Consider the following 114995-nt stretch of genomic DNA (forward strand, 5'->3'; position numbering starts at 1 on the left):
GAGAACAATACTCTCAGCGTCGAGCAAGTGACTGCCGTTCTGGAAGGTAAACGAGTGTTGGGCCTGCCTCGGGAAATCCAGGAAGTGCGTAATGCATTTGCCACTTACGAGGCTATGACGCAGTGGAGTCCGAGCGATCGAGTTGACTTGCTCAAGGCGCATGAATTGCTGATGTTTGGATTGATCGATGATGCGGGTCGATTCCGGCAGTCAGGAGTCGGCATCTATCGTGGTGAGCAATTGGTTCATATGGCACCGCCCGCCAGCCGTGTCACACATCTTGTGGACGATTTGCTGCAATGGCTGGCTGTTTCCAATTGGCACCCGTTGATCGCCAGTTGCGTATTTCATTATGAATTCGAGTTTATCCATCCATTTGCCGACGGAAATGGGCGGATGGGACGACTCTGGCAAACGTTGATTCTTAGCCAGTGGCGTCCTGTATTGGCTTACCTGCCGGTGGAAGCTGTGATTCGGGAACAACAGGATGCTTACTACGCCGCGCTGTCGGCAGCCGACCAGCAAGCGGAAGCGACCCCGTTCGTTGAGTTCATGCTGCAGGCGTTGAACCTGGCTTTAGCCGAAGCTGTGCAAAGTGAACGTCCTGGCGCCCCATAAAAAAAGCCCGCATCTCTCAATGCGGGCATTTCTATCGAAACTTCAATCTTACCGCTTGAAGCTTCTCCTGTTACTGATCATCAAAGTACCGCTCATGCCAATCCACCAGCGGTTGCGGTGAGTTGAGCTTCTGCCCGTAGATCACCGAGTAAGACAGCACGTTCTGCACATACTGACGGGTTTCGTCGAACGGGATGCTCTCCACCCACACATCGAAACTCAGGTGATCGGCGCCGCGCAGCCACTGGCGTACGCGACCCGGTCCGGCGTTGTAGGCGGCGGAGGCGAGCACGCGGTTGCCGTTGAACTGGCTGTGCACCTGGCTCAGGTAGGCGGCGCCGAGCTGGATGTTTTTATCCGGGTCCAGCACCTGGGCCGGGGAGGCCAGGGGGATGCTGAACTTGCGTGCGGTTTCCTTGGCGGTGCCGGGCATCAGTTGCATCAGGCCGCTGGCGCCGACGCCGGAGCGGGCGTCGTCCATGAAGGCGCTTTCCTGGCGAGTGATTGCGAACACCCAGCTGGAATGCAGGCCGCGCACCTTGGCTTCACGCACCAGGGTATCGCGGTGGGCCATCGGGAAGCGGATGTCCAGGTCGTCCCAGTACTGCGCCTGGCTGATGGTGCGGATGGCCGGGAAGTACCACTTCATGTCATAGGCCAGCTTGGCCTGGGCGACCATTTCGTCACGGTTGAAGTGACGGCTGACGTGGTACCACTCACGGCGGCCATCCACCACCTGGCCACGTGCGTAGAACTCCAGTGCACGGCGCACGCCCGGGGTATTGCGCACCTTGTTGACCAGCGCCTGGCTCATCAGCAACGGTTTGTTCTTCAACTGGTACGGCGCCTTGGAGCGATCAGCGGCCAGGAACCCATAGAAGTCACGCTCCTGCGCCAGGTGCTTGTACAGGACCAGCGCTTGCGGGTTCTTCGGCTCGGCCAGTTCCAGGCTGCGGGCCTGCCAGTAGCGCCAGCGGTTGGTGGTGGCCAGGTCTTGTGGCAGTTTGCGGGTCAACTGGTAGGCGTCTTCCCAGCGGGCCAGGCGCAGCAGCAGGCGCAGGCGCCACTCGGACACAGTGTTGTCGCGCAATTCGGGATCGTACTTGGTCATCACCTCCAGCGCGCGTGGGTCATAGCGCTTGGCCAGGGTGAGACCGATTTCCCGGGCGATCGACACTTTTTCGTCACGGGAGAAGTGCATGCTGCTGGCGTAGCCATCGAGCAGGGCCATGGCCTTGTCCGGATCCTGGCGTGCCAGGCGACGCAGGCCCAGGCCCACGGCGTCAGACATGGCCTCGGTGGCCGGCAGGAAGCGCGACGGGTCACTGAGCATGTCGGGCTTTTGCGCCACGTCCACCATCAGGCGGCCTTGAGGGCCGAGCGTGCGCAGGGTTTTTACCAGGCTGTTGGCCAGCGCGTAGTTGCGTGCTTCTGCGGCGAGCTTGGCGCGGTCCCAGATCTTCTGTTCGGTGAGTTGGCCGTCAGCCGCCCATTGGCCAAAGGTGACATCGCAGGCAGCCGGTTGGGACTTGCCGGTCATCCACAGTTTTTCGGCGGTCTTGTAGCCTTCGGCCTTCAGATTATGGGTGAGCTGGTACTGACCGTGCAGGCAGTCCAGTTCGACGAAATTGAGCTTGGGGTCGTAGTACTTTTCAAAGGTCTGCCAGTCGCCGCGCTCGGCCAACCAGCGCAACCAGCGCAGTTTCATCCAGTTGGCCTGGGGCAGGTCGCCGTTTTTGGCGAGGAATTGCTCGATTTCCTGGTTGCTCGCGGTTTTCAGGCGAGCGGTCAGTTCGTCGTAGGCCAGGTAGGGCGTCAGCGGGTAGTCGGCCAAGGCCTGGCTGTATTGCATGTACGGGCCTGTATCGCCCTTGGCCAGGGCGCGTTTGGCTTCATCGTAATATTGACGTTGGGTGGTGAGGTCCACGGCCTGGGCGGATTGGACGGCGGTGGCGGAAAGAAGCAGACAAGATAAAAAGTTGAAAAGGCGACTGCGCATGAGACGTCCGTGCAGAGGAATCTGGACAAGTGCCGGCGCTGCCGACACTGATTGCCCCTAGCTTAGCCTTTTGCCTGACGCCGATGAAAGCTTTGACCGCCGCTTCGTTCAAGTTACTCGGAAATGTCTCTCAGAGTATGTCGACTGAGAAAATCCCGGCCGCCTCAGCCCCTAACTCAGGTAGAATGCGCGCCCAGTTTTTGGAGAAGCGTATGACCCTGCTCAAATTCAGCGATGTGTCCCTTGCTTTCGGCGCCATGCCGTTGTTGGACAAGGTGTCCTGGCAGATCGCCCGTGGTGAGCGGGTGTGCATCATCGGCCGCAACGGCACCGGCAAATCCAGCATGATGAAGCTGGTCAAGGGCGATCAGAAGCCCGATGACGGCTCCGTATGGCGCGCGCCGGGCCTCAAGATCGGCGAATTGCCGCAAGAATTGCCGGTGGCCGACGGACGGACAGTGTTCGACGTGGTTGCCGAAGGCCTCGACGGCGTTGGCGCACTGCTCGCCGAATACCATCACCTGGCACAGAACTGTGTCACCGAAGATGACCTGAACAAGCTGATGCACGTCCAGCAAGACCTGGAAGCTCGTGATGGCTGGCGCTTGCAGCAATTGGTCGACAGTACCCTGAGTCGCCTGCAACTGCCGGCGGACAAGACCCTCGCCGAGTTGTCCGGCGGCTGGCGTCGTCGCGTGCTGCTGGCCCAGGCGTTGGTGTCCGAGCCGGACCTGCTGCTGCTCGACGAACCGACTAACCATTTGGACATCGGCGCGATTGCCTGGCTGGAAGAAGCCCTCAAGGAGTTCCAGGGCGCCGTGCTGTTCATCACGCACGACCGTTCCTTCCTGCAGAACCTGGCAACGCGCATCCTGGAACTGGACCGTGGCGGCCTGATCGACTGGAACGGCGACTACGCCAGCTTCCTGGTGCACAAGGAAGCCGCGCTGGCCGCCGAAGAAACCGCCAACGCGCTGTTCGACAAGAAACTGGCCCAGGAAGAAGTCTGGATCCGCCAGGGCATCAAGGCCCGCCGCACCCGTAACGAAGGCCGCGTACGCGCCCTTAAAGCCCTGCGTGTTGAGCGCAGCGAGCGTCGCGAGCGTACCGGCAAGGCCAATATCCAACTGGACACCGCCGACAAGTCGGGCAAGCAGGTGATGGTGCTTGAGAACGTCAGCTTCCATCACCCGGACGGCCCGTTCCTGATCAAGGACTTCTCCATGGTCCTGCAGCGCGGTGACCGTATCGGCCTGCTGGGCGCCAACGGCACCGGCAAGACCACCTTGCTCAAGCTGATGCTCAACGGCCTGCAGCCGACCAGCGGTAAAGTGGAGGAGGGCACGCGGATCGACGTGGCCTACTTCGACCAGTTGCGCCATCAGTTGGACCTGGAAAAAACCGTGATCGACAACGTCGCCGAAGGCCGCGACTTTATCGATATCGACGGCCAGAGCCGTCACGTGCTCAGCTACCTGGGCGACTTCCTGTTCAGCCCGCAGCGTGCGCGTACCCCGGTGAAAGCCTTGTCCGGTGGTGAGCGTGCGCGCCTGCTGCTGGCCAAGCTGTTCAGCAAGCCGGCCAACCTGCTGGTCCTCGACGAACCGACCAACGACCTCGACGTGGAAACCCTCGAACTGTTGGAAGAAGTGCTGCTGACCTTCAACGGCACCGTGCTGATGGTGAGCCACGACCGGGCATTCCTCGACAACGTGGTTACCAGCACCTTGGTCTTCGAAGGTGAGGGCAAGGTGCGTGAATACGTCGGTGGTTACCAGGACTGGCTGCGCCAGGGCGGTTCCCCGCGATTGCTGGGCGTGACCGAGAGCAAGTCCGGCAAAGCCGACTTGAACTCCGCCGTCGTGACCCCGGTGGTCGCTGCTGCTGCACCGGCCCAGGACGCTGCGCCGGCGACCAGGAAGAAACTCAGCTACAAGCTGCAGCGTGAGCTGGAAGCCTTGCCGGGTGATATCGATGCCAAGGAACAGCAGATTGCCGCGGTAGAAGCGCAAATGGCTGACGCGGGGTTCTACCTGCGTCCGGCGGCGGAAACCGCCGAGGTCATCGCTTCCCTGGAGAAACTGAACCAGGAGCTGGAAGTGTTGGTCGAGCGTTGGGCTGAGTTGGATGCCTGATTGATCCAAATGCATTGAAAAACCCGGTGTTCATTTGGATGAACACCGGGTTTTTCATATGAAATGCGATTCAAAATGTGGCAGGGGGCAAACCCCCTGTTGGTCTTACGAGCTTTTGAGCAGCTTCACCGCCAGCACATCGCATGGCGCACCATGCAGTACATCGTTGGCCGTGGAGCCTAGCAGCAATGCGAGCCCATGACGGCCATGGCTGCCGACCACGATCAGATCACAACCTTTTTCCTTGGCCAGGTGGTGGATTTCCTGGCGCGGTTGGCCGTAGGTCAGGTGGCAGTCTTCCTTTTTCAGGTGCGGGTACTTGAGAATCAAGCGGTCCAGACGCTCCTTGGCCTGGTCGAATTGTTGTTGCTGCAACTGGGAAAGGTCCATCGGAACGTCACCGCCAAAGGCCATGGCCATGGGCTCGACGATATGCACCAGCGACAGCACCGCACCATTGGCCAATGCAGATTCCTGCGCGCGCTTGATCACTGGATCGCACTCTTCGGTCAGATCGACAGCGACCAGAATATGTTGGTAGGGCATGAGGCGTTCCTCCAGGGGGACTGCAATAGATTCAGTATGGCTGCTTTCAAGCGGATGGGGTTGCGTCAGATCAAATCCGCTCATCTGTAAATTCGGGAGTACACATATGACGGTCTGGATAGTGGTGTCAATCCTTGTGGTGCTGCTGAGCCCCCTGGCATGGTTGCGCCCGTCGCGCCACCAGAGCGGGCGCATGGCCCTGCGCATGGAGGCGCGCCGTATCGGCCTGGCCATGCAATTGGCGCCCCAGGAGTGGCCGCACTGGCTCAAGCAGGAGCCGCCGAGCCCTTGCGCGCAGTACTGTCGGCCACGACGCGGCAGCACGCCGGCGATATGGTGTTATTGGCAGTTGGATCCAGGTGTGTGGGTCAATCAATGGCGCGAAGTGTGCGTCGATGAAAAGTTGTTGCCGCATTTTGCGACGCTGCCGGCCAACGTCTACAAGGTCGAGGCAGACAAGCAGATGATCGCCTTGTATTGGGGCGAGAAGGGCGAGGCGAGCGTGTTGAAGGATATCGATGCGCTGCTCAAGGCGTTGGCCTGAATCGCAGGCAATAAAAAGCCCGACAGTCATCATCGGGCTGGAGTTGGCCAGGCAGGCCGGTAAATCGTTGGTTGCGGCTAGCCTAGCCGCATATCCCATTCTGTACAGCCTTTTCCCACATCTTTTCTATTATTGATTTCGTGAATATTCAGATATTGATAATGCGCGGGCGTGGGCGTGAGGTTCTGAACTGACTGGAAAGTCGCGTTTTTCCTAGCCTTTGGAGCGATTGACAATTGCCCGGAATTGGATGAAGGTGGCGTACCCAAATCAAACGGGCGTATGAATTGAGCGTTTGTCTGTCAGACGACTCATACAGAATCCCGACTATCGCATTGGCGGGTGTGCCTGGCGGATTGGCGTGAACATTGACGATTTCATCAATGTCCAACCCATAGGCCAGCGTCCAATGTGTACTGTTCAGCTTCCATATCGTGGAGATCAGTTGATGATTTACGAAGGTAAAGCCATCACGGTTAAGGCTCTTGAAAGTGGCATCGTCGAACTGAAATTCGACCTCAAGGGTGAGTCCGTCAACAAGTTCAACCGTCTAACCCTGAATGAATTGCGTCAGGCCGTAGACACCATCAAAGCAGATGCTTCGGTCAAGGGCGTGATCGTTTCCAGCGGCAAGGACGTGTTCATCGTCGGCGCTGACATCACCGAATTCGTCGACAACTTCAAGCTGCCCGATGCCGAGCTGGTGGCTGGCAACCTCGAAGCCAACAAGATTTTCAGCGATTTCGAAGACCTCAACGTACCGACCGTCGCTGCCATCAACGGCATCGCGTTGGGCGGCGGCCTGGAAATGTGCCTGGCGGCAGACTTCCGCGTCATGTCCGCCACTGCCAAGATCGGCCTGCCCGAAGTCAAGCTGGGCATCTACCCAGGTTTTGGCGGCACCGTACGTTTGCCGCGCCTGATCGGTGCCGACAATGCCATCGAGTGGATCGCCGCTGGTAAGGAAAACAAGGCTGAAGACGCCCTGAAAGTCGGTGCCGTCGACGCAGTTGTCGCTCCGGACAAGCTGGCCGAAGCCGCACTGAACCTGATCAAGGGCGCCATCAGCGGCGAGTTTGACTACAAGGCCAAGCGTCAGCCGAAACTGGAAAAACTCAAGCTCAACGCCATCGAACAGATGATGTCGTTCGAAACCGCCAAGGGTTTCGTGGCTGGCCAGGCCGGCCCGAACTACCCAGCGCCGGTTGAAGCGATCAAGACCATCCAGAAAGCCGCGAACTTCGGGCGCGACAAGGCCCTGGAAGTGGAAGCGGCGGGCTTCGTCAAACTGGCGAAGACCTCGGCGGCCCAGAGCCTGATCGGCCTGTTCCTGAACGATCAGGAACTGAAGAAGAAGGCCAAGGCCTACGACGAAATCGCCCGCGACGTGAAACAGGCTGCCGTACTCGGCGCCGGTATCATGGGCGGCGGTATCGCCTATCAGTCGGCGTCCAAAGGCACGCCGATCCTGATGAAAGACATCAACGAGCACGGCATCGAACAAGGTCTGGCGGAAGCCGCCAAGCTGCTGGTCGGTCGTGTGGACAAAGGTCGTATGACCGCAGCGAAGATGGCTGAAGTGCTCAACGGCATTCGTCCTACGCTGTCCTACGGTGATTTCGGCCATGTCGACCTGGTGGTCGAAGCGGTGGTCGAGAACCCGAAGGTCAAGCAAGCCGTACTGGCTGAAGTGGAAGCCCAGGTCAAAGACGACACTATCCTGGCGTCCAACACCTCGACCATTTCCATCTCGCTGCTGGCCAAGGCCCTCAAGCGTCCGGAAAACTTCGTCGGCATGCACTTCTTCAACCCGGTGCACATGATGCCGCTGGTGGAAGTGATCCGTGGCGAGAAGTCCAGCGAGCTGGCCGTGGCCACTACCGTTGCCTACGCCAAGAAAATGGGCAAGAACCCGATCGTAGTCAATGACTGCCCGGGCTTCCTGGTCAACCGCGTGCTGTTCCCGTACTTCGGTGGTTTCGCCAAGTTGGTCAGTGCTGGCGTGGACTTCGTGCGCATCGACAAGGTCATGGAAAAATTCGGCTGGCCGATGGGCCCGGCGTACCTGATGGACGTGGTCGGCATCGACACTGGCCACCACGGCCGCGACGTGATGGCTGAAGGCTTCCCGGACCGCATGAAAGACGACCGCCGCTCGGCGATCGACGCGCTATACGAGGCCAAGCGCCTGGGCCAGAAGAACGGCAAGGGCTTCTACGCCTACGAGGCGGACAAGAAGGGCAAGCAGAAGAAAGTGGCCGACCCGTCCGTGCACGAAGTGCTGGCACCGGTCATCTACGAGCAGCGTGAGGTGTCCGACGAAGACATCATCAACTGGATGATGATCGCCCTGTGCCTGGAAACCGTGCGTTGCCTGGAAGACGGTATCGTAGAAACCGCCGCCGAAGCCGATATGGGCCTGGTGTACGGTATTGGTTTCCCTCCATTCCGTGGTGGTGCACTGCGCTACATCGATTCCATCGGTGTGGCCGAGTTCGTTGCCCTGGCTGACAAATACGCTGATCTGGGCCCGCTGTACCACCCGACCGCGAAGCTGCGTGAAATGGCCAAGAACGGCCAGAGCTTCTTCGGTTAAGCGCCCAGACGACTAGAGCGAGAATATTTATGAGCTTGAATCCAAGAGACGTGGTGATTGTCGACTTCGGTCGCACACCGATGGGCCGCTCCAAGGGCGGCATGCACCGCAACACCCGTGCCGAAGACATGTCGGCGCACCTGATCAGCAAATTGCTGGAACGCAACGTCAAGGTCGACCCGAACGAAGTCGAGGACGTGATCTGGGGCTGCGTCAACCAGACCCTGGAGCAGGGCTGGAACATCGCGCGGATGGCGTCGTTGATGACCCAGATCCCGCATACTGCTGCCGGCCAGACCGTCAGCCGCTTGTGCGGTTCGTCGATGAGCGCGCTGCACACCGCCGCCCAGGCGATCATGACCGGCAACGGTGATGTGTTCGTAGTCGGTGGCGTGGAGCACATGGGCCACGTCAGCATGATGCACGGCGTCGACCCTAACCCGCACATGTCGCTGTACGCGGCAAAAGCCTCGGGCATGATGGGCCTGACCGCGGAAATGCTCGGCAAAATGCACGGCATTACCCGCGAAGCCCAGGACGCGTTCGGCCTGCGCTCCCACCAGTTGGCCCACAAGGCGACCGTGGAAGGCAAGTTCAAGGATGAAATCATCCCGATGAACGGCTACGACGAGAACGGTTTCCTCAAACTGTTCGACTACGACGAAACCATTCGTCCGGACACCACCCTGGAAAGCCTGGCGGCGCTCAAGCCGGCCTTCAATCCAAAGGGCGGCACCGTGACAGCCGGTACCTCGTCGCAAATCACTGACGGTGCCTCTTGCATGATCGTGATGTCGGCGCAGCGTGCCCAGGACCTGGGTATCCAGCCGCTGGCCGTGATCCGTTCGATGGCGGTGGCGGGTGTGGACCCGGCAATCATGGGCTATGGTCCAGTACCGGCCACACAAAAAGCCTTGAAGCGCGCGGGCCTGACCATCAACGACATCGACTTCTTCGAGCTCAACGAAGCTTTCGCTGCACAGGCCCTGCCGGTGCTGAAAGATTTGAAAGTACTCGACAAGATGAATGAGAAGGTTAACCTGCACGGCGGCGCGATTGCCCTGGGCCACCCATTCGGTTGCTCCGGTGCGCGGATTTCTGGCACTTTGCTTAACGTGATGAAGCAAAATGGCGGCAACCTCGGGGTTGCAACCATGTGCATTGGTCTCGGCCAAGGCATTTCCACCGTCTTCGAACGCGTCTAAGCGTTGGGGTGACGGAAGCCGGGGCCCAGTGCCCCGGTTTTTTGTTTTTTGGAATTTTTAATATTTTTTTTCAACAAATTTTGTAAGAGGGCCAGAGCATGAAAGTCGAACCAGGGCTCTATCAACATTATAAAGGTCCGCAGTACCGTGTTTTCAGTGTGGCGCGCCACTCCGAGACCGCAGAAGAAGTCGTGTTCTATCAAGCTCTGTATGGCGATTACGGCTTTTGGGTGCGCCCGTTGAGCATGTTCCTGGAGACCGTCGAAGTTGACGGCGAGCAGGTCCCGCGCTTTGCTTTGGTCCAGGCCGAACCCAGTCTTTTTTCAGGGCAATAACGGCAGGTCGCGCAGACTGCTGCGCTTGACCTCACCTTGTTGCCACTATATATAGCGTTGCCGCGACAGGCGCCAACTGCCTTTCACTTCTCGAATTCAGGAATTTTCCGATCCATGGGCAAATCGCTGGTCATTGTGGAATCCCCGGCTAAGGCCAAGACCATCAACAAGTACTTGGGCAACGAGTACGTGGTGAAGTCGAGTATCGGCCATATCCGAGACCTGCCCACCAGCGGTTCGGCTAGCGCCAGCAAGGAGCCAGCCGCCAAGCGCGGCAAGGCGGCTGCGGGCGAAGGTCCGGTGCTCACCCCTAAAGAGAAAGCGCGCAAGCAGCTGGTCTCGCGTATGGGGGTGGACCCGGAACATGGCTGGAAGGCCAAGTACGAAATCCTTCCCGGCAAGGAAAAGGTCATCGAAGAGCTGCGCCGGCTCGCCAAGGATGCTGACACCATCTATCTCGCGACGGACTTGGACCGCGAAGGGGAAGCCATTGCCTGGCACCTGCGGGAAGCCATCGGCGGTGATGACAGCCGCTACAAGCGCGTGGTGTTCAACGAAATCACCAAGAAAGCTATCCAGGAAGCCTTCTCCAAGCCGGGCGAGCTGGACATCGACCGGGTCAACGCCCAGCAGGCGCGTCGCTTCCTCGATCGCGTGGTGGGTTACATGGTCTCGCCGCTGCTGTGGGCGAAGATTGCTCGTGGCCTGTCTGCCGGCCGAGTGCAATCGGTTGCGGTGAAGCTGGTGGTGGAGCGTGAGCGCGAGATCCGTGCGTTCATCCCCGAAGAATATTGGGAAGTCCACGCAGACCTCGGCACCGCCAAGGGCGCCAACGTGCGCTTTGAAGTGGCCCGTGAGAAAGGCGAGGCTTTCAAGCCGCTGAACGAAGCCCAGGCCATGGCCGCGCTGGAAAAGCTCAAGGCGTCCAGCTACAGCATCGTCAAGCGTGAAGACAAACCGACCAGCAGCAAGCCGTCGGCGCCGTTTATCACCTCCACCCTGCAACAGGCTGCGAGCAACCGCCTGGGCTTCGGTGTGAAGAAGACCATGATGATGGCCCAGCGCTTGTACGAAGCCGGCTACATCACGTATATGCGTACCGACTCCACCAACCTGTCGGTGGACGCGGTCGCCATGGCGCGTACCTATATTGAAAGCGAATTCGGCAAGAAGTACCTGCCGGAGAAGCCGAACGTCTACAGCAGCAAGGAAGGCGCACAGGAGGCTCACGAAGCGATTCGTCCTTCCGACGCCAACACCACGCCCGCCAAGCTGAGCGGCATGGAGCGCGACGCCGAGCGCCTCTACGAGCTGATCTGGCGCCAGTTCCTGGCCTGCCAGATGCTGCCGGCGCAATACCTGTCCACCACCGTGAGTGTGGGCGCTGGCGACTTCGAGCTGCGTGCCAAGGGCCGTATCCTCAAGTTCGACGGCTATACCCGTGTGATGCCGCAGATCGCCAAGCCGGGCGATGATGACGTGCTGCCGGACATGGCCCAGGGCGATACGCTGAAGCTGATCAAGCTCGACCCGTCCCAGCACTTTACCAAGCCGCCGGCGCGCTACTCCGAGGCCAGCCTGGTCAAAGAGATGGAAAAACGCGGCATCGGTCGTCCTTCGACCTACGCGGCGATCATCTCCACCATCCAGGACCGCGGCTACGTGGCGCTGCACAACCGTCGTTTCTATTCGGAAAAGATGGGCGACATCGTCACCGAGCGTCTGTCCGAGAGCTTCTCCAACCTGATGGACTACGGCTTCACCGCCGGGATGGAAGAGAACCTCGATGACGTGGCCCAGGGCGAGCGTGACTGGAAAAACGTGCTGGACGAGTTCTACGGCGACTTCAAGAAGAAACTCGAAGTGGCCGAAAGCCCTGAGAGTGGTATGCGTGCCAACCAGCCGGTGATGACCGACATTCCGTGCCAGACCTGTGGTCGGCCGATGCAGATTCGTACTGCGTCCACTGGCGTTTTCCTCGGTTGCTCGGGCTACAGCCTGCCGCCGAAAGAGCGCTGCAAGGCCACCGTCAACCTGGTGCCGGGCGACGAAATCGCGGCCGATGACGAGGGCGAGTCCGAGTCGTTGGTACTGCGTGGCAAGCACCGCTGCCCGATCTGCAGTACGGCGATGGACGCCTACCTGCTTGACGAGAAACACAAGCTGCACATCTGCGGTAACAACCCGGATTGCAACGGCTACGAGATCGAAGAGGGCACCTATCGCATCAAGGGCTATGAAGGTCCGAGCCTGGAATGTGACAAGTGCGGCAGCGAGATGCAGCTCAAGACCGGCCGTTTCGGCAAGTTCTTCGGCTGTACCAATCCGACCTGCAAGAACACCCGCAAGCTGCTGAAAAGCGGTGATGCGGCGCCGCCGAAGATGGACCCGGTGAAGATGCCGGAGCTCAAGTGCGAGAAGGTCAACGACACCTACATCCTGCGTGACGGTGCTTCGGGGTTGTTCCTGGCCGCCAGTCAGTTCCCTAAGAACCGCGAGACCCGTGCGCCGCTGGTGCTGGAAATCGTGCCGCACAAGGACGAGATCGATCCGAAGTACCACTTCCTGTGCGAAGCGCCGAAGAAGGACCCGGATGGTCGCCCAGCCGTGATCCGCTACAGCCGCAAGACCAAGGAGCAGTACGTGCAGTCCGAAGTGGACGGCAAGCCGACTGGCTGGAAAGCGTTCTATGACGGCGGCAAGTGGAAGGTCGAGGATAAACGCCAGGGCGCTTGATCCGGCGGATGCGCTGAAGACCCAAATGAGGGTGGGGGCTTGCCCCCTTCCTCATTTGGGTCTGTTTGGTTCTGAAAGTCGACTTTTGACCCGCATAAGCGGCGGTTTATTGCACTTGCAGTAGGCTCGGCTGATCCGTAACACTGTTCAGCCAGCATCACGTTTATTCGTTGTGGAGATTGCCGTCATGGCCTACGAACTCTATACCCGTACCAATCAGAAAATTTACTTCGCGGGTTTGTCCCTGGAAGCCCTTGGCCGTGCCGAGGAAGGGAAAGAGATGAATGCCATTGCGCTGGTCCAGGCGGGGCGTGAAGCGGCGTTGTTCCACCTGTATGGCGCCTTGCTGGGCCTGTGTCATGAAATCGCCGGGTTTTACCGCCTGCCCCAGGCCGGTTCGCCCCGTGCGGAAATGATCATGAATCGCGAAGTGCTGGACACCATGGCGATTCCTGAGCTGGCTGAGCTGGTGGAAATGGCGCAAAGCCCCGACAGTTGGATCGCACGCTTGCTCAAGGCGCATGCCGATATGTTCCAGCCGCCGCGCATTCCCCATGTGCCCAAGGGGGATGTGACCCAGCCGCTGATCGTGGCGGTTGCAGTGGAAGAGGAAGAGCCCAAGCCGTTGAGCCGGGAAGAGCTGGAAGGCTGGCGCCAGGAATTGAAAAAGATGGCGCTGCGCTTTCGTGAAGGCCTTAATGAATGTTGATCATCCTGTAGGAATTGGGCGGCGACCATTCATCAAGCTGTCAAGAAACCTGTTCAGATCCTCTGCGAGGCTGGGTGGATGACTGATATAATCCCGGCCTTTCGTGGAGAACAGACTTTTATGCCGACGTCCTTTCTGGAAATTGTTGAGTTGCCTGACGGCCGAATCGAGCTGCGCCGGGCAGAGGACGAAGGTTCTCTGGTCATTCTGGATTTTTCCGAGGATGCCAAGGTGTTCTTGCAGGGCCAGCACGTGGAAGTGGCTAAAGCCATGTTGAGCGTGGGTGTGCAGATGGCAGGTCGCCTGGCAGAAGGCGAACCGGAGAAAGAAGACGGGCCGCGGGTTCTTCATTGAGCCCAGATGACAGGTCGGTTTTTACAATGACCGGGTTTGTTGTGGTGAGTTGGCTTCTGCGTTGAACGGGCTTCTGTGGCGGGCTTGCTGTGGTGAGCGGGCTTGCCCCGCGTTGGACTGCGAAGCAGTCCTAGATGGATTTAATGCGGTATATCAGGTATTCCACGGTGCCTGGTTTTGGGGCCGCTTCGCAGCCCAACGCGGGGCAAGCCCGCTCGCCACAGAAGCCCGTTCACAGCAGACGCTCGCATATCACAGGCAAGGCCTGTGATTTCAGCCCAATCGAATATTCAAACTCTGGGCATCGCCCGTACGTGCAGCGCTGATCAGTTGCTGCTTGGCGCTGGCATTCAGCGGGTTCAACCAGCTCACTACCGTATGGCTACGACCCAGGCGCAAGGCTTCGCAGGTCAACTGCTGGGCACTTTGCGTACCGCGTGGTTGAAGCAGCAGGATGCGCTCGCGGTTGAGGCCAGCGTCCCGTAGCCAGGCCTGGGTCAGGCTGGCGGGCGGGGCGATCAGAGTCAGCCAGCGGGCGTCCTGCTCTTCGCTCAATTCGCGAAGGATCGGCGCCAGCAGGCTCAGGCAGCTCCCCGCTGCACCGCGCAACGACAATTCACTGAACGCCTCAGGCTCCGCGCTCCAGGGCGCTTCGATCGTTTCCTTGAGGATGGGCGCAAGGGGTTGGGCCATGAAGGCCTCGAACAGCGACAGTTGTGTGTGTTGTGGGGTGTGGACGAGCTGCATGATGCCTCCTTTAGCGGCGAATGACGCCGACGCTCAAGCCTTCGATCACCAGGTCCTGATCTTTCAGGTTCACTTCAATCGGGGCGAACTCAGGGTTTTCGGCCAGGAGCCAGACCTTGCTGCCTTCGCGCTTGAAGCGTTTGACGGTGACTTCGTCGCCGATACGGGCAACGACGATCTGGCCATTACGGGCTTCGCGGGTGGTGTGGACGGCCAACAGGTCGCCGTCGAAGATGCCCACGTCCTTCATGCTCATGCCATGGACCCGCAACAGGTAGTCGGCGCGCGGATGGAAGAAGGTAGGGTTGATGTTGCAGGACTCCTCGACGTGCTGCTGCGCCAGGATCGGCGCACCGGCGGCGACGCGGCCGATGATCGGCAGGGTCGATTCGTCGGCCTTGGCCTCGAAGCCAGGGATGCGAATACCGCGTGAGGCACCGGGGGTCATCTCGATCGCGCCTTTGCGAGCGAGGGCCTTGAGGTGTTCCTCGGCGGCGTTGGGGGACTTGAAACCCAGTTCCAGCGCAATCTCTGCTCGTGTCGGCGGGTAGCCGTTGTCATCGAGGCAGCGCTTGATAAAAGCCAGAATCTCAGCTTGGCGTGGCGTCAGTTTTAGCATGTTGATCGCTCTGTCTTTTTATACAGTGACTGGGATTATATACAGTGAACTGCGCTTGGCAATCATCCTTTTCCAGCCCTCCGCTGGACGGTCATCCCTGATGCTTCCCACAGGCCCGAGATAGCGCTGCCTACAGATCAATAGAGATGTGATTAAATAGCGATGAAATACATGACTGCCCGGCCGGAAAGCGAACTCGCAGGCTTGACAAGACACACCCTGAAACGTATGTTTCAAACAAGTGTTTGTCAGGCGGAGTAGCCATGGCCCAGTCGGAAACCGTTGAACGCATTCTCGATGCTGCCGAGCAATTGTTCGCGGAAAAAGGATTTGCTGAAACTTCATTGCGGCTGATCACCAGCAAGGCTGGCGTCAACCTCGCAGCAGTGAACTATCATTTCGGCTCAAAAAAAGCCCTGATCCAGGCGGTGTTCTCGCGCTTCCTGGGGCCGTTCTGCGCCAGTCTCGACCGTGAACTCGAGCGTCGCCAGGGCAAGACCGACCACAAGCCGACACTCGAAGAGCTGTTGGAAATCCTCGTTGAACAAGCATTGGTGGTTCAACCGCGCAGCGGCAACGACCTGTCGATCTTCATGCGCCTGCTCGGCCTGGCGTTCAGTCAGAGCCAGGGTCACTTGCGGCGCTATCTGGAGGACATGTACGGCAAGGTATTTCGTCGCTATATGTTGCTGGTCAACGAGGCCGCTCCGCGTATTCCACCGATTGAACTGTTCTGGCGCGTGCACTTCATGCTCGGAGCTGCGGCGTTCAGCATGTCGGGGATCAAGGCGCTGCGGGCGATTGCCGAGACTGATTTCGGCGTCAACACCTCTATTGAACAGGTCATGCGCCTGATGGTGCCGTTCCTGGCCGCCGGTATGCGTGCTGAAACCGGTGTGACCGACCCGACGATGGCTGCCGCCCAATTACGCCCACGCAGCAAATCCGCGCCAAGCCCCGCCAAGGTTTGAGCCACCCGGGTGTGCGCAGCCGCCTGCATCCGCTAAGCTAGCGGCCCATGCCGAATTCAGCTATTTACTCGCAACCTGTTGTGCTCACTGTGCCTGGTGGGGGCAACGGGTTGTGTGCGTTTTATAAGGAAGGTTTATGACTGCTGCCCTGCAAGGTTCTTTGATGGTCGACGTTGCCGGCACTTGGCTCACGGCCGAGGATCGCCACCTGCTGCGCCAGCCTGAGGTGGGTGGCCTGATCATTTTTGCGCGCAATATCGAGCACCCACGCCAGGTACGCGAGTTGAGTGCGGCGATTCGTGCCGTGCGCCCAGACCTGCTACTGGCGGTCGACCAGGAAGGCGGTCGCGTACAGCGCCTGCGTCAGGGCTTTGTGCGCCTGCCGGCCATGCGTGCCTTGGCGGATAACCCGAATGCAGAGTACCTGGCCGAGCAGTGCGGCTGGATCATGGCCACCGAAGTACTGGCCGTGGGCCTGGACCTGAGCTTCGCCCCGGTGCTGGACCTGGATTATCAGCGCAGCGCCGTGGTCGGCACCCGTTCCTTCGAGGGCGACCCCGAGCGGGCCGCCGTGCTGGCGGGTGCATTCATCCGTGGGATGAACAGCGCCGGCATGGCCGCCACCGGTAAGCACTTCCCCGGTCACGGCTGGGCCGAGGCCGATTCCCACGTCGCCATTCCCAATGATGAGCGTAGCCTGGAACAGATTCGCGCCAATGACCTGGTGCCTTTCGCACGCCTGAGTAAGCAACTGGCGGCTGTGATGCCCGCGCACGTCATCTACCCGCAAGTCGACACCCAGCCAGCCGGCTTCTCGCGCCGCTGGTTGCAGGACATCCTGCGCGGCGAGTTGCAGTTCGATGGGGTGATTTTCAGCGATGACCTGTCCATGGCGGGGGCGCATGTGGTCGGTGATGCTGCCAGCCGCATCGAGGCCGCGTTGACGGCCGGTTGCGACATGGGACTGGTGTGCAATGATCGCGCGGCGGCTGAGTTGGCACTGAGTGCGGCGCAGCGCATGAAGGTTACGCCATCGGTGCGCATCGCGCGCATGCGTGGGCAGGTGGTTGCTTCGACCGAGTACAAGCAGGATCCGCGTTGGTTGGCGGCGCTGACTGCGTTGCGGGATGCTCAGCTGATCGGCTGAACACTGCGTCGCGGCCATCGGGGGCAAGCCCCCTCCCACATGACGGCTGCGATCGAATGTGGAAGGGGGCTTGCCCCCGATGGCGGTCGAGCTGTCAGCGCTTTTCCTGTTTGTTGGGCAACGGCGCAAACAGCGCTTCTATATCCTCGTTGCCCAACTGCCAATCCCCGGTCGTACGGCCATCCAGCACACCTGCCGCCAGGTCGGACTTTTCCTTTTGCAGGTGCTGGATTTTTTCCTCCACCGTGCCCCGGGCAATCATCTTGTAGACGAAAACCGGCTTCTCCTGGCCGATGCGATACGCACGGTCAGTCGCCTGGTTCTCCGTCGCCGGGTTCCACCAGGGGTCGTAATGGATCACCGTGTCGGCTTCGGTCAGGTTCAAGCCCACACCGCCGGCCTTCAGGCTGATCAGGAAAATCTGCAGTTTGCCGCTCTGGAAATCCTTCACCGGCGTGCGCCGGTCCCGCGTCTGGCCGGTCAACAAGGCGTAGGCAACACCGCGCTTTTTCAGCTCGACTTCGATCAGGCTCAACATTGAGGTGAACTGGGAAAACAGCAGGATCCGCCGACCTTCCTCAAACAACTCCTCAAGCATTTCCATCAAGCTATCGAGCTTGCCCGAGCTGCTGCCGCGGGCGGGCAGGGTGGCGTCGTTGACCAGGCGCAGGTCGCAGCACACCTGGCGCAGCTTGAGCAGCGCCTCAAGAATGATGATCTGGCTGCGTGCCACGCCCTTGCGGGTGATCTCGTCGCGGACCTTCTTGTCCATGGCCAGGCGCATGGTTTCGTACACGTCACGCTGGGCCTCGTTGAGGTCGACCCAGTGGATGATCTCGGTCTTGGGCGGCAGCTCCGTGGCCACTTGTTCTTTGGTGCGGCGCAACAGGAAGGGTTTGATCCGACCGTTGAGGTGCTGCAGTCGTACGTCGCTGGCGCGCTTTTCGATGGGCACGCGGTAATCGCGGTTGAAGCTTTTTACGTCACCCAGCCAGCCCGGCAGCAGGAAGTGGAACAACGACCACAGCTCACCCAGGTGGTTTTCCAATGGCGTACCGCTCAGGCACAGGCGCTGCCGCGCATTCAGTTCGCGTGCCGCCTGGGCCGCCTTGCTGGACGGGTTCTTGATGTACTGGGCTTCATCGAGGATCAGTACATGCAGGGGCAGGGCCTTGAGCTGGTCGATGTCCTTGGGTAGCAGTGCATAGGTGGTCAGCAGCAGGTCATAGTCCTGCAGGTTCGCGAAATGTTTCTTGCGGGCTGCGCCATACAACGCCATCACTTTGAGTTGCGGCGTGAAGTGCGCCGCTTCGTCCAGCCAGTTGGGAATCAGGCTGGTGGGCATCACCACCATGCAGGGGCGATCCAGGCGCCCGGCGTTCTTTTCAGTGAGAATATGCGCCAGGGTCTGCAGGGTCTTGCCCAGGCCCATGTCATCCGCAAGTATCCCGCCCACATCAAGCTGGCGCAGCGACTGCATCCAGCTCAAGCCTTCCAGTTGATATGGACGCAGGGTCGCGTTCAGCCCTTCGGGCGCCACGCAGGTGAAATCCTTGATGTCCCGCAGGCGTTGGGCGAAGTTGCGGATCTTTTCGCCACCTTCCCACTGCAGCGGCAGGTCTTCCAGCGGGTTAAGGCGGATTGCATCAGCCTTGGCCAGGCGCAGCGTGGTGGTGCCGGCTTCCTGTAGATAAAACTCACCGAGGGTGGCCAGCACCGGTTTCAGTCGGCCATAGGGCAACGCCACTTGTATGGGGCCGTGGCCATTGGGCAGGCCAGGGATATTCACCAGGATCAGCTCATCATCGCGACGCCGCGCCAGCTTCTCCGGGTTGAGTATCTCGGTGTGGGAGCGCATCAGGTTCAGCAGGATCGGCAACAGGCTCAGTCGCTCGCCGTTGACGATGATCCCCAGCTCCAGATCGAACCAATCACGCTCCGGACCTTCATCTACCGTGGCGTACCAGTCATCGACGGCGCTCAGGTCGAAGCCGAAATCATCATCGATCAGCAGCTCCCAGCCTTCGGCCCGCAAGGTCGGCGTGGCATTGAGGGTGAAGGTCAGCCAGGCACTGTCATTGACCATCTCGAACAGTTCCCCGGCGCTCTCAGGCAGGGCCTTGCTCTGGCGCGTAGCGATCTTGAAGCCCAGCAGGCGCAGTTGCTCGCGGTACGGCTGTTCCAGCTCGGGATGGCGCTTGATGCGCAGGCTCTGGGTGTCCTGGCGCACGATGATGTCAGTGTTTTTCTGCCCGCTGACATAGTTGCCCAAATAGTTGAACGACAGCGCCGCCCTGTGCTGGATATAGCGCTGCATCTTGCCGTTGCGTGGTTCGAACGCGCTGAACTCCACGCTGGCCATCCACAGGCGCGGCACCGGCACCACATCCTCCATGACCACCTGCGGCAACACCGCGCGGTTTTCCAGGACTGCCTGGAGTTTTTCCAGCAGTTCTGCGTCCTGGGCGGCAGCGGGGAAGGCCAGGGTTTCCTGGACCTTGAGCAATACCGCCGCGATGTGTTTGCAGTTGGTGCGCACCGGGCAAGTGCAGCGGCTGTCCACCAGGATCAACGTGCCTTTGGCCGATTCGCGCAGCGAAATGGTCTGCCGGTAGACGTTGCCGCCTGAGCCTTCGCAACTGGCGATGATGGTGCTGTCGCCGGATTCGACGATGCGCACCCGGTTCTCCAGGGCATAACGCCGCCCGCGCTCAAGGCTCTGCTCTTTAAAGCGATTGGCCCACGAAGGGGCCAGGGGTTTGGTCAGCGACGACGTCAGGGGCATGGCGATGGATCAGTCCTGCAGGTCGGGCGGTGGTGCGCTGGGGGGCTTGGCGGTCAGCGAGGTGATCTTGATCAGCAACGCCAGGTGGCCGCCGTCCAGGTAGTTGAGCTGGTTGTTCTTGGTGCGCACGTCGGTCTGGCTCAGGTGTTCGCTGGCGATCACGCTGCCGTTGGCGTCGAACTGGTTGATCCAGAAGTTCGCATCGATATCGGTAAAACGCCCCAGTTGCAGGCTCAGCACGCCCTCGATGGGGAACTGGCCGAACTGCTCCTGGCCGTCCGTGATGGCGACCTTGACCGGCTGCTCGCCCAGGTTCTGTTCCCAGGCCTTATGCAGCAGCACCGTGTAGGTGGAGTCGGCGCGCAGCTTATCGACGATGCTGGACAGGCGCGGCGGGCTCAGCCGGTCGCCCAGGCGCGCGGCGCCAGCATCCCAGTTTTCCGGGGCGGCGCGGCTGTTGATCACCGGTTCGGCGTTCTGGCGCACCAGGATCATTTCCACCTGGTACGGGCTGTCGGCGAACGCCGCAGGTGCCGCGACCACCAACAACAGGCTCAACATGCGGAACAGGCGCATTCGGGCGTCCTTCAAGCAGGTTTCGGGATGAGGCGCTCGAACAGCGCCTCCAAGGTGTTAAAGCGTTCTTCGGCGCGTTCCATCGGCACCATGAACTTGAACAGCGTAGCCCCTTCGAACTTGTAGCGGTTGGGCTGGCCCTGGATCAGCTTGATCAGCACCAATGGGTCCACGGGGGTCTGCGCCTCGAATTCGATGCGCCCGCCCTGCGGCCCGGCGTCGACCTTCTTGATCCCCAGTTGCTCGGCCTGCAATTTGAGCAGGGTCAGTCGCACCAGGTTCTTGGTCGGCTCGGGCAACAGGCCGAAGCGGTCGATCATCTCCACCTGCAGGTCCTTGAGGCCTTCTTCGTCGGTGGCCGAGGCGATGCGTTTGTACAGGATCAGCCGTGCGTGCACATCCGGCAGGTAGTCCTCGGGAATCAACGCAGGCAAGCGCAGGTTGATCTCCGGACCGCCGCCCAATGGTTGATCGAGGTTCGGTTGCTCACCCTTGCGGATGGCTTTCACCGCACGCTCAAGCATTTCCATATACAGGGTGAAACCCACCGCCTGGATCTGCCCGCTCTGGCCATCGCCCAGCAGTTCGCCGGCGCCACGGATTTCCAGGTCGTTGGTGGCCAGCACAAAACCGGCGCCCAGGTCCTGGGTGTTGGCGATCGCTTCCAGGCGTTTTTCCGCATCGCCGGTGATTTGCTGGCGCGGTGGCGTCAGCAGATAGGCATAGGCCTGGTGGTGGCTGCGTCCGACGCGGCCGCGTAACTGGTGAAGCTGTGCCAGGCCAAACTTGTCGGCGCGCTCGATGATGATGGTGTTGGCGCTCGGCACGTCGATGCCGGTCTCGATGATGGTCGAGGCGATCAGCACGTTGAAGCGCTTGTGGTAGAAGTCGCTCATCACTTGCTCGAGTTCGCGCTCGCGCATCTGCCCATGGCCGATGGCGATACGCGCCTCCGGCACCAGCTCGGCCAGGTCGGCGGCGCATTTCTCGATGGTTTTCACATCGTTGTGCAGGTAATAAACCTGCCCGCCGCGCAGCAGTTCGCGCAGCAGCGCTTCCTTGACCGTGCTTTTGTTCTGCTCCATCACGAAGGTGCGCACCGACAGGCGACGTGCCGGCGGCGTGGCGATGATCGACAGGTCGCGCATGCCAGACACCGCCATGTTCAGCGTACGCGGAATCGGCGTGGCGGTGAGGGTGAGGATGTCGACTTCGCTGCGCAGGGCCTTGAGCTGTTCTTTCTGGCGCACACCAAAGCGGTGTTCTTCGTCGATGATCACCAGCCCCAGGTTCTTGATCTTCACGTCATCCGACAGCAGCTTGTGCGTGCCGATCACGATGTCGATCTTGCCTTCGGCCAGGTCGGCGACGGCAGCATTCACTTCCTTGGCTGATTTGAAGCGGCTCATCACTTCGACGGTCACCGGCCAATCGGCAAAGCGGTCGCGGAAGCTGTTGTAGTGCTGTTGGGCGAGCAGGGTGGTGGGCACCAGGATCGCCACCTGTTTGCCGCCATGCACTGCGATGAAGGCGGCGCGCATCGCCACTTCGGTCTTGCCGAAGCCCACGTCGCCGCAGACCAGGCGGTCCATCGGCTTGGGCGCGAGCATGTCGGCGCGCACCGCTTCGATGGTGGTTTGCTGGTCTGGGGTTTCTTCAAAGGCGAAGCCGGCGCTGAAAGTGGCGTAGTCAGCTTTCGGGTCGGCGAACGCATAACCCTCGCGGGCAGCGCGGCGGGCGTAGATGTCGAGCAGCTCGGCGGCGACGTCGCGCACCTGTTCGGCGGCCTTGCGCTTGGCTTTCTGCCAGGTCTCGGAGCCCAGGCGGTGCAACGGCGCCAGGGCGTCGTCGCTGCCGGTGTAGCGGGCGATCAGGTGCAGGTTGGCCACCGGCACGTAGAGCTTGGCGCCCTCGGCGTATTCCATGGTGAGGAATTCGGCGGCCTGGTTGTCGATCTCCAGGGTCTGCAGGCCCAGGTAACGGCCGACGCCATGGTCGATATGCACCACCGGCGCGCCTTCGCGCAGCTCGGTCAGGTTCTTGATCACCGCGTCGTTGTTGGCGTCGGCGCGTTTTTCACGGCGGCGGCGCTGCATCACGCGTTGGCCGAACAGCGGGCTCTCGGCAATCAATGCCAAGGCTGGATCGTCCAGCAGCAGGCCTTCGTCCAGTGGCGCGATGGTGATCGCCAGGCGGTCTTTGCTCGCCACAAAATCCGGCCAGCTGTCGACGGTTTTCGGGCGCAGCTTCAGGCGTTCCAGCAGCTCCAGCAGCACCTCTCGGCGACCAGCGGATTCGGCGGTGAACAGCACACGGCCCGGGAAGTCACCGAGGAAGTTGGACAGCGCTTCCAACGGTTGCGTGGCTTTGGCCTGGATTGCCAGGTCCGGCAGCATTGCTGCCGGGAAGCGCTCGCGGCCGGCGCCTTTTTCCACATCCTGCTGGCTGGCGACCACGCGTGGCCAGTTTTTCAGGCGGGCGAAGCAGTCTTCTACCGGCAGGAACAACTCGGCGGGCGGCAATAAAGGACGCGATGGATCGACGCGGCGCTCTTCGTAGCGGTTGCGCACATCGTTCCAGAAGTTTTCCGCCGCTTGTTCGATACCGGGCAGCGAGAACACCTGGGTGTCTTGTGGCAGGTAGTCGAACAGGGTGGAGGTTTCGTCGAAGAACAGCGGCAGGTAGTACTCGATACCGGCCGGGGTAATCCCGCTGCTCAGGTCCTGGAAGATCGGGCAGCGGCGGAAGTCCACGTCGAAGCGTTCACGAAAGCGCGCCTTGAAGCGGGTGACCGCGTCTTTTTGCAGCGGGAATTCCCGTGCCGGCAGCAGCTTGATCGAGTCTACTTTGTCGATGGAGCGCTGGTTCTCCGGGTCGAAGGTGCGCAGGGTTTCGATTTCGTCATCGAACAGGTCGATGCGATAGGGCAGTTTGCTGCCCATCGGGAACAGGTCGATCAACGCACCGCGCACCGCGAACTCACCGTGCTCGTATACCGTATCGACGCAACGATAGCCGCTGGCTTCCAGGCGCGTGCGCATCTGCTCCACATCGAGCTTCTGGCCGACATCCAGCACCAGGCTGCTGCCCAGCAGGAACTTGGTCGGCGCCAGGCGATGCAGTGCCGTGGTGATCGGCACCACCAGCACGCCGTGGGCCAGTTCCGGCAGGCGGTACAGGCTGGCGATGCGCTGGGAGATGATGTCCTGGTGCGGCGAGAACAGGTCGTAGGGCAAGGTTTCCCAGTCGGGGAAATGCAGCACCGGCAAATCGGGGGCGAAGAAGCTCAGCTCCTGCTCCAACCGTTCGGCGCTTTGGCTGTCGGCGGTGAGCAGCAGGGTAAAGCGCTTGGCTGCGCTGGCAGCCTCGGCGATGGCCAGGCTCAGGGCGGCACCGGGCAGGTTGCCCCAATGCTGTTTACCTGCCTCGGCAGGGAGTAGCGGTAGACGCAGAACGGGCACGGAAGGTTGAGCTCCAAGCGTTGCGACAAAGTCGGTAATTGTAACGGCCCAAGGTGCCGCCTGTCAGTTTCTGACTGAGCCTATTACGGTTTGCGGGAAATGTAGTGGCTAAGACAAACAATGGCGCGTTTTGACTCAATATGTAGTGCCGAAATACGCGATTGTTTAGGAGGGTTACGGACAAGTTGGCCTGCTCTCCCAACTGGTGGCCTTCTGGAACCCGCGTATTTACTGGGCTGTAGCGGGGCGGTATTTTTTGGCAAGGGGTTTTTGTTGTGGCGCGCGCATTGCTCCGAGGGCGGTCGGGCGGCATAATGTAGCCCCTTTTTTCAGCCCCTACATGTGGAAGGTTCCCGTGACTCAGAAGCCCGACCAGTGTCTTGGTGAATGGATCGACCGTGAAGCACTCGCAGAAGCGATGATCCCGCTTATCGGTCAGCTGTACCGCAATAACAATGTGGTGAGCTCGATCTATGGCCGCAGCCTGATCAACCAGTCCGTCATCGCGATTCTCAAAGCGCACCGCTTTGCACGCCATCGCTCTGCGGACGACAGCGAACTCTCCGTCCACGAAACATTCCCACTGCTTAAAGCCATGAGCGAGCTCAAGCTCGGCGCGGCCTCGGTAGACCTGGGCAAGCTGGCCTACAAATTCCGCAAGGAAGGCGCCGGCCGTACCGCCGAGCAGTTCGTGCGTGAAGAAATGGCCGATGTGGTTGGCCAGCAAAATGCCGCGGCCCGCAAAGGCACCGACGTGGTGCTGTACGGCTTCGGTCGTATCGGCCGCCTGCTGGCACGCATCCTGATCGAAAAAACCGGTGGCGGCGACGGCCTGCGCCTGCGTGCCATCGTGGTGCGCAAAGGCGCCGAGAACGACCTGACCAAGCGTGCAAGCCTGCTGCGTCGCGATTCGGTACACGGTCCGTTCAACGGCACCATCGTCATCGATGAAGAAAACAACACCATCACCGCCAACGGTAACCTGATCCAGGTGATCTACGCGAAGAACCCGTCCGAGGTGGATTACACCCAATACGGCATCAAGGACGCCCTGCTGGTGGACAACACCGGTGTATGGCGTGACGCCGAGGGCCTGGGCCAGCACCTGGCCTGCCCGGGTATCGACCGCGTTGTGCTGACCGCGCCTGGCAAGGGCAAGCTGAAGAACATCGTTCACGGCATCAACCACGCTGAAATCACCGCTGACGACAAGATCGTGTCCGCCGCGTCCTGCACCACCAACGCCATCGTGCCGGTGCTGAAGGCGGTGAATGACAAGTTCGGCATCGTCAACGGCCACGTCGAGACGGTTCACTCGTACACCAACGACCAGAACCTGATCGACAACTTCCACAAGGGCGATCGCCGTGGCCGTAGCGCCGCGTTGAACATGGTGATCACCGAGACAGGTGCTGCCACCGCTGCAGCCAAGGCCCTGCCTGAGCTGGCCGGCAAGCTGACCGGTAACGCGATCCGCGTGCCGACGCCGAACGTGTCCATGGCCATCCTCAACCTGAACCTTGAGAAAGCCGCCACCCGTGAAGAGATGAACGAGTACCTGCGCTACATGGCGCTGCACTCGGACCTGCACAAGCAGATCGACTTCGTCAACTCGCAGGAAGTGGTCTCCACCGACTTCGTAGGCTCGCGCCACGCCGGTGTGGTGGACGCCGAAGCGACCATTACCCAGGACAACCGCGTTGTCCTGTACGTGTGGTACGACAACGAGTTCGGCTACAGCTGCCAGGTGGTTCGCGTGATGGAAGACATGGCTGGGGTCAACCCGCCTGCGTTCCCGCGTTAAGCATTTGCGTTGAATGAAAAGCCCCGACTGGTTCGGGGCTTTTTTGTGGTTGGAAGGGCCTCATCGGGGGCAAGCCCCCTCCCACATTTAAACCGCATTCCTGCAGGGTGAATGCGGTCCAGTGTGGGAGGGGGCTTGCCCCGATGACGTCAGTCCAGACAATACACGCCTTCATTCCAGCAACCTCTCCGACAAGCCCTTGGGCGCTAACCAGACCCCCAGGTAAGCCTTCGCCAGCTCATTATCGCTGCTGCTGAACAACACTTCTCCATTGATTTCCAGGTCCAAGCCGCGTCCGGGTCGAAAATCCAGTGCGTAGCGATCACCGCTATGGATGTTGCGAAAGACGGCATGCAGTTTGTCCACTTCGGATTTCAAGCGGTCGCTGATGTGCTGGCGCGCCAGTGTGGTGTTGGCGGCCTTGATCACGTCGTTGCGGTCGATGTCGCGAAAGTAATACAGCGTCAGGCGCAGCGCTGCCTGTTGGTCCCAGGCCTGCTTGGCGTTCAAATCCGGCGGGGCGTACAGCGCGGCCGCATACACATCCGCCCAGAGGTACGTGAGCACCGTCTGGTTTTTCAGCACCAATGCCTGGGAGTGTGCCGGAAAGTCGGCCTGCCTGAGTCGATTCGGCTCATTGGCCTGTGCGGAGATCGACAACATCAGCATTAAACCGAAAACCAGATGCCGCATAATGGCGCGTCCCGAAAAGATCCGTGGCTACAGGTTAATTCATTTTCCGGCAGCGACAGGGTTCAGGGATAATCTGCGCTGTGTAGTAAAGGCATTGCTGGCCTACGACGCGACCAAGGGTTAATGTTCGCGGCGTTGAGCCTTATATAGACTGTGCCCCGGTTCACACACTTGAGCCAAATTGTCCTTCATGACCGCTGGCCGCGGCATGATTTAGCCAGGCGTCCAACCGTACGCCTGGCCTGTTCTGAGGAGTACGCATGGCTGTCTACAACTACGACGTGGTGGTACTGGGTTCCGGCCCGGCTGGAGAAGGTGCGGCGATGAACGCTGCCAAAGCTGGGCGCAAGGTGGCGATGGTCGATAGCCGTCGCCAGGTCGGCGGTAACTGCACCCACCTGGGTACCATCCCGTCCAAGGCGTTGCGTCACTCCGTGCGCCAGATCATGCAATTCAACACCAACCCGATGTTCCGGGCCATTGGTGAGCCACGCTGGTTCTCGTTCCCGGACGTGCTCAAAAGCGCCGAGAAAGTCATCTCCAAGCAAGTCGCGTCGCGTACCGGCTACTACGCCCGTAACCGCGTCGACCTGTTCTTCGGCACCGGCAGCTTTGCCGACGAGCAAACCATCGAAGTGGTCTGCCCCAACGGCGTGGTCGAAAAGCTGGTGGCCAAGCACATCATCATCGCCACCGGTTCGCGCCCGTATCGCCCGGCGGACATCGATTTCCACCACCCGCGTATCTACGATAGCGACACCATCCTGAGCCTGGGCCACACCCCGCGCAAACTGATCATCTACGGCGCCGGCGTGATCGGCTGTGAATACGCGTCGATCTTCAGCGGCCTGGGCGTACTGGTGGAGCTGGTGGACAACCGCGACCAGTTGCTGAGCTTCCTCGACTCGGAAATCTCCCAGGCGTTGAGCTACCACTTCAGCAACAACAACATCACTGTGCGCCACAACGAAGAGTACGAGCGCGTCGAAGGCCTGGACAACGGCGTGATCCTGCACCTCAAGTCCGGCAAGAAGATCAAGGCCGATGCCTTGCTGTGGTGCAACGGCCGTACCGGCAACACCGACAAGCTGGGCATGGAAAACATCGGGGTCAAGGTCAACAGCCGTGGCCAGATCGAAGTGGACGAGAACTACCGCACCTGCGTGGCGAACATCTACGGTGCCGGTGACGTGATCGGCTGGCCGAGCCTGGCCAGTGCCGCCCATGACCAGGGCCGTTCGGCGGCAGGCAGCATTGTCGACAATGGCAGTTGGCGCTACGTGAACGACGTGCCGACCGGGATCTACACCATTCCCGAGATCAGCTCGATCGGCAAGAACGAACACGAACTGACCAAGGCCAAGGTGCCTTACGAAGTGGGCAAGGCGTTCTTCAAGAGCATGGCGCGTGCGCAGATCGCCGGCGAGCCGCAAGGCATGCTGAAGATTCTGTTCCACCGTGAAACCCTTGAGGTACTCGGCGTGCATTGCTTCGGCTACCAGGCGTCGGAGATCGTGCACATCGGCCAGGCGATCATGAACCAGCCGGGCGAGCTCAATACCCTCAAGTACTTCGTCAACACCACGTTCAACTACCCGACCATGGCCGAAGCCTATCGGGTAGCGGCCTACGACGGCCTCAACCGGCTTTTTTGAGCGGCTCCGGCCGGTGGCCTGAGCCGGCCGGGGAGACCGATTTCAGTAATTCCCGAGGGTGGCAGTGGCCAAACCGGGAAAGTCTGTAATCAGGCTATCTACGCCGAAGTCGGCGAGCCTGCGCATCAGCGCGGGTTCGTTGACCGTCCACACGGACACGTGCAAGCCCTGGCGCTGGGCTTTTTCCAGTCGCTCAGGGGTGCACAGCGTCCAGTTCAACGCCAGGATCTCACAGCCATAGTTCTGCGCGACCTTCAGCGGGTCGAGCCAGGCGTATTCGGCAACCAGGCCGCGTGACAGGTCCGGGGTGAGCTCAACCGCAGCTTTCAGCACTTCCCGCGAACTTGAGGTGACGGTGACTTTGTCCATCAGGCCAAAGCGCACGGCCATCTCCCGAATCGCCAGCACGGTGGTGGCGGCGCGGGTACGCGAGGCGCTTTTGACTTCCAGTTGCCAGTGATCGAAGTCGCATTTCTCGAACAGTTCTTCCAGGCGTGGGATCGGGCAGGGCTTGACCCAGCCCGGGCCGCCTTTGCGCGCATCCATCTTCACCAGGTCGGCCGCCGAATACTCGACGACTTTGCCGCGCCGGTCGGCGGTGCGCTTGAGGGTCGGGTCGTGGATGACCATCAACTCGCCGTCCATGGACAGGTGCAAGTCCAGTTCGCAGCGGCGTACGCCGTGCTTGAGGCATTCCTGGAAGCTGGTCAGGGTGTTTTCCGGTGCTTCGCCTTTGGCACCGCGGTGGCCGTAAATCAGGGTCACAGTTGCTCCTATGCGCCAGGTCTGCTGGCGGGGTAATACGAATTCAGGTGTCCTGGGCGTCGCTCTGTTCCCGCGCCAGGCGCCGTTCCTGCGCCTGTTTCTGCAGGATATAGCGCGCCAGCAATTGGCGTTGGGCGTCGGTCATGGCTTCGAATTCCGTGCCCACGTCAAAACCTGTGCCCTTGGGATCGCAATGGGTGACGCGGGCGCGCAGCAGCAGGCCAAGTGCCTGGGGCATCAGCACCAGCTTGACCGCCAGGTGCGCACCGGGCGACAGGGGCGTGGGGTGTTGGAAGTCGATACCGCCTTCGGAAATGATCACCGGCTGCGGCGCGCCGACTTCATCCAGCAGGCCGCGCGCCATGATCTGGCTGAGCAGGTCCAGGCGTTTGTTCTGTACTTTGAGGAAGGCGGCCAGGCTGCGATCTTTCTCATTGATCTGGCGCAACAGGTGCTGGGCCTCGAATTCGCTCAGGTGCAGTTCGCTGAGCAGATTGAACAGCGGCGAATCATCCAGCAACACTTCCTTGCTCGCCGCCTCGGGGGCAGACAGGCTTTTGATTTGGAGTGCGATCATGTCGGCGATACGGTAGTATTCGCGGCGCTCTTCTTCATCTAATGTCGACATGGCGAACCCCAAGTAGCGTTAATGGTCTGAGTGTAAAGCTGCTTACCAGACCCCGCCACCGGGACGTCTTCTTTTCCTCCGAACAAGCCCCGACATGTTCAGACCTCTCTTCGTATTTATCGGCACGCGTTATACCCGTGCAAAGCGTCGCAATCATTTTGTGTCGTTCATTTCCTTGACCTCGATGATCGGGCTCGCCTTGGGCGTGGTCGTGATGATCGTGGTGCTGTCGGTGATGAATGGCTTCGATCATGAGATGCGCACCCGCGTGCTGGGCATGGTGCCCCACGCCACCATCGAGGGCGATGCGCCCATCAGCGACTGGCAAAGCCTGGCCGCCAAGGTCAAGCAGAACCCCAAGGTACTGGCCGTTGCGCCGTTTACCCAGATGCAAGGGTTGCTGACCAACGACGGCAAGGTGCAGAAGATCCTGCTCAATGGCATCGACCCGGCCCAGGAACGTAATGTGTCGATCATCGACAAGTTCATGTTGTCGGGCAAACTCGATGACCTGGCGCCCGGCGAGTTCGGCATCGTGATCGGCGACAAGGCGGCGGCCAAGCTGGGCGTGGGCCTGGGCGACAAATTGACCTTCGTCGCGCCGGAAGTCACCGTGACCCCGGCCGGCATGTTCCCGCGCATGAAGCGCTTTACCGTGGTGGGCACCTTCCACGTCGGCGCCGGCGAGATCGACGGCTACCTCGGCCTGACCAACCTTACCGACCTGGCCCGCCTGCACCGCTGGCAGCCGGACCAGGTGCAGGGCCTGCGCCTGAAGTTCAACGACCTGTTCGACGCACCGCGCACCTCGTGGGAAATCGCCCAGCATTTGGGCGACAGCCAGTACTACGCCCGCGATTGGACGCGTACCCACGGCAACCTCTACCAGGCCATCCGCATGGAAAAAGCCATGATCGGCCTGCTGTTGCTGCTGATCGTCGCCGTGGCCGCCTTCAACATCATCTCCACGCTGGTGATGGTGGTGAACGACAAGAAGGGCGATATCGCCATCCTGCGCACACTCGGTGCCACGCCGGGACAGATCATGGCGATCTTCATGGTGCAGGGCACCGTGATCGGCGTGGTCGGGACCTTGATCGGCACGGCGGTCGGCATTCTGGCCGCGCTGAACGTGAGTGCCGCCATCGCCGGCCTCGAAACCCTGATCGGCCACAAGTTTCTCAATGCCGACGTCTACTTCATCGACTACTTGCCGTCCCAGGTGCAGGCCCAGGACGTGTTGATGGTAGGCGGCGCGGCGTTGGTCCTGAGTTTCCTTGCCACCCTGTATCCAGCCTGGCGCGCGGCGCGTACCCAGCCAGCACAGGCCTTACGTTATGAGTGAATCGGGCATGAGTGAAAAAGCAATCCTGAGCTGCCGCAACCTGGGCAAATCCTATGAGGAAGGTCCGGAGTCGGTGGTGGTGCTGTCCAACCTGCAACTTGAGCTGCACCCGGGCGAGCGCGTGGCGATCGTCGGCAGTTCCGGTTCCGGCAAAAGTACCTTGCTGAACCTGCTGGGCGGCCTGGATACGCCGTCCCAGGGCAGCGTATGGCTGGCCGGTGAAGAACTCTCGGCCCTCGGCGAAAAGGCCCGTGGCCAACTGCGCAACCGTTCGCTCGGTTTTGTGTACCAGTTCCACCACCTGTTGCCGGAATTCACCGCCCTGGAAAACGTGTGCATGCCGCTGCTGATCGGCAAGACCGCGATCCCGGAAGCCCGCCAGCGCGCCAAGGCCCTGCTGGAGCGCGTCGGCCTCGGTCATCGCCTGGAGCACAAGCCGGCCGAACTGTCCGGCGGCGAGCGCCAGCGTGTGGCAATCGCCCGTGCCCTGGTGAACAACCCGGGCCTGGTGATGCTCGACGAGCCTACCGGCAACCTTGACTCCCACACGGCCCAGGGCATCAAGGACTTGATGCTGGAACTGAGCACCCAGATGCGCACTGCGTTCCTGGTGGTGACCCATGACATGAGCATGGCCCGCCAGATGGACCGCGTGCTGCACCTGCAGGAAGGTCACCTGGTCGCCATCTGACCCGTTTCAAGCCCGGTGCTTCATGCGCCGGGCTTTTTCATTTTTTCAGGCGGTGCAAGCGAATGTTCAGACCGTTATCGATTTTCATCGGCACGCGCTATACCCGCGCCAAGCGCCGCAACCGTTTTGTCTCGTTTATCTCGATGACCTCGATGATCGGCCTCGCCCTGGGCGTGTTGGCGATGATCGTGGTGCTGTCGGTGATGAACGGCTTCCAACGCGAAATGAGCTCACGCATCCTCGGCATGGTGCCCCATGCCACCATCGTCGGTGTGAGCCCGATCGATAATTGGCAACCCGTTGCCGCCGCCGCGATGAAGAACCCGGAAGTCACCGCAGCGGTACCATTCACACAGATGGACGGCATGTTCTCCTACAAAGGCGCGATGCAGCCGATCGAGATCAGCGGCATCGACCCGGCGCAGGAAGGCAAGGTGTCGATCGTGGCCCAGCATATCGTGCAGGGCAAACTGGATGACCTCAAACCCGGCGAATTCGGCGTTGTGGTCGGCGAAATCACTGCCCGGCGTTTCCGCCTGAATGTGGGCGACAAGCTGACCCTGATCGTGCCGGAAATCAGCACTGCGCCGGGTGGCATCACCCCACGCATGCAGCGCTTGAACGTGGTGGGGATCTTCAAGGTCGGTGCCGAACTGGATGGCTCCATGGCCATGATCCACATGGCCGACGCTGCCGAGATCCAGCACTGGCAGCCAAACCAGGTGCAAAGCGTGCGCCTGGCGGTGAAAGACCTGTACGCGGCACCCAAGGTCTCGGCGGATATCGCCGCCAGCCTGGGCAACGGCTACAAGCCCGATGACTGGACTCACACCCAGGGCAGTCTGTTCAGCGCGATGAAGATGGAAAAGACCATGATCGGTCTGCTGTTGCTGATGATCGTCGCCGTGGCGGCATTCAACATCATCGCCACCTTGATCATGGTGGTGAACGACAAGGGCGCGGACATTGCGATCCTGCGCACCATTGGCGCCACGCCACGGCAGATCATGGCGATATTCATGGTGCAGGGCACGGTGATCGGCATCGTGGGCACCTTGATCGGTGGCGTATTGGGCGTGATTGCGGCGTTGAATGTGAGTGAACTGGTGGGCTGGATGGAGCGGGTCACCGGGCAGCATATCTTCAGTTCGGACGTGTATTTCGTCAGCAACCTGCCTTCGGAACTGCAGGGTGGGGATGTGGTGCTGATTTGCACGGCGGGGTTTGTGCTGAGCTTTTTGGCGACGCTGTACCCGGCGTATCGGGCGGCGAAGATTGAGCCGGCGCATGCGCTGAGATATTCGTAATATTCAAGACCGCCATCGGGGGCAAGCCCCCTCCCACACTTTGATCTGTGAATACATTCAAATATGGGAGGGGGCTTGCCGCCGATAGGGCCGGTACAGCTTGCATCAATCTCCAGCAGGCAACTCGATCACAAACCGTGTCCATCCCGCCCCGGATTCACAATAAATCCTCCCCCCATGCGCCCGTACAATCGATTGGGTAATCGCCAGCCCCAGCCCCGCATGCTCGCTGCTGCCTTCATGCCGTGCCGGATCGGCCCGGTAGAATCGGTCAAACAATCTTGGCAGCAACTCGGTTGGAATACCGTCCCCGGTGTTTTCGACTGAAAGCCTCACCCCATCTTCCATACGCACACGCACTTGGCCACCTTGCGGGGTGAACCGCAGCGCATTATCCAGCAGATTCGACAGTGCCCGCCGCAACATCCCACGGTCCCCCGTCGTATGGGCCGTGCCCTCGCGAACCAGGCTGATTTGCCTGTCCTCCGCCAGCAGCGTGAAAAACTCCAGTAACCCGTCCACTTCATCAGCCAGCGCCAACGGCTCGCGCTTGGGCATCAGCAAGCCATGATCCGCCTTGGCCAGGTACAACATGTCGTTGACCAGTTGCGCCATCCATTGCAGTTCTTCCAGGTTGCTGTGCAGCGCCTCGCGGTAATCCTCCAGCGGGCGTGGCTGGGTGAGGATGACCTGGGTCTGGGTCAGCAGGTTCGACAGCGGTGTGCGCAGTTCGTGGGCGATGTCGGCGGAGAACGCCGAGAGGCGCTGGAACGCATCGTCCAGGCGGCCGAGCATGGCATTGAAGGCCTGTGCCAACTCGGCCAGTTCCACCGGCATATGTTGCTGGGGCAGGCGCTGGGTCAGGGAGTGGGCCGACACACTGGCGGCCACTTCGCCCATGCGTCGCAATGGGCGCAACCCACTGCGAGCGGCCCATGCGCCGAGCAGGGCAGTGGCCAGGGCTGACAGGCCGACGGTGAGCCAGATCAGATGCTGCATGCGTTGCAGGAAATGTTGATGGTGGGTGATATCGAGCATCAGCGTCAGCTGCGGCGAATCCGGCTGGTCAGCCCTCAGCGGCGCGTTGTAGACACGGTAGTCGGTGTCGGCGTTTTGCAGGCTGTGCAGGCCGGGCGCTGCGGGCAAGTCGATGCTGGGTGCATCGTCCAGCCAGCGTTGGCCGGCCGCGGTGATACGCAGGGTCAGGTCGGGCTGGCGACTGAGTTCGGCGCGCAATTGCGCTTCACGCTGGGCCAGCGCTTCCCGTGAGTCGACCCCCTGCAACGTACTGCGCAGCGCGACCAGCTTGCTGTCGAGCTGTTGCTGGTCCAGCTCAATGAAGTGCGCTTCGCTGGCACGGTTGAACAGCACGCCGGCAATCAACGACACCACCGCTGTGCAGGCGGCAAACAGCAACGCCAGGCGGCTGGCCAGGGACAGGCGCTTGATCAATTGACCCGCTCCTCCAGCACATAACCCATGCCGCGTACGGTGTGGATCAGTTTGTTGGGGAAGTTATCGTCGACTTTCAGGCGCAGGCGGCGGATGGCGACTTCGATGATGTTGGTGTCGCTGTCGAAGTTCATGTCCCACACTTGGGAGGCGATCAGCGATTTGGGCAGCACTTCGCCCTGGCGCCGCAGCAGCAGTTCCAGCAGTGAGAATTCCTTGGCGGTCAAGTCGATGCGCTGGCCGTCCCGCTCGACGCGGCGGCGGATCAGGTCCAGGCGCAGGTCGGCCAATTGCAGCGCAGTTTCCTGCGGTGTGCTGCCGCCCCGGCGCAACAGGCTGCGCACGCGGGCCAGCAGCTCGGAAAAGGCGAACGGCTTGACCAGATAGTCGTCGGCGCCCAGTTCCAGGCCGTGCACGCGGTCTTCCACGGCATCGCGGGCGGTGAGGAACAGCACCGGGATATCCAGGCCGGCGCTGCGCACGGCTTGGAGGATCTGCCAGCCATCCCGGCCCGGCAGCATCACATCGAGGATCAGCAGGTCGTAGTCACCGGTCAATGCCAGGTGCTGGCCGCTGGTGCCGTCAGCCACCAATTCGGTGGTAAACCCTGCCTCGGCCAGGCCCTGGCGCAGGTAGTGGCCGGTTTTGGGTTGGTCTTCGACGATCAGCAGTTTCATGGGCGACTCTTGGCAACGATGGACGACGGCTTTATACCTTGGGTGCCAGGGCAGGAGGGCAACCTGACAAAGTTGTAATCTAGCAGTCAGCTGGCTGGCAGCGGCGCATTCTTAGAGTGTTCCCCTGCCTGGTCACACATTTTGGAGAAAACAGATGGCGTTGCGTACACCCTTGTTGTTGGCGGGTTGCCTGTTGGCGTTGAGTGTTGAGGCGATGGCCGATGGCGCCCATACCTATGCGTTCGGTGAAGCTGCACCGGCGAGTAAGGCCACGCGTACCGTGGAAGTGACCCTGCAGGATATTTCCTTTTCGCCCAAGTCCCTGGATGTAAAAGCCGGTGAGACGGTGCGCTTTGTATTGGTCAACAAAGGGCAGTTGCTCCACGAATTCAACCTGGGTGACGCGGCGATGCATGCCGAGCACCAGAAGGAAATGTTACAGATGCAGGCCAGCGGTATGCTCACGTCCACCGGCATGGGCAACATGGACCACGGCGCCATGGGCCATGGTGCGATGAAGCACGACGATCCCAATAGCGTACTGGTCGAGCCTGGCAAAACCGCCGAGCTGACCTGGACGTTCACCAAGGCCACGGGCCTTGAGTTTGCCTGCAACCTGCCGGGGCATTACCAGGCGGGCATGGTCGGCAAACTCAACATCGATTGATCCGCTGGCGCTTAGGCACGGGGGCAAAGGCTGGTAGACTGGCGCGGTTTATTTAGCCAGGTTTCCGCCATGCATCCCGCAGCCGAACATTCGCCGCTGGGCAAGTCCAGTGAATACATCTCCACCTACACCCCGTCGTTGCTGTTCCCGATTCCACGCGCCGCCAAATGGGCCGAACTGGGCCTGAGCGCCGAGACCCTGCCGTACAAGGGCGTGGATTTCTGGAACTGCTTCGAACTGTCCTGGTTGCTGCCGTCGGGCAAGCCGGTGGTGGCCATCGGCGAATTCAGCATCCCGGCCGACTCGCCGAACATCATCGAGTCCAAGTCGTTCAAGCTGTACCTCAACTCGCTGAACCAGACCGCGTTTGCCGATACGGCCAGCCTGGAAGCCACCCTGCGCACAGACCTCAGTGCCGCAGCCGGTAAACCGGTGAGCGTGCGCATCCGCAGCCTGGCCGAGATCGAGGCCGAAGGCGTGATGGCGCTGCCGGGTGTTTGCATCGATGATTTGGATATCAGCGTCAGCAACTACGAGCACCCGCGCCCGGAGCTGCTGCGTTGCGATGACTCGCGCATCGTCGAAGAAAGCGTGCACAGTCACCTGCTCAAATCCAACTGCCCGGTCACCAGTCAACCCGACTGGGGCAGCGTTGTGGTGGAGTACCGTGGTCACGCGTTGGAACACGCCAGCCTGCTGGAATACATCGTGAGCTTTCGCCAGCACTCGGACTTCCATGAACAGTGCGTAGAGCGCATCTTCCTGGACCTGCAGCGCTTGCTGAAGCCGGAAAGATTGACGGTGTATGCGCGCTATGTGCGGCGGGGTGGGTTGGATATCAACCCGTATCGCAGTACTGAGGATGTGGCGTTCCACAACGTGCGCCTGGCCCGTCAGTAGGCTTATTGCAAGATAAATGTGGGAGGGGGCTTGCCCCCGATGGCGGAGTGTCAGTCACAGAACCTGTGTCTGAACCTCTGCTATCGGGGGCAAGCCCCCTCCCACATGTCGGGCAGATTAGATTCCCATGCTGCCCAGCGTGTTCATGATATTGCGCAGTGCCCCGGAAATGGCCGGGTGTTCAGCATCGAACTCTATGGCCGCTTTATTCACATCGTCGGAAATACTGGGTGTCTGGGTGGCCGGTTCCAGCTCAAGTTGCAACTCGAACTTGGCAATCAAGGCCTCCAGTGCTTCACGTTTTTCTTCCGACAGCGGCGGTTGCTGTTCCAACTGCCCGCGCAGGATTTCGACCTGGTCTTCCAGTTTTTTGCGATCAGGCATGATGTGTTTCCTTTTATCGATAGGCACTGGCATAGACCGCGGCACGCCGAGAAAGGTCTACGGGCTAGCCTGTAGATTAATCCACTGGCGTCGACTGTGCATGATCCGTGTCAGGGCTTCTCGCCTTTGAGCTGGCGCAGGCTGATGTCCGCCAGGCAGGTGCCGAGCTCGCCCAGGTGATCGATCACCGAGTGTACGCCCAGCCCGTACAGCGCGAGGGTGGCCTTGCCGCGCTTGAGCTCGCGTTCCGGCTCGCTCAGGGCCTGCCATTGCTCGGGTGCCATGCCGCACAGCGAGCCGCAGGAGGCCAGGCCGATGGTCCACAACCCGGCGTTAAGGCCCGATTGCAGCAGGCGCGGTTCGCCGCTGACCAGTACGCAGCCTTCCAGGCGTTCGATGTTCAGCTCCATCAAGGCTTGCCAGCAGGCATGGGGTGCCGGCCAGCGAATGGAGGAGGGCGATGCCGCCTTGACCCAGTTGGGTAGCGTGGCGGCCAACGGCGTGGTGACGGCGGGGGGGAGTTCATCCAGCCAGGCGCAGGGCACGCCTTGTTCCTTGAGGCTGCGCAAGATTTTCAGCGCACCCGGTGTGGCTTGGGAGTCGGGGGCCTGGGAGTCGGTACGGGCCTGGGAACCGAAGTCCACCAGACAGCCACTCAGGCCAAACAGAACGGCGGTCAAGGCGGGGGCGCTGGCGATGGCTATCTCGGCGTGAGGCATGTCGACATCCCTGAAATAGCGCTAACGCTATCCAGGCACCATGACAGGCCGATGACAGTCGGGTTGATTGTAGGAATTTTGTGCATTTTGAATCAGACGTTTCCTAGCAGCTGCCTAATTGGCAACTTCCGGCATATACTGACCGCCTTATTCAGGGCATAGCGCCCATGACAGACCATTCAAGGAGCAAAAGCTATGCGCTGGAGCCACTATTTCGCTCAGCTGTCGGTGTGTGCCACTATCTTTCTGGCGCCGTTCGCCGCACAGGCAGCTTCGGAAGACGATCCATGGGAAAGCGTCAACCGCCCGATCTTCACCTTCAACGACACCGTTGATACCTACGCACTGAAGCCATTGGCCCAGGGTTACCAGTTCGTGACCCCGCAATTCGTCCAGGATGGCGTTCACAACTTTTTCCGCAACATCGGCGATGTCGGCAACCTGGCCAATAACGTGCTGCAGCTCAAGCCCCATAAAGCTGGTGTAGATACGGCCCGTTTGCTGGTAAACACCACCTTCGGCGTGTTGGGCTTCATCGATGTAGGCACCAAAATGGGGCTGCAACGCAGTGATGAAGACTTCGGCCAGACCCTCGGCTACTGGGGTGTCGGCAGCGGCCCTTACGTAATGCTGCCGCTGCTGGGCCCAAGCACCTTGCGTGACGCGCCGTCCAAGTACGTGGACAGCTACACCCAGCCGTATCGCTACATGAACGATATCGGCTGGCGCAACAGCACCTTCGGCCTGAACATCGTCGATACCCGTGCCAGCCTGCTTGACAGCGAGAAGCTGATCACCGGTGACAAATACACCTTTATCCGTAACGCGTACCTGCAGAACCGCGAGTTCAAGGTCAAGGACGGCAAGGTCGTCGACGACTTCTAAGCCGTTATGTTTTGACATGAAAAAGGCGACCCCGGCGGTCGCCTTTTTTGTGCGCGGTTTTCAGCGCATTTTCAGGATCCTGAGGCCCAGGTGCTGGTCTTCGCCGGTGGTTTTGGTCCACACCACCTCGGTGTCCGCCTCCAGGCCCTTCAGCGCGGCGTGCTCCGAGTCGATGCGCACGGTCAACAGGTCGCCGGTGTTGAACTGGCGCGGCGCCTGCACCTGCATGCCGGAGCTGGAAAGGTCCACGCAAACCCCGGCAATCTCTTGCCCTGCGTGGATCAGAGACACATCGGCATCCACACGCATGCGGATGAAATCGCGTTTTTCGGCGTAGTCGCGCTCGTGTTCGCTCATGGGTTCCATCCTTTCTTTGTGTTGTGGTCGTGCCTGTTCTTATAACTCCCGGTGATTTGCGGTGTAAAGACGCTCGGCGACCATCGGCATGAGCTTGAAACCCCTGACGGATGGGAGTACCGTCTGCGCCTTAGAAGGGCACCTCTGCTTTACCATTGTGCATGGGAAAAATCCCAATGCTTTGTAGGACAGAGAGGCTAGAAAGCGAATCCAGTACGTGAGCCCGGCCATTTGTCGCGCCACCTACGCCAACCTAATTCTGGCGCCGTTTGCCCACATGCAAAAAACCAGTGCCACGCTGCTGATAATCGATGACGACGAAGTAGTGCGCGCGAGCCTCGCGGCCTATTTGGAAGACAGTGGCTTCAGCGTCCTGCAGGCCAGCAATGGCCAACAGGGTCTCCAGGTGTTCGAGCGCGACCAGCCCGACCTCGTGATCTGCGACTTGCGTATGCCCCAGATGGGCGGCCTCGAGCTGATTCGCCAGGTGACCGAGCTCGCCCCGCAGACGCCAGTGATTGTCGTGTCCGGTGCCGGCGTGATGAACGATGCCGTCGAAGCGTTACGCCTGGGCGCTGCCGATTACCTGATCAAGCCCCTGGAAGACCTGGCAGTGCTGGAGCACTCAGTGCGCCGTGCGCTGGACCGGGCGCGCCTGTTGGTTGAAAACCAGCGCTACCGCGAAAAGCTCGAAACCGCCAACCGCGAACTCGAAGCCAGCCTCAACCTGCTCCAGGAAGACCAGAATGCCGGGCGCCAGGTGCAGATGAACATGCTGCCGGTCAGCCCGTGGACCATCGACGAATTCCAGTTCGCCCACCAGATCATCCCGTCGCTGTACCTGTCGGGTGATTTTGTCGACTACTTTCGCGTCGACGAGCGGCGTGTCGCGTTCTACCTGGCCGATGTGTCCGGCCACGGTGCTTCCTCGGCTTTTGTCACCGTGTTGCTGAAGTTCATGACCACACGGTTGCTGTTCGAATCCAAGCGCAACGGCACCTTGCCGGAGTTCACCCCCTCCGAGGTGCTGGGTCACATCAACCGAGGCCTGATCAGTTGCAAGCTGGGCAAGCACGTGACGATGGTCGGCGGCGTGATCGATGAAGAAACCGGTCTTTTGACCTACAGCATCGGCGGTCACCTGCCGATGCCTGTTTTATACACTCCTGACAGTGTGCGTTACCTGGAAGGGCGTGGCCTGCCCGTAGGCTTGTTCAATGAAGCGACCTACGAAGACCACATCCTGGAGCTGCCGCCGACGTTCAGCCTGACGCTGATGTCTGATGGCATCCTGGACCTGCTTCCAGAGCCTACACTCAAAGAGAAAGAAGCCGCCTTGCCCCAAAAGGTCAAGTCGGCGGGCGGCAGCCTGGATGGCCTGCGGCAGGTTTTTGGATTGGCCACGCTGGGGGAGATGCCGGATGATATCGCCCTATTGGTGTTGAGCAGGAATCTTTGATGAGTACCGGAAGAATCCAATTCGCCGAGCAAGACGGGACCTTCGTCCTGAAGTTTGTCGGTGAAGTGCGCCTGACCTTGTGTTCGGCGCTGGATGCGACGATTGAGCGGATCTTCACAGCGCTGAACTTCTCGGCGATCGTGATCGATCTGACCGAAACCCGCAGCATCGATAGCACCACCTTGGGCCTGTTGGCCAAGTTGTCCATTCTGTCTCGGCAGAAGGTCGGCCTGTTGCCGACCGTCGTCACCACCCACGAAGACATCACCCGCCTGTTGCAGTCCATGGGCTTCGACCAGGTGTTCAACATCGTTGACCGCCCGATCCCATGCCCGGAATGCCTCACCGACCTGCCGTCCCAGGACCAGTCCGAGGAAGTGGTGCGGGTCAAGGTGCTGGAAGCGCACAAGATCCTGATGGGCTTGAATGATTCCAACCGCGAAGCCTTCCACGACCTCGTCAACGCCCTTGAGCGCCACTGACCTCCTGGGTTGAATGCATTCCAAATGTGGGAGGCGGCAAGCCCCCTCCCACATTGAAGTAAGACAGGCTTCAGATCGGCTGAGCACAAAAAAGGGCGGTACCCGCGAGGGAACCGCCCTTTTTGCCGCTGCCTGCCTTACAACTTGGCAGTCAGCAACGCCTCCAGCTTCTCCTGGTCCCGAGCAAACTGACGAATCCCTTCCGCCAGCTTCTCAGTCGCCATCGCATCCTCGTTGGACTCCCAACGGAACTGCGCTTCAGTCAGATGCACGCGCGCTTCACCGGCATGCCCCGGCGACAGCTTACGCTCCAGCTTGCCCTCATCCGCCGCCAGTTTCTCCAGCAGGTCCGGGCTGATGGTCAGGCGATCACAACCGGCCAACTCCTCGATCTGGCTCAGATTACGGAAGCTCGCGCCCATCACCACGGTTTTGTAGCCATTGGCCTTGTAGTAGTTGTAAATGCGCGTCACCGACTGCACGCCCGGGTCTTCGGCACCGGTGTAGTCGTTGCCGTTGGCCTTCTTGTACCAATCATAGATACGGCCCACGAACGGCGAGATCAGGAACACACCGGCTTCGGCACAGGCCACGGCCTGGGCGAAGGAGAACAGCAGCGTCAGGTTGGTCTGGATGCCTTCTTTTTCCAGCTTCTCCGCCGCGCGGATGCCTTCCCAGGTGGAGGCGATCTTGATCAGCACGCGGTCACGGCCAACGCCGGCTTTGTCATACAGGTCGATCAGGCGATGCGCACGCTTGAGAATCGCGTCTTCGTCGAACGACAGTCGGGCGTCCACTTCAGTGGAAATACGGCCTGGCACCACTTTGAGAATTTCTTGACCCACCGCCACCGCAAACCGGTCGCTGGCCAGGCCCACATCGCCGTTGCAGTCCTGCACGCACTCATCCAGCAACTTGGCGTAGCCTGGGATCGAAGCGGCCTTGAGCAGCAGGGAAGGGTTGGTGGTGGCGTCTTGCGGCTTGAGCTTGGCGAGGGTGGAGAAATCGCCGGTATCGGCTACGACAGTGGTGAATTGCTTGAGTTGTTCCAGCTTGGAAGTCATGGGCGTGCTCTGTCCTGTGGGTCTGATGACATTACCCGAGCACCGGCAGGCGCTCAAGGGCGCAAATGCGTTCGATCGTTTGCGAGGGCAACAACCTGAAAACGGCCGTTTGAATGCCTTGTCTTGGTGCTAAATAGGAGGCCAAAACTGCCGACAGGTTCAACCCAATTCCCGCATGATCACCACAATTCAAAGGTGGAAGGGGCTTGCCCCCGATAGCGGCAGACCAGTCCCCCAGACTTGAACGGACTTACCGCCCTTCCAGCAAAGCCCCAGCCTGATCCAGCAACGCCAGCGGATCACTCGCCTTGTGAATATCCACCGACAACAACTGCCTGAACTTGCGCGCCCCCGGAAAACCGGTACCCAACCCCAGAATATGCCGAGTGATATGGTGCATCGAACCACCGCTCGCCAAATGCTGCGCAATATACGGCCGCAACTGAACCAGCGCCTCAGCCCGACTGATCACCGGCGCCTCACTGCCAAACAACTGCTGATCCACCTCCGCCAGCAAATACGGATTGTGATAAGCCTCCCGCCCCAACATCACCCCATCAAACACCTGCAAATGCGTGTGGCACTGCTCCAGCGTCTTGATCCCGCCGTTGAGAATAAACTCCAGCTCAGGGAAATCCCGCTTCAACTGCGCCGCCACGTCATAACGCAACGGCGGAATGTCACGGTTCTCCTTCGGCGACAGCCCTTCCAGAATCGCAATCCGCGCATGCACGGTAAAACTGGTGCAGCCCGCGTCCTTCACCGTCCCGACGAAATCACACAGCTCGGCGTAGCTGTCCCGGCCATTGATGCCGATGCGGTGCTTCACCGTCACCGGAATCGACACCGCGTCACGCATCGCCTTCACACAATCGGCAACCAGGGCAGGATGAGCCATCAGGATCGCGCCGATCATGTTGTTTTGCACCCGGTCGCTGGGGCAACCGACGTTCAGGTTCACCTCGTCGTAGCCAGCGGCCTCGGCCATACGCGCGCAAGCCGCCAGATCAGCCGGAACACTACCGCCCAACTGAAGGGCCAGCGGGTGCTCGGCTTCGTTGTGACGCAGGAAGCGGTCGTGGTCGCCGTGGAGGATCGCACCAGTGGTGACCATCTCGGTGTAGAGCAGCGCGTGCTTGGAGAGCAGGCGCAGGAAGAACCGGCAGTGGCGGTCGGTCCAGTCCATCATCGGGGCGACGGAGAAGCGGCGGGAGAGTGGGGCGATTTGTAGGGGCATTGGGGCGTCTGAGTCAGCGGGGTGAATGGCGCGCAGTTTATCAGGGATGGATGTTGGGTGTCGGGGAGCCGAGATTTGCGTCCACTACCATTTCGAACGTGGACGCTGCCGTGTATGGAATACACCGAGGATTTGCAGGCGATCACTGCGTATCCGATACGGAATCAGATATGACCAATTGGGGACTGCCCATTCACGGGTGTTTTTGACCCGGCCTTCACGACCCATGGAGGGAAATTGAGCCAGTTTGTCGATGCTGGCGAAAATGGCATCGGAGAAGTCGTCAGCAGCCGTTGGATTTTCGAGAGCGATATAGTTTCGTCTTCTAGATTTTTTAGCGCTTTTTCAAGCCACTCAACCCGCATTCCGACTCCAGCGCCTAGCGCGCATGGCCGCCACTTGATCGTCGGTGGCGAATTTGCCTTGGTCGGCTTCTTTCACTGCCAACTCGATCTGAGCGGTCAGCGTTTTTTCATGCTCGATGTAGTTGCGAAGAACGTCCATCGCCAGGTAGGCCGCAGTCTGGCCGTTGGTTTTGGCTAGGTTGGCGAGTGAGTTGGACAGGTCTTCCGGCAGGGTTAGTGAGACTCCAGTCATAACGGCCTCGATGGTGAACGCGTAGTGGGCATCTTACACCGTGGAGCGCTGGGTTGAATCAGCGGGCCGTCGCGAGGGATGTCTGGAAGTGAATCGTTTCTTCTCCTCAGGATCAATATTTAAGTATGCGTCTGTTTGAGGAAATGGCACCCCGCAGTGAGAGTTGCCATTTCTCAACCAGCGATGAGTAAAAGAAGCTTATTCAGCTCTCTTTTTTAATTCGGTTTCTAGCCACTGGATAATTTCCTTCTTTATGTGGGTTGCTGCTGCCTCGGCAGGTTTTTTTCCATTTACGTTAACCTTTATGGTTCGCCATCTTTCGCACGTGGGGTGTGAATATTCATCCCAGTTTTTTCTCTGTAGTATCTCGTAGGAGAAGTGAATGGAAAGTGATCTGTTGGAGTAAATTGAGATTGTATAGATGGATATTGGTGGAGCGATTTCTAGGTTTGGGTTGAAGTTGAGTCTCAATATTCTATTTTGTGTTGAGTGTGTATAGTTGAAGCCATTTACGTATTGCTTGGTCTTGGTTATGGATTCTAATTTGTATTCGGTTTCTTCTTGTGCATGCAGTCGAGATAACGTGTTTAGTGTTGCGCCCATTAGTGAGAAAGGATCTTTTTTAGTAGGCGGTTTCTTTGGTAGTGCCTTGTACTCTTCGACTTTATAGTTCTTGGTTCCGTGTGTAACTGTTGCAAAATAGTTATCTTCGGTTTTTTGGCTGAGCCATTCGCCAATTTTGGATATGTTTGGAATTTCGTTAGGGAGTAGGTCGGAGTCTAGAGAGACTTTATATATTTTTTTGACGTCGTTAGGCCAGTTTTCAACTTCCTTTTTGAAGTCATTAATGAACGAAATCAGAGTTTGCTCGCTGTAGCACGTAGACGTGGAGATTTTCTGAATCTGCGTATAAATGGACTCTTCTTTTGGTGCTGGTGATGGAGTTTTCGCCGCCGCTTCTGTATTGCCCTGCTCGTCTGGAAAGCCAAATAGCTTGTTTATTATGTTATGGGTTTGCTTGGTGATCGTTCCAAATTTTTCTATGTTGTCAGACTGAGTTGCAAATATCGGTTTTGGGCCACCTTTGTCTGCAAAATCATCCGCAACAGCAGCCATAATCTCTCTATAACGTACGTCGCCTTCCAGATCAGATATTGCAGTCAAAATACTTTCTGTGAAGTAACTAAACTCAGTGCCGGCGTAGGATGATTCGCTGTCTCTTGAAGAAAACCAAAAATACACATCGTTCAGTCCGTATTTCTTTGCTGACTTTGTAAGTTCCTCTTCTGCGTTAAATTCACTTTTTATGTACTGTGTGCCACTGAAGCAGGCGTCAATTATCTTTATGCAGAGTTTTGGGGATAGTGTTTTAATCCAGTCATCCAGTTCTGAGTTTCTAAGTCCAGTGGTCTCTTTGCGTCTAGGGTCGAAGTCGGATAAAACATAAAAAAAGTCATCCTCAAACCGTTCTCCATGTCCTGAAAAATAAAAGAATAGCTCCTGTAAGGTCTCTCCTTTGTATTTCTCAACGAGGTCGGAAATTTTTCTCTTTATCTCAGAGGCTGATTCATTTTCGCCTAGAAAAAGTATCTCCTCAAGGTTCTTAACATTTTCGATGACAGCCTTAATGGCTGCTGCGTCTTTTTTGCAGGCGGATAAGTTGTCAAAGCTCTTTGATTCATATTTTTCAACGCCGATAATAATGGCTATTTTCATTTTGATATTACTTGTTTGATTTTAATTGGTTGCCTGGCTGCATCGTTTGCAAGTGGTTTTTTTGCCTATCTTGCAAGAGCGGTCGAGGAGTGGCTGTGGGTGAGCAGGGTGTCGACTCCATTCGAAGGAAGTCGTGAGCATATCAATTTGTGCGGCGAATAGGGGAGGCGGCAGTCGCCAAACAGATTGTCGTAGTGCGTAACGTGGGCTTAACAGAGATAACCGTTACTGGGTGCCATCTCTCAAATGGAGGTTGGTGTTGAGCTTTTCTATTCGATCATAGTGCAACTGATGAGTCATGAAACTAGCTCAAGGTCCTATATTTTTCGAGAAATTTCCCACGCTTTTCTCAGCTTGCCCCTCAGACCTCCCCTAGCTAACCTCCCCCAGCCGCTGCCAATCCAGCGGCCGGATGTGGAAGTCCGACCAAGCTGAAGGCGCTCAATTGCCCATAAACACCTACCGGCGTTTTTTTACGTCTGTATGATTGCTTATGGCGGCTGTGCGCGGGGCACTTCGGTGCGCCGGGTCCTTTAGCCCTGGTCTTCCACACCTGCGTACAGCTGCCACCCTCATGTGGAAGTGAGATAGGCAGTTCCTGAAACGCTAAAGGAGCTTCGCCATGTACAAGGTCACACCTAATCCGCCTGACGCTTCAAACGCTGCACCTGCCGATGCCCGGTTTCAAGCTGCCGCCCAACGCGCTATCCATCACTACTTGCCTCAACCTGAGGCTGCTACCACCAACGAAAAGCTAAGCAGTAACCTATTCTCCGTCAGCCCCAACATCGACACCGAAACCCTCCTAGCCAACGCCGCCGAAAACCTCGCGTCCGCCAACCAAATGGCCGCCACCCTGGCCTTCGACCTCGAAGACCCGCACCGCGCTATCGTCCTCGGCATTCAACAACTCATCGACCTAAGCGCGCTACTCGTCGCCCGCGCCCAAGAGCAAGTCGCGCCTGCCGCCAGCCCAGCCACCGCCTGAAACCCAACCCCGCCGCCTTACCCCAGGGCGGCAACCTGAACCCATCCTGTCACCCAGCAAAGTTTCATCATTCCCTGCGCCTTTGCGGTCTACGATCCTCTCCAAGAGAGGCCCCCCACGCCTCCCGTCCACAGGGAACTGAAAACATGATTTCGAACCTCGTCAAAGTCGTGATGGTTGCTGGCACATTGCTGTTGAGTGCCTGTTCGTCGGGTTCTTCCGGCGTGAGCAGCGACCCTTGTTTTTCAGGCGGGTGCCAGGCGTTTGGGGACCATACGCCCAGCAAAGCCGCCAAGATGAATTTTGGCGGCGGTGGGTTGGGGAGTAGTTATGGGGAGTATGGGGCGGGGTTGTTGCATGATGATTGATGGGGTGGTGGGTAGTCGTGAGTGTGTTGACTGACCCACTGCCATCGGGGGCAAGCCCCCTCCCACAGTTGGATCTTCATTGGATCGGGAAGTGTGGCGTCAGTGGCCGCCCTTCATGCGGCGGGCGATGAGGTAGATGCCCAGGCCGATCAACGCTGTAGCGGCGCCGATGTAGCCGGTGCTGGTCCAGCCATACCCGGCTGTAATCGCCATCCCGCCCAACCACGGTCCCAGCGCATTCGCCAGGTTGAACGCCGCGTGGTTCGACGCCGCCGCCAGGCTCGGGGCTTCGTGGGCGATGTCCATCAAGCGGATTTGCAGGGGAGCTGCCATGGCGATCATGGTGCCGACCAGGCCAATGCCCAGCAGCACGCTCCATAGCGAACTGGCGGCGAAGGTGAAGAAGATCAGCACGGCCATCGACCACACCATGATCCAACCCACGGCGCGAAATTGCAGGCGGTCGAACAGCTTGCCGCCGGCGATGTTGCCGATGATGCCGCCGACGCCAAACGCGGCGAGGCCGAAGGGAATCCACTGCGGCGAGACTTTGGTCACTTCCAACATGGTCGGCGCCAAATAGCTGAACACGCAGAACATCCCGGCAAACCCGATCGCGCCAATCGACAACGCCATCCACACCTGCGGCTTGGTGAAGGCGCGCAGTTCCTTGCGCGGGTCGCTGCGTTGTTCGTCGTGACGATGGGGCACGAATTGCCAGACCAGTAAGAGGGTGCACAGGGCAATCACGCTGACCAGTGCAAACGCCGAGCGCCAGCCCAGGTGTTGGCCGAGGAAGGTGGCGATGGGGTTGCCGAGCAGCATGGCCAGGGTCAGGCCCATCATCACGCGGGCAACGGCGCCGGCGCGTTTGTCGTTGGGCACCATGCTCGAGGCGACCACGGCGGCGATGCCGAAGTAGGCGCCGTGGGGCAGGCCGCTGATAAAGCGGAAGGCCACCAGCGAGCCGAAGGTCGAGGTGAAGGCGGTGGCCAGGTTGCCCAGCGCATACAGGCCCATCAGTAACAGCAGCATATGTTTGCGCAGCAACTTGGCGCCGAGGATGGCCAGCAGTGGGGCGCCGACCATTACGCCCAGGGCGTAGGCGCTGATGGCGTGGCCGACTTGCGGTTCACTCAAATTCAGATTGTGGGCGATGTCGGGCATCAAGCCCATGATGGCGAATTCGCCGGTGCCGATCGCGAAGGCGCCCACGGCCATGGCCGCTTCCATTTTGGCGGCGCTGCGCGCGGGCAGCACATGCCCGGGTGTTTGCTGGATAGTCATGGGTAACTCTGGTTGGATGGAGCGCACGAAGGAGAGCCGCTGATGCTACGCAAGCGGCGGCAAAGGTGTCTAGAACAGCCGTTTGCGTCAGAGTTCCAGGCCTGTGACCCCTGGTCGCGCCTGCCACGCTTGACATCGACGGGTTAAAAGCCGCGATTTAGAGCTGTCAATTGGCCAAACGGCGCATAAACGCCGTTTGCCGTGATATTCTGCGCGCCGTCCTGGTCTAGTCTCTCCTGGGTACGTACATCCGTATACGTCCCGGCGGTTGGCTGTCGCCCAGGTAGCTGAAGCCAATAATGATAAAAAGTCAGCGCAGAAGGGACATAAACAGTGAGGTCGATACGTCGGCCTTGTGTGCCCACCCTGCGGCCCTCTCGTGAATGTGCAAACCCCGCGGTGCGTTGCCTGGCGCATCGTGATGGAGGGTTGCCCATGATCAGGGGCGGTAGGGCGGATGGCGTTTTATCATAGGTGCTACTGATGTTTAAAAAAGTAAACACTGCCCTGCTGGGGCTGGCTTTGTCGCTGGGGATCAGCTCCGCTCAGGCGGAAGAGGCAAAGAAAGTCGATGTGCTGCTGATTGGCGGCGGCATCATGAGTGCGACCCTGGGTGTCTGGCTCAACGAGCTGGAGCCGGGCTGGTCGATGGAGATGGTCGAGCGCCTCGATGGCGTGGCCGAAGAAAGCTCCAACGGCTGGAACAATGCCGGTACCGGTCACTCGGCCCTGGCTGAGCTGAACTACACCCCGGAAGACAAGAACGGCAACGTTGAGATCCCGAAAGCGGTCGAGATCAACGAAGCGTTCCAGATTTCCCGTCAGTTCTGGTCCTGGCAGGTCCGCCAAGGCGTGCTGAAGGACCCGCGTTCGTTCATCAACACCACACCGCACATGAGCTTTGTGTGGGGCGATGACAACATCAAGTTCCTGAAAAAACGCTACGAAGCCCTGAAGGCCAGCCCGCTGTTCGCTGGCATGCAGTACTCCGAAGACCCGGCGCAGATCGCCAAGTGGGTTCCGCTGATGATGGAAGGGCGTGACCCGAACCAGAAAATCGCGGCCACCTGGAGCCCGCTGGGGACCGACATGAACTTCGGTGAGATCACCCGCCAGTTCGTCGCTCACCTGCAGACCACGCCTAAGTTCGACCTGAAACTGTCGAGCGAAGTGCAGGACATCACCAAGAACGCCGACGGTTCGTGGCGTGTGAGCTACAAAAACCTGAAAGACGGCACCAAGACCGAAACCGACGCCAAGTTCGTGTTCATCGGCGCCGGTGGCGGTGCACTGCACCTGCTGCAGAAGTCGGGCATTCCTGAAGCCAAGGAATACGCTGGCTTCCCGGTAGGTGGTTCGTTCCTGGTGACCGATAACCCAACCGTTGCCGAGCAACACCTGGCCAAGGCCTACGGCAAGGCTTCGGTTGGCGCGCCACCGATGTCGGTTCCGCACCTGGACACCCGCGTGCTGGATGGCAAGCGCGTGATCCTGTTTGGCCCATTCGCGACCTTCTCGACCAAGTTCCTGAAAGAAGGCTCGTACCTGGACCTGCTGACCAGCACCACCACCCACAACATCTGGCCAATGACCAAAGTCGGTATTCGTGAATACCCACTGGTCGAGTACCTCGCCGGCCAACTGATGCTGTCGGACGACGACCGCTTCAAGGCGCTGCAAGAGTACTTCCCGAACGCCAAGCAATCCGACTGGCGCCTGTGGCAAGCCGGTCAGCGCGTGCAGATCATCAAGCGTGACGAGGAGCAGGGCGGCGTCCTGAAACTCGGCACTGAAGTGGTCAGCTCCGCCGACAACACCATCGCGGGCCTGTTGGGTGCATCGCCAGGCGCGTCCACTGCGGCCCCGATCATGCTGACCGTGCTGCAGAAAGTGTTCAAGGACAAGGTCGCGACCCCTGAGTGGCAGGCCAAGCTGCACCAGATCGTACCGAGCTACGGTACCAAGCTGAACGACAGTCCGGAAGCGGTTGCCAAGGAATGGGCCTACACCGCCGAAGTCCTGCAACTGCCTACGCCGCCTGTGATTCCGCAAATGGCTGCACCCAAGGCCACCGAGGCTGCCAAGCCCGCGGCTGAGCCGAGCAAGCCGGCGTCTGATCTGGCGCTGTAAGCCAGGCTGATGCACAAAGCCCGCTGAACCGGTAACGGTCAGCGGGCTTTTTTGTGGGGCGGTGTTTAAGCGCGGGTGTGCTCGCGGTCGACCGGCGGCAGTTCGACCGTACGCTCGGCCGCGGCCAGGGCCGCCTTCAGCCCGGGCTGGTCCAGCGGCACGCAGTACGCGGGCTTGGCCCGCTCGAACCGCCAGCTTTCATCCAGGCTGCCGGCATCGACGGCGTCAAAGCCCAGCTCGTCGAGCAGGGTGATCACCTGCGCTTTGGCGACAGCATCGTCGCCGGCCACCGGCAATGCGCGACGGTCAGGTGCGCCGTGGGGGCGAGCATGATCGGTAATGTCCGCGGCGAAAATCGCGTTGAACACTTTGATCACCTTTGAGTGGGTGAAGTGTTCGGCGAGCAGTCGGCTGGTGGTGGTTTCAAATCGATCCAGCGCGGGGAAATGACCGTCGCGCTCCGGGTAGTAGTTGTTGGCGTCGAGCAAGGTCTTGCCTGCCAGCCACTGCGCCGGGACTTTTCGGTAGTGTTCAAACGGAATCGCCACCAGCACCACGTCACCAAACTGTGCGGCATCTTCTGCGCTGCCCACTTTGACGCCGCGTATGCCACTTACCACGCTGCTCATGGTCTGCGGGCCGCGAGAGTTGCTCAACATCACTTCATGCCCGGCCGCCAGTGCCCGCTGTGCCACGGCGCGCCCGATAAAACCGGCTCCAATCACGCCAATCTTCATGGTCTTGCTCCTGATAAAGGGGGAAGCCGCTATGATGATTGGCAACCAAATGGCGATAAATAAGCACTATGGCGTGGGTGTTGTTACTGGGAGTAGGGAATGATGGACCGTCTATCGAGCATGAATGCCTTTGTGATCGCCGCCGAATTGGGCTCCTACGCCCGCGCCGCCGAGCGTTTGCACATGTCGGCGCAAATGGTGGCCAAACACGTTGCCGCGTTGGAGCAGCGCCTCGGTGCGCGGTTACTCAATCGCACCACGCGCAGGCAAAGCCTCACAGAGTTGGGGAGCGCGTACTACGAACGTTGCAAACATATCCTTACGGAGGCCGAAGCTGCGGACTCGCTGGCGCAAATCATGAATGACACGCCGCGTGGCAAGCTGAAGATCACCGCGCCTGTGACCTTCGGTTCCTACAGCCTGATGCCACTGATTACTGCATTCCTGCGCGATAACCCGGACGTGGAAATCGACCTGCACCTGACGGATCGCTTCGTCGACCTGGTGGAAGAGGGCTATGAAGCAGCCTTCCGCATCGGTCCATTGGCGACCACCGGCCTGACAGCCCGGCCACTGGCGCCTTATCGCCTGGTGGTCGGTGCTTCGCCTGCGTACCTGGCTGCGCGGGGTACGCCGCAGGTGCCGGCAGACCTGGAACGTCACGAATGCCTGGGCTATGCCTTCTGGTCACGCCCGGCGGACCGCGCGTGGATATTTCATCAAGGCTCGACGCTGTACAGCGTACAGGTGACCAGTCGTCTGCAGATCAACGAAAGCCGGGCATTGATGTCGGCGGCGCTGGACGGTTTCGGCATGGTTCTCGGCCCCCAGGATTTTTTGCATACGGCAATGGCCCGCGGTGAGTTGGTACAGGTGCTGCCGGACTTCGAGGCCCCGAGCCGGCCAATGCATCTGGTCTACACCGCAAATCGGCAGCGCACCGCCAAGTTGCGGCGATTTGTCGAGGCAGTGCTGGCGCGTTTCGGTCCGGTTTGAGCATTCATGTACCCGACGGGCCTTTCGTCTACCTCATGAACGCAACGCCCTCAGGTTCAGCAACCTGACAGACGCCACCTGTTAAAAATACTCCAGAGCCAAGCAGGAGCGAGGCTGCAACAAGGGGGCATTTTCTAGCGGTGCAGGTACTGGGCGTCAGCGTCCGAGGGTTTTTCTATGTGGCTACGTTATGGGGCATTGGCGGCCATGGTCGTCGCGGCATCCGGGTGTGTTCAAGAGCGCGTCGTGCATGAGCGCAGGCCGGTGCAACATGAGTATGTGGAAGTCATCGCGCCGCAACCGCCGCCGGTGCAGGTGATCGAAGTCGAGCCACCCGTACGCTACGGCTATATATGGTCGCGTGGTTATTGGCGCTGGGACGGCGGGCGATATGTGGCTGTACATGGTCACTGGGAGCCGGTACGCGAAGGCTATCGCTACGTGCATCCGCATTGGGTGCAGCGTAATGACGGGTATCACTGGCAGGGTGGTGGCTGGGTTCGCTGAGCCCAGATATCATGGGCCAGTAGCGTTAGATCGGCTTGTGGGTACCCAGCAGCCGAACCTCTCGCAACAATGCGGCACCGAGTTGGTCGGTGCCCAGTTCCCGGTAGCCCACGGCCTTGACCTCGCCGTTCTCCTCCGCCTGGATGAGGATCACCGGGGTTTCCTTGCCGGTGGTTTCGTCGATATGCATCGCGTATTGGGGAATATCCAGCTTGATCGGCGTCCCCGCCGCCTGGCCTTTCACATTGATCAGGAAGGCGGCGCAACCGCTGTCGACATCCGCACTGGTGGCGGAGCGGCCGCTGACGAAGCAGGTTTTTGGCAGATCGGGCCAGGTGATGGCATCGGCCAGGGCGAGAGTGGGAGCCATAGCCAGGGCTGCGAGTAGAAACGTGCGCACGTCGGTCTTTCTCTCGATCAAGGTAAAAAACGGTTTGTATCAAAGCCCGCCCGCTGCCGCAACGCTGCGGTTCAGGCCAGTCGCTTCATGCCTGTGGTCTTGATCGCATTGAGGTCGAAGGTTGCCGTGTACTCGCAACCAGCGGCATGGGCGCAGCGCTCGATCAGGCAGTCTGCAAAGTCAGCCTTGTTCGCCACAAACTTGCGCAGCGCCTGCCAGATGATCTCGGCATGTTCTACGGTCAATTCGCGGGTGCGCAGCAGGGTCTCCAGTACCATCACCACATCACTTTTGGCCGACTGGTAGCAGCTTTGCAGTACCCACACCAACTCCACAATGGAAACCAGGCTGATAAAGCCCGGCGAGGCCGTGGTCAATGATTCGATCAGATCGGATGCCTTGGCGGATTGAACGGGATCATCCTGGGTGATGTAGCGCACCAGCACATTGGTATCCAGCCCGATCATCCGGCTTTTGCCCCCTGCGCTGCGATGGCCTGGTTCATCTCTTCGATGGAGACGGCCCTGGCGGAGCTGCGGATCAACCCTTTGAGGTCATGCACCGTTTTGCTCGCGGCAATGATGGAAAACTGCCCATCTTCCATTTCTACGAATTCAACCCGATCCCCTGTTTCCAGGCCGAGGGCAGTCCTGACCCGGACAGGAATGGTGATTTGACCTTTTGAGGTGAGTGTAGCGATAGCCATGTTGAAGATCTCCATCGTGATATTCCTTACCTTAGGGTAAGGAATGACAGAGGACAATATCCGTTGGTCCATAGGGTGCTCATCTGGTGTGGGTTAGTCGGAACAGGTAAAACACTAGTTCCAACTGTGCCCGCCTGCCGGGCTTAAAGAGATACAAGCCATGACCGACCGCCAGCTCATCATCCCTCCCTCCATGCACTCAATCGTCGAGCGCGCCGGCTACGTGCCCGCGGTCAAGGTGGGCAAGACGTTGTACTGCGCCGGTCAGGTCGGGCGTACGGCTGCATTGGCGGTGATCGAGGACCCCGAGGCGCAATTCGTCGCGGCCTGGGAGAATCTGCGGCAGGTGCTGGAAGAGGGCAGTTGCACCTTCGACGATGTGGTGGACATGACCACTTATCACGTCGATATGAGCCAGCACATGGCGGTTTTCCGTGAAGTGAAAAACCGCCTGTTTCCACGTGGGCATTGCGCCTGGACCACAATCGGGGTGTCCGAACTGGCGCACCCCGGCCTGCTGGTGGAAATCAAATGTGTGGCGGTACAGCGCTAGCTTATTGCACCACGCGGTAGCAGGGCACATACGCCGCGCCGCCCGGCAACTTCATGCGGTGCTGGGCGACGAAGGCCTGTAGCAACTCATCCAGCGGTTTCATGATGGCCGGGTCGCCGTGGATCTCATACGGGCCGTTCTGCTCGATCAGGCGGATGCCCTTGTCCTTCACGTTACCCGCCACGATCCCCGAGAACGCGCGGCGCAGGTTGGCGGCGAGTTCGTGGGGCGGCAGGGCGTGGCTCAATTGCAGGCTGGCCATGTTTTCGTGGGTGGGGTCGAACGGGCGCTGGAAGCCTTCGTCGATCTTCAGCAGCCAGTTGAAGTGGAAGGCGTCGTTGCGCTCGCGACGGAACTGCTTCACCGCCTTGAGGCCAGCGGTCATCTGGCGCGCCACTTCGGCGGGGTCGTCGATGATGATCTGGTAGTGTGCCTGCGCCGCTTCGCCCAGGGTGGCGCCGACGAATGCGTGCAACTGCTGCAGGTACGGCGCGGCGTGTTTCGGCCCGGTGAGGATGACCGGGAACGGCAGGTCGCGGTTGTCCGGGTGCATCAGGATGCCCAGCAGGTACAGGAACTCTTCGGCCGTGCCGGCGCCGCCAGGGAAGATGATGATGCCATGGCCTACACGCACGAAGGCTTCCAGGCGTTTTTCGATGTCCGGCAGGATCACCAGCTCATTGACGATCGGGTTCGGCGCTTCGGCAGCGATGATGCCCGGTTCGGTCAGGCCCAAGTAGCGCCCGCCGGTAATCCGCTGCTTGGCGTGGGAAATGGTCGCGCCTTTCATCGGACCTTTCATCACGCCAGGGCCGCAACCGGTGCACACGTCAAGGCTGCGCAGCCCCAGTTCATGGCCGACTTTCTTGGTGTATTTGTATTCTTCGGTATTGATCGAGTGCCCGCCCCAGCACACCACGATCTTCGGTTCGACACCCGGGCGCAGCGTACGGGCGTTGCGCAGCAGGTGGAACACATAGTCGGTGATGCCCTGGGAGTTGCTCAGGTCGATGCGCTGGCTGTCCAACTCGTTCTCGGTGTAGACGATATCGCGCAGGGCGCTGAACAGCATCTCGCGGGTGCTGGCGATCATTTCGCCATCGACGAAGGCGTCTGCCGGAGCGTTCAGCAGTTCAAGGCGCACGCCGCGGTCCTGTTGGTGGATGCGCACTTCAAAATCTTTGTAGGCGTCGAGGATGGTCTTGGCATTGTCGATGTGCGCGCCGGTGTTGAGGATCGCCAGGGCGCATTGGCGGAACAGGGTGTAGATGCTGCCGGTACCGGCTTCGCTCAGTTGCTGGACTTCACGTTGAGACAGGGTTTCGAGGCTGCCCTTGGGGCTGACGGAGGCATTGATGACTTGACGTTGGGGCATTCTGATTCCTTGAAAGCGCAGCCACCGCACCCGCAAGGGGCCGCGATGGCTTGAGAATGATGGGCGCCGAATTCGGTCGCACGAGACGGTTATTTACCTCAGGCGCAAGGCCCAGCGCAAATACCGTCCAGCACCATCATGCCGCAGAACTCACTGAATCAGCTTCCAGTTTTTGTAGAAAACCCGACGCAGGGTAAAGGCCATCCCGGCAAACCCAGCGATCACGGCGTTGAGCACCCGGGGCACCGGGGTCGGCCGCACGATATCGATAAACAGGCAGTAACGCTTGGCATCGTTTTTGTTGAAAGACGCGTGCATCAGCGTGTCATCGAAAATAAACAGCGGGTCGTCATGCCAGTAGTGTTTGTGCTGGCCCACCTGGATGTAGACGCCCTCGTGATGCGGTGCCGGCGCCATGTTGTAGAGCACGCGGAACATCATGCGCAGCGGGCCGAAGTGGAAGGAGGTCGAGCGGTTTTCGTTGAACACTGACACGCCGATGGTCTTCACGAACGGCAGTTTTTCGCGCAGTCTCGGAATGTCCAGGGCGGTCTCGATGGGCTGGCCATACCACTGGAAGAACAGCATGCCGCGTTTCTTTTCGGCCATGCGCTCATCCAGGTAGCCGATGATTTCGTCCTTGTGGGCCATGGCATCGTTGATCACCTGTTGCAGGTCTTCACGCCAGGCGGGTGGCAGGTCGGCCATCTTGTAGACGTGGCGGTTAGGCGAACTCAACAGGTCGAACAGGGTGTTGAACGGGGCCAGCAGCCAGGTGTTGCGGCCACTGCCGATAAAGTACTTCTTGATCGTCGTGCGGTCGTACAGCCCATTGCGCAAAAAGTCGTAGACACCACACACCAGCACCAGGCCCAGGAACACCAGGGTGGTGACCGGGAAGCAATAAATAACCAGCAGCACGCCGAAGATCCAGGCGGTCGAGACTATTTTCTTGCGGTTGACACTCGCACTCATGAAGCTCAACTCCAGCGGGGAAGGTGCACGAGTTCCAGTCCTCTGGGCATCGCGAGATGCGGAGGCATGAAACATTATGAAACAATGTCCTTATGATAGGGCTTTCTCCGGCCGCCAGGCGTTTTAAATATTGCGAAATTGTGAAGGCTTTACACAGTTTTTAACCCCGGCAGCGCTGTGTGGAGTGGATTTTGTAAACAGAAGATTTGCGACTATCGTGACGCTTCGGTTTTTTGGACGTCATAGACCGGTACGATTGAAGTTGAATGGCCACCACTGGCCTTCGGCACCTTGGAAGAGGCAGAAATTTTATGATCATCAAACCGCGGGTTCGTGGCTTCATCTGTGTGACCGCTCACCCTGTTGGCTGTGAAGCGAACGTCAAGGAACAGATCGACTACGTGACCCAACACGGCGTCATCGAAGGCGGCCCGAAAAAGGTGCTGGTCCTCGGTGCTTCCACCGGCTACGGCCTGGCCGCGCGCATCAGTGCCGCGTTTGGTTGTGGCGCCGACACCCTGGGCGTGTTTTTTGAGAAAGAAGGCGAAGAAGGCAAGCTGAGCTCCGCCGGCTGGTACAACAGCGCCGCGTTCGAGAAGTTTGCCGTCGAAAAAGGCCTGTACGCCAAGAGCATCAACGGCGACGCGTTTTCCGACGAGATCAAGCGCCTGACCATCGAAACCATCAAGAAAGACCTCGGCAAAATCGACCTGGTCGTCTACAGCCTGGCCGCGCCTCGCCGTACCGACCCGCAAGGCGTGGTGCACAACTCCACCCTCAAGCCGATCGGCAAGGCCGTGACCCTGCGTGGCATCAACACCGACAAAGGCGTTGTGGTCGACACCACCCTGGAGCCAGCGACCCGGGAAGAAATCGACGGCACCGTCAAAGTCATGGGTGGCGAAGACTGGCAGCTGTGGATCGACGCCCTGCGTGACGCCGACGTCCTGGCCGAAGGCGCCAAGACCACTGCGTTCACCTACCTTGGCGAGAAGCTGACCCAGGACATCTACTGGAACGGCTCCATCGGCGAAGCCAAGAAAGACCTCGACAAGAAAGTCCTGACCCTGCGCGACAACCTCGCCGCGCTCAAGGGCGACGCCCGCGTGTCGGTGCTTAAGGCCGTGGTCACCCAGGCCAGCTCCGCTATCCCGATCATGCCGCTGTACCTGTCGCTGCTGTTCAAAGTGATGAAAGAACAGGGCACCCACGAAGGTTGCATCGAGCAGGTTTATGGCCTGTTCAAGGACAGCCTGTACGGCAAGGAGCCGAAGCTCGACGCCGACGGCCGCCTGCGTGCCGACCTGGCCGAACTGGAACCGAAAGTCCAGGACGCCGTGGCGGCCCTGTGGAACCAGGTCACCGACGAAAACGTCAACGAGATCAGCGATTTCGCCGGCTATAAGGCTGAGTTTCTGCGTTTGTTCGGCTTTGAAATCGACGGCGTGGACTACGAGGCTGACGTGAATCCTACCGTGAAGATTAACGGTCTGATCTCGGCGTAACGATCTGGGCCGACAGCAGTCTCCATAACCCTATTATGAGGCTGCTGTTTTGTTGGCGCCCCGGCGTGTTCAGCCTTGGTTGAACCGCCTTTGGGCTTTGACGAAGTCAGAACGCCTGATGCTCACTATTTCTTTTTCCCAAAGCGGATTCACCGGAGCGTGATAGCCGCTGTCCTTGGCTGTTTTGACCAGCTCCGCCATGTCTCGGCTGTCGTTGATCATGCAGATTTCATCGAACCGTCCCAGTCTGACTGGCAGAAAGAAAGTTGCCGGGTAGTTGGCCTCGACGTCCGTCGCCGGGCTGCCGGAGTCCGCATTGTGGTGTACCACCCGCTCTCCGTTACCGACCAATTGATGATTGATCAACGCTATCATCTGCTTTATCCGTGGCGTGGCGTTACCCAAGTCGGGGTCTTCCTTTTGATAGAAACGGGCGGCGCTTTCATAGTCTGCACGCAGCGCTTCGGGCAACTGAAAACAGCCATCGACTGGGTGTCGATGCCTGTAGCTGTCGATCCGTTGTGTGAAAACACTGTGCGCTACATCGGGCACCGGGATTGTATCCTGGGGGCCAAAATCGCTGATGTGAGGCGCCACCATGTGCAGGTCATAATCGGCGGTCAACGCCTTGCCACCGACGTGTTTCGCCAGAACTTCAACCGGTACTCCCTTATGGGTGATGAGGTAGCTGTCTTCTGACGCAGATGTGCGTCTACCTTCAAATGCATACTGCTGTTGACTGGGCCCTTGGGCACTGAAACGCAGTGCTTCTTCGTGGGGCCTTGTTGCCAACTGGGTAATGTGCCCGAGTTTTATCAGTTCGCCGATACGCTCGCCCGAGATTTCCAAGGGGACCGCAACGGCGTGCCCGTCGCGAATGCATGCCTGGATTTGCTCATTGGCGGTGGTCACTTTTGCTGGGGCGTCCTCCTTGAATTTTTCAAGCTTGCTGAACGCCTGGTTTGTACAGATCAGGCCAGCTTGCGGTCCCCAGTTGGCACTTTTTCCTTTGATATGAAAGTCCTTGGTGGGATGACCGGCCGCTATCAACCCGGTAGCCACGGTTTCTACAGGGCGTACGCCAATGATGGAATTGGTGGCCGCTGCGATGTTCTGCAGGGGAACAAGGTGGCTCGGTACTATTCCCGTCTGCTCCTTGACGCGTTCAAATGCGTCGATGACCGAGCTGTTCGCCGCTTGGACGGTGCCGCTCGACTGAGTGGCTTGAGCGCCCAGCAGTGTGTGCAGGCTTAGCGCGGAAGGTGAAATGACAGGGGAGATGATGTCGCTCATTGAGTTGCTCCAAGTCATGTTATATCGGCATGTTGGATGATTCCTTTCGGAACAGCGCATTCCCTCGATTACACAGAGCGACACTAGAGACATTTTGTGCGCGGGGGGGGGAAAGAAGTACTACAGGCTGTATGAAGCCGATCTGCAACGGAAGGTTCAGGCCTGAATGCATGGGAGTTGCAGCGATATCTGTTGTGCGTGAGCCGGAAAATTATCGGAGCGGTCCTACGCCTGCTTACTTGCCGACGCAGGTCACCGGTGTGAGACAGATGCAGCACATTAATTGGGAGGTGCGTATGACAATTCGTGCAGTGGTCTTTGATTCGGCGGTGTCCTGTTTGATTGGAGCCCGCAGCACCTGTACCGCAAGCGGATTGCCGATGATCACGAGCGACAATGGTTTCTCGACCACATCTGCACCCAGGCCTGGAACACCGAGCAGGACGCCGGTCGCTCCCTGGCCGAAGGCACCCGCAGCCTGATCTACCACGCCCGCCTCAGCCAGGTACGGGTCCAGTTGCCGGATATCCAGCCCTCTGAAGTGGTGTTTATCGATAACGTTGCAGGCAATATCGAAGCGGCCCTCGCTCTGGGCTGGCAGCGGACTCACCATGTGTCTGCCGCGCGCACGGCGGCGCAGTTGCGTGAGTTGGGCGTGGGCTTCTAGCGCGCCCACTTTTCCATGGCGAAATCCACGAAGGCGCGCAGCTTGGGCAGGCGATAACGGTCCTGGCCGTAGAGCAGATGCATGGGGCGACTGGGCAGTCGATAGGTGGTCAACAACGCCACCAGTTTGCCGCTCTCCAGGTCCGGTTGTACCAGGGCATCGGCCAGCATGATGATGCCCATGCCGTTGACGGCTGCCTGGCGCAACCCTTGCGAGCTGTTGATGGTCAATGAGCCGGACACCGGCACTTCCACCTCGCCGCTATCGTCGGTCATGCGCCAGAGTTTTTCGGTGTCGCGCCAATTGTCATTTGCCGGGTAGGCGAACGCCAGGCAGTCATGCTGCCTGAGGTCCTCGGGTGTCGAAGGCGTGCCGCGTCGCGCCAGGTAAGCAGGTGACGCGCAGAGGGTGAGGGTGTAGTCCTGCATGGGCCGTGCGATCAGGCTCGATGTTTCCAGTTCGCCAAGACGTATCGCCACGTCGAAGCCGCTGTCGACCAAGTCCATCCGCTCATTGCTCAACACCACGTACAGGTTGATCAGCGGGTAGCGCCGGGAAAATTCGCTCAAGGCCGGTGTAAGGCGTTCGGTGCCGAATACGGGGGGCGCGGTGATGCGCAGGGTGCCCTTGGGGACATCGCTATGGGCTTGTTCGGCCAGTTGCTCGGAGTCGGCCACCAGCCCCAATACTTCCAGGCAGCGCTGGTAATACTGGCCACCGAATTCCGTGAGGCTCTGTTTGCGCGTGGTGCGCTTGAGCAGGCTGACGCCAAGGCGTTGTTCCAGCGCGCGCAAGTGGTTGCCGACCATGGTGGTCGACATCCCGCAGGCTTGGGCTGCGGCGGTCATGCTGCCAGTCTCGACCACCTTCACGTACACCGACATTGCCTGGAACAGATCCATTATCAAGCCCTGGTTTAAAGTTATTGCAGGAATGTGCAGTTTATCCAGCTCAGGTGGCTAACGATACTGAAGCCATCACAACGATGCACTGGAGCCGCACCATGACCGCCGCCTGCTTGATGACCACTTACCAACCCCTGGCGCTGAGCTTTATCCGAGGCCTGGGCACGCGCCTGTGGGACCAGCAGGGCCGTGAATACCTGGATGCGGTGGCCGGTGTGGCGGTGACCAATGTCGGCCATTCGCACCCCAGGTTGGTGACGGCCATCAGCGAGCAGGCTGGCTTGTTGTTGCATACCTCCAACCTCTACAGCATCGACTGGCAACAACGGCTGGCCCAGCGCCTGACTCAACTGTCTGGCCTCGACCGGGCCTTCTTCAACAACTCCGGTGCCGAGGCCAACGAAACAGCGCTGAAACTGGCGCGGCTGCATGGCTGGAAAAAAGGCATTGAAGAACCGTTGGTGGTGGTGATGGAAAATGCTTTTCACGGCCGTACGCTCGGCACCATGGCTGCCAGTGACGGGCCGTCGGTACGCCTGGGTTTCCAGCGCTTGCCGGGGGACTTTCTCAAGGTGGGCTTTGGCGATCTGGCTGCGCTTGAGGCAATCACCCAGACGTTTGGCGCGCGGATCGCCGCGGTCCTGCTGGAACCGATCCAGGGTGAAAGCGGCGTACTGCCGGCACCACCGGGCTACCTGAAAGCCCTGCGTGATCACTGCACCCGCCATGGCTGGTTGATGATGCTCGATGAAATCCAGACCGGCATTGGGCGCACCGGCGCCTGGTTTGCCTTCCAGCATGAAGGCATCGTCCCGGACGTGATGACCCTGGCCAAGGGCCTCGGCAACGGCGTACCCATCGGCGCCTGCCTGGCGCGGGCCGGTGTGGCCCAGTTGTTTACGCCGGGCAGCCATGGCAGCACCTTCGGCGGCAACCCGTTGGCGTGTCGCGTGGGGTGCACCGTGCTGGACATTATCGAAGAACAAGGTTTGCTGCAGAACGCGGCGCTACAGGGCGAGCGCTTGCTGGCGCGGTTGCGGGTGGAACTGGGTGAGCACCCGCACGTCCTGGCGATTCGTGGGCAGGGGTTGATGATCGGGATCGAACTGGCGAGCCCTTATCGTGACCTGGCCCAGCGCGCGGCCCAGGAACACGGCCTGCTGATCAACGTGACGCGGGGCAAGGTCATTCGGCTGCTGCCGCCGCTGACCCTGGCTGCCAAGGAGGTCGAGATGATCGTGCGGGCCATTACCCGGCTACTGGATCAGGCCCGTTGAGCCATTCCTGGTTCAGGGTTTCGGTATCGCCCAGATACTCCAGCAGCCAGGCCATGGCCGGGGACAGCTTGTCCTGTGCCCAGGCCACACACGACGGGCTGGCAGGAAACGGCCGGCTCAATTGCAACGCTACAAGCTCGCCGCGTTCGATCCACGGCAGCACCTGATGCGCCGGCGCCATGCCGACGCACAGGCCGTCACGCAAGCAATCGAGGGCCGATGACCAGTTCGGCACCACCAGCCGACGCTGGTTATCCAGGGTCCAGGTGTCGCGTTTGGGCAGGTTGCGCGATGTATCGGTCATGCACAACGAAGCGAAGGGCCTCAGTTGATCGTCACTCAGCAAGCCTTCGACGCGGGCCAACGGGTGACGCGCACTGACCACACACAGCCAATTCAACAACCCCATGTCGCGAAAGGTGAAGCGGCTGGCCACCGGCACCGCGCTGGTGGCGCCGATCACAATGTCGGTGCGCTCATCCGCCAGGGCATCCCACACGCCGTTGTACACCTCGTATTCCAGCAACAGCTCGACCTCGGGAAACTGCCGGTAGAAATCAATGACCAACTGCCGGCAGCGCTGGGGTTTGACGATGGAATCCACCGCCACCTTCAACTGGCCACTCCAGCCGTTGGCCACTTGCTGGCAAAGGCGTCGGGTGCCGAGCATTTTTTTCATCACGCCACGGGCTTCGTCGATAAACAGCCGGCCGGCCGGCGTCAGCTCGACGTCCCGGTGGCGCCGCACAAACAACGGCACTGCCAGCCATTCCTCGATCTGACGCACCGTATAGCTGATGGCCGACGGCACCCGGTGCAGTTCCTGGGCAGCGGCGCTGAAGCTGCCATGACGCGCGACTGCATCGACAACGTCCAGCGAATATTCGGACCACATGGCGGTTGCCTTCAAATTTATTGATAAGAGTATCCAATTATTATCGCTTCACAGCAAAACTGTCAGCTTCATAATGGGCGGCAGTCAGCAAATAGTTTGATGGCAGGATCAACAAGGCTTCAATGAAAAATTCTTTTGGTTTCACTGGGTATCTGGCGGGGCTGAGCATGCTCGGTTACCTCGCCATGGACATGTATTTACCGGCGTTCGGCGCCATGGGCGAGCACTTGCAGATTGGCGCCGGTGCAGTAGGCGCCAGCTTGAGCATCTTCCTCGCTGGCTTTGCGGTGGGGCAGTTGTTATGGGGGCCGTTGTCCGACCGCCTGGGGCGCAAGCCGATCCTGCTCGCCGGGCTGAGCCTGTTTGTGCTCGGTTGTGCGGGCATGTTCTGGGTCGAAACGGCGCCTCAGTTGCTGGCATTGCGTTTTATCCAAGCCATTGGCGTATGCGCCGCCGCCGTCAGTTGGCAAGCCCTGGTGATCGACCGCTACCCGGCCGACAAGGCCCATCGCGTGTTCGCCAGCATCATGCCGCTGATGTCGTTGTCACCGGCTTTAGCGCCGCTGTTGGGCGCGATGGTGCTGAGTCACTTCGGCTGGCAGGCGATCTTCGGCGTATTGCTGGGTGTGTCGTTGTTGCTGTTGTTGCCGACGTTGTTCCTGCGTACTGCGCAGAAACGTCAGGCCGCGAAGGGCGAACCTTCGCGCCTGGGTTATGGACAGTTACTGACGTCTCGCGTGTTTACCGGCAATGTCATGATTTTTGCCGCGTGCTCGGCCAGTTTCTTCGCCTGGCTGACGGCGTCGCCCTTCATCCTGGGCGGCATGGGCTACAGTCCGAATGACATCGGCCTGAGCTACGTGCTGCCGACCTTGGCGTTCCTGGTCGGTGGCTACAGCTGTCGCAGCGCCTTGCAACACTTCCAGGGCAAGACGCTGTTGCCGTGGCTGCTGCTGGCGTATTGCATCAGCATGGTGGCGTTGTACCTGGTCGCGACCTTGACCGTGCCGAGCCTTACCACCTTGCTGATTCCGTTCTGCCTGATGGCGCTGTGCAACGGTGCCAGTTACCCCATCGTCGTGGCGAACGCGCTGATGCCGTTTGCGCAAAACTCCGGCAAGGCGGCGGCGCTGCAAAATACCCTGCAATTGGGCCTGTGCTTTCTCAGCAGCCTGCTGGTGTCGTCAATGATTGACCAGCCACTGCTGATTACCGTGATTGTGATGCTGGCGACCGCGCCGTTGGCCGTGCTGGGGTACTGGCTGGCGCGGCCCAAGGCCAAGGATTCGGAGCTGGCAGCCGCCTAGAACGTCACTTCCAGGTTCACTGTCGGCGTCGATGTGCGGCTACCCCGGCCGCCATCCACGCCGAATTTGTTATGCCAATACTCGTAACCCACCCCCAGGTACAGGTTCGGCTTGACGCTTTTGCCCGGTCGCACCGCCACCATCAGCGCGGTGCGCACCAGGGCTTCCGGCGCGGTGTCGCGACCGTGATAGTCCTCGCCTTTTTCTCCGACATAATTCATGAAACCCTGGAATTTCGCCGCATGATTGGCAATCTCGAACGGGCGCATCCACGTCAGGTTGAGCATGTAGGTATCGTCGAACGTGTGGTTCGACTCCTGCGCGCCGGGGATGCCGGTGTGGTTCTTTTCCTTGTAGTACAGCAGGCTCAGGTCCAGCACGCCGACGGTGTTGAACTTCAAGGTCGGGCCGATCACCAGGGCGCGCTTCCTGGCTGAGGCGAAGTTGTTGTTGCGGTTGGCATCGAACCCCAACGTCAGCGCGTAATCCTTGACCAGGCCAGTGCCCAGCGGCACATCGAACACCCGCGATGCATACAACTGATGACGGTACACCGCATACACCTCGCTCCCGCCATGATCCGTACCCTTGCGCGGGTCGCGGCTGTCGGACAGGAACACATCGAGGTTGAGGAAATTGCTGCCGTACCGGTAGCCGCTGGCGTGGGTAAAACTGTAGATGCGCTTGCTGAATTCGTCGGGGTTGTTCGGGTTGGTGAACTGCTGGCCGTAGCGAAACCCTACGCTGTTGTTCATCCATTCCACCGCGACGGCCTCCCCGCCGCCGAGGAGGGTGAGTGCGACGGTTGCGCCCTGTAGTGCCTTTTTCATTGTTATGGGTCCTTTGGCGTTCTGGCTCATCACGGCCGGATTGTTTTTGTAACGCCGACGGAGGGTAACTTGTTCGATTGATTGTATACAACTCTATGGACATCCAGTCCAAACATTGCATACAGTGGCCGCACAACAAAAACAGAGAACCCCTCACCATGACTATCCCGAAGGCGTCACCGCAGCGGCCAGAAGATGAGAATCTCGGCGTCGCCGCCAACATGGCTTACGGCCTGCAACATGTGCTCACCATGTACGGCGGCATCGTCGCGGTACCGTTGATCGTCGGCCAGGCGGCGGGTTTGTCGCCGGCGGATATCGGCCTGCTGATCGCCGCGTCGTTGTTCGCCGGTGGCCTGGCCACGCTGTTGCAGACCCTGGGCCTGCCGTTTTTTGGTTGTCAGTTGCCGCTGGTGCAGGGCGTGTCGTTCGCCGGTGTGGCAACCATGGTGGCGATTGTCGGCAGTGATGGCGCCGGTGGTGTGCCGGCGATTCTTGGCGCGGTAATGGCCGCGTCGTTTATCGGATTATTGATAACCCCGGTGTTCTCGCGGATCACCAAGTTTTTCCCGCCGTTGGTAACGGGCATTGTGATCACCACCATCGGCCTGACCCTGATGCCCGTTGCCGCGCGCTGGGCCATGGGCGGCAACAGCCGCGCCGCCGATTTCGGCAGCATGTCCAATATCGGCCTGGCGGCGTTGACCCTGGTGCTGGTGTTGCTGCTGAGCAAGATAGGCAGCGCGACCATCTCGCGCTTGTCGATCCTGCTGGCGATGGTGATCGGCACCGTGATTGCGGTGTTCCTTGGCATGGCCGACTTCTCCGGCGTGACCCAGGGGCCGATGTTCGGTTTCCCCACACCCTTCCATTTCGGCATGCCCACCTTCCATGTGGCCGCGATCATTTCCATGTGCATCGTGGTGATGGTGACCCTGGTCGAGACCTCGGCGGATATTCTGGCGGTGGGTGAAATCATCGACACCAAAGTCGATTCCAAGCGTCTGGGCAACGGCCTGCGTGCCGATATGCTGTCGAGTATGTTCGCGCCGATCTTCGGTTCGTTCACCCAGAGCGCCTTCGCCCAGAACGTCGGGCTGGTGGCGGTGACCGGGGTCAAGAGCCGCTTCGTGGTGGCCACGGGCGGGCTGTTCCTGGTGATCCTCGGCTTGTTGCCCTTCATGGGCCGGGTCATCGCGGCGGTGCCCACTTCAGTGCTGGGCGGGGCCGGGATTGTGCTGTTCGGCACCGTGGCGGCCAGTGGTATCCGCACCTTGTCCAAGGTGGATTATCGCAACAACATGAACCTGATCATCGTGGCCACGTCCATCGGTTTTGGCATGATCCCGATTGCGGCACCGAGCTTCTACGACCACTTCCCGAGCTGGTTCGCGACCATTTTCCACTCGGGGATCAGCTCTTCGGCAATCATGGCGATCCTGCTGAACCTGGCGTTCAACCATTTCACCGCCGGCAATTCGGACCAGCAGTCGGTATTCGTGGCGGGGACCGAACGCAGCTTGTGCTTTCGCGATGTGTCGGAACTGCGTGATGGGGATTACTTCAAGGGCGGCAAGTTGTTTGATGCAGAGGGCAGGGAGATTCCGTTGGTGGCGGAAGTGCCTAGGAAGGTCACCAAACCCGAGGCTAGCGAGGCCTGAATGTGGGAGGGGGCTTGCCCCCGATGACGGTGTATCAACTGAGTGATTGGCGCCTGACACACCGCTATCGGGGGCAAGCCCCCTCCCACAATTGGAATGCATCCAGCTTGAGCATTCAGCCGGCCTTGAGCACTTTGTATTGTGCCGAACACACCTCATCCAGAAACTTCACCACAGTCCCCATGCACGCCTGGCGTTCTTCTACATGGGGCATGTGGCTGGAGTCTTCAAACAGCGCCCAGCGCACATCCGCAATTTCGTCCAGGAACGGCTTGACCACCAGCGGCGTGGCCTCGTCGTGGCGACCCGAGATCACCAGCGTCGGTACGTTGATCGCCGACAGGCGGCCAGTGGATTTCCAGTCTTTCAAGCTGCCGATCACATGGAATTCGGTCGGGCCGCTCATGGCGTGGTACACCGTCGGGTCTGCATCGACCGCGGCGAAGGTGCGCGCCACTTCCTCGGGCCAAGGGATGACCCGGCATACGTGATGGTCATAGAACACCCGCGACGCGGCGAGGTATTCCGGATCCTGGTAGTTGCCGACGGCTTCGTGCTTGAGCAGGGTTTCATGCACGCCTTCAGGCAACAATTTGCGCAGGCGGTTGGCTTCGCTGACCCAGGTGCGCATGCAGGTCGGCGAGTTGGCCGGGATGAACGCGCGCAGGCCCTTGGGTTGCAGGATCGCGTGTTCACTGCCGAGCATGCCGCCCCAGGACTGGCCGAGGATCGCGTAGTTATCGCTGATCTGCAGGTGGTCCAGCAGGTTGTCGAGTTCTTCGAGGAACAGGCCCACGGTCCAGAAGGACGGGTCTTTGTCGGGCAGATGGGTGGAGCGGCCGTTGCCCAACTGGTCGTAGTGGATCACCGCGTGACCGCTGGCGGCGACGTCCTTGAACGCGTCAACATAATCATGGGTGCATCCGGGGCCGCCGTGGATAACCACCAGGGGCGTGCGACCGCTCGACAAGTCACCGGTGACGCGGTACCAGGTTTGGTAGGCGCCAAACGCCGCATACCCTTCGCGGATTTTTTCGATGAATTCCATTTCGTACCCTGCTCTGAAAAAAGGATCAGGGACACGATAATGCGTGGCAGAAATTTAGGTAACTAGCAAAACAGCTAGGTTTTGCCGGGGGGTCAGTCTTCCAGCAACCGGTAATGGGTGGCGCGCACTACCGCCTGCACGCGGTTCTTGGCCCCCAGTTTGTGCATGGCCGAGGCCAGGTGCAGGGTGACCACCGCCAGCGAACGGCTCAATTGCGTGGCAATTTCGGCCGCAGTCAGGCCTTCGGCGGCCCATTTGAGGCACTCACGTTCGCGTTTGGTCAGGTGGATATGCGGGTAAGTGCGCAGCTCTTTGCTGAACAGTGGGTAGGCCGCTTCCTGCAAGGCATGGGAAATCAGGCTGAAGTCCGACAAGGTCTGCTGCGCATCCTTCAACACGCTGCGCGCGTTGCCGGTGCGCAGGCCGGTCAACGAGGCGAAGCCGCCACGGGGCAGGTGGATCGGCACACTGACGCCGCAGGTCAATTGCTGGTCATGCAGGTAGGATGAAACCGGCGCGTGGCAGGGATCGATGATCTTTTGCAGGGGGGTGTCGGCCTTGACGTCGTAGGACCACACGAACGGCGACACCCGGCTCAGAGCCAGGTGTTGCACCGGATCGATCTGGTAGAACCCTTCGCCGCACCACAAGGCATGCCAGTCGGCCGGGGTGTTGCGCAGTTGCAGCACCGAGGGGGTGATCAATGCGCCATCCTGGTCGATCGGCACCGGGGTGTAGTCGTACACCAAGGCGTCGAAGCCCAACTGTTGGGCAAGGATAAAGGTGTTGTCCATCTGCTCGTCCAGGCTCCTGCCCGGCATCAGACGGTGATTTAAGGCAGTCAGCTTGGCCAGCATCCGTTCTGCTCCCGATTTCATTTGAATCTCGACTTGCGGCAAGTAGAATGCCACGCCCCGGCGAAGGACTGCCAGGCCAAACCTATAAGAAATACTAGGTTATGGACGCGCGGCATCCTCGGTAGTGTTGGCCGATCAACGGCCGCTACCTGCCAGGCCGATACAACACAAGGAATGTATGCATGTGGCGTGAAATTGCCCCCGACCAGCAGTACAACGTGCAAGTCGATGGCCATAACCTCGTGGTCTACAGCTTCGGCGAAGGCGATGAGGTGCTGCTGTGCCTCAACGGCGGGCCGGGCCTGCCGTGTGACTACTTGCGCGACGCCCATGGCTGGCTCAAGGAGCATAACCTGCGAGTGGTTGCATTCGACCAGCTTGGCACGGGCGCATCAGCCAGACCCACCGATGTTTCGCTGTGGGAAATCCGCCGTTATGTCGAAGAAGTCGAAACCGTGCGCCAGGCCGTGGGCCTGGGCCGCGTGCATTTGCTCGGGCATTCCTGGGGCGGCTGGCTCGGCATCGAATACGCGATCCATTACCCCGACGCGCTGAAAAGCCTGATCCTCGAAAACACCGTGGGCGACATTCCGCACCTGTCCCAGGAACTGGAGCGCCTGCGCGGCGCCCTCGGCAGCGAAACCGTGGCGATGATGCAACGTCACGAAGCCATGGGTACCCTCGACCACCCGCAGTACCAGGCCGCGATTACCTTGCTCAACTATCGCCACGTGTGCCGGCTGGACGAGTGGCCTGCACCGGTCAGACGCTCTCTCGACGACTGGAACATGGGCCCTTACGAAACCATGCAGGGTCCCAACGAATTTCTCTACATCGGCAACCTCAAGGACTGGAACCGCCTCCCCGAGATGGGCGCGTTCAAGATGCCGATCCTGATCACCACCGGCCAGCACGACGAACTCACCCCGGCCTGCGCCATGCGCATGAAAATGGCGGCCCGGCACGCCGAATTGCATGTGTTCCCCAACAGCAGCCATATGCCGTTTTATGAAGAGCCCCAGGCATATTTCCCGGTGCTGCTGGACTTCCTCTCGCGTCACCGAGGCTGACGGATGAACCTGGCGCGCTACCGTTTTGTGCTGTCCCGGCCGCTGCAGTTGCTGCCGGTGCTGTTTGGCATCAGCCTGATCACCTTTGTGCTGGTGCGCTCGATCCCTGGCGACCCGGCGCGCGCCTTGCTGGGCTCGCGCAGCACGCCGGATGCCTTGCTGAAGATCCGCGCCCAGTACGGCCTCGACCAGCCGTTGTGGCAGCAATACTTCTACTTCCTGAAAAACCTGCTCAAGGGCGACCTCGGCCAATCGCTGCTGTACAAGGTCGACGCCCTCAAGCTGATTGTCACGCGCATCGAGCCCACCCTGGTGCTGGTACTGGGCAGCGTGGTGCTGGCGCTGCTGATCGCGGTGCCGCTGGCGACCTGGGCCGCACGCAACAAGGGGGGCTGGGCGGACAACCTGATCCGCGTGTTCACCACGGTTGGCCTGGGCATGCCGGCGTTCTGGCTGGGCTTGATGCTGATCCTGTTGCTGAGTGTGCAGTGGGGCTTGTTTCCGGTGTCCGGCTACGGCCGCACCTGGCTGGACAAGGCGCATCACATGGTGCTGCCGTGCCTGACGATTGCCCTGGCGTTATCGGCGGTGCTGGTGCGCAACCTGCGGGCGAGCATGCTGATGGAGTTGCAGGCCGATCACGTGACCGCGGCCCGCGCCCGTGGGCTGTCGGAAACCGCCGTTTTTCGTCGGCATGTGTTGCCAAATTCCCTGGTGCCGGCGGTCAACCTGCTGGCGGTGAACATCGGCTGGCTGATCAGCGGCACGGTAGTGATCGAAAGCCTGTTCGCCATTCCCGGTATCGGCCAATTGCTGGTGCGCGGCATTTTCACCCGCGATTACATGGTGGTGCAGGGCGTGGCCATGGTGCTGGCCTGCGCGACGGTGGTGGTCAACTTCATCGCTGACGTGGTGACGGTGGCCCTCGACCCACGGGTGAAGATGCAATGAGCAGCCGCCCGTTGATTGCCCCGTGGCGCTTGCGCCTGCGTTTCGGTTTGCGCAATGGTCGGCTGACGGCAGCGTGGGGCCTGTTGATCCTGCTGGTGTGGCTGGCGCTTGCGCTGTTTGCGCCGTGGATTGCACCGTATGACCCGATTGCGCAGAACCCTGATTTCAGTTTGCTCGCTCCAAGCCTTATGCATCCGTTTGGCACGGATAACTACGGAAGAGATATCCTTTCGAGGGTGATCTGGGGCGCGCGCATCGACCTGCAACTGGCCATTGTCGGGGTGATCTTCCCTTTCATGATCGGCACCTTCATCGGTGCGGTCTCGGGCTATATCGGCGGGCGCTTCGACAGCGTTTGCATGCGCGTGATCGACGTGATCCTGGCGTTTCCCTTCCTGGTGCTGATGCTCGCGATCATGGCCATCCTCGGGCCGGGCTTGAAGAGTTTCTACATCGCCATGGCGCTGGTGGGCTGGGTGTCGTATGCGCGGCTGATCCGCTCGCAGATCCTGGTGCTCAAGGAAAGCGAGTTTGCCCTGGCCGCCAAGAGCCTGGGCTTTGGCCACGGGCGCATTCTGTTCCGGCATCTGCTGCCCAATGCGATGTTCGGCTCGATTGTGTTTTCCATGTCTGACGCGGTGCTGGTGCTGCTCAATGGCGCCGCCGTGAGCTACCTGGGCCTGGGCGTGCAACCGCCGACCGCCGAGTGGGGCACCATGGTGGCCGAGGGGCAGGCCTTTATCACCACGGCCTGGTGGATCTGCACCTTTCCGGGGCTGGCCATCGTGACCCTGGCCATGGGCTTCAGCCTGCTGGCCGATGGCGTGGCGCAAGTATTGGGGGACCGCTCATGAGTCTGCTGCAAGTGCGCGACCTCAGTGTCATCGCCAACAATGCGGGGCGCGATGTAACCCTGGTCGAGCGGGTGTCGTTCGATCTGGCCGAAGGCGAAATCCTCGGCCTGGTAGGGGAAAGCGGCTCGGGCAAGACCATGGCCTGCCGTGGCCTGATGCGCCTGCTGCCATCGCCCAGCCTGCGCGTGCAAGGCGGCTCGGTGCGGCTGGCCGGCCAGGACCTGTTGGCATTGGATGACGCTGGCATGCGCGCTGTGCGCGGCGGCCAACTGGGCATGATTTTCCAGAACCCCAGCAGCCACCTTGATCCGCTGATGCGTATCGGCGAGCAGATTGCCGAGGGCATCCGCCTGCATCAAGGCGCGTCGAAAAAAGACGCGCGATTGCAGGCCATCGACGTGTTGCGCCAGGTTGGCATCCCCGATCCCCAGGCGCGGGTCGACAACTACCCCCACGAGTTTTCCGGCGGCATGCGCCAGCGTGCAATGATCGCCGTGGCGCTGGGCTGCAACCCGAAAGTGCTGATCGCCGACGAACCCACCACCGCCCTGGATGTGACGGTGCAGGCGCAAATCCTGCGGCTGTTGATGGAATTGCGCGACCAGCGCGGCCTGTCGATCATCATGATTACCCATGATCTCGGCGTGGTGGCGCAAACCTGTGATTCCATCGCCGTGATGTACGCCGGGCGGCTGTGCGAGCACGGCAGCAAATACGACTTGCTGGCTCGACCGCAGCATCCCTACACCGCCGGCCTGATCGATTGCCAGCCCGCCCACAGCAGCGGTCACGCCTTGCTGCGCACGATCCCCGGGCAGCCGCCGTTGCTGGATGCATTACCCGCCGGTTGCCGGTTCAACCCGCGTTGCCCGCAGGTTGGCGCATTGTGCACCGAGGTGTTGCCGGACGGTGCTCGGGTCGCCTGTCATTACCCGTTGGGAGCGCAGCCATGAGCCTGTTGCAGATCAAGGACCTTGAGGTGAAGTTTGCCGCCTCCGGCACCGGCGTGTTCGGGTTGAACAAGCAGTGGGTGAGGGCGGTGAACGGCGTGTCGCTGAACCTGGCGGCGGGTGAAACCCTGGGGCTGGTGGGTGAGTCGGGCAGCGGCAAAAGCACCCTGGGCCGCGCCATCCTGCACCTCAACCCGATCAGCGCCGGCCAGGTGTTGTTTGACGGCATCGACATGGCCCATGGCAGCGCCATCGACATCACTCGTCTGCGGCATGAAACCGCAATGATCTTCCAGGACCCGTACGCTGCGTTGAACCCGCGCCACACCATCGGCGAAACCATTGCCGAGGTGCTGCGCGTGCAGCGCAAAGTCGCGCCAGAGCAGGTTGCAGCTCGTGTGAATGAACTGCTCGACCTGGTCGGCCTGCGCCCCGAACTCGCCAGCCGCAAACCCGCCGCCCTCAGCGGTGGCCAGTGCCAGCGCGTCGGCATTGCCCGGGCGCTGGCGGTTGAGCCACGCCTGATCATCGCCGACGAGTGCGTGGCGGCGCTGGATGTGTCGATCCAGGGCCAGATCATCAACCTGCTGCTGGAACTGCAGCAGCGCATGAACCTGGCGATCCTGTTTATCGCCCATGACCTGGCCATCGTGCGCCGATTGTGTGACCGCGTGGCGGTGATGTACCTGGGCAAGATCGTCGAGGAAGGACCGGTGGAGGCGGTCTTCACGGCGCCACGTCATCCGTACACGGCGGCGTTGATCCAGGCGATTCCCGAGATCGATCCGCATCGGCCATTGCCGACAGAACCCTTGCCGGGTGAACCACCGAGCCCACTGAATCTGCCCACAGGCTGCGCCTTTCACCCGCGTTGCCGGCATGCCCGCACCCTGTGTTCCGTGGTGTTGCCGCCGACCCATTTCCTGCACGAGCATCGGTACAGTTGCGTGCTTGAAGAACCTTTGCTTTGACCCATCCCTGCCATTCATGAACAAGGAGTTATGACATGCAATCGCGCCACTTGAAGTTGCTTGCCGCCGCCACACTGACCGCCTGGTCGCTGACCGCCGGTTTCGCCCAGGCCGCCGGTGTCCTGACCATCGGCTGCCGTGAAGACAGCACCACGTTCGACCCGATCAAAAGCGCGCAAAACCGCGACACCTGGGTCTTCGCCAACGTCTACGACACCCTGGTACGCGTGGACAACCTGGGCACCAAGATGGAGCCGGGCCTGGCTGAAAGCTGGGATATCTCCAAGGACGGCCTGACTTACACCTTCAAACTGCGTGATGCGAAGTTCTCCGATGGCTCGGCCATTACCGCCGACGATGCGGCGTTCAGCCTGCTGCGTATCCGCGACAACAAGGCTTCGCTGTGGGCTGATCCGTTCAACTTGATCAACACGGCCAAGGCATCGGACCCGAAAACCCTGGTGGTCACGCTGAAAACCCCGGCTGTCGCCTTCCTCTCGCAACTGGCGTCGCCGACGGTGTCGATCCTGTCGGAAAAAGCCATGACCAAGATGGGCGAAGACGCCTACTCGGAAAACCCGGTGACGTCCGGCGCGTTTACCGTAGACGAGTGGCGCAAGGGCGATCGGGTGATCCTGAAGAAGAACCCGAACTTCTGGCAGGCCAGGAACGTGAGCCTGGATGGCGTGGAGTGGGTCTCCGTTACCGACGACAACACGCGCATGCGCATGGTGCAGAACAATGAGCTGGACACGGCGATCTTCGTACCGTTCTCGCGGGTTGAAGAGCTGAAGAAAGACAAGAACGTGGTGATCCACGCCGACCCGTCCACACGTGAAGATCACCTGCTGATCAACCACGCCCACGGGTTGCTGGCCAAGCCGGAAGTGCGCCAGGCGCTGGACATGGCCATCGACAAACAATCGCTGGTGAAGACCGCCACCTACGGTCAGGGCACTGTGGCCTATTCCTACATTCCAAAGGGCTCGCTGTACCACTACGCCAACAACCTGCAGCGCCCGTATGACCCCACCGCCGCCAGGAAGCTGCTGGAGCAGGCCGGTGCGAAGGACTTGAAGCTCAACTACGTGGTCAACGCCGGCAACGAAGCCGACGAGCAGATTGCGGTGATCATCAAGGACCAGTTAGCCAAGGTCGGCGTAACCGCCAACCTGCAAAAGGTCGATCCGACCCAGAGCTGGCAGATGCTGGTGGACGGTGAATACGATATTTCGGTGATGTACTGGACCAACGACATCCTCGACCCGGACCAGAAGACCACCTTCGTGCTGGGCCACGACACCAACCAGAACTACATGACCCGCTACAGGAACGACAAGGTCAAGGACCTGGTGGCCCAGGCACGGATCGAGGCCGACCCGGTCAAGCGTGAGCAGATGTATGTGGAATTGCAGAAACTGGCGAAACAGGATGTGAACTGGATCGACTTGTACTACAGCCCGTACATCAACATCTCACGTAAGAATGTGAGCAACTTCCTGCAGAACCCGTTAGGCCGCTTCACCCTTGAAGAAGTGGTGAAAAACTAAACCACACTGCTGAAAAATGTGGGAGGGTTCTACACCCCGATTGCAGTGGATCAGTCAACAGATACAGTGACTGTCCTACCGCTATCGGGGGCAAGCCCCCTCCCACATTTGGTTTTACAATGTGCCGGTTATTGCGCGTCGAACGCCTGGCCGTTGATGCCGGCACTGTCCGGCCCCATCAGGTAGAGGTAAACCGGCATGATCTCTTCCGGCGCCGGCCGTTCCATCGGGTTTTCCCCCGGATACGCCTGGGCGCGCATGCTGGTGCGGGTGCCGCCGGGGTTGATGCTGTTCGAGCGAACCGCCGCTACATCTTCGAGCTCGTCCGCCAGGGTTTGCATCAGGCCCTCAGTCGCAAACTTCGACACGCCATAAGCTCCCCAATAGGCCCGGCCCTTGCGGCCGACGCTGCTGGAGGTGAACACCACCGAGGCATCCTTCGACAGCTTGAGCAGCGGCAACAAGGTACTGGTCAGCATGAACATCGCGTTGACGTTCACGTGCATCACCCGCATGAAGTTCTCGCCGGACAACTGTTCGAGCGGCGTACGCGGGCCGATGATCGAGGCGTTGTGCAGCAGGCCGTCGAGGTGGCCGAATTCTTTCTCGATCATCGCCGCCAGCTCATCGTATTGATGGGGCAGGGCGGTCTCCAGGTTGAAGGGGATCACCACCGGCTGTGGTTGGCCTGCGGCTTCGATCTCGTCATATACCTGGGCAAGGTTGGCTTCGGTCTTGCCCAGCAACAGCACGGTAGCGCCGTGGGCGGCGTAGGTTTTCGCCGCCGCCGCGCCAATCCCGCGACCGGCGCCGGTGACCAGGATCACCCGGCCCTTGAGCAGTTCTGGACGTGCAGAGTAATCAAACATAAATAGCCTCGACAGAATTCAGCAGCTTTTGAACCCCAACTCCGAAAACACTGAAGATCCCCAGTGGGAGGGGGCTTGCCCCCGATGAGGGCCTATCAGTCCTAGAGGTGCGGGCTGGCACACCGCTATCGGGGGCGGGCCCCCTCCCACATTGGATCTTCATAGAGGGTGGGGGCGTTGAGTAATCAGCAACTGCACAGTGCGTTATCCAGCACCTTGCGCAGTTCCAGCGGGTGATCCACCACCACATCGGCACCCCAATGGCGTGGGTTGTCGTCCGGGTGGATGTAGCCGTAAGTGACCGCCGCCGTGCGGGTGCCGGCGTCGCGGCCGGACTCGATGTCGCGCAGGTCATCGCCCACGAACAGCACGCTGGCCGGGTCCAGGCCGAGCATCTTGCAGGCCAGGATCATCGGCTCCGGGTCCGGCTTGCTGTTTTTCACGTGGTCCGGGCAGATCAGCAGTGCCGAGCGTTCGGCCAGGCCGAGTTGCTGCATGATCGGCTCGGCAAAACGCAGGGGTTTGTTGGTGACCACGCCCCAGATCAGCTTGGCCTTCTCGATGTCTTCGAGCAGCTGCGCCATGCCGTCGAACAACTTGCTGTGGACCGCGCAGCCCTTGAGGTAGCGCTCGAGGAATTCCTGGCGCAGTTCTTCAAAGCCTGGGGATTCCGGGTCCATCGAGAAGGTCACCGCAACCATTGCCCGCGCACCGCCGGAGATTTCATCGCGGATGTGCTGGGGGTTGATCGGCGGCAGGTCGCGATCGGCGCGCATCGCCTGGCAGATCGCGATGAAGTCCGGCGCGGTATCCAGCAGGGTACCGTCCATATCGAAGAGAACCGCTCGCAACTTCACAGGCTCACTCCTCGCGCAGGGTCTGGATCATGTAGTTGACGTCAACATCGTTGGCCAGCTTGTAGTGCTTGGTCAGCGGGTTGTAGGTCAGGCCGATGATGTCCTTGACGGTCAGCCCGGCCTGGCGGCTCCACGCACCCAGCTCGGACGGACGGATGAATTTCTTGAAGTCATGGGTGCCGCGCGGCAGCAGCTTCATGATGTATTCGGCGCCGATGATCGCGAACAGGTAAGCCTTGGGGTTGCGGTTGATGGTGGAGAAGAACACCTGGCCGCCGGGCTTGACCATGCGGAAGCAGGCGCTGATCACCGAGGACGGGTCGGGCACGTGTTCCAGCATTTCCAGGCAGGTGACCACGTCGAACTGCTCGGGCATCTCTTCGGCCAGGGCTTCGGCGGTGATCTGGCGGTATTCCACGCTCACCCCGGACTCCAGTTGATGCAATTGGGCCACGGCCAAGGGCGCTTCGCCCATGTCGATGCCCATCACAGTCGCGCCGCGTTGGGCCATGGCTTCGCTGAGGATGCCGCCGCCGCAACCGACGTCCAGTACCTTTTTGCCGGCCAGGTTGACGCGTTCGTCAATCCAGTTGACCCGCAGCGGGTTGATGTCGTGCAAAGGCTTGAACTCGCTTTCGCGGTCCCACCAGCGGTGAGCCAGGGCTTCGAATTTGGCGATTTCGGCGTGGTCGACGTTGCTCATGGTGAATCCTCTGAATCTGATAAATCGGTTTGTCGGTCTTGAACGCCAGGGTTCAAGGCCGTCGTTATTCGCTGTGCCCGCTGATGCGTTGGCCCCAGGCGATGGCCGTGGCGGTCAACTGTTGTTCATCCATGCGGGTCAATTGCCGGTCGTCGAGCAATTGCTTGCCAGCGACCCAAAGGTGTTTCACGCAATCGCGTCCGGTGGCATATATAAGCTGTGAGACCGGATCATAGATCGGTTGTTGCGCCAGCCCCGACAGATCGAAAGCAACGATATCCGCCGCCTTGCCGACTTCCAGCGAGCCGATCTCGCTTTCCAGGCCCATGGCTCGCGCGCCATTGAGGGTGGCCATGCGCAGGGCGCGATGGGCATCGAGTGCGGTGGCCGAACCGGCGACGGCCTTTGCCAGCATCGCCGCCGTGCGCGTTTCGCCCAACAGGTCAAGGTCATTGTTGCTGGCGGCGCCATCGGTGCCGATGGCCACATTCACGCCAGCCTGCCACAGACGCTCCACCGGGCAAAAGCCGCTGGCCAGTTTCAGATTGGATTCCGGGCAATGGATGACGCTGGTGTTGCTTTCTACCAGCAAAGCCAGGTCGTCCTCGCTGATTTGGGTCATATGAACGGCCTGGAAGCGCGGGCCCAGCAGCCCCAGGCGCCCCAGGCGCGCCAGCGGGCGCTCGCCGGTCTGCTCGACCGCTTGCTGCACTTCGAAGGCGGTTTCGTGAACATGCATATGGATCGCGGCGTCCAGCTCTTCGGCGATCACCCGGATTTTTTCCAGGTTGTCATCGCACACGGTGTAGGGCGCGTGGGGGCCGAAGGTGATCTTGATGCGCGGGTGGTGCTTGAGGTCGCCGAACAGCTCGACACCCTGGCGAATCGCCTCGTCGGCACTGCCGGCGCCGGGGATCGGGAAGTCGAGGATCGGAATCGCGATCTGTGCGCGCATGCCGCTGTTGTGCACGCAGTCGCTGGCGACCTTGGGGTAGAAGTACATGTCGGAGAAGCAGGTGATGCCGCCCTTGAGCTGTTCGGCGATGGCCAGGTCGGTGCCGTCACGCACGAACGCTTCATCGACCCACTTGGCTTCGGCGGGCCAGATGTGTTTTTCCAGCCAGGTCATCAGCGGCAGGTCATCGGCCAGGCCGCGAAACAGGCTCATCGCCGCGTGCCCGTGGGCGTTGACCAGGCCGGGGCTGAGCAACATGCCCGGCAGTTCGCAGGTCTCCTTGGCGGTCAGCTTCAACGCCGCCTGGCGAGGCCCGATAAACGCAATGCGCCCATCGCGGATGCCCAGGCCGTGTTCCTTGAGCACCACGCCGGCGGGTTCGACAGGTACCAGCCAGGTCGGCAGCAACAGTAAGTCGAGCGGGGCGGCAGTGGCAGTCATCGCAGGCTTCTTCCCAGGCAGCTATAAAAGAAGGGCGAAGTATACCCGAGCGTCCTGGCTGGCGGATCGCTATAATCGGCGGCTTTGTTTATGAGTGCGGAGTAAGGGATGCGCGATCGACTGTTGGCAGCGGAGAAAGTGAAGGCCATCGATTGGCGTGATGGCGCACTGTACCTGCTTGATCAGCGTGCCTTGCCGTCCCGGGAAAGCTGGGTGGCCTGCGTGACGGTCGATGCAGTGGCTGCAGCCATTCGCTCGATGGTAGTGCGCGGTGCGCCGGCCATCGGCATCAGCGCCGCATATGGCCTGGTGCTGGCCGCCCGCGAGCGGATCGCCGAGGGCGGTGACTGGCAGGCAGCGTGGGAAGAAGACTACGCATTGTTAGCCGATACCCGCCCCACCGCGTCGAACCTGTTCTGGGCCTTGAAGCGCATGCGTGACCGGCTCGACCGCGTCAAAAAGCACGCCGACCCTGTGGCGGTGCTGGAAGCGGAAGCCATCGCCATCCATGAGAGTGACCGCGAAGCCAACCTGACCATGGCCCAGCTGGGCGTCGAGCTGATCCGCAAGCACCAGGGCAACGCCCAGGCCATCCTCACCCACGGCAACGCTGGCGCCCTGGCGACCGGCGGTGTCGGTACGGCGCTCGGGGTGATTCGCGCGGCCTACCTCGAAGGCATGGTCGAGCAGGTCTACGCCAATGAAACCCGGCCCTGGCTGCAAGGCTCGCGGCTGACCGCCTGGGAGCTGGCGGGCGAGGGCATCCCGGTGACGGTGAATGCCGACTCGGCCGGTGCGCATATCCTCAAGACCAAAGGCGTGACCTGGGTGATTGTCGGCGCCGACTGCATTGCCGCCAACGGCGATGTGATCAGCAAGATCGGCACTTACCAGTTGGCCGTGTGTGCGATGCACCACGGCGTGCGTTTCATGGTGGTGGCGCCGAGTTCCACCCTGGATCTGATGATGGCCACTGGCGATGACGTAGCGCTGGAAGAACGCGAGGCCGGTGAGTTGCTGGAAGTCGCCGGCCAGCGCTTCGCGGCCGATGTGGCGGCCTTCAATCCGGTGTTCGACGTGACCCCGGCCGACCTGATCGATGTGATCGTGACCGAAAAAGGCGTGGTCGAACGGCCGGACACCGCCAAGCTGGCCAGGTTGATGTGTCGTAAGCGCTTGCATTAAGCCAATTTGCCCCCGAAATCGGGCTTGGTTCCAGCTCTGAGCCCCTCTCGTCGCCCTCAAGCCTGTCATCCGTCAACTTACTATGCTCCATGCGCATCAGGGGGATAGGTGCGTGGCGGCGATTGTGATAACATCCGGCGGTTTCCAAGGCTGCCCCGAGGGGTGGCCTATAACGTGCAGATCCGTGTCATAACTCGTTGATTTGTCGTAAGTCGTTGTCAGGCACTCTGCCGGCAGCGGCGAGCTTCGTTCGTCCCATATGGATGTGACGAGGTTTCACCCGAAAAAGGAATCAGGCTTCTCATGGGCGAACTGGCCAAAGAAATCCTCCCGGTCAATATCGAAGACGAGCTGAAACAGTCCTACCTCGACTACGCGATGAGCGTAATTGTCGGTCGGGCACTGCCTGATGCGCGCGATGGCTTGAAGCCCGTGCACCGGCGTGTGCTGTTCGCGATGAGCGAGCTGGGTAACGACTGGAACAAGCCGTACAAGAAATCTGCCCGTGTTGTCGGTGACGTGATCGGTAAGTATCACCCTCACGGCGACACTGCGGTGTACGACACCATCGTTCGGATGGCCCAGCCGTTTTCCCTGCGCTACCTGCTGGTAGACGGCCAGGGCAACTTCGGTTCGGTCGACGGCGACAACGCCGCGGCCATGCGATACACCGAAGTGCGCATGACCAAGCTGGCGCACGAGCTGCTGGCCGACCTGCATAAAGAAACCGTGGACTGGGTGCCGAACTACGACGGCACCGAAATGATCCCGGCCGTCATGCCGACCAAGATCCCCAACCTGCTGGTCAACGGTTCCAGCGGTATCGCCGTGGGCATGGCGACCAACATCCCGCCGCACAACCTCGGTGAAGTCATCGACGGTTGCCTGGCCCTCATCGACAACCCCGAGCTGACCGTCGATGAGCTGATGCAATACATCCCCGGCCCGGACTTCCCGACCGCCGCGATCATCAACGGTCGCGCCGGCATCATCGAAGCCTATCGCACCGGTCGCGGCCGCATTTACATGCGTGCCCGCTCGATCATCGAAGACATCGACAAGGTCGGTGGCCGCCAGCAGATCGTCATCACCGAGCTGCCTTACCAGCTGAACAAGGCACGTCTGATCGAGAAGATCGCCGAGCTGGTCAAAGAGAAGAAGCTCGAAGGCATCACCGAGCTGCGCGACGAGTCCGACAAAGACGGTATGCGCGTGGTGATCGAGCTGCGTCGTGGCGAAGTGCCTGAGGTGATCCTCAACAACCTTTACGCCCAGACCCAGCTGCAAAGCGTGTTCGGTATCAACGTGGTTGCACTGATCGATGGCCGCCCGCGCATCCTGAACCTCAAGGACCTGCTGGAAGCCTTCGTGCGTCACCGTCGCGAAGTGGTCACCCGCCGTACCGTGTTCGAACTGCGCAAGGCCCGCGAGCGCGGCCACATCCTGGAAGGCCAGGCAGTTGCGCTGTCGAACATCGACCCGGTGATCGCTCTGATCAAGGCCTCGCCAACCCCGTCGGAAGCCAAGGAAGCGTTGATCAGCACCCCTTGGGAATCCAGCGCCGTGGTGGCGATGGTTGAACGTGCCGGCGCCGACTCGTGTCGTCCGGAGACCCTGGATCCGCAATACGGTCTGCGTGAAGGCAAGTACTTCCTGTCGCCGGAACAGGCCCAGGCCATCCTGGAACTGCGCCTGCACCGCCTGACTGGCCTGGAGCACGAGAAGCTGCTGGCCGAGTACCAGGAGATCCTCAACCAGATCGGCGAGTTGATCCGCATCCTCAGCAGCGCCGTGCGCCTGATGGAAGTGATCCGCGAAGAACTGGAAGTGATCCGCGCCGAATACGGCGATGTGCGTCGCACCGAGATTCTCGATGCACGTCTCGACCTGACCCTGGGTGACATGATCCCGGAAGAGGAGCGCGTGGTGACCATCTCCCACGGTGGCTACGCCAAGACCCAGCCGCTGGCTGCGTACCAGGCCCAGCGTCGTGGTGGTAAAGGTAAATCGGCTACCGGCGTGAAGGATGAGGACTACATCGCTCACCTGCTGGTTGCCAACAGCCACACCACGCTGCTGCTGTTCTCCAGCAAGGGCAAGGTGTACTGGCTCAAGACCTACGAAATCCCGGAAGCGTCCCGTGCCGCCCGTGGTCGCCCACTGGTCAACCTGCTGCCGCTGGACAGTGATGAATACATCACCACCATGCTGCCGGTCGAGGAATACACCGAAGGTCACTTCATCTTCATGGCCACCGCCAAAGGCACCGTGAAGAAGACCCCGCTGGAATCCTTCAGCCGCCAGCGCAGCGTGGGCCTGATCGCCCTGGAGCTGGACGAAGGCGACGTGCTGATCTCCGCCGCCATCACCGACGGCGAGCGTGAAGTCATGCTGTTCTCCGACGGCGGTAAAGTAACGCGCTTCAAGGAATCCGACGTTCGTGCCATGGGCCGTACCGCCCGCGGTGTGCGCGGCATGCGCCTGCCGGAAGGGCAGAAGCTGATTTCGATGCTGATCCCGGAAGAAGGCAGCCAGATCCTCACCGCTTCCGAGCGTGGTTATGGCAAGCGCACCGCCATCAGCGAGTTCCCGGAGTACAAGCGTGGCGGCCAGGGCGTGATCGCCATGGTCAGCAACGACCGCAACGGCCGTCTGGTCGGTGCGGTGCAGGTGCTCGACGGCGAGGAAATCATGCTGATCTCCGACCAGGGCACCCTGGTACGTACCCGTGTGGCTGAAGTGTCGAGCCTGGGCCGTAACACCCAGGGCGTGACCCTGATCAAGCTGGCCAAGGACGAAAAACTGGTCGGCCTGGAGCGTGTTCAGGAGCCATCGGAAGTCGAAGGCGAAGAGCTGGAAGGCGAGGAGTTTGAAGGCGAGGTGATCGCAGCAGGCGATGACAACGTCGACGAGCCAACCCTCGACGCTGCCGCAGACGAAGAAGAACCGCAGGAATAAGCGGACACACAGGGGGCGGATGAAGATTCGCCCCCTTGTTGTTTGTCCCTTATGAAATAACACGTCCTTTGGCTGGACGCGGTCAATGTGGGAGCTGGCTTGCCTGCGATGGCAGCGCCGCGGTATCACTGCGCTACCGAGGTGCCCTTATCGCAGGCAAGCCAGCTCCCACAAGGGTTCGCTCCAGAGAAAGGTTGTTACTGAACATGATTGCAGCCCCACCAGATCAGAGTGAGATTGGATGTGAGCAAGAGAGCCTATAACTTCTGTGCCGGTCCCGCGGCGCTTCCTGAAGCAGTCCTGCAGCGTGCGCAGGGTGAACTCCTCGACTGGCATGGAAAAGGCCTCTCCGTGATGGAAATGAGCCATCGCAGCGATGAGTTCGTGTCCATCGCCACCAAGGCCGAGCAGGATCTGCGCGACTTGCTGGACATCCCTTCCAACTACAAAGTGCTGTTCCTGCAGGGCGGCGCCAGCCAGCAATTCGCCCAGATCCCGCTGAACCTGCTGCCGGAAGACGGCACTGCCGACTATATCGACACTGGTATCTGGGGCCAGAAGGCAATTGAAGAGGCTTCCCGTTACGGTCACGTCAATGTGGCGGGCACCGCCAAGCCTTACGACTATTTCGCCATTCCGGGTCAGAACGAGTGGAAGTTGTCGAAGGACGCTGCCTACGTGCACTACGTGGCCAACGAAACCATTGGCGGCCTGGAGTTCGATTGGGTGCCGGAAGTAGGCGACGTGCCGCTGGTGTGCGACATGTCCTCGGACATCCTGTCGCGCCCGATCGACGTGTCCCGGTACGGCATGATCTACGCCGGTGCCCAGAAGAACATCGGCCCGAGCGGCATCCTGGTCAACATCATCCGCGAAGACCTGCTGGGTCGCGCCCGTTCGCTGTGCCCGACCATGCTCAACTACAAGGTCGCAGCCGATAACGGTTCGATGTACAACACCCCGCCGGCGTTCGCCTGGTACCTGTCCGGCCTGGTGTTCGAGTGGCTGAAAGAGCAGGGCGGTGTCGCTGCGATGGGCAAGCTGAACGAAGAGAAGAAGCGCGTCTTGTACGACTTCATCGACGCCAGCGGCCTGTACAGCAACCCGATCAACCTGACCGACCGCTCGTGGATGAACGTGCCGTTCCGCCTGGCTGACGACCGCCTGGACAAGCCGTTCCTGGCCGGTGCCGACGCGCGTGGCCTGCTGAACCTCAAGGGTCACCGCTCGGTGGGTGGCATGCGCGCCTCCATCTACAACGCCGTCGACATCCACGCGATCAACGCGCTGGTTGCCTACATGGCAGAGTTCGAAAAGGAACACGGCTAATGTCTGAGCAAGAACTCAAGGCCCTGCGTGTACGCATCGACAGCCTGGACGAGAAAGTCCTGGAGCTGATCAGTGAGCGCGCGCGGTGCGCCCAGGAAGTGGCAAGGGTGAAGATGGCGTCCCTGGCCGAAGGCGAAGTGCCGGTGTTCTATCGGCCCGAGCGTGAAGCCCAGGTGCTCAAGCGTGTGATGGAGCGCAACAAGGGCCCGCTGGGCAACGAAGAGATGGCGCGGTTGTTCCGTGAAATCATGTCCTCGTGCCTGGCGCTGGAGCAGCCGCTGAAAGTGGCCTACCTCGGCCCGGAAGGCACCTTTACCCAGGCGGCGGCCATGAAGCACTTCGGCCACGCGGTGATCAGCAAGCCAATGGCGGCGATCGACGAAGTGTTCCGTGAAGTGGCGGCCGGTGCGGTGAACTTTGGCGTGGTGCCGGTGGAAAACTCCACCGAAGGCGCGGTCAACCACACGCTGGACAGCTTCCTCGAGCACGACATGGTGATCTGTGGCGAAGTCGAGCTGCGCATCCACCACCACCTGCTGGTGGGTGAGAACACCAAGACCGACAGCATCAGTCGCATCTACTCCCACGCCCAGTCGCTGGCCCAGTGCCGCAAGTGGCTGGATGCGCATTACCCGAATGTCGAGCGCGTGGCGGTCTCCAGCAACGCCGAAGCCGCCAAGCGGGTCAAGGGTGAGTGGAATTCGGCAGCCATCGCTGGCGATATGGCGGCGGGTCTGTACGGCCTGACGCGCCTGGCCGAGAAAATCGAGGACCGCCCGGACAACTCCACGCGCTTCCTGATGATCGGCAGCCAGGAAGTACCGCCGACCGGTGACGACAAGACCTCCATCATCGTGTCCATGAGCAACAAGCCCGGCGCACTGCATGAGCTGCTGGTGCCGTTCCACGACAACGGGATTGACCTGACGCGCATCGAGACTCGTCCTTCGCGCAGCGGTAAATGGACTTATGTGTTCTTTATCGACTTCATCGGCCATCACCGCGACCCACTGGTCAAGGGCGTGCTCGAGAAAATCAGTCAGGAAGCCGTGGCACTCAAGGTGCTGGGCTCTTACCCGAAAGCGGTTTTGTGAGGCTTTAACATGAGTGGCAACTTCCTCGCCCTGGCGCAGCCGGGCGTGCAACAACTGTCGCCTTACGTTCCGGGCAAGCCTGTGGACGAGCTGGCGCGTGAGTTGAACCTGGATCCTTCGAAAATCGTCAAGCTGGCGAGCAACGAGAACCCGCTGGGCCCTAGCCCCAAAGTCCTGGCGGCGATCCGTGAAGAGCTGGCTGAGCTGACCCGGTATCCGGACGGCAACGGCTTCGCGCTCAAGTCGTTGCTGGCGGAAAAATGCCGCGTCGAGCTGAACCAGGTGACCCTGGGCAACGGTTCCAACGACATTCTCGAGCTGGTCGGCCGTGCCTACCTGGCGCCGGGCTTGAACGCTGTGTTCAGTGAGCACGCCTTCGCGGTCTATCCGATCGTGACCCAGGCCGTCGGTGCCGATGCGCGCATCATTCCGGCGAAGGATTGGGGCCATGACCTGCCGGCCATGCTGGCAGCCATCGATGCCCGGACCCGCGTGGTGTTCATCGCCAACCCGAACAACCCGACCGGCACCTGGTTCGACGCCCAGGCGCTGAACGACTTCCTGCAAGACGTGCCCGAGCACGTGCTGGTGGTGCTGGACGAGGCCTACATCGAGTACGCCGAAGGCAGCGACCTGCCGAACGGCCTCGATTTCCTGGCCGCGTACCCGAACCTGCTGGTGTCGCGCACCTTCTCCAAGGCTTACGGCCTGGCATCGCTGCGCGTGGGCTACGCCCTGTCCACTGCGGTGGTTGCCGATGTGCTGAACCGCGTGCGCCAGCCGTTCAACGTCAACAGCCTGGCTCTGGCGGCGGCCTGTGCGGCGGTGAAGGATGCCGAGTACCTGGAGCAAGGTCGTTGTATCAACGAAAGCGGCATGCTGCAGTTGCAGGAAGGCTTCCGCGAGCTGGGCCTGGGCTGGATTCCGTCCAAGGGTAATTTCATCTGCGTCGACCTCGGTCAGGTGGCCGCTCCGGTATTCCAGGGCTTGTTGCGTGAAGGTGTGATCGTGCGTCCGGTGGCCAACTACGGCATGCCGAATCACCTGCGCATCACCATCGGTCTGCCGGCTGAAAACAGTCGCTTCCTGGAGGCGCTGGCCAAGGTTCTGGCTCGTGGTTGATGTCACTGCATTGCAACCTGCTGTGCCTATGATCGGCCGCCTGGTGGTGGTCGGCCTGGGGTTGATCGGCGGCTCCTTCGCCAAAGGCCTGCGTGAAAGCGGGCTGTGTGGCGAAGTGGTCGGTGTGGACCTGGACCCGCAATCGCGCCAGTTGGCGGTCGAGTTGGGCGTGGTGGATCGCTGTGAAGCGGACCTGGCGCTCGCCTGCCGGGGCGCGGATGTGATCCAGCTGGCCGTGCCGATCCTGGCCATGGAGAAATTGCTCGCCGTGTTGGCGGGCATGGACCTGGGCCAGGCGATCCTGACGGACGTCGGCAGTGCCAAAGGTAATGTGGTGCGCGCGGCGCAGCAGGCGTTTGGTGGCATGCCGACGCGCTTCGTGCCGGGTCATCCGATTGCCGGTTCGGAGCAAAGCGGGGTGGAGGCGTCGAATGCGCAGCTGTTCCGTCGGCACAAAGTGATCCTGACGCCACTTGCGCAAACCGATCCGGCGGCGCTGGCGGTGGTCGATCGCCTGTGGCGCGAGTTGGGTGCGGATGTCGAGCACATGCAGGTCGAGCGTCACGACGAAGTGCTGGCCGCGACCAGCCATCTGCCGCATTTGCTGGCGTTTGGCCTGGTGGATTCTTTGGCCAAGCGCAACGAGAACCTCGAGATTTTCCGTTACGCCGCCGGTGGCTTCCGCGACTTCACGCGGATTGCCGGCAGCGACCCGGTGATGTGGCACGACATCTTCCTCGCCAATCGCGAAGCGGTGTTGCGCACCCTGGACACCTTCCGCAGCGACCTCGACGCCTTGCGCGATGCGGTCGACGCCGGGGATGGCCATCAATTATTGGGCGTGTTCACCCGTGCGCGGGTGGCGCGTGAGCATTTCAGCAAGATCCTGGCGCGCCGGGCGTATATGGAAACCGCTGTGAACGCTGATGACCTGACCTTCCTCGCCAACCCGGGCGGCCGCTTGAGCGGAAGCATTCGGGTGCCGGGCGACAAGTCGATTTCTCATCGGTCGATCATGCTCGGTTCGTTGGCTGAGGGTGTGACGGAAGTCGAAGGTTTCCTCGAAGGCGAGGACGCCCTGGCGACTTTGCAGGCGTTTCGCGACATGGGCGTGGTGATTGAAGGGCCGCACCATGGGCGCGTGACCATCCACGGCGTGGGTCTGCATGGTTTGAAGCCCGCACCGGGGCCGATCTATCTCGGAAACTCGGGCACGTCCATGCGCCTGCTGTCCGGTTTGCTGGCTGCGCAAAGCTTCGACAGCGTGCTGACGGGCGACGCTTCCCTGTCCAAGCGTCCGATGAACCGCGTGGCCAAGCCGTTGCGGGAAATGGGCGCGGTGATCGAGACCGGCCCGGAAGGGCGTCCGCCCCTGACTATCCGGGGGGGGCAGGTGCTCAAAGGTTTCGATTATTCGATGCCGATGGCCAGTGCGCAGGTTAAATCCTGCCTGTTGCTGGCCGGGCTTTACGCCGAGGGCAAGACCTCGGTGACCGAGCCTGCGCCGACCCGTGATCATACCGAGCGCATGTTGCGCGGTTTTGGTTATCCGGTTGATGTGGTGGGGGCTATAGCGTCGGTTGAGTCGGGCCATGCGCTGGCTGCGGCGCATATTGAAGTGCCGGGGGATATTTCCTCTTCGGCGTTTTTCCTGGTGGCGGCTTCGATTGCCGAAGGCTCCGAGTTGTTGTTGGAGCACGTGGGTGTCAACCCGACCCGCACCGGCGTGATCGACATTCTGCGGCTGATGGGGGCGGACATTACCTTGGAAAATCCGCGTGAAGTGGGTGGCGAGCCGGTGGCTGACCTGCGCGTACGTGCCGCGGCGTTGAAAGGTATTGAAATTCCCGAGGCACTGGTGCCTTTGGCGATCGACGAGTTCCCGGTGCTGTTCGTTGCGGCGGCCTGTGCCGAAGGGCGGACCGTGTTGCGCGGCGCTGAAGAGCTGCGCGTGAAGGAGTCCGACCGTATTCAGGTCATGGCCGATGGTCTGCTGGCACTGGGCGTGACGTGTGAACCGACGCCTGATGGGATTATCATTGACGGTGGCCCGATGGGTGGCGGTGACGTACATGCCCATGGCGATCACCGGATTGCCATGGCATTCAGCGTGGCTTCCCTGCGGGCGGCGGCGCCGATTCGTATCCGTGACTGCGCCAATGTTGCTACGTCTTTTCCGAACTTTCTTACACTGTGTGCCCAAGTCGGCATCCGTGTTGCCCAAGAGGCTCAATTGTGAATATCAAAGCACCGGTGATTACCATCGACGGGCCAAGCGGCTCGGGCAAAGGCACGATCGCCGGCATCCTGGCCAAGCGCCTGGGCTGGTGCCTGCTGGATTCCGGCGCGCTGTACCGCCTGCTGGCATTCGCCGCACGCAACCATGGCGTCGACCTGACCAACGAAGAATCCCTGAAGCTGCTGGCGGCGCACCTCGATGTACAGTTCGTCGGCGCGACGGAAGGGCATCCCCAGCGCATCATCCTTGAAGGGGACGATGTGACCGATGACCTGCGCAATGAGCAAGTTGGCTCCTGGGCCTCCCAGGTTGCCGCGCTGCCAGCGGTGCGGGACGCATTGTTGCAGCGCCAGCGGGCTTTCCAGGAGCCGCCGGGCCTGGTGGCCGATGGCCGCGATATGGGAACCGTGGTGTTTCCCGAGGCGCCATTGAAGATTTTCCTGACCGCCAGCGCCGAGGAGCGGGCTCGCCGCCGCTACTTGCAGTTGAAGGGCAAAGTCGATGGTGTTAGTCTGTCGAGTCTGCTAGATGAGATCCGTGCACGCGATGAGCGTGATACCCAGCGCGCAGTAGCCCCGCTCAAGCCGGCGGCTGATGCCATACAGCTGGATTCCACGGAGCTGTCCATCGAGCAGGTGCTGGAACGCATCTTGAGCGAGATCGCCATTCGCGATATCGCCGGGTGACCAAGAAGGCCGCAGGGGACCAGTCATAGTCCTGTGGTGCTTCTTTTAATTGAAACTGACCCACACCGTCTGGGGTGTGGAGATGGGCGTATTCTTCGCCCTTATCAACAGGAATTAAAATGAGCGAAAGCTTTGCGGAACTCTTTGAAGAAAGCCTAAAAACCCTGAACCTTCAGGCAGGCTCCATCATCACCGGTGTTATCGTTGATATCGATTACCAAGCTCGCTGGGTAACCGTTCACGCTGGTCTGAAGTCTGAAGCTCTGATCCCGCTGGAACAGTTCTACAACGATGCTGGTGATCTGACAATCAATGTCGGTGACGAAGTTCACGTTGCTCTGGACTCGGTTGAAGACGGTTTCGGTGAAACCAAGCTGTCCCGTGAAAAAGCCAAGCGCGCTGAATGCTGGATTGTTCTCGAAGCAGCCTTCGCAGCTGAAGAAGTGGTCAAGGGCGTTATCAACGGTAAGGTTAAAGGCGGCTTCACTGTCGACGTTAACGGCATCCGTGCGTTCCTGCCAGGTTCTTTGGTCGACGTTCGTCCAGTGCGCGACACCACGCACCTGGAAGGCAAAGAACTCGAATTCAAGGTCATCAAGCTCGACCAGAAGCGCAACAACGTTGTCGTTTCCCGTCGCAGCGTCCTGGAAGCAGAGAACTCCGCCGAGCGTGAAGCTCTGCTGGAATCCCTGCAGGAAGGCCAACAAGTCAAAGGTATCGTCAAAAACCTCACCGACTACGGCGCATTCGTCGACCTGGGTGGCGTGGATGGCCTGCTGCACATTACCGACATGGCTTGGAAGCGTATCAAGCATCCTTCCGAAATCGTCAACGTTGGCGACGAGATCGATGTCAAGGTTCTGAAATACGATCGCGAGCGCAACCGTGTTTCCCTGGGCCTGAAGCAACTGGGTGAAGATCCATGGGTTGCTATCAAAGCCCGTTACCCAGAAGGCACTCGCGTAACCGCGCGTGTTACCAACCTGACCGACTACGGCTGCTTCGCTGAGCTGGAAGAAGGCGTGGAAGGCCTGGTACACGTTTCCGAAATGGACTGGACCAACAAGAACATCCACCCTTCGAAAGTCGTACAAGTCGGCGACGAAGTGGAAGTTATGGTTCTGGACATCGACGAAGAGCGTCGTCGTATCTCCCTGGGCATCAAGCAGTGCAAATCTAACCCATGGGAAGATTTCTCTGGTCAGTTCAACAAGGGCGATAAAATCTCCGGCACCATCAAGTCGATCACCGATTTCGGTATCTTCATTGGTCTGGACGGCGGCATCGACGGCCTGGTTCACCTGTCCGACATCTCCTGGAACGAAGTGGGCGAAGAAGCTGTTCGTCGTTTCAAGAAGGGCGACGAGCTGGACACCGTTATCCTGTCGGTTGACCCAGAGCGCGAGCGTATCTCCCTGGGTATCAAGCAACTGGAAAGCGACCCGTTCTCTGAATACGTTCAGGACAACGACAAAGGCGCAATCGTTAAAGGCATCGTGAAGGAAGTTGACGCTAAAGGCGCCATCATCACTCTGGCCGACGATATCGAAGCGACTCTTAAAGCCTCCGAAATCAGCCGTGACCGCGTTGAAGACGCGCGTAACGTTCTGAAAGAAGGCCAGGAAGTAGAAGCCAAGATCATCAGCGTTGACCGCAAGAGCCGTGTAATCCAGCTCTCCATCAAGTCGAAAGACGATGCTGAAGAGAAAGAAGCCATCCAGAGCTTGAAAGACAAGCCTTCGGATAGCATCGCTGCTGGTCCTACCACTCTGGGCGACCTGTTGCGTGCACAAATGGAAAAACAGAACTAAGTTCTGTCAGACCATAAAAAGGGCGACTTCGGTCGCCCTTTTTTGTGTCTGAAATTCGTTGAATCAACAACCTAGAACCAAGGCATACAGCTCAGTGTCAGAACTCACTATAGTCTTAAGAAAAATGCGGTTCTTGTGTTGTTGTTTCAGTAAGGATTTGAATGAACAGGCTTATCGTAATACTTGCAATGATAGTGCTCGCCGGTTGCTCCTCCACCAGCGCTAAAACCCACGCCAAGCGCGGCGTCAGCGGCATTGAGATCGATTGCTCGGGCCTTGGCAATCGCTGGGAGAAGTGCGAGAGGCGCGCTGCCCGTGAGTGCAAGATGCAGGGCTATAAGGTGATCACCAGGTCCAGCGACGCAAAGGACGAAGAGGGTGACTATCTATTCGGTTGGAACCCTGCCGGCGCTGTAACCCGCACTATGCTGGTCATCTGTAATTGAGGTCGGAATACGCCTATAGCCGGTTGCCACCTATCCTGCGGATAAGTTGTTCGGTGGGCTGTTCAAATTCATCAAGTCATGCTAAAACCTTCGAAGCGCTTTTCCTAGCTGCTTGAAAAAGAAGGGAAAAATATGACGAAGTCGGAGTTGATCGAACGAATTGTCACCCATCAAGGGCTGCTCTCATCCAAGGATGTCGAGCTGGCTATCAAGACCATGCTTGAGCAAATGTCCCAGTGCCTGGCGACCGGGGATCGGATTGAGATCCGTGGGTTTGGGAGCTTTTCGCTTCACTATCGCGCACCGCGTGTGGGCCGTAATCCAAAAACCGGCCAGTCCGTCAGCCTCGACGGTAAGTTCGTACCTCACTTCAAGCCGGGCAAGGAATTGCGCGATCGGGTGAACGAAGAAGAGGAAGAAGGCGTCTGAGTGTTTTTGGGGTAGGAGAAGGTTATGCGCGGAGTTAAACGCGTTGTTGTGGTGCTGGCGGTGCTGGTGGTTTCGCTAGTGGTGTTGGCGTTTGTGCTGGAGAATCAGCAGGGCGTGTCTCTCTCGTTCCTAGGGATGGCGACTGGGCCGCTGCCGGTGTCGGTATTTGTGATCGTGGCGTTGATTCTCGGTATGCTGATAGGGCCGTTGTTAGGTGTGCTGGTGCGCACTAGGCGTCATGGGTCGGTCCCAGCAGGGCGCGCCTAAGGGACTCTCTCTCTTTAAACCGCGTGAGCGCACGTTTAGCAGCCGTTCGTCAGAAAACTGCCTTGATATGGCGCATCGGTTTTGCCTTTGTCCTGTAATGATGCGGTCATCCTCGAGTAGTTCCCATCCCCGGATTCATTGAGTCTAACTCGACAATTCGGAATTTCCTTTGCGCTTTCAGATTTTTCAGACATGGCCTCTGGCGGGTTAACGTGCCTGTTTGGGAAAAATCTGACGGCTCTGTCAAGACTTGTAATATGTCAGAGAGATGGCAAAATGAAATCTGTTCTCGATAACGGGCATTTTGTGTGCTCAAAATTTGGCAGAGACGCTGGGTTTTGGCGGTCATATAACTAAAATAAAAAACACATGAAATAGTCTGCATAACGAGCCCGCAGTTTCTCTTTGAAGGCAGGTTTTTGTTGTGAGTAGTAATTTTCGTACCCCCCCAACTCCCCCTGCGGATGAAATTGACCTATACGCCCTTTTCCTGTCTGTATGGCGGCAGAAGTTTATAGTCTGCACAGTAGCGTTGATCGTGACATTGCTTTCGGGTGTCTATGCCTTCACGATCACTCCTGAATATAAGGTATCTAGTATCCTGCGCCCTGCTGCCATTAATGAACTTGATGCTTTAAATCGATCAAAAATTTATGAACTTTCGCCAAAAGACGCTCTGACTAAAGTTGGTGCTGCTCTGGAATCTTATGACACCCGGCTCAGCTTCTTTCGTGCCAATCAAAACATATTTCAATCATTCGAAAAACCAGGGCGGACGTTGGAGCAAAGCTTTGAAGAGTTTAATCGAAATTCATTCGTAATTGTTTTTCCGGATTCAAATAAGAAAGATATTATAAGTTCTTATATAAAAGTTGAAATGAGTTACCCCGAGGGGGTTGATGGGGTGGCTATTCTCAATGGCTTTGTTAATTATGCTATATCAAGTGCGCGTGGTCAGGTAGCCGCAGATCTAGGTGTGATTGTAAGGAACCGTCTAGGCGAATTGGATGGAAGATTGGCTGCCGCACGATCCAGTTATGCCGGGAGAAAGGAGGCAGAAATTGCTTCGCTATCGGAGTCGGACTTCCTGAAAAAAGCTCAGCTTCAAGATGAGCTGAAGGCGCTTAGGGCTGAACTCAAGACCCGTCGGAATGATCGCATAGAACAGCTTGCTGAGGCGATTGGTATCGCCAAGTCTTTGAACATCCTAAGGCCTACGACACGTTCCTCTATGGAGGAGTCTCGGCGTAATACGGCATCGAGTGTCATGCGAACAGAAATTAATAGTCAGCAAACCCCGCTATACTTTATGGGGGTTGAGGCTCTGGAGGCAGAACGGCAAGTGCTGTTGCGACGCAAGTCCGATGACTTCAGCGAAGGGCGTGTTGCTCAGATTGCCAGAGAGCTTCAATTGCTTCAGTTCAATCGCCAAATTGAAATGCTAAACAGCCGTCAGAATGAAGATCTTTTTCTCGATGGTGTTGAGCCACTTAGAGCAGAAGTTGCGCGACTGCGGAATCTGAATGTCAACATGGACTTTTTGAAATTGGTGGTTTTAGATAAAGAGGCGTTGGAGCCTTTAGGTCCAGTTTCTCCAAATAAAACCATCATCGTTGCTTCAGGACTTCTTCTCGGAGTGATCCTTGGAGTAATCGCTGCTTTTATTTACACTCTAATTTCGAGGCGTCTTGTCGAAAAAGAATTACAAATTTCGCCTGGCGCAGCAGTTGCTGTTCCGCGGGCGTTCAGCCAAAACTACGAAAAGGTACAATGATGAGCTTGGTACAGGACTTCAAGGGTATTGTGGCTGGGATTGCCTCCTGATCGTTTTGGTCAAGAGCAGATCCAGTGGTCAGTGTTAGCGATTCCGAAAGTCAGCCAGTTTTACATTCATCTCCGGTTGGGCGAAGGGTGGGGCGTTCCCCCACCCTAAGTAGAGCTTGCAGCAGCTGTCGTTTGATGATCGGGACTCAAGCAAATGCTTTGTCCACGGCTTTGAATAGCCGAAGTCATCGTATGGACTAGGTGACTACCTTTAGCTAGTTAAGCGATGATGCCCTTCACAGAGGTCGATACAAACTGAGCGGAACCTCTCTGCTGGAAGGGCTGGCTCCCCAGCACCAAGAGCTGCGGTACTCGCCACGTGTCCTCAGCGACGCGACTACTGGTAAATCGACAGAGGGCAGCGGCAAGGAATTGTTTTGAGCCGACCCACTCATCGCTGCAAAAGAACATTGGTTTTTTGGCATGTGGGGTTTTTCGTGGTCTAATAATAAATATTTCCCTACGATCTGGCATCGTGCTGGCGAATTGACATGAAAGCTGCTTTGAGAGGGATCTAAATGAGTTTGGTAGACTTGGTCGACTTACAAGTTCTAGGCGATGAGCGTGGGCAGCTGGTAGTTTTAGAAGCGCAAAAAAATGTGCCGTTTGACATTAAACGCGTTTATTTTCTGATGGGAACACGCCCAGGGGTATCTCGCGGTTTTCACGCTCATCGAGAGTTACAGCAAGCAGCAATCTGTGTTTCGGGTCAGTGTCGTATGTTGATGAATAATGGCATAACCAGCGAGCAAGTTCTATTGAATAGCTCAAGTAAGGCAATATTTATCGATAAAATGATATGGCATGAAATGCATGATTTTTCATCAGATTGCGTTCTTTTAGTCCTGGCCAGTGATTATTATAATGAGCAGGACTATATTCGAGATTATTCAGAGTTTATAGGTCTTGTAAGTTATGCCGAAAATACATGAGCTTGCAGATGTAAAAAGTAGTGATATAGGCGTGGGTACACGTGTTTGGCAGTTTTGTGTTGTGCTTGAGGGCGCGAAGATTGGTAAAGGTTGCAACCTTTGCGCGCATACGCTAGTTGAAGGAGATGTAGTCATTGGTGATAACGTGACTCTGAAGTCTGGTGTCTTTTTGTGGGATGGCACTCGCATTGAAGATAATGTGTTTATCGGACCTAACGCAACTTTTACTAATGATTCGATGCCTCGTTCGAAAGTTTACCCGGAGAAATTTGTAGGTATTACGGTGAAGGTTGGTGCAAGCATCGGTGCTAATGCAACTATCTTGCCTGGCGTTACTATTGGGCGTTCCGCTATGGTCGGTGCAGGCGCCGTTGTGACGAAAGACGTGCCTGATTTCTCCGTGGTAGTCGGTAATCCAGCTAAAATAATTCGGTATCTAACGGTATGATCAAGTTTCTAGATCTGAAAACAATTAATCACGATATGCGGAGTGAGTTACTGGAGGCATGCGCCCGCGTAATTGACTCTGGCTGGTATATCGGTGGGGTTGAGTTGCAACGCTTTGAGCAAGAGTTCGCGGAATATTGCGGCGTTAAATTTTGTGTTGGAGTAGCTAACGGTTTAGACGCATTAAGCCTGACGTTACGGGCCTGGAAAGAACTGGGTCGCCTTAGGGATGGTGATGAAGTAATTGTTCCGGCAAACACTTACATAGCAAGTGTTCTCGCTATTACTGAAAACGGTCTCGTCCCAGTTTTGGTTGAACCAGACCCTGCGACATACAATTTAAATGTAAGCAATATTGAGAGCGCGATTACCCTGAGAACAAAGGTTTTGCTACCTGTACATCTTTATGGGTTACTTACGGATATGCCAGCTTTGCTTACGGTCGCAAAGAAACATGGGTTATTGGTGCTTGAGGATTCCGCGCAATCTCACGGGGCAACTCACCAGGGGAAGAAGGCGGGGGCTTGGGGGGATGCTTCAGGTTTTAGTTTTTACCCAGGAAAAAACTTAGGAGCCCTTGGAGATGCAGGGGCCATTACAACGAACGATGAAGAACTGGTTCAAGTGTTGCGTGCTCTTCGTAATTACGGATCTCATGAAAAATATCAGAATATATATCGAGGGGTAAATAGTCGTTTAGATGAACTACAGGCAGCGGTGCTGTCTGTGAAGCTAAAATATCTGGATGCGCAGACAGCACGGAGACGTGAGATTGTAGACGTATATTTACAAGGTATCAAAAACCCAAACCTAATTTTACCATTGCCAGTAGATAAATGCGTGCAGGAATTTGCAGAGCACGTCTGGCATTTATTCGTCATTCGAACCGCCCATCGCGATGAACTACAAAAACATCTTCAAGATAACGGAGTTCAAACACTCATTCATTACCCAGTACCGATTCATAAGCAAAAAGCATATACCCATATGTCAGGATTATCATTGCCCATTACAGAGTTGATCCATGATGAAGTTTTGAGCCTTCCACTTGGCCCTACTTTAACCTTGGAAGAGGCGTGGAAAGTTGTGTCGGCCTGTAACAGCTTTCGGGTCGGCAGCATCTAATGACATTAATACGCACAGGCTTGTTGAATAGCATTGCCGTTGCTATAAAAATGCTGACACTTTTGGGGGTCAACAAGGTTCTTGCTATCTATGTTGGCCCAGGTGGATATGCAGCGCTTGGGCAATTTCAGAACGCTATCCAAATGATCACGACATTTGCAAGTGGTGCAGTTAATACTGGCGTCACAAAATATACTGCGGAGTATGTCGGGGATCACATATCGCAGCGCAAAGTATGGGGGACCGCAGGGACAATAGCGCTAATAGGGTCTTTGCTGAGCGCGTTTATCATAATTTTTTGTAACAAAACACTGTCGAGTTGGTTTTTGAGCAGCGAGGGGTATGGCGGAGTATTCATATGCTTTGCGGTCTCGCTTGTGTTTTTTTCGTTTAACGCACTATTGTTGGCTGTCCTAAATGGGCGGAAAGAAATAGCAACCTATGTGCTCGCTAATATAGCTGGAAGTATTTTTTCACTTGTAATCACCGCATTCATGGCTATGAACTTTGGCCTATATGGAGCTTTGATTGCCCTTGCAGTTTATCAATCTTTTGCTTTCGTTGTTACGCTGGCGCTGTGCTATAGAGCTCCTTGGTTTAGAGTTTCATATTTCTTCTCCGGTATTGACGCTGCCGTTGCCCTAAACTTGAGTAAATATGCGTTGATGGCGTTTACGTCGGCGGCCTGTGTTCCCGTAAGCCATATACTGGTTCGTGATTACCTTGGCGAAACGTTTGGTTTGCAGGCGGCTGGTTATTGGGAGGCAATGTGGCGTTTAAGTGCTGCGTACTTAATGCTCGTGACAACCACATTGAGTGTGTATTACCTGCCCCGGTTGTCTGAGCTTAAAGGCGCAAATGAAATCAGGAGTGAAATAGTACAAGGGTATCGAGTCATTTTGCCAATTGCTATTGTTAGTGCATTGATTATTTACCTGATGAGAGACTTTATCATTGTTACATTGTTCACCGGGGATTTTTCACCTATGCGTGAACTGTTTGCCTGGCAAATGCTTGGCGATACCTTGAAGATAGGGGGGTGGGTTTTGGCTTATCTTATGTTGGGTAAAGCCATGATGAAACTATTTATTTGCTCGGAAGTGATTTTTGCAGCTGGTTTTGTAGCATTTACATGGGGCTTTACCAAGATATATGGATTTCAAGGGGTCGCAATAGCACATGCTGTGAACTACTTTCTTTATTGGCTGGTTATGGCTTTTTTTATATGGCGTAAATTAGTTGATCGACAGGGTTTTACGGAAAATAAAAATTAGCTACTAGTCTAGTTCAAAATATTTTAAAAAGCGTCGGAGTAAAGCGTTGTGGTGAAGACGACAGTATTGATTTTAACTCAGGGGCGTTTTGGTGGGACGGATTTTCTTCTTGCGCGCCTCAGTAGTTGGTTGAAATTAAACCATTGCTACGTTGATATCATCACGCCGGCTGAAAGGCCGGGTCTGAAGGAATACGATATTGTATTTCTTCCAACCTCCGAGGTCAGCCGGCTTTGGCTTTTTTCAGTATCATCTGTAAAGTTTAAGCATGTCTGCATATGGTGTATGGGGTATGCAGCATTTCGCGGCGCATACGTGTCCATTGCTGATGAGGAGTACTCCCAGCACATTACCTCCAACAACCTCAAAGCCAAAGTCATAAGGGCGCTGAAGGCAAGATCCCAGCGCGGGTTAGCTACGTTTCTTAATAGCAAATCTATAGCTTTTACTGACGAGGTTGGGGCGTTTGCTGATATTGGCGGCTTGAGTTTTGATCAGAAGTTAGAAGATTTGATTTGCCCGATTGTCATAGATAAAAGTCCTTCTGAATATTTTGAATATAGCGCTCCAACGAATATTCTTCGGCTAGGGTGGGTTGGTCGCGTTGATATGGATTTCAAATTCTATGCTTTGGAGCGAGTCATACTTGATATTCGTGCGCTTCAAGAAGAGATATTAAAGCGCTACGGAAAAATTGTTTTTTATATCGTCGGAAATGGTGATGCTATTGAGGCTTTGAAGGAGCTCGTTTCTACTGATTTAAGTATTGAATATCACCTTATTCCCTTCATTGATAAAGCAAAGCTCAGTGGATTTATTAGAGAAAATATCGACTTGATGTTTGCGATGGGAACGTCGTCATTAGAATCGGCCAAAAATAAAATTCCCACTATAGTAGTTCCTCCTAGAGCTCGCAGAGATGATTTACAGATGCCTTCATATAGGTGGGTTTCAGAGTCTAAAGGTTACTCTCTGGGAGAACTTAGTTACGCAGGAATCAGGCCGGTACAACCATCAAGTCAGATGAATATTTTACTCGATAAATTTATTAACAGCGCCAGTGAGCTTTCAGATGCTGCCTACGAATATTCGAAGTTTTTTGATGCTGAACTAGTATTTGAAAAACTAGATGTCGTGGCGAGAAAAAGTCTGCCCTCGTATATGTTATATGTAAAGTCTTTTGAGCTTTTTATGCTTAAAAAAATCAAGGCGGCCACCAAGATTATTTTGAGGCGGGCTTAATGATTATTGTCAAGCGGAATGAACTCGCATTTGGTTTTCTTTTGCTGTTCAATTTTATACTGACTGTCTTGGTGGCTCTGTCGATAAGTGAGGAGACTGGTGGTGTCGAGGCTTTCCTATTTAATATATTTTTGGTTTCTACTACTGCTCTTTTGGTTTTTTTCTGTTTTCAGGGGGCTTACAAGAACCCTTTAAATATTACATCGCTGGTATCGATTTCGATATTTTTTTTCATGTGGGCACGTCCGTTTTTGACATTAATTTTTGATAAAGACATTGTTGAAGCGGGAATAGTGCTGGGCGAAAGCTCAGTTCGAAAATCTGTCGTTATCCTGGCGATGGGATGTATATTTATATTTTCAGGCCACTTCTTTAGCTCAAGGCTTACTTCAAGGCTATCCAGGGCATTGGTAGAATTTCCGGTGTTTACTTTGTCTCGCCTCACAAGTGGTTTTATAATTTTTCTTGCGTCGTGCAGTGGTATGTACTTTTTGGGCAAGTCTTATGTTTTAGCTAGCAAGTATATGGTCGGCGATTATTTCGCAGCATTGGAAAATCCTGAGTTTCATGCGCACATATTAACATTTTTTATTGCGAAAAATATTTTGTTGTTGTGGGGTATTTTTGGAAAAAACTCTAATCGACTTTTAATTATTTCGTTCATATGGGTATTTTTTGCAGTAGGCTTTTTAATGATCGGCCTTCGCGGCTATTTTTTTGTCTATTTATTTTTGTTTGTTTTTGTATACGGGTTGGAGCGGCGGATCAATTACATATTTCTAGTGGCGTTAGGGCTGGGCTCATTGATTTTTGCGAATATATTGCTCGAGTATAGATTGGGTTTTGAGGTCGCTACTGGAGTGGTAGATAAGATATCTCAAACATTGCATGGGCAAGGTGCTTCTTTCGAGGTTTTATATGGCGCTGTTAATTTTGGTAACGCGGTGCGTGAATGTTTGAACTCGACGAATGAAGCTTTTGGTGTCTGTGTTGATCAGGCTCGTCATATAAACTTTGTCAGTGGTGGTTTTTCTACAAGTTTCTTTGCTGAAGCCTACTATCAGGGATGGTTTTTTTATATATTTTGGTGTCTTCTTTTTGGATGTTTGGTGCGTACGTTAGATGGAGCGGTTGCTTTTTATAAAGACAATAGATCTGCCTGTGGGAACCATGGCGGCGTTATTTTTTTGATTCTCTCGGTCTTACCAAATCTCGTGTATTTTTCGCGCTCAAGCATGTATGAGTTTTTATTTAAGTTCTTGCAAGTTTCAATGGTGCTGATGGTCATGGCTATAGTAATGACTTATATAAAAAGATATCGTAGGGTTTTCAAATGAATATGCATGTTAGCGTTATGCTCCAAGGCGGATTGGGAAATCAACTGTTTCAGCTGGCGTGGGCCAGGTACATCGAGTCTGTGTCTAGTTCTAAGGTTGCGTGTAATAGTAAGAGACTGCTCAGTAAGGGGATTCATGGAGGTATCCGTCTGTCGGATCTGATTGATTTTGATCATGATCAGTCATCGGAAAGTTGTATTTTTTTTGAGGATAATATTTTTGCAAAGGTTATTCGACTCATAATTAGAAAGTTGAATATTAGACGATTAGGTGATCATCTTTTTTATGATTACGATGCGGATACCAACTTTGATCAAGCCTGCCAGGCGATAAATTCGAAATTTCATTTTGGTTACTTTCAGTATGTCCAAAGCGCTCTTTATTTCAGGGATGAGCTGAAGTCGCTGATTCTTCAGAAAAATTCTGTATTGTTGGCAAAGGGCAGAGAGCTCTACTCCGGCAGCGTTGGTGTTCATGTTCGTCGAGGCGATTTTTTACTATCAACAGATCCTCGTCATAAAGTCATGGGCGAGGATTATTATTTAAAAGCAATCAAGAGTTTCAAAGGTCGTCGTTTCGTGATATTCACGGATGATAGGGAGTGGTGTAAAGAGGTCTTCAAGGGACAAGATTTTGAAATCTGTGGGCTTCTTGGAAATGAAGTGAAGCCTGCGATCGCGGATTTTTTGAGCTTGATTTGTTGTAAAGATTATATAGTAGGCACTAGCACGTTCGCTTGGTGGGCTGCATTTTTAAGTCTCAGCAACAACCCGGTTGTTTACTTGCCTCGCGTGAATCTCCCATTCCAGAGCGAAATGAGTAATCAGCTGATTGGCTGGAGTTATATTTTGAGTGAGTAACGCCCGTAAGGTATGCTTTGCTGAGTGATTGCCAAGTCATGAGAGTCAGAACTCTGGCTTGAAAATCGCCGGTATACTCGCATAATGGGTAACTCGTAGTCTCTGCCTCAATTTTGTACGTTCAAAAAAATGTGCTGATGAGTGACAATGGGCATTTGCCCTATTGCTTCCCAACTCGCCATGCCGTTCGGGTTCGTATGTGGTGTCATTACGCCTTCTGGTAGGCAATCAAAGGACGATATCAATGTTTGTTCCAATTATTATGGCAGGTGGTTCGGGGACTCGCTTGTGGCCATTGTCTCGTCAGCTTCACCCAAAACAGTTTCTTCCGCTGGTAGACACCCAATTTTCGATGCTGCAAGCCACAATTCATCGCTTGGAAGGTTTGACTCATGCCTCACCGCAGTTGATTTGCAATGAGGAGCATCGGTTTTTAGCTGCGGAGCAGTTACGCCAGCTTGGTCTTGAAGATATCAATATTCTGTTGGAACCAATGGGCCGTAATACGGCTCCCGCCATTGCCTTGGCGGCTCTTCAAGCGACCGCCGGAGGCGATGACCCTCTGTTGTTGGTGTTGGCTGCGGATCATCTGATTCAGGATACCGAAGCCTTCCAAGACGCAATACGTATTGCGGCGGAACTTGCAGGGGCGGGTAAACTCGTTTCCTTTGGTATCACGCCCACAAGGCCAGAAACAGGTTACGGTTATCTGCGGCAGGGTGCTTCAGTCGGAAAAGGAGGGTTTGAAGTTACACGCTTTGTTGAGAAGCCAGATACCGAGACTGCGCAGCTTTACCTTGCTGGCGGCGATTATTTCTGGAATAGCGGAATGTTCATGTTTAGGGCAAGTCGTTACTTGGAGGAGCTACAGACCTTTGAGCCCGAAATTGTCTCCTGTTGTCGCGAGGCGTTGGCCAAAGGGCAACAGGACATGCATTTCACTCGGGTCGACCGGGATGCATTTTTGCGGTGCCCTGATAACTCGATCGACTACGCTGTGATGGAGAAAACCCTTCAAGCTGTCATGGTGCCACTTGATGCCAATTGGAGTGATATTGGTTCGTGGACCGCGTTGTGGGAGGCGGGTAGCCGTTCCGAAGATGGAAACTTGCTAGAAGGTGATGTGATTTCGATAGATACGTCAAATAGTTACGTCTATTCAGAGAGTCGTCTGGTTTCTACGGTTGGCGTCAATGATCTGATTGTCGTTGAAACCAAGGACGCTGTACTTGTAGCTCACAAGGATCATGTTCAGGACGTAAAAAGAGTAGTTGAGAAACTAAAGGCAGATGCAAGGAGAGAGCATATATCACATCGTGAGGTTTACAGGCCTTGGGGTATGTACGATGCTATTGATAGTGGGCAGCGCTACCAAGTTAAAAGAATTACAGTGAAGCCAGGACATAAGCTGTCTGTACAAATGCACCACCATCGCGCTGAACATTGGATTGTCGTTAGTGGCACTGCAAAAGTTACTAACGGGGAAAAAACCTATCTTGTCACTGAAAACCAATCTACCTATATCCCAATAGGCGGGGTCCACGCGCTCGAAAATCCAGGTGTAATACCGCTAGAGCTTATTGAAGTGCAGTCAGGCTCTTACCTGGGGGAGGATGACATTATCCGATTTTCAGATAATTATGGGCGTAGCTGAAATGGTTGAGGTAGAGGATGCTCAGACGCCGTTTTTCAGTGTACTCATGTGTTGTAATCGTGATGATGGTTATCTTAATCAGGCCATTGAAAGTGTTCTAGCACAAAATTTCAGTTCGTTTGAGTTTATAATCGTTTTGAATCGTTGTACTGATGAGTTATATGATTCGGTAGCCGCAATAAAAGACCCGAGAATTGTGTTGTTTCGAACAGAAATAGGCCAGTTATCCTTCAATCTTAACTTTGGCGTCAACAGTGCGATTGGAACTTATATCGTCAGATTTGACAGTGATGACATTTGTCATGTTGATAGGCTTGCGGAATCTTACAAGATTATTCAAAAAGACTTGGATACGGACATCGTTGCTGGATCTTGTCGGGTCATTGATGCTTTGGGTAATGTGGTCGGTGTTCGAGTTCTAAGGGAGGAGGATTGGCGTTCTAAAATCACGTACTCGAACCCTTTTATCCATCCAGCAATGGTAATTAGGAGAGATCTGATCCTATCTGCAAGAGGATATCTGGGTGGTTTTCAGAGCGAGGACTATGATCTTTGGATCAGGTTGGCCAAGCGTGCAGATGTAAAGTGTGTATTTACATCGTTTCCAATGATTGATTACAGAATTTCAGATTTCCAATCAAAAGGAAGCCGTCAAGCCTATGCGGAGGTTGCTTCATATTTTTTTAGAGAATTCCTGATTGAGCCTGGTTTTAAAAAGCTCGTGAGTGTGTTTTTTTCCGTGTTTAAAGTTTTTTTTAAGTCAAAAAAATAGTTTTTGGTGTGAGGTGAAATTTTGAAAACGGTTTTGGTTACTGGAGGGGCAGGTTATATCGGTTCTCATGCACTTGTGGAATGTCTTCAGGCGGGCTATAGAGTGGTGGTCCTAGATGACCTCAGTAATAGCTCCAGCGAAGTACTGGTTCGAATTAAAAATATCACCGGTGTTAGTCCTGTATTTTTTAATGGAAGTGTTTGTGATGCTCAATTGCTCACAATAATATTTAACACCTATTTAATTGATTTTGTAATTCATTTTGCAGGCGTCAAAGCGGTCGGTGAAAGTGTTGAAAAGCCTTTAAAGTACTATAATAATAATGTGCTCGGGTCCATTGTTCTATTTCAGATTATGGCCAGAATGAGTGTTTATAAGTTGGTGTTCAGCTCTTCTGCTACAGTGTATGGTAATTCTCTTGAGATGCCGCTCCGCGAAGATTCACGTACTGCGTCCCCCACCAACCCGTATGGGCATTCCAAATTGATGGTTGAGCAAATTTTGTTTGATTTAGCTCATGCTGATTCCCGATGGTCTATTGCTGTTTTGCGTTACTTTAATCCCGTTGGTGCTCATACAAGTGGCCTGATAGGGGAGCATCCCAAGGGGGCCCCTAACAATTTGTTTCCTTACATTAGCCAGGTGGCTGTGGGGCTAAGGCCCTCTGTGAGTGTGTTTGGCAATGATTATCCTACTTCTGATGGCACTGGTATTAGGGACTACATCCATGTAGTGGACTTAGCCAAGGGGCACTTGGCTGCATTGAGCTATCTTGATTCACACAACGGTTGCTTTTTATGGAACTTGGGTACAGGGAGAGGTTATTCGGTTCTTGAAGTAATCAAGGCTTTTTCCACGGTTAGCCAAGTGAACATACCGTTTGAGTACCTCGGACGTAGGCCTGGTGATTTGTCTGCTTGTTGGTCTGATCCCTCTAAAGCAAAGAGGGACCTGGGTTGGGCCGCAACTCTGGATTTGAAGGCGATGGTTGAAGATTCCTGGCGTTGGCAATCCCGAAATCCTCATGGTTATGATGTGGAGGAAGAAGGGTGAGAATCTTATATGTGATTACCCGTTCCGACGTTATCGGAGGGGCGAGCGTTCATCTTCTTGATCTCGCCAGCGGAGTCCAAGAGGCAGGGCATGAAGTGATTATAGTTGTAGGCGGCGAGGGTGTCTTTATCGAGCGCGCTAAAGATCGGGGGCTTGCATGTGTTTCCGCGAATCATTTGGTCCGTCCCTTGAGCGTTATCAACGATTTTCGCTGCTATTTGGAACTAAAGCGCATCGTGTCGGCCTGGAAACCGGATTTGATTCACGCGCACTCATCGAAAGCCGGAATAATAGGGCGATTGGTTGCAAAAAAGTTGTCCGTTCCATGTTTATTCACCGCGCATGGTTGGGCTTTTACCGAAGGCGTATCAGCGTCTCGGCGGTTTTTATACCGCTGGATTGAACGCGCTGTCGCCAATCTTGCGAATAAAATTATTACTGTCTCTGATTATGATCGCTTGTTGGCGCTGAGGTCGGGCGTGGGAAGTGCGGATCTCATTGTCACCATTCATAATGGAATGCCTTCCGTAGAGGACAGTTCTGCTACAAAAGTCGCATCCGAAATAACTCGGCTTATAATGGTTGCAAGGTTCGATGCGCCCAAAGATCATGCTTTTCTGGTTCGTGCCCTGGCCTCATTGACTCGTAATGATTGGGCTATGGAGTTTGTCGGGGATGGGCCCACTATGTCAAAAGTAAAGCAGCTCGTTGCCGAACTCGACTTGGCAGATAAAATTTTCTTCCCGGGCGCTTGTTCTGATGTATCCGAACGGCTGTCCAGATCTGACGTCTTTTGCCTTATATCAAATTGGGAAGGACTACCGTTGACTGTACTGGAAGCTATGCGTTCTGGACTACCGGTCATCGCATCGGGGGTTGGCGGTGTTCCAGAGGCAGTAAAGCAGCAGGAGACAGGGATTTTGGTCGCTAAGCACGATCATGAGGGATTGGTATACGCGTTAGATGCGTTAATTGGCTCGCGGGAGTTGCGCTCAAAGATGGGAATTTTGGGTAAATCAAGGTTTTCTAGTGACTTCACTTTTGAGCTAATGTTGCAGCGAACAATTACCGTTTATTCAGAAGTGGTAAAGGTGTGATATGCGTGTTCTTGTAACGGGAGCTACCGGATTCGTCGGCCGTGCTTTGATTCATGCATGTACAGATTCTGATGACATTGATGTATTGGCGGCAGTGCGTCATCCTCAGGGGGCCACTGAGCGAAACGTTGACGTAGTAGTTGTTGGCGATATCTCCGGACAGGTTAATTGGGCACCTGCGCTTGAGGGGGTGGATGTGGTTGTCCATCTGGCTGGCCGTGCTCATGTCATGGGCGAGTTACCCGCAAACGCACTGGATAAGTTCAGAGCAGTCAATGTTGCAGGAACCAGCGCGATTGCTAGACAGGCACTTGAAGCGGGGGTGAAGCGCTTCATCCTTATTAGTTCAATTGGGGTCAATGGCGCGCGAACGATGAATACGCCTTTTGTCGAAAGTTCTATTCCCTTACCGCATGCAGACTATGCCGTTTCCAAGCTCGAGGCCGAGGAGGCATTACGTCAGGTTGCCGAAGGCTCGACAATGGAGTGGGTCATCGTTCGTCCGCCACTCGTCTACGGGGCTGAGGCTCCTGGGAACTTTGGGCGGCTGCTCAAATTGGTATCATCCGGTTTTCCTTTGCCTTTTGCTTGGGTGGAAAACTCCAGAAGCATGATAGCGTTAGAAAATTTGGTGCATTTTTTGCGTCAATGCATCACTCATCCATCCGCCGCTAATCAGCTATTTCTGGTTTCTGACGGTATTTTTCTGTCTACTCCGGAGATAATTGTCCACCTAGCCCTCGGGATGGGCGTGAAAACCCGTTTGCTACCCTGTCCGCCAGCCCTGATGCGATGGGGGGCGAGTTTGATAGGCAGACAGGGTATGTATACACAGTTATGTGAGTCTCTCACGATTGACTCGAGCAAAGCCAGATCGCTCCTTGAATGGACACCACCGCTGTCTCCCGAGCTTGCATTACAAAAATGTGGTCGCGAGTTCCTAACATTAAGATCATGATGCCAACTATTAATCCGTAGCCTCAAGGACGTGTCTTTTTTATGAGTATGTGGCTTTTATATCCTGCTATTGTCATTTTGTCCGCTTTGCTGACGGGGGGTATTCGTCGATACGCGATTAGTCGTAGCCTCATCGATGTGCCTAACGCGCGCAGTTCTCACTCGGTTCCTACGGCTAGAGGCGGCGGTGTTGCGATCGTCCTGATTTTTTTGCTGTTCTTACCATTCTTTGGTGTTACCGGGGAATCGGAATGGTCCTTGATTTGGTCGATAATCGGGGCTGGTACAGGCGTCGCTGTACTCGGTTTTCTTGACGATCATGGTCATATCGCTGCTCGGTGGCGCTTGCTCGGTCATTTTCTGTGCGCCGCCTGGGCATTGTGTTGGCTGGGGGGCCTCCCACCGATTGGGTACTGGGGAGGAGTTATTGATCTTCAGTGGTTCGGCGTAATTGTGGCTGCCTTCTATCTTGTATGGTTGTTGAATCTATATAACTTTATGGATGGTATAGACGGACTCGCGAGCGTTGAGGCTATCTGTACTTGTGTTGGGGTTTGCGTTATCTACTGGCTAACAGGCTTTCCCGGTTTAATTGGGCCACCCTTGCTCTTGGCAATGGCTGTCGCTGGATTCCTCATATGGAATTTCCCACCGGCGCGCATTTTTATGGGTGATGCGGGTAGTGGGTTTCTCGGTCTAATGATGGGGGTTCTCTCGCTTTATGCTGCTTGGAAAAGTCCGACTTTTCTTTGGGTATGGTTGGTTCTTTTAGGTGTTTTTATAGTCGATGCGACGTTCACTCTATGTTCTCGATTTTTGCAAGGGCGCCGGGTGTATGAGGCTCATCGAAGTCATGCTTATCAGCATGCGGCACGTAAACTTGGTAACCATCTTTCGGTGACAGGGGCTGTTGCTGCTATCAACACGCTTTGGTTGTTTCCGATAGCTATCTGCATTGCTGTTTTTGAACTAAATAGTCTTCTGGGCGTGATTATTGCTTATGTGCCTTTGGTCATCCTGGTCTATAAATGTCGTGCAGGTAAAGATGGTTAAGTTTTGTGGTCGAGATATATTACTTTAAAATAACCGTCATTAGGTCGGTTAAAATGCAATTAATGACCTGTGGCATTAGCGACAGGAGCTTCGTAAGGTGCTGTAAATTATGGACAAAATGAGAGCATTTTTGCTGAGTTTACCGCGTAGGCAAAAGCGCATCCTCCAAGTCGCTGCTGATATTTTGCTGGTTTGGTTCGCGCTATGGATGGCTTTTCTGGTGCGTTTGGGTTTGGACGAGCTGGTTAACCCGTTTACCACGCATTTTTGGTTGTTTCTGACCGCACCCATCGTGGCAATTCCGCTTTTTATACGCTTTGGAATGTACCGTGCAGTAATGCGCTATTTTGGCAATGATGCACTTATTGCGATTATTAAAGCTGTCAGTTTGTCGTCGTTAATTCTGGGGGTTGTTGTCTACTGGTATAGTAATCACCAAAATGTAGTTCCTCGTTCAATCATTTTTAACTATTGGTGGCTCAGTTTGATCCTGGTTGGTGGACTGCGACTGGCAATGCGTCAATACTTTCTTGGTGATTGGTTTGCTGCGGCACAACATGTACCCTTTACCAGCCGTGAGGATGGTTTGCCCAGGGTTGCTATATATGGTGCGGGCGCTGCGGGTAACCAATTAGTTGCAGCGTTGCGTATGGGACGTGTCATGCGTCCGGTTGCTTTCATTGACGACGACTCCAGTATTTCCGATCGAGTGATTTCTGGACTGCAGGTATATAAGCCAAAACATATTCAGCGCATGATTGATGTCACTGGCGCTCAAGAAATCTTGCTTGCAATTCCGTCTTCAAATCGCGCTCGCCGTCGAGAGATTCTGGGCTTTCTTGAAGGCTTTCCTTTGCATGTCCGCAGTGTTCCTGGATTTATGGATCTCGCGAGTGGGCGCGTAAAAGTAGATGACATTCAAGAGGTTGATATTGCGGATTTACTCGGACGAGATGCAGTGCCTGCTCAAAACGAGTTGTTGGAGCACTGTATAAAAGGGAAATCTGTTCTAGTCACTGGTGCAGGCGGTTCGATCGGCTCTGAACTCTGTCGGCAAATACTAAATTCAAATCCAACAACGTTATTGCTGTTCGAGCATAGCGAATTCAATCTTTATAGTATTTTATCAGAGTTAGAGTTGCGAATTGCTAGGGATTCTTTGCCCGTCAGGTTGCTTCCGATTTTGGGTTCAGTGCGTAATGAGAAAAAGCTAATCGACGTCATGAGGGCTTGGCGCGTTGATACAGTTTATCATGCTGCGGCGTACAAACATGTACCCATGGTTGAGCATAATATTGCAGAAGGCGTATTAAATAATGTAATGGGAACGCTTAACACCGCTCAAGCAGCGTTGCAGGTGGGAGTCGCGAACTTCGTCCTGATTTCTACTGACAAAGCTGTTCGACCAACTAATGTTATGGGCAGCACGAAACGATTAGCAGAGTTGACGCTGCAGGCTCTCAGTCAGGAGGTGGCTCCTGTTTTGTTCGGGGAAAAGTCTAATGTTTCGCGAGTTAACAAGACTCGCTTTACGATGGTTCGTTTTGGGAATGTTCTCGGTTCTTCAGGTTCGGTTATCCCATTATTTTATAAGCAAATTAAGTCGGGTGGCCCGCTCACTGTTACTCACCCTAAAATCACGCGCTATTTTATGACCATTCCTGAAGCAGCGCAGCTGGTGATTCAGGCTGGCTCCATGGGGCAAGGGGGCGACGTTTTTGTCTTGGATATGGGGGAACCGGTAAAAATTATCGAACTGGCGGAGAAAATGATTCACCTTTCTGGCTTGAGTGTTCGCTCAGAGAAAAACCCTCATGGAGATATTTCAGTTGAGTTTTCGGGTTTGCGGCCGGGTGAAAAACTCTACGAAGAACTGCTCATTGGTGACAATGTCGTCGCAACGCCACACCCGATGATTATGAGTGCCAACGAAGATTATCTATCCTGGGAGTCTCTCAAAATTAAACTCGCCGAGCTGCTTGTGGCAGTAGATAAAGACGATTACGCTCGTGTCCGCCAACTACTACGTGAAACAGTCAGTGGTTATAGTCCTGATGGGGAAATCGTTGATTGGATCTATCAGCAACGCCGCTTTGAGCCCTGAAGCTCGGAGAGTTGGATTCCAGATAGCCGGTGCGGAAAATCTTACAATTAGTTGCTGTTATTGCCATCATTGTAAGTTTTCCGCACTTTGTGCTTTTAAGCTTTGCAGCTGAATCAGGCTTTAATACTGTTAAGCAGTGGAAAAGCTTCCGAGATCGAATAATGATGATTGCCAACGAATAGGCCAAATTTATCGATATGCTCGGCGTTCTTCAGTTCTCCATGAACTTCGCAGTCGAAATACTTTACAACTTCATTTTTTGCGAAATTTCCAGCTACGATAGGGCGACACTCAAAACCGAGTTCGTTCAGTTTTTCAACAAGTGACTTGCGTGTCAACTTGCTTCCCGGGCGTATCACCAAGCTGAAACCAAACCAACTGGATTCGCCAATCTCTCGTTGAATGATGATTTCCGGGTGGTCTTTCATTGCTGCTTGTAGAAGAGCACCATTCTTACGTCGCTCCTGAATTAGAGTGGGCAGGCGTTTTACCTGCTCCACACCTAGTGCGCCCTCGAGTTCAAGCGGCCGAACATTGTAACCAGGTAAAACGAAGCGAAATGACTCTTCGAACGAATCATCACTCTTATCGCTGCATACTAAGTTTTGCTTAGGCAGGTTTCGAGTCCAGCCATGGGCTCGCAGGGAGAGCAGGATCTGATACAGCTCTTCGTCATCGGTTACGATCAGACCTCCCTCCATCGTCGAAATGTGGTGGCTGAAGAAGGAACTGAAGCTACCCATAATACCGAAGGTGCCAGCTTGTTTTCCGTTGTAAGATGCTCCCATCGACTCGCAGTTATCTTCAATCAGGACAATCTTCTGCTTACCGATGATCTCTTGAATGCGTGCGAAATCATTCGGATTGCCAAGAAGGTTTACGGCCATAATGGCGCGGGTCTTATCGGTGACAGCGAGTTTAAGTTGTTCAAGGTCGTAGTTTAAGGTTTGGAGATCAATGTCAACGAACTTAATCTTCAAGCCGTACTGGTAAAGCGGGTAGTAAGTGGTACTCCACGAAACGGCCGGTACAATGATTTCATCGCCGCGTTGCAATTTTAAGTCGGCGTTTTTAGTGTAAAAAAGAGCGGCAATAATCAAGAGGTTTGCGGACGAGCCAGAATTAACCATTACACAATGTTTACTGCCTACAAACTGCGCAAAGTCTTGTTCAAATGCTTTTACATTTTCGCCCATTGTAAACATGCCGGTGGCTATAACGCGTTGCATTGCGTCGAGTTCTTCTTTTTCCCAAGAAGAAGCGGCTAGCGGAAAATTAATACTCATTGTTGATGCTCCATATAATAGCTGTAGGTCTTTTCAATACCCTCTTGCAGGGTATGGTGCGGCTTCCAACCCCACAGTGTCTGACGCTCGATATTCACGAGTTTGCGCGCCATCCCTACCGGCTTGGTAGTGTCATGTACGAATTGACCGCTGTATCCCATTACTGCAGCTACAGCGTGATAGTACTCATTGATTGAGTGATCCTGCCCAAGACCCACGTTCATGTTCAGGGGCAGGGAATCGAATTTCCGTAATGCCTGCATAATGGCGTCGCTCAAGTCTCCACTATACATGAACTCACGTCGGGCAGTCCCGTCACCCCATATTTCGACATTTGAATCATTGTTTATCTTCGCTGTGTGAATCTTATGTATAATCGCGGGTAGCAGGTGTGAGTGCGCAGGGTCGAACTTGTCAAAACGACCATAAATATTGCAAGGAATCAGAGTCTTGTATTGAAAGCTCGAGTCTTCGCGTGTGATGTAATCGCAAAGGCGTGCTGTAGTAACTTTTGCTAATGCATAGCCTTCATTAGTCGGTTCCAGTTCGCCCTTTAAAATCATTTCTTCGCTGAGAGGCTCGGAATGATTGCGCGGGTACATGCAGGAACTACCTAGGTTTATTAGGCGCTTTACGCCTGCTTGACGGCTAGCCCATACAATGTTTCTGCCCATATCAAGGTTGTCCAGCAGAAACCCCACAGGCTCTCTGATGTTCACTTGGATACCACCCACTTTTCCGGCCGCATGAATGATCAAGTCGGGCTTGGACTCAGATAGATACTTTTGAATTGCGTTGAAATCACGTAAGTCCAGTTCGCTACTACGCGGAGCAAGAACTTCAAAGTCTTCAATGCAGGGGTGCTCGAGGAGATTGCGCCCGACCATCCCGCCGCCGCCCGTCAACAATATTCGCATCTTATTCATCTGGTAGATTGCCAAATAGAGTTATTCGTTGTAGCTGAAGGTTGTGTATCCATGCTTTTTGATCAGCTCATCCCGTTCAGCACTTTTCAGATCCTCACGTACCATTTCCTTGACAAGCTCTTCAAACGTGATTTTCGGAGTCCATCCAAGTTTCTCTTTAGCTTTGGATGCATCCCCCAATAGAGTTTCAACTTCGGTTGGGCGGAAGTAGCGGGGATCCACTGCTACAATGCATTTACCGACTTCGTTGTAGCCTTTTTCATCCTCACCTTCACCTTTCCAAGTGATGGTGATACCTAGTTCTTTGGCTGCAGCGTTTACAAAGTCTCGTACGCTGTATTGCACACCGGTTGCGATTACGAAATCTTCAGGTTTTTCCTGTTGAAGCATCAGCCACTGCATCTCGACATAGTCTTTGGCGTGTCCCCAGTCTCGAAGTGAGTCCATATTGCCCAGATAGAGGCACTCTTGTAGGCCAAGCTTGATGCGGGAGAGTGCGCGGGTGATTTTGCGAGTAACAAAAGTCTCACCGCGAATCGGGCTTTCGTGGTTAAAGAGAATACCGTTGCAAGCGTAGATTCCATAGGCTTCACGGTAATTGACGGTAATCCAGTACGCATAGAGCTTGGCGACCGCGTAAGGGCTACGCGGATAAAACGGGGTGGTTTCTTTCTGGGGAGTTTCTTGAACCAGGCCATAAAGTTCTGAGGTGGAGGCTTGATAGAAGCGAGTTTTTTTCTCGAGGCCAAGAATTCGAATGGCTTCCAGAATTCTCAGGGAGCCGAGTGCGTCAGAGTTTGCGGTGTATTCTGGTTCTTCAAACGAAACGGCAACATGGCTTTGTGCTGCAAGGTTGTAAATTTCATCTGGTTGAACTTTTTGAATGATACGAGTCAAGCTGGATGAGTCAGTCATGTCTCCATGATGGAGGAAAAAAGGGTGACCTTTGTCGTGTACGTCGTGGAACAGGTGATCAATTCGGGCAGTATTAAATAACGAACTGCGTCGCTTTATCCCGTGTACCTCATAACCTTTGCTCAGCAAAAGTTCAGCAAGGTAAGCACCATCTTGTCCTGTGATGCCAGTAATAAGTGCTTTTTTAGTCATGTTCTCTTCCATAATTGTATTTTGGATTTAGTGGCTGGATTTGTCTGAGCTTACTCGATGGTTTCTAGTTCAGACGGTCCGTTTTTTAAACTCGAAGATCTTACAGAGGGCGTACGTAAGTCTATATTTGGTCGATGTAAATTTACTTCGTAATAGTCCCTCCATTACGCGGCGTTTCATCCCATTTCTAATCTAAGATTGTGCGCAGTCATAATCATTGATCTGCTTGGTTAAAAGCTTGGAGAGCTGATATTCGCATGACCTAATTAGCCTCCGGGAAAATAAAAGACTGAGAGTATGTTCAAATCAAGATGTTTACCTGAATTGTCATTAAATGTACGGCCTTGCAAAAGGGACCCTCTATTTTCATACCGCATAGCAAAACCTTATGCATTAGGCTGTTGATAGTGGTCTCGCGAGCTTTCGCGGCGCACCGCTTCGCTGCAGTCAAAGTCAACATAGTACTTTACACCTGACTTCGCGCTTCTGACCAATTTTACCTGATGCGAGGACTGGGAGGTTATTTTTTCAAGTGTTGTAGATGTGCTCATGGTCTCAATGAGCATTGGCGCACGGGCATGCATTTTTCTTGCTCATTAGTCATCTGTTTTTAGCTTCCACATACTCTGTAACTGCGTTATTTTTGACAGCTTTCCTCCATCGCCTACCCTAGAAAAGCAGCTTCGGAAAAGCTGCTCTCTCAACTATGTCATGGAGCGTCACCGATGCAAATCACTTACATCTCGTCCCTTATATTTGCCTTTCTCACAAGCCTCTCCGTCGCCAGCGCAGCAGCACCTGCCAGTAGACCCGAGGCGCAAACGCCGATCTCTGCACAGATGAACAAGGTAGATCAGGCCGCCAAGGTCAACCTCAACGCTGCCGACGCCGAAACCCTGCGCCGCGACCTCTTCGGTATTGGCGTCTCCAAAGCCAAAGCAATCGTTGCCTATCGTGAAAGCAATGGTCCATTCACTGCGGTGGATGAGTTGCTGGAAGTTAAGGGGATCGGCAAGGCTCTGCTGGAAAAGAATCGCGATAGGCTTGTCATCAACTAATCCAATGAGGGGAGGCCGGTCATTGGCCGGCTTTTTCATCTTGTGAAACCTGGGTTTTCAAGCTTCCCCGCACCACACCCATGATGCGCATCGCCATTGCCGAGTCTTGGACACTTCGAGCCAGCACAAGGGCACCCACCAGTGTCGACATCATCACCAGGCTTTGTGCATCACGTTGTCCATCCCCCAGCGCTGTCTCAATCTGCTGAAGCCTTGCGCCGAGCACAGCATCTGTAGTCGCGCTGTGTTGGCCTCTCAGCCCCAACTCGGAAGACATGGTTGGCAATGGGCAGCCTTCAGCCGGCGAGATCAGGTG

Annotated in this window: 103 protein-coding genes and 3 pseudogenes (2 of these 106 cut by a window edge); 65 read left to right on the forward strand and 41 right to left on the reverse strand. The window is 57.4% G+C overall.

Annotation, left to right across the window (positions count from 1 at the left end; genetic code table 11):
• Positions 1-600 (forward strand): annotated as a pseudogene (locus BM017_RS19510) (Fic family protein) (its annotated part extends 165 nt beyond the left edge of the window); the annotation flags it as partial.
• A gap of 88 nt (positions 601-688) precedes the next feature.
• Here BM017_RS19510 and BM017_RS19515 read toward each other — a convergent pair.
• Positions 689-2617 carry a transglycosylase SLT domain-containing protein gene (locus tag BM017_RS19515; protein WP_092247363.1) on the reverse strand — a complete coding sequence of 643 codons (1929 nt, stop codon included), beginning with the start codon at positions 2615-2617 and terminating at the stop codon, positions 689-691.
• 212 nt (positions 2618-2829) lie between these two features.
• Here BM017_RS19515 and BM017_RS19520 point away from each other — a divergent pair, with 212 nt between their 5' ends.
• Complete coding sequence (locus BM017_RS19520) at positions 2830-4752, forward strand: ATP-binding cassette domain-containing protein (protein WP_092247366.1); 1923 nt, start codon at positions 2830-2832, stop codon at positions 4750-4752.
• 105 nt (positions 4753-4857) lie between these two features.
• On the opposite strand, the gene BM017_RS19525 is transcribed toward BM017_RS19520, so the two are convergent.
• Positions 4858-5298, reverse strand: coding sequence for a universal stress protein (locus BM017_RS19525; RefSeq protein WP_092247369.1), 441 nt, complete (start codon positions 5296-5298; stop codon positions 4858-4860).
• A gap of 106 nt (positions 5299-5404) precedes the next feature.
• Here BM017_RS19525 and BM017_RS19530 point away from each other — a divergent pair, with 106 nt between their 5' ends.
• The 7 genes from BM017_RS19530 to BM017_RS19560 all read left to right on the forward strand — a co-directional run bounded on the left by BM017_RS19530 (position 5405) and on the right by BM017_RS19560 (position 13777).
• The gene (locus BM017_RS19530; RefSeq protein ID WP_071489006.1) at positions 5405-5842 is read left to right on the forward strand and encodes a hypothetical protein; all 438 of its coding nucleotides are present in this window, start codon (positions 5405-5407) and stop codon (positions 5840-5842) included.
• A gap of 448 nt (positions 5843-6290) precedes the next feature.
• On the forward strand, positions 6291-8438 hold the full coding sequence (gene fadB, locus BM017_RS19535; RefSeq protein WP_034102543.1) for a fatty acid oxidation complex subunit alpha FadB: 2148 nt from the start codon (positions 6291-6293) through the stop codon (positions 8436-8438).
• 29 nt (positions 8439-8467) lie between these two features.
• The gene (gene fadA, locus BM017_RS19540) at positions 8468-9643 is read left to right on the forward strand and encodes an acetyl-CoA C-acyltransferase FadA (protein ID WP_016975260.1); all 1176 of its coding nucleotides are present in this window, start codon (positions 8468-8470) and stop codon (positions 9641-9643) included.
• 98 nt (positions 9644-9741) lie between these two features.
• Positions 9742-9978 carry a DUF1653 domain-containing protein gene (locus tag BM017_RS19545; protein WP_092247372.1) on the forward strand — a complete coding sequence of 79 codons (237 nt, stop codon included), beginning with the start codon at positions 9742-9744 and terminating at the stop codon, positions 9976-9978.
• Between the two features lie 114 nt (positions 9979-10092).
• Complete coding sequence (gene topA, locus BM017_RS19550; protein WP_092247375.1) at positions 10093-12714, forward strand: type I DNA topoisomerase; 2622 nt, start codon at positions 10093-10095, stop codon at positions 12712-12714.
• Positions 12715-12901: 187 nt separating this feature from the next.
• Positions 12902-13423 (forward strand): DUF6586 family protein, encoded by a 522-nt coding sequence (locus BM017_RS19555; protein ID WP_092247378.1) that lies wholly within the window; start codon positions 12902-12904, stop codon positions 13421-13423.
• A 120-nt stretch (positions 13424-13543) separates the two neighbouring features.
• Positions 13544-13777, forward strand: a complete 234-nt coding sequence (locus tag BM017_RS19560) for a hypothetical protein (protein WP_010212068.1) — start codon at positions 13544-13546, stop codon at positions 13775-13777.
• Positions 13778-14050: 273 nt separating this feature from the next.
• Here the strand turns inward: BM017_RS19560 and sulA are convergent, their stop codons facing one another.
• On the reverse strand, positions 14051-14524 hold the full coding sequence (gene sulA / locus BM017_RS19565; RefSeq protein ID WP_071489010.1) for an SOS-induced cell division inhibitor SulA: 474 nt from the start codon (positions 14522-14524) through the stop codon (positions 14051-14053).
• Between the two features lie 10 nt (positions 14525-14534).
• Positions 14535-15143 (reverse strand): transcriptional repressor LexA, encoded by a 609-nt coding sequence (lexA, locus tag BM017_RS19570; RefSeq protein ID WP_003172575.1) that lies wholly within the window; start codon positions 15141-15143, stop codon positions 14535-14537.
• Between the two features lie 263 nt (positions 15144-15406).
• On the opposite strand from lexA, the gene BM017_RS19575 reads away from it, so the two are divergent.
• Positions 15407-16114, forward strand: a complete 708-nt coding sequence (locus tag BM017_RS19575; protein WP_071489011.1) for a TetR/AcrR family transcriptional regulator — start codon at positions 15407-15409, stop codon at positions 16112-16114.
• 136 nt (positions 16115-16250) lie between these two features.
• Entirely contained in the window at positions 16251-17261 is a 1011-nt protein-coding gene (gene nagZ / locus BM017_RS19580) for a beta-N-acetylhexosaminidase (protein ID WP_092247381.1), read from the forward strand.
• A 94-nt stretch (positions 17262-17355) separates the two neighbouring features.
• Here nagZ and BM017_RS19585 read toward each other — a convergent pair whose 3' ends face one another.
• Genes BM017_RS19585 through mfd form a run of 3 tightly spaced genes read right to left on the reverse strand, consistent with a single transcriptional unit; the run spans position 17356 to position 24083 of the window.
• Positions 17356-20046, reverse strand: a complete 2691-nt coding sequence (locus BM017_RS19585) for a DEAD/DEAH box helicase (protein ID WP_092247384.1) — start codon at positions 20044-20046, stop codon at positions 17356-17358.
• A gap of 9 nt (positions 20047-20055) precedes the next feature.
• Positions 20056-20622, reverse strand: coding sequence for a CsiV family protein (locus tag BM017_RS19590; RefSeq protein WP_092247387.1), 567 nt, complete (start codon positions 20620-20622; stop codon positions 20056-20058).
• 11 nt (positions 20623-20633) lie between these two features.
• The gene (gene mfd, locus BM017_RS19595; protein ID WP_092247390.1) at positions 20634-24083 is read right to left on the reverse strand and encodes a transcription-repair coupling factor; all 3450 of its coding nucleotides are present in this window, start codon (positions 24081-24083) and stop codon (positions 20634-20636) included.
• 340 nt (positions 24084-24423) lie between these two features.
• Between mfd and BM017_RS19600 the strand changes: the two genes are divergently transcribed.
• A complete protein-coding gene (locus BM017_RS19600; protein WP_092247393.1) occupies positions 24424-25887 on the forward strand; it encodes a glyceraldehyde-3-phosphate dehydrogenase in 1464 nt (487 codons plus the stop codon).
• Between the two features lie 171 nt (positions 25888-26058).
• On the opposite strand, the gene BM017_RS19605 is transcribed toward BM017_RS19600, so the two are convergent.
• Positions 26059-26580, reverse strand: coding sequence for a chalcone isomerase family protein (locus tag BM017_RS19605; protein WP_092247396.1), 522 nt, complete (start codon positions 26578-26580; stop codon positions 26059-26061).
• A 260-nt stretch (positions 26581-26840) separates the two neighbouring features.
• Here BM017_RS19605 and sthA point away from each other — a divergent pair, with 260 nt between their 5' ends.
• Positions 26841-28235, forward strand: a complete 1395-nt coding sequence (sthA, locus tag BM017_RS19610) for a Si-specific NAD(P)(+) transhydrogenase (RefSeq protein ID WP_016975273.1) — start codon at positions 26841-26843, stop codon at positions 28233-28235.
• A 42-nt stretch (positions 28236-28277) separates the two neighbouring features.
• On the opposite strand, the gene BM017_RS19615 is transcribed toward sthA, so the two are convergent.
• Positions 28278-29000 carry a glycerophosphodiester phosphodiesterase gene (locus BM017_RS19615; protein ID WP_016975274.1) on the reverse strand — a complete coding sequence of 241 codons (723 nt, stop codon included), beginning with the start codon at positions 28998-29000 and terminating at the stop codon, positions 28278-28280.
• Positions 29001-29043: 43 nt separating this feature from the next.
• A complete protein-coding gene (locus BM017_RS19620) occupies positions 29044-29628 on the reverse strand; it encodes a PilZ domain-containing protein (RefSeq protein ID WP_071489018.1) in 585 nt (194 codons plus the stop codon).
• 94 nt (positions 29629-29722) lie between these two features.
• Between BM017_RS19620 and BM017_RS19625 the strand changes: the two genes are divergently transcribed.
• The 3 genes from BM017_RS19625 to BM017_RS19635 all read left to right on the forward strand — a co-directional run bounded on the left by BM017_RS19625 (position 29723) and on the right by BM017_RS19635 (position 32971).
• Positions 29723-30973, forward strand: coding sequence for a lipoprotein-releasing ABC transporter permease subunit (locus BM017_RS19625; protein WP_071489019.1), 1251 nt, complete (start codon positions 29723-29725; stop codon positions 30971-30973).
• Positions 30974-30980: 7 nt separating this feature from the next.
• Positions 30981-31664: a lipoprotein-releasing ABC transporter ATP-binding protein LolD gene (gene lolD, locus BM017_RS19630; protein ID WP_017477213.1), complete on the forward strand. Its 684-nt coding sequence runs from the start codon at positions 30981-30983 to the stop codon at positions 31662-31664.
• A 62-nt stretch (positions 31665-31726) separates the two neighbouring features.
• Positions 31727-32971: a lipoprotein-releasing ABC transporter permease subunit gene (locus tag BM017_RS19635; RefSeq protein ID WP_092247399.1), complete on the forward strand. Its 1245-nt coding sequence runs from the start codon at positions 31727-31729 to the stop codon at positions 32969-32971.
• A 105-nt stretch (positions 32972-33076) separates the two neighbouring features.
• Here BM017_RS19635 and BM017_RS19640 read toward each other — a convergent pair whose 3' ends face one another.
• Together BM017_RS19640 and BM017_RS19645 are read right to left on the reverse strand one after the other, a co-directional pair.
• Positions 33077-34423, reverse strand: a complete 1347-nt coding sequence (locus BM017_RS19640) for a heavy metal sensor histidine kinase (protein ID WP_092247402.1) — start codon at positions 34421-34423, stop codon at positions 33077-33079.
• Positions 34420-35100, reverse strand: coding sequence for a heavy metal response regulator transcription factor (locus BM017_RS19645; RefSeq protein ID WP_058424549.1), 681 nt, complete (start codon positions 35098-35100; stop codon positions 34420-34422). The genes BM017_RS19640 and BM017_RS19645 overlap by 4 nt, the downstream gene beginning before the upstream one ends.
• Before the next feature lie 154 nt (positions 35101-35254).
• On the opposite strand from BM017_RS19645, the gene BM017_RS19650 reads away from it, so the two are divergent.
• Positions 35255-35767 (forward strand): copper-resistant cuproprotein CopI, encoded by a 513-nt coding sequence (locus BM017_RS19650; RefSeq protein ID WP_092247405.1) that lies wholly within the window; start codon positions 35255-35257, stop codon positions 35765-35767.
• A 69-nt stretch (positions 35768-35836) separates the two neighbouring features.
• Entirely contained in the window at positions 35837-36667 is an 831-nt protein-coding gene (gene queF / locus BM017_RS19655) for an NADPH-dependent 7-cyano-7-deazaguanine reductase QueF (protein ID WP_092247408.1), read from the forward strand.
• 117 nt (positions 36668-36784) lie between these two features.
• On the opposite strand, the gene BM017_RS19660 is transcribed toward queF, so the two are convergent.
• Positions 36785-37051 (reverse strand): DUF4404 family protein, encoded by a 267-nt coding sequence (locus BM017_RS19660; protein WP_071489024.1) that lies wholly within the window; start codon positions 37049-37051, stop codon positions 36785-36787.
• A gap of 110 nt (positions 37052-37161) precedes the next feature.
• Positions 37162-37770, reverse strand: coding sequence for an HAD superfamily inactivated hydrolase PcrP (locus tag BM017_RS19665; protein ID WP_092247411.1), 609 nt, complete (start codon positions 37768-37770; stop codon positions 37162-37164).
• Between the two features lie 195 nt (positions 37771-37965).
• Between BM017_RS19665 and BM017_RS19670 the strand changes: the two genes are divergently transcribed.
• Positions 37966-38655, forward strand: a complete 690-nt coding sequence (locus BM017_RS19670) for an MlaA family lipoprotein (protein WP_092247414.1) — start codon at positions 37966-37968, stop codon at positions 38653-38655.
• Positions 38656-38715: 60 nt separating this feature from the next.
• Here the strand turns inward: BM017_RS19670 and BM017_RS19675 are convergent, their stop codons facing one another.
• Positions 38716-39012 carry a PilZ domain-containing protein gene (locus tag BM017_RS19675; protein WP_092247417.1) on the reverse strand — a complete coding sequence of 99 codons (297 nt, stop codon included), beginning with the start codon at positions 39010-39012 and terminating at the stop codon, positions 38716-38718.
• A gap of 277 nt (positions 39013-39289) precedes the next feature.
• Here BM017_RS19675 and rssB point away from each other — a divergent pair, with 277 nt between their 5' ends.
• Both rssB and rssC read left to right on the forward strand, forming a co-directional pair.
• The gene (rssB, locus tag BM017_RS19685) at positions 39290-40471 is read left to right on the forward strand and encodes a two-component system response regulator RssB (protein WP_027604216.1); all 1182 of its coding nucleotides are present in this window, start codon (positions 39290-39292) and stop codon (positions 40469-40471) included.
• Entirely contained in the window at positions 40471-40953 is a 483-nt protein-coding gene (rssC, locus tag BM017_RS19690) for an anti-sigma factor antagonist RssC (RefSeq protein WP_003218919.1), read from the forward strand. Before rssB ends, rssC begins: the two co-directional genes overlap by 1 nt.
• A 137-nt stretch (positions 40954-41090) precedes the next feature.
• Here rssC and tal read toward each other — a convergent pair whose 3' ends face one another.
• From tal to BM017_RS19715, 5 genes and pseudogenes are all read right to left on the reverse strand, one after another.
• Positions 41091-42017, reverse strand: a complete 927-nt coding sequence (gene tal, locus BM017_RS19695) for a transaldolase (RefSeq protein ID WP_058424539.1) — start codon at positions 42015-42017, stop codon at positions 41091-41093.
• Between the two features lie 250 nt (positions 42018-42267).
• A complete protein-coding gene (dusA, locus tag BM017_RS19700; RefSeq protein WP_092247420.1) occupies positions 42268-43254 on the reverse strand; it encodes a tRNA dihydrouridine(20/20a) synthase DusA in 987 nt (328 codons plus the stop codon).
• 84 nt (positions 43255-43338) lie between these two features.
• Positions 43339-43619, reverse strand: a pseudogene (locus BM017_RS19705) (type II toxin-antitoxin system RelE/ParE family toxin).
• A complete protein-coding gene (locus BM017_RS19710) occupies positions 43609-43851 on the reverse strand; it encodes a CopG family ribbon-helix-helix protein (protein WP_092247423.1) in 243 nt (80 codons plus the stop codon). Before BM017_RS19710 ends, BM017_RS19705 begins: the two are co-directional and overlap by 11 nt.
• A 198-nt stretch (positions 43852-44049) precedes the next feature.
• The gene (locus BM017_RS19715; RefSeq protein ID WP_092247426.1) at positions 44050-45567 is read right to left on the reverse strand and encodes a caspase family protein; all 1518 of its coding nucleotides are present in this window, start codon (positions 45565-45567) and stop codon (positions 44050-44052) included.
• 622 nt (positions 45568-46189) lie between these two features.
• On the opposite strand from BM017_RS19715, the gene BM017_RS19720 reads away from it, so the two are divergent.
• A complete protein-coding gene (locus BM017_RS19720) occupies positions 46190-46555 on the forward strand; it encodes a DUF6124 family protein (protein ID WP_092247429.1) in 366 nt (121 codons plus the stop codon).
• Positions 46556-46701: 146 nt separating this feature from the next.
• Positions 46702-46923: a hypothetical protein gene (locus tag BM017_RS19725; RefSeq protein ID WP_092247432.1), complete on the forward strand. Its 222-nt coding sequence runs from the start codon at positions 46702-46704 to the stop codon at positions 46921-46923.
• 99 nt (positions 46924-47022) lie between these two features.
• Here the strand turns inward: BM017_RS19725 and BM017_RS19730 are convergent, their stop codons facing one another.
• Positions 47023-48210: an MFS transporter gene (locus BM017_RS19730; RefSeq protein ID WP_092247435.1), complete on the reverse strand. Its 1188-nt coding sequence runs from the start codon at positions 48208-48210 to the stop codon at positions 47023-47025.
• Between the two features lie 483 nt (positions 48211-48693).
• On the opposite strand from BM017_RS19730, the gene mqo reads away from it, so the two are divergent.
• Positions 48694-50340, forward strand: coding sequence for a malate dehydrogenase (quinone) (mqo, locus tag BM017_RS19735; RefSeq protein ID WP_071496702.1), 1647 nt, complete (start codon positions 48694-48696; stop codon positions 50338-50340).
• A 65-nt stretch (positions 50341-50405) separates the two neighbouring features.
• On the opposite strand, the gene BM017_RS19740 is transcribed toward mqo, so the two are convergent.
• A complete protein-coding gene (locus tag BM017_RS19740) occupies positions 50406-51077 on the reverse strand; it encodes an NADPH-dependent F420 reductase (RefSeq protein ID WP_028619443.1) in 672 nt (223 codons plus the stop codon).
• A gap of 99 nt (positions 51078-51176) precedes the next feature.
• On the opposite strand from BM017_RS19740, the gene BM017_RS19745 reads away from it, so the two are divergent.
• Entirely contained in the window at positions 51177-52073 is an 897-nt protein-coding gene (locus BM017_RS19745; protein WP_092247438.1) for a LysR family transcriptional regulator, read from the forward strand.
• 177 nt (positions 52074-52250) lie between these two features.
• A complete protein-coding gene (locus tag BM017_RS19750) occupies positions 52251-52580 on the forward strand; it encodes a YXWGXW repeat-containing protein (protein WP_071489038.1) in 330 nt (109 codons plus the stop codon).
• Between the two features lie 25 nt (positions 52581-52605).
• Here BM017_RS19750 and BM017_RS19755 read toward each other — a convergent pair whose 3' ends face one another.
• The 3 genes from BM017_RS19755 to BM017_RS19765 form a co-directional block, all read right to left on the reverse strand.
• A complete protein-coding gene (locus BM017_RS19755; RefSeq protein WP_071489039.1) occupies positions 52606-52950 on the reverse strand; it encodes a hypothetical protein in 345 nt (114 codons plus the stop codon).
• Between the two features lie 101 nt (positions 52951-53051).
• A complete protein-coding gene (locus BM017_RS19760) occupies positions 53052-53447 on the reverse strand; it encodes a PIN domain-containing protein (RefSeq protein ID WP_092247496.1) in 396 nt (131 codons plus the stop codon).
• The gene (locus BM017_RS19765) at positions 53444-53701 is read right to left on the reverse strand and encodes an AbrB/MazE/SpoVT family DNA-binding domain-containing protein (protein ID WP_092247499.1); all 258 of its coding nucleotides are present in this window, start codon (positions 53699-53701) and stop codon (positions 53444-53446) included. Before BM017_RS19765 ends, BM017_RS19760 begins: the two co-directional genes overlap by 4 nt.
• A gap of 145 nt (positions 53702-53846) precedes the next feature.
• Between BM017_RS19765 and BM017_RS19770 the strand changes: the two genes are divergently transcribed.
• Positions 53847-54239 (forward strand): RidA family protein, encoded by a 393-nt coding sequence (locus BM017_RS19770; RefSeq protein ID WP_092247502.1) that lies wholly within the window; start codon positions 53847-53849, stop codon positions 54237-54239.
• Between the two features lies 1 nt (position 54240).
• Here the strand turns inward: BM017_RS19770 and ppnN are convergent, their stop codons facing one another.
• A complete protein-coding gene (gene ppnN / locus BM017_RS19775) occupies positions 54241-55614 on the reverse strand; it encodes a nucleotide 5'-monophosphate nucleosidase PpnN (protein ID WP_025856956.1) in 1374 nt (457 codons plus the stop codon).
• A 150-nt stretch (positions 55615-55764) separates the two neighbouring features.
• A complete protein-coding gene (locus BM017_RS19780) occupies positions 55765-56589 on the reverse strand; it encodes an aspartyl/asparaginyl beta-hydroxylase domain-containing protein (RefSeq protein WP_092247505.1) in 825 nt (274 codons plus the stop codon).
• Positions 56590-56900: 311 nt separating this feature from the next.
• Between BM017_RS19780 and fabV the strand changes: the two genes are divergently transcribed.
• Positions 56901-58094 (forward strand): enoyl-ACP reductase FabV, encoded by a 1194-nt coding sequence (fabV, locus tag BM017_RS19785; RefSeq protein WP_092247508.1) that lies wholly within the window; start codon positions 56901-56903, stop codon positions 58092-58094.
• Positions 58095-58163: 69 nt separating this feature from the next.
• Here the strand turns inward: fabV and BM017_RS19790 are convergent, their stop codons facing one another.
• Positions 58164-59387, reverse strand: a complete 1224-nt coding sequence (locus BM017_RS19790) for an anthrax toxin-like adenylyl cyclase domain-containing protein (protein WP_092247511.1) — start codon at positions 59385-59387, stop codon at positions 58164-58166.
• Between the two features lie 296 nt (positions 59388-59683).
• Between BM017_RS19790 and BM017_RS29400 the strand changes: the two are divergent.
• Positions 59684-60054: pseudogene (locus BM017_RS29400) on the forward strand (hypothetical protein).
• Here BM017_RS29400 and BM017_RS19800 read toward each other — a convergent pair.
• Positions 60051-60956, reverse strand: coding sequence for a LysR family transcriptional regulator (locus tag BM017_RS19800; protein ID WP_071489046.1), 906 nt, complete (start codon positions 60954-60956; stop codon positions 60051-60053). The pseudogene BM017_RS29400 and the gene BM017_RS19800 sit on opposite strands and share 4 nt — an antisense overlap.
• Positions 60957-61057: 101 nt before the next feature.
• On the opposite strand from BM017_RS19800, the gene BM017_RS19805 reads away from it, so the two are divergent.
• Positions 61058-62236: an aspartate aminotransferase family protein gene (locus tag BM017_RS19805; protein WP_092247514.1), complete on the forward strand. Its 1179-nt coding sequence runs from the start codon at positions 61058-61060 to the stop codon at positions 62234-62236.
• On the opposite strand, the gene punR is transcribed toward BM017_RS19805, so the two are convergent.
• Positions 62208-63131, reverse strand: coding sequence for a DNA-binding transcriptional activator PunR (gene punR / locus BM017_RS19810; RefSeq protein WP_092247516.1), 924 nt, complete (start codon positions 63129-63131; stop codon positions 62208-62210). The genes BM017_RS19805 and punR overlap by 29 nt on opposite strands.
• A 122-nt stretch (positions 63132-63253) precedes the next feature.
• Here punR and punC point away from each other — a divergent pair, with 122 nt between their 5' ends.
• Positions 63254-64438, forward strand: a complete 1185-nt coding sequence (punC, locus tag BM017_RS19815; protein WP_071489049.1) for a purine nucleoside transporter PunC — start codon at positions 63254-63256, stop codon at positions 64436-64438.
• Here punC and BM017_RS19820 read toward each other — a convergent pair.
• Entirely contained in the window at positions 64435-65268 is an 834-nt protein-coding gene (locus BM017_RS19820) for a nucleoside-binding protein (RefSeq protein WP_092247520.1), read from the reverse strand. The genes punC and BM017_RS19820 overlap by 4 nt on opposite strands.
• Positions 65269-65426: 158 nt before the next feature.
• Here BM017_RS19820 and BM017_RS19825 point away from each other — a divergent pair, with 158 nt between their 5' ends.
• On the forward strand, positions 65427-66929 hold the full coding sequence (locus tag BM017_RS19825) for a nucleobase:cation symporter-2 family protein (protein ID WP_092247648.1): 1503 nt from the start codon (positions 65427-65429) through the stop codon (positions 66927-66929).
• Positions 66930-67044: 115 nt separating this feature from the next.
• On the opposite strand, the gene BM017_RS19830 is transcribed toward BM017_RS19825, so the two are convergent.
• Positions 67045-67977, reverse strand: a complete 933-nt coding sequence (locus tag BM017_RS19830) for a proline iminopeptidase-family hydrolase (protein ID WP_092247523.1) — start codon at positions 67975-67977, stop codon at positions 67045-67047.
• A gap of 92 nt (positions 67978-68069) precedes the next feature.
• Positions 68070-68834 carry a LuxR family transcriptional regulator gene (locus tag BM017_RS19835; RefSeq protein ID WP_092247526.1) on the reverse strand — a complete coding sequence of 255 codons (765 nt, stop codon included), beginning with the start codon at positions 68832-68834 and terminating at the stop codon, positions 68070-68072.
• A gap of 182 nt (positions 68835-69016) precedes the next feature.
• Between BM017_RS19835 and BM017_RS19840 the strand changes: the two genes are divergently transcribed.
• Genes BM017_RS19840 through BM017_RS19865 form a run of 6 tightly spaced genes read left to right on the forward strand, consistent with a single transcriptional unit; the run spans position 69017 to position 75180 of the window.
• Positions 69017-69904 carry a proline iminopeptidase-family hydrolase gene (locus BM017_RS19840; RefSeq protein WP_092247529.1) on the forward strand — a complete coding sequence of 296 codons (888 nt, stop codon included), beginning with the start codon at positions 69017-69019 and terminating at the stop codon, positions 69902-69904.
• Positions 69905-69907: 3 nt separating this feature from the next.
• Complete coding sequence (locus BM017_RS19845; RefSeq protein WP_092247532.1) at positions 69908-70855, forward strand: ABC transporter permease; 948 nt, start codon at positions 69908-69910, stop codon at positions 70853-70855.
• Complete coding sequence (locus tag BM017_RS19850; protein WP_092247535.1) at positions 70852-71709, forward strand: ABC transporter permease; 858 nt, start codon at positions 70852-70854, stop codon at positions 71707-71709. The genes BM017_RS19845 and BM017_RS19850 overlap by 4 nt, the downstream gene beginning before the upstream one ends.
• Positions 71706-72662 carry an ABC transporter ATP-binding protein gene (locus BM017_RS19855; protein ID WP_092247538.1) on the forward strand — a complete coding sequence of 319 codons (957 nt, stop codon included), beginning with the start codon at positions 71706-71708 and terminating at the stop codon, positions 72660-72662. The genes BM017_RS19850 and BM017_RS19855 overlap by 4 nt, the downstream gene beginning before the upstream one ends.
• Positions 72659-73630 carry an ABC transporter ATP-binding protein gene (locus BM017_RS19860; RefSeq protein WP_071489057.1) on the forward strand — a complete coding sequence of 324 codons (972 nt, stop codon included), beginning with the start codon at positions 72659-72661 and terminating at the stop codon, positions 73628-73630. The genes BM017_RS19855 and BM017_RS19860 overlap by 4 nt, the downstream gene beginning before the upstream one ends.
• Positions 73631-73665: 35 nt before the next feature.
• A complete protein-coding gene (locus BM017_RS19865) occupies positions 73666-75180 on the forward strand; it encodes an ABC transporter substrate-binding protein (protein WP_092247541.1) in 1515 nt (504 codons plus the stop codon).
• Between the two features lie 128 nt (positions 75181-75308).
• Here BM017_RS19865 and BM017_RS19870 read toward each other — a convergent pair whose 3' ends face one another.
• The 4 genes from BM017_RS19870 to BM017_RS19885 all read right to left on the reverse strand — a co-directional run bounded on the left by BM017_RS19870 (position 75309) and on the right by BM017_RS19885 (position 79005).
• Complete coding sequence (locus tag BM017_RS19870) at positions 75309-76049, reverse strand: YciK family oxidoreductase (RefSeq protein WP_071496681.1); 741 nt, start codon at positions 76047-76049, stop codon at positions 75309-75311.
• A 185-nt stretch (positions 76050-76234) separates the two neighbouring features.
• Entirely contained in the window at positions 76235-76906 is a 672-nt protein-coding gene (gene mupP, locus BM017_RS19875; RefSeq protein ID WP_058424511.1) for an N-acetylmuramic acid 6-phosphate phosphatase MupP, read from the reverse strand.
• Between the two features lie 4 nt (positions 76907-76910).
• Complete coding sequence (gene ubiG, locus BM017_RS19880) at positions 76911-77609, reverse strand: bifunctional 2-polyprenyl-6-hydroxyphenol methylase/3-demethylubiquinol 3-O-methyltransferase UbiG (RefSeq protein ID WP_071489061.1); 699 nt, start codon at positions 77607-77609, stop codon at positions 76911-76913.
• 64 nt (positions 77610-77673) lie between these two features.
• A complete protein-coding gene (locus BM017_RS19885) occupies positions 77674-79005 on the reverse strand; it encodes a TRZ/ATZ family hydrolase (protein WP_071489062.1) in 1332 nt (443 codons plus the stop codon).
• 108 nt (positions 79006-79113) lie between these two features.
• Here BM017_RS19885 and mtnA point away from each other — a divergent pair, with 108 nt between their 5' ends.
• From mtnA to BM017_RS20015, 26 genes are all read left to right on the forward strand, one after another.
• A complete protein-coding gene (gene mtnA, locus BM017_RS19890) occupies positions 79114-80190 on the forward strand; it encodes an S-methyl-5-thioribose-1-phosphate isomerase (protein WP_092247544.1) in 1077 nt (358 codons plus the stop codon).
• Between the two features lie 303 nt (positions 80191-80493).
• Positions 80494-83148: a DNA gyrase subunit A gene (gene gyrA, locus BM017_RS19895; protein ID WP_010211963.1), complete on the forward strand. Its 2655-nt coding sequence runs from the start codon at positions 80494-80496 to the stop codon at positions 83146-83148.
• A gap of 243 nt (positions 83149-83391) precedes the next feature.
• Complete coding sequence (gene serC, locus BM017_RS19900) at positions 83392-84477, forward strand: 3-phosphoserine/phosphohydroxythreonine transaminase (RefSeq protein WP_071489064.1); 1086 nt, start codon at positions 83392-83394, stop codon at positions 84475-84477.
• Complete coding sequence (gene pheA, locus BM017_RS19905; protein ID WP_003172650.1) at positions 84477-85571, forward strand: prephenate dehydratase; 1095 nt, start codon at positions 84477-84479, stop codon at positions 85569-85571. The genes serC and pheA overlap by 1 nt, the downstream gene beginning before the upstream one ends.
• 9 nt (positions 85572-85580) lie before the next feature.
• On the forward strand, positions 85581-86693 hold the full coding sequence (hisC, locus tag BM017_RS19910) for a histidinol-phosphate transaminase (protein WP_092247546.1): 1113 nt from the start codon (positions 85581-85583) through the stop codon (positions 86691-86693).
• A gap of 28 nt (positions 86694-86721) precedes the next feature.
• A complete protein-coding gene (locus tag BM017_RS19915; RefSeq protein WP_256575651.1) occupies positions 86722-88932 on the forward strand; it encodes a bifunctional prephenate dehydrogenase/3-phosphoshikimate 1-carboxyvinyltransferase in 2211 nt (736 codons plus the stop codon).
• Complete coding sequence (gene cmk, locus BM017_RS19920; protein ID WP_003172653.1) at positions 88929-89618, forward strand: (d)CMP kinase; 690 nt, start codon at positions 88929-88931, stop codon at positions 89616-89618. Before BM017_RS19915 ends, cmk begins: the two co-directional genes overlap by 4 nt.
• Before the next feature lie 119 nt (positions 89619-89737).
• The gene (gene rpsA / locus BM017_RS19925; protein WP_071489067.1) at positions 89738-91429 is read left to right on the forward strand and encodes a 30S ribosomal protein S1; all 1692 of its coding nucleotides are present in this window, start codon (positions 89738-89740) and stop codon (positions 91427-91429) included.
• 161 nt (positions 91430-91590) lie between these two features.
• On the forward strand, positions 91591-91875 hold the full coding sequence (locus tag BM017_RS19930) for a hypothetical protein (RefSeq protein ID WP_071489068.1): 285 nt from the start codon (positions 91591-91593) through the stop codon (positions 91873-91875).
• A gap of 132 nt (positions 91876-92007) precedes the next feature.
• On the forward strand, positions 92008-92304 hold the full coding sequence (gene ihfB, locus BM017_RS19935) for an integration host factor subunit beta (RefSeq protein ID WP_003189779.1): 297 nt from the start codon (positions 92008-92010) through the stop codon (positions 92302-92304).
• 24 nt (positions 92305-92328) lie between these two features.
• Positions 92329-92571, forward strand: coding sequence for a lipopolysaccharide assembly protein LapA domain-containing protein (locus BM017_RS19940; protein ID WP_092247552.1), 243 nt, complete (start codon positions 92329-92331; stop codon positions 92569-92571).
• 424 nt (positions 92572-92995) lie between these two features.
• The gene (locus BM017_RS19945) at positions 92996-94345 is read left to right on the forward strand and encodes a Wzz/FepE/Etk N-terminal domain-containing protein (protein ID WP_092247554.1); all 1350 of its coding nucleotides are present in this window, start codon (positions 92996-92998) and stop codon (positions 94343-94345) included.
• Between the two features lie 568 nt (positions 94346-94913).
• Positions 94914-95327, forward strand: a complete 414-nt coding sequence (locus BM017_RS19950) for a sugar 3,4-ketoisomerase (protein WP_092247557.1) — start codon at positions 94914-94916, stop codon at positions 95325-95327.
• Positions 95311-95775: an acyltransferase gene (locus BM017_RS19955; protein ID WP_092247560.1), complete on the forward strand. Its 465-nt coding sequence runs from the start codon at positions 95311-95313 to the stop codon at positions 95773-95775. The genes BM017_RS19950 and BM017_RS19955 overlap by 17 nt, the downstream gene beginning before the upstream one ends.
• Positions 95772-96899, forward strand: a complete 1128-nt coding sequence (locus tag BM017_RS19960) for a DegT/DnrJ/EryC1/StrS family aminotransferase (protein WP_092247563.1) — start codon at positions 95772-95774, stop codon at positions 96897-96899. The genes BM017_RS19955 and BM017_RS19960 overlap by 4 nt, the downstream gene beginning before the upstream one ends.
• Positions 96899-98173, forward strand: a complete 1275-nt coding sequence (locus tag BM017_RS19965) for an O-antigen translocase (RefSeq protein ID WP_092247566.1) — start codon at positions 96899-96901, stop codon at positions 98171-98173. Before BM017_RS19960 ends, BM017_RS19965 begins: the two co-directional genes overlap by 1 nt.
• Before the next feature lie 51 nt (positions 98174-98224).
• The gene (locus BM017_RS19970; protein ID WP_139212924.1) at positions 98225-99415 is read left to right on the forward strand and encodes a hypothetical protein; all 1191 of its coding nucleotides are present in this window, start codon (positions 98225-98227) and stop codon (positions 99413-99415) included.
• Complete coding sequence (locus tag BM017_RS19975; RefSeq protein WP_092247572.1) at positions 99415-100752, forward strand: hypothetical protein; 1338 nt, start codon at positions 99415-99417, stop codon at positions 100750-100752. Before BM017_RS19970 ends, BM017_RS19975 begins: the two co-directional genes overlap by 1 nt.
• The gene (locus BM017_RS19980; RefSeq protein WP_092247575.1) at positions 100749-101612 is read left to right on the forward strand and encodes an alpha-1,2-fucosyltransferase; all 864 of its coding nucleotides are present in this window, start codon (positions 100749-100751) and stop codon (positions 101610-101612) included. The genes BM017_RS19975 and BM017_RS19980 overlap by 4 nt, the downstream gene beginning before the upstream one ends.
• A 244-nt stretch (positions 101613-101856) precedes the next feature.
• Positions 101857-103266, forward strand: coding sequence for a mannose-1-phosphate guanylyltransferase/mannose-6-phosphate isomerase (locus tag BM017_RS19985; protein ID WP_092247578.1), 1410 nt, complete (start codon positions 101857-101859; stop codon positions 103264-103266).
• Positions 103226-104038 carry a glycosyltransferase gene (locus BM017_RS19990; RefSeq protein WP_092247580.1) on the forward strand — a complete coding sequence of 271 codons (813 nt, stop codon included), beginning with the start codon at positions 103226-103228 and terminating at the stop codon, positions 104036-104038. Before BM017_RS19985 ends, BM017_RS19990 begins: the two co-directional genes overlap by 41 nt.
• An 18-nt stretch (positions 104039-104056) precedes the next feature.
• On the forward strand, positions 104057-105091 hold the full coding sequence (gene galE / locus BM017_RS19995; RefSeq protein ID WP_092247583.1) for a UDP-glucose 4-epimerase GalE: 1035 nt from the start codon (positions 104057-104059) through the stop codon (positions 105089-105091).
• An 11-nt stretch (positions 105092-105102) separates the two neighbouring features.
• Positions 105103-106188, forward strand: a complete 1086-nt coding sequence (locus BM017_RS20000; protein ID WP_256575323.1) for a glycosyltransferase family 4 protein — start codon at positions 105103-105105, stop codon at positions 106186-106188.
• A gap of 1 nt (position 106189) precedes the next feature.
• The gene (locus BM017_RS20005) at positions 106190-107146 is read left to right on the forward strand and encodes an NAD-dependent epimerase/dehydratase family protein (protein WP_092247589.1); all 957 of its coding nucleotides are present in this window, start codon (positions 106190-106192) and stop codon (positions 107144-107146) included.
• Positions 107147-107187: 41 nt separating this feature from the next.
• A complete protein-coding gene (locus BM017_RS20010; RefSeq protein ID WP_092247592.1) occupies positions 107188-108198 on the forward strand; it encodes an MraY family glycosyltransferase in 1011 nt (336 codons plus the stop codon).
• A gap of 109 nt (positions 108199-108307) precedes the next feature.
• Positions 108308-110302, forward strand: coding sequence for a polysaccharide biosynthesis protein (locus tag BM017_RS20015; RefSeq protein ID WP_092247595.1), 1995 nt, complete (start codon positions 108308-108310; stop codon positions 110300-110302).
• A gap of 113 nt (positions 110303-110415) precedes the next feature.
• Here BM017_RS20015 and BM017_RS20020 read toward each other — a convergent pair whose 3' ends face one another.
• Genes BM017_RS20020 through gmd form a run of 3 tightly spaced genes read right to left on the reverse strand, consistent with a single transcriptional unit; the run spans position 110416 to position 113621 of the window.
• A complete protein-coding gene (locus tag BM017_RS20020) occupies positions 110416-111588 on the reverse strand; it encodes a DegT/DnrJ/EryC1/StrS family aminotransferase (protein WP_092247598.1) in 1173 nt (390 codons plus the stop codon).
• A complete protein-coding gene (locus BM017_RS20025) occupies positions 111585-112529 on the reverse strand; it encodes a GDP-L-fucose synthase family protein (protein WP_218189507.1) in 945 nt (314 codons plus the stop codon). The genes BM017_RS20020 and BM017_RS20025 overlap by 4 nt, the downstream gene beginning before the upstream one ends.
• Positions 112530-112535: 6 nt before the next feature.
• On the reverse strand, positions 112536-113621 hold the full coding sequence (gene gmd / locus BM017_RS20030; RefSeq protein ID WP_092247601.1) for a GDP-mannose 4,6-dehydratase: 1086 nt from the start codon (positions 113619-113621) through the stop codon (positions 112536-112538).
• Positions 113622-114346: 725 nt separating this feature from the next.
• Here gmd and BM017_RS20035 point away from each other — a divergent pair.
• The gene (locus tag BM017_RS20035; RefSeq protein WP_092247604.1) at positions 114347-114679 is read left to right on the forward strand and encodes a ComEA family DNA-binding protein; all 333 of its coding nucleotides are present in this window, start codon (positions 114347-114349) and stop codon (positions 114677-114679) included.
• Between the two features lie 19 nt (positions 114680-114698).
• Here BM017_RS20035 and BM017_RS20040 read toward each other — a convergent pair whose 3' ends face one another.
• Positions 114699-114995, reverse strand: partial view of a TetR/AcrR family transcriptional regulator gene (locus BM017_RS20040; RefSeq protein ID WP_092247607.1) — the 3' portion only. The gene runs 282 nt beyond the window's last position; 297 of the gene's 579 nt are visible here — the last part of the coding sequence; the start codon falls outside the window, past its right edge — the gene reads right to left on this strand; its stop codon occupies positions 114699-114701.

Origin of the sequence: Pseudomonas sp. NFPP04 (assembly GCF_900113815.1) — a bacterium.
GTDB classification, from domain to species: Bacteria; Pseudomonadota; Gammaproteobacteria; order Pseudomonadales; family Pseudomonadaceae; genus Aquipseudomonas; species Aquipseudomonas extremorientalis.

Coding starts and splice junctions, on each gene's coding strand:
- BM017_RS19590 (WP_092247387.1), bottom strand. CDS start 20,622: ATGCGCCTGTTCCGCATGTTGAGCCTGTTGTTGGTGGTCGCGGCACCT.
- nagZ (WP_092247381.1), top strand. CDS start 16,251: ATGACTGCTGCCCTGCAAGGTTCTTTGATGGTCGACGTTGCCGGCACT.
- BM017_RS19865 (WP_092247541.1), top strand. CDS start 73,666: ATGCAATCGCGCCACTTGAAGTTGCTTGCCGCCGCCACACTGACCGCC.
- BM017_RS19975 (WP_092247572.1), top strand. CDS start 99,415: ATGATTATTGTCAAGCGGAATGAACTCGCATTTGGTTTTCTTTTGCTG.
- BM017_RS19525 (WP_092247369.1), bottom strand. CDS start 5,298: ATGCCCTACCAACATATTCTGGTCGCTGTCGATCTGACCGAAGAGTGC.
- BM017_RS19530 (WP_071489006.1), top strand. CDS start 5,405: ATGACGGTCTGGATAGTGGTGTCAATCCTTGTGGTGCTGCTGAGCCCC.
- BM017_RS19665 (WP_092247411.1), bottom strand. CDS start 37,770: ATGCCTCACGCCGAGATAGCCATCGCCAGCGCCCCCGCCTTGACCGCC.
- BM017_RS19560 (WP_010212068.1), top strand. CDS start 13,544: ATGCCGACGTCCTTTCTGGAAATTGTTGAGTTGCCTGACGGCCGAATC.
- BM017_RS20035 (WP_092247604.1), top strand. CDS start 114,347: ATGCAAATCACTTACATCTCGTCCCTTATATTTGCCTTTCTCACAAGC.
- BM017_RS19555 (WP_092247378.1), top strand. CDS start 12,902: ATGGCCTACGAACTCTATACCCGTACCAATCAGAAAATTTACTTCGCG.
- BM017_RS19800 (WP_071489046.1), bottom strand. CDS start 60,956: ATGGATCTGTTCCAGGCAATGTCGGTGTACGTGAAGGTGGTCGAGACT.
- mqo (WP_071496702.1), top strand. CDS start 48,694: ATGTTTAAAAAAGTAAACACTGCCCTGCTGGGGCTGGCTTTGTCGCTG.
- BM017_RS19725 (WP_092247432.1), top strand. CDS start 46,702: ATGATTTCGAACCTCGTCAAAGTCGTGATGGTTGCTGGCACATTGCTG.
- BM017_RS19780 (WP_092247505.1), bottom strand. CDS start 56,589: ATGAGTGCGAGTGTCAACCGCAAGAAAATAGTCTCGACCGCCTGGATC.
- BM017_RS19650 (WP_092247405.1), top strand. CDS start 35,255: ATGGCGTTGCGTACACCCTTGTTGTTGGCGGGTTGCCTGTTGGCGTTG.
- BM017_RS19645 (WP_058424549.1), bottom strand. CDS start 35,100: ATGAAACTGCTGATCGTCGAAGACCAACCCAAAACCGGCCACTACCTG.
- BM017_RS19820 (WP_092247520.1), bottom strand. CDS start 65,268: ATGAAAAAGGCACTACAGGGCGCAACCGTCGCACTCACCCTCCTCGGC.
- BM017_RS20010 (WP_092247592.1), top strand. CDS start 107,188: ATGAGTATGTGGCTTTTATATCCTGCTATTGTCATTTTGTCCGCTTTG.
- BM017_RS19985 (WP_092247578.1), top strand. CDS start 101,857: ATGTTTGTTCCAATTATTATGGCAGGTGGTTCGGGGACTCGCTTGTGG.
- BM017_RS19990 (WP_092247580.1), top strand. CDS start 103,226: ATGACATTATCCGATTTTCAGATAATTATGGGCGTAGCTGAAATGGTT.
- rssC (WP_003218919.1), top strand. CDS start 40,471: ATGAGTACCGGAAGAATCCAATTCGCCGAGCAAGACGGGACCTTCGTC.
- fabV (WP_092247508.1), top strand. CDS start 56,901: ATGATCATCAAACCGCGGGTTCGTGGCTTCATCTGTGTGACCGCTCAC.
- BM017_RS19860 (WP_071489057.1), top strand. CDS start 72,659: ATGAGCCTGTTGCAGATCAAGGACCTTGAGGTGAAGTTTGCCGCCTCC.
- BM017_RS19750 (WP_071489038.1), top strand. CDS start 52,251: ATGTGGCTACGTTATGGGGCATTGGCGGCCATGGTCGTCGCGGCATCC.
- BM017_RS19790 (WP_092247511.1), bottom strand. CDS start 59,387: ATGAGCGACATCATCTCCCCTGTCATTTCACCTTCCGCGCTAAGCCTG.
- sthA (WP_016975273.1), top strand. CDS start 26,841: ATGGCTGTCTACAACTACGACGTGGTGGTACTGGGTTCCGGCCCGGCT.
- BM017_RS19830 (WP_092247523.1), bottom strand. CDS start 67,977: ATGGAATTCATCGAAAAAATCCGCGAAGGGTATGCGGCGTTTGGCGCC.
- BM017_RS20015 (WP_092247595.1), top strand. CDS start 108,308: ATGGACAAAATGAGAGCATTTTTGCTGAGTTTACCGCGTAGGCAAAAG.
- BM017_RS19955 (WP_092247560.1), top strand. CDS start 95,311: ATGCCGAAAATACATGAGCTTGCAGATGTAAAAAGTAGTGATATAGGC.
- hisC (WP_092247546.1), top strand. CDS start 85,581: ATGAGTGGCAACTTCCTCGCCCTGGCGCAGCCGGGCGTGCAACAACTG.
- BM017_RS19620 (WP_071489018.1), bottom strand. CDS start 29,628: ATGTCGACATTAGATGAAGAAGAGCGCCGCGAATACTACCGTATCGCC.
- gmd (WP_092247601.1), bottom strand. CDS start 113,621: ATGACTAAAAAAGCACTTATTACTGGCATCACAGGACAAGATGGTGCT.
- BM017_RS19605 (WP_092247396.1), bottom strand. CDS start 26,580: ATGCGGCATCTGGTTTTCGGTTTAATGCTGATGTTGTCGATCTCCGCA.
- BM017_RS19745 (WP_092247438.1), top strand. CDS start 51,177: ATGATGGACCGTCTATCGAGCATGAATGCCTTTGTGATCGCCGCCGAA.
- pheA (WP_003172650.1), top strand. CDS start 84,477: ATGTCTGAGCAAGAACTCAAGGCCCTGCGTGTACGCATCGACAGCCTG.
- BM017_RS19980 (WP_092247575.1), top strand. CDS start 100,749: ATGAATATGCATGTTAGCGTTATGCTCCAAGGCGGATTGGGAAATCAA.
- BM017_RS19915 (WP_256575651.1), top strand. CDS start 86,722: ATGATCGGCCGCCTGGTGGTGGTCGGCCTGGGGTTGATCGGCGGCTCC.
- BM017_RS19940 (WP_092247552.1), top strand. CDS start 92,329: ATGCGCGGAGTTAAACGCGTTGTTGTGGTGCTGGCGGTGCTGGTGGTT.
- BM017_RS19600 (WP_092247393.1), top strand. CDS start 24,424: ATGTGGAAGGTTCCCGTGACTCAGAAGCCCGACCAGTGTCTTGGTGAA.
- BM017_RS19840 (WP_092247529.1), top strand. CDS start 69,017: ATGTGGCGTGAAATTGCCCCCGACCAGCAGTACAACGTGCAAGTCGAT.
- BM017_RS19545 (WP_092247372.1), top strand. CDS start 9,742: ATGAAAGTCGAACCAGGGCTCTATCAACATTATAAAGGTCCGCAGTAC.
- BM017_RS19720 (WP_092247429.1), top strand. CDS start 46,190: ATGTACAAGGTCACACCTAATCCGCCTGACGCTTCAAACGCTGCACCT.
- BM017_RS19730 (WP_092247435.1), bottom strand. CDS start 48,210: ATGACTATCCAGCAAACACCCGGGCATGTGCTGCCCGCGCGCAGCGCC.
- BM017_RS19870 (WP_071496681.1), bottom strand. CDS start 76,049: ATGTTTGATTACTCTGCACGTCCAGAACTGCTCAAGGGCCGGGTGATC.
- BM017_RS19965 (WP_092247566.1), top strand. CDS start 96,899: ATGACATTAATACGCACAGGCTTGTTGAATAGCATTGCCGTTGCTATA.
- BM017_RS19625 (WP_071489019.1), top strand. CDS start 29,723: ATGTTCAGACCTCTCTTCGTATTTATCGGCACGCGTTATACCCGTGCA.
- queF (WP_092247408.1), top strand. CDS start 35,837: ATGCATCCCGCAGCCGAACATTCGCCGCTGGGCAAGTCCAGTGAATAC.
- BM017_RS19760 (WP_092247496.1), bottom strand. CDS start 53,447: ATGATCGGGCTGGATACCAATGTGCTGGTGCGCTACATCACCCAGGAT.
- mtnA (WP_092247544.1), top strand. CDS start 79,114: ATGCGCGATCGACTGTTGGCAGCGGAGAAAGTGAAGGCCATCGATTGG.
- punR (WP_092247516.1), bottom strand. CDS start 63,131: ATGTGGTCCGAATATTCGCTGGACGTTGTCGATGCAGTCGCGCGTCAT.
- BM017_RS19855 (WP_092247538.1), top strand. CDS start 71,706: ATGAGTCTGCTGCAAGTGCGCGACCTCAGTGTCATCGCCAACAATGCG.
- BM017_RS19515 (WP_092247363.1), bottom strand. CDS start 2,617: ATGCGCAGTCGCCTTTTCAACTTTTTATCTTGTCTGCTTCTTTCCGCC.
- BM017_RS19805 (WP_092247514.1), top strand. CDS start 61,058: ATGACCGCCGCCTGCTTGATGACCACTTACCAACCCCTGGCGCTGAGC.
- BM017_RS19885 (WP_071489062.1), bottom strand. CDS start 79,005: ATGACTGCCACTGCCGCCCCGCTCGACTTACTGTTGCTGCCGACCTGG.
- punC (WP_071489049.1), top strand. CDS start 63,254: ATGAAAAATTCTTTTGGTTTCACTGGGTATCTGGCGGGGCTGAGCATG.
- BM017_RS19710 (WP_092247423.1), bottom strand. CDS start 43,851: ATGACTGGAGTCTCACTAACCCTGCCGGAAGACCTGTCCAACTCACTC.
- BM017_RS19950 (WP_092247557.1), top strand. CDS start 94,914: ATGAGTTTGGTAGACTTGGTCGACTTACAAGTTCTAGGCGATGAGCGT.
- BM017_RS19740 (WP_028619443.1), bottom strand. CDS start 51,077: ATGAAGATTGGCGTGATTGGAGCCGGTTTTATCGGGCGCGCCGTGGCA.
- fadA (WP_016975260.1), top strand. CDS start 8,468: ATGAGCTTGAATCCAAGAGACGTGGTGATTGTCGACTTCGGTCGCACA.
- BM017_RS19960 (WP_092247563.1), top strand. CDS start 95,772: ATGATCAAGTTTCTAGATCTGAAAACAATTAATCACGATATGCGGAGT.
- BM017_RS19850 (WP_092247535.1), top strand. CDS start 70,852: ATGAGCAGCCGCCCGTTGATTGCCCCGTGGCGCTTGCGCCTGCGTTTC.
- BM017_RS19770 (WP_092247502.1), top strand. CDS start 53,847: ATGACCGACCGCCAGCTCATCATCCCTCCCTCCATGCACTCAATCGTC.
- ubiG (WP_071489061.1), bottom strand. CDS start 77,609: ATGAGCAACGTCGACCACGCCGAAATCGCCAAATTCGAAGCCCTGGCT.
- tal (WP_058424539.1), bottom strand. CDS start 42,017: ATGACTTCCAAGCTGGAACAACTCAAGCAATTCACCACTGTCGTAGCC.
- BM017_RS19575 (WP_071489011.1), top strand. CDS start 15,407: ATGGCCCAGTCGGAAACCGTTGAACGCATTCTCGATGCTGCCGAGCAA.
- BM017_RS19715 (WP_092247426.1), bottom strand. CDS start 45,567: ATGAAAATAGCCATTATTATCGGCGTTGAAAAATATGAATCAAAGAGC.
- BM017_RS19845 (WP_092247532.1), top strand. CDS start 69,908: ATGAACCTGGCGCGCTACCGTTTTGTGCTGTCCCGGCCGCTGCAGTTG.
- BM017_RS19520 (WP_092247366.1), top strand. CDS start 2,830: ATGACCCTGCTCAAATTCAGCGATGTGTCCCTTGCTTTCGGCGCCATG.
- BM017_RS19660 (WP_071489024.1), bottom strand. CDS start 37,051: ATGCCTGATCGCAAAAAACTGGAAGACCAGGTCGAAATCCTGCGCGGG.
- BM017_RS20005 (WP_092247589.1), top strand. CDS start 106,190: ATGCGTGTTCTTGTAACGGGAGCTACCGGATTCGTCGGCCGTGCTTTG.
- BM017_RS19585 (WP_092247384.1), bottom strand. CDS start 20,046: ATGCCCCTGACGTCGTCGCTGACCAAACCCCTGGCCCCTTCGTGGGCC.
- BM017_RS19930 (WP_071489068.1), top strand. CDS start 91,591: ATGAACAGGCTTATCGTAATACTTGCAATGATAGTGCTCGCCGGTTGC.
- fadB (WP_034102543.1), top strand. CDS start 6,291: ATGATTTACGAAGGTAAAGCCATCACGGTTAAGGCTCTTGAAAGTGGC.
- ppnN (WP_025856956.1), bottom strand. CDS start 55,614: ATGCCCCAACGTCAAGTCATCAATGCCTCCGTCAGCCCCAAGGGCAGC.
- topA (WP_092247375.1), top strand. CDS start 10,093: ATGGGCAAATCGCTGGTCATTGTGGAATCCCCGGCTAAGGCCAAGACC.
- BM017_RS20020 (WP_092247598.1), bottom strand. CDS start 111,588: ATGAGTATTAATTTTCCGCTAGCCGCTTCTTCTTGGGAAAAAGAAGAA.
- BM017_RS19825 (WP_092247648.1), top strand. CDS start 65,427: ATGACTATCCCGAAGGCGTCACCGCAGCGGCCAGAAGATGAGAATCTC.
- lexA (WP_003172575.1), bottom strand. CDS start 15,143: ATGCTAAAACTGACGCCACGCCAAGCTGAGATTCTGGCTTTTATCAAG.
- BM017_RS19675 (WP_092247417.1), bottom strand. CDS start 39,012: ATGAGCGAACACGAGCGCGACTACGCCGAAAAACGCGATTTCATCCGC.
- BM017_RS19765 (WP_092247499.1), bottom strand. CDS start 53,701: ATGGAGATCTTCAACATGGCTATCGCTACACTCACCTCAAAAGGTCAA.
- sulA (WP_071489010.1), bottom strand. CDS start 14,524: ATGCAGCTCGTCCACACCCCACAACACACACAACTGTCGCTGTTCGAG.
- BM017_RS19635 (WP_092247399.1), top strand. CDS start 31,727: ATGTTCAGACCGTTATCGATTTTCATCGGCACGCGCTATACCCGCGCC.
- lolD (WP_017477213.1), top strand. CDS start 30,981: ATGAGTGAAAAAGCAATCCTGAGCTGCCGCAACCTGGGCAAATCCTAT.
- rpsA (WP_071489067.1), top strand. CDS start 89,738: ATGAGCGAAAGCTTTGCGGAACTCTTTGAAGAAAGCCTAAAAACCCTG.
- BM017_RS19670 (WP_092247414.1), top strand. CDS start 37,966: ATGCGCTGGAGCCACTATTTCGCTCAGCTGTCGGTGTGTGCCACTATC.
- ihfB (WP_003189779.1), top strand. CDS start 92,008: ATGACGAAGTCGGAGTTGATCGAACGAATTGTCACCCATCAAGGGCTG.
- BM017_RS19835 (WP_092247526.1), bottom strand. CDS start 68,834: ATGCTGGCCAAGCTGACTGCCTTAAATCACCGTCTGATGCCGGGCAGG.
- dusA (WP_092247420.1), bottom strand. CDS start 43,254: ATGCCCCTACAAATCGCCCCACTCTCCCGCCGCTTCTCCGTCGCCCCG.
- gyrA (WP_010211963.1), top strand. CDS start 80,494: ATGGGCGAACTGGCCAAAGAAATCCTCCCGGTCAATATCGAAGACGAG.
- BM017_RS19755 (WP_071489039.1), bottom strand. CDS start 52,950: ATGGCTCCCACTCTCGCCCTGGCCGATGCCATCACCTGGCCCGATCTG.
- rssB (WP_027604216.1), top strand. CDS start 39,290: ATGCAAAAAACCAGTGCCACGCTGCTGATAATCGATGACGACGAAGTA.